The following is a 112,291-nucleotide window of genomic DNA, read 5'->3' on the forward strand; positions in this document are numbered from 1 at the left end:
GGTGGAGGGGGCCGTTCGTGTTCCCGCCTAGGTATCCCCGGGTGTCCTTAGGGCATGGGGGTGCCCTCCTAAGTACCTCCCTACCTGCCAGAACCCCGCCAGATAGGACATCCGCCCGATGTGCCGGGAGGGGCCTTAGGAGGAGTCTTAAAAGTGCAGGGAACAAGGAACACGAACAGCAGGAGAACTCGGATGAACGCCGAACTCGAATACTCCGTCATGCAGCACCACGCCGCCGAACACCGTCAGGCCGCCGCCGAGCAGCGGCGCGTACGGGAGGCACTGAAGGGACAGCGTTCCGAGCGTCGCCACCGCTCGGTCTTCGCCAAGTTCCTGGCTTCATGACGCCCCACAAGCAGCCCGGCCGCAGCCTCCCTCGCGGCCGGGCTGAGATGCCCCCTTAGGGGGCGCGCCCGTCGCCGGATTCCTGGCCGGCGCGAGCGCAGCGTGAGCGACACCCCGGTCCCGTTCCTGGTGGGACCGGGGTGTCGCGCGTTCACCCGCCGGGACACTGACGGAAGATGTCAGGGATGGCCGCATACCGTCCGGCCATGGACAACAACTTCGACTTCTTCGTCGGCACCTGGACCTCACGACAGCGCCGGCTGCGCAAGGTGCTCGCCGGCAGCGACGAATGGTACGAGTTCACCGGCCACACCAGGTGCTGGAGCGTCCTGGACGGCGCCGGCAACATCGACGAGGTCACCTTCCCCAGCGAGGCCGCCGCCGGCGTGACGTTACGCCTGTACGACAAGGCCGCCGACGAATGGGCGCTCTACTGGGCCGGCAGCGCCACCGGCATGTCCCTGCCGCCCGTCGTAGGCCGCTTCGACGCCACCGGGCGCGGCGAGTTCACCTGCGACGACGTGTACGACGGCCGGCCCATCAAGGTCGCGTACATCTGGTCGGACATCACCGAAGGGTCGTGCCGCTGGGAACAACGTTTCTCCCCCGACGGCGGGACGACCTGGGAGACCAACTGGATCGCCGACTTCACCAGGACCTCCTGAATCCTTTCCGGGGGCCGCCGCCTCTCATGTCCGTCGTACCGACGAGACAATGGGAGAACATCGTGGTGGTAGCGATCGCGGCCGGGGTGGCCGCCGTACTGATCTGCACATGCATGGTCGTGCTGCGCAGGAGGAGGCGGGGACGTGACTGACCTGCACTGGCCCGGCCTCGCCCGGCCGCTGTCGGGCGACGTGACCGGGCGCGCGTGGTCCGACGAGCGGCTGATCGACGCGGCCCGCGCCGGCGACGCCGACTCGATCGCCGCGCTGGTGTCGGGCGCCCATCCACATGTACAGCGCTTCGCCCACACGCTGTGCGCCACTCCGGAGGACGCCGAGGACGCCGCTCAGGAAGCCCTGATCGTGCTGTATCGCAAGATCGGCACCCTGCGCGCGTCCGGGGCGCTCGCCTCGTGGATGTTCCGGATCATCCGCAACGAATGCATCAGGCGGGCCCGTCTGATGCTGCGTCCCCACCCGGCCGTGCACTCCTCGGCCGCCGCGTTGTCGGCCGAGGAGGAGGTGTTCGAGCGCCTGGAGACCGCGCGGGTGGCCGCCGCCATCGCGGCGCTGCCCGCCGACCAGCGCAAGGTGCTCATCATGCGGGACGTCCAGGGTCTCAGCGGCCGTACGGTCGCCGCGGCCCTCGGGCTGAGCGTCCCGGCGATGAAGTCCCGTCTGCACCGCGCCCGTGCGGCCGTGCACGGCCTGCTGACCGGAGGAGCTCTCCATGACTGACTCGCAGGCGGGCGTGTCGCTGGCCCGCCACCTGGTCCGCGGCACGGTGGGCTTCGGCTCGCTGATCGCCGCGGTTGCCCTCATCCCGCTGGTCGGCCCGGTCAGCCTGGTGCTCGTCATCGTCGGCGCACTCGCGCTCCGCGGCTGCCCGGCGTGCTGGGTGATGGCGCTGGTGGAGATCATCTCGATGGGACGAATGCGCCGCTCATGCTCCAACGGCGTCTGCGAACTCGTCAGACCGGGTGAACGGCACGCCGAGCACCCGGTGACGAGGTAGCCGACCGGCGGAACGGGTCAGGGGACGCGGATGATGAGCGCGTCCCCTTGGCCGCCGCCGCCGCACAGGCCGGCCGCGCCCAGTCCGCCGCCGCGCCGCTTCAGCTCGTACGCCAACGTCAGCACGATGCGCGCCCCCGACACCCCGATCGGGTGCCCCAGGGCGATGCCGCCGCCGTTGACGTTCACCTTGTCCAGCGGCACCCCGAGCTCCTTGGCCGACTGCAGCACGACGCTCGCGAAGGCCTCGTTGATCTCGACCAGGTCGAGGTCGTCGGCGGTCAGTCCCTGCTTGGACAGGGCGTGCTTGATGGCGTTGGCCGGCTGCGACTGAAGGGAGGCGTCGGGCCCGGCCACGTTGCCGTGCCGCCCGATCTCGGCCAGCCACGGCAGCCCGAGCTCCTCGGCCTTGGCCTTGGACATGACGACCACGGCGCACGCGCCGTCGGAGATCTGGGAGGCCGAGCCGGCCGTGATGGTCCCGTCGGCGGCGAAGGCCGGGCGCAGCTTGGCCAGGGCCTCGGCCGTGGTGTCCGCGCGGATGCCCTCGTCCTCCCGGACGATCACCGGCTCGCCGCGGCGCTGCGGGATCTCGACCGGGACGATCTCCTCCTCGAAGACGCCGTTCTTGGTCGCGGCGGCGGCGAGCTGGTGGGAACGGGCCGACAGGGCGTCCTGCTCCTCACGGCCGATGCCGAGCCTGGTGTTGTGCCGCTCGGTCGACTCCCCCATCGCGCACTGGTCGAACGCGCAGAACAGGCCGTCGTGGGCCATGGAGTCGACCACGCCGGAGTTGCCGTACTTGACGCCCTTGCGCAGGCCGGGCAGCAGGTGGGGGGCGTTGGTCATCGACTCCATGCCGCCCGCGACCACGATGTCGAACTCACCCGCACGGATGAGCTGGTCGGCCAGGGCGATGGCGTCGAGGCCCGACAGGCAGACCTTGTTGACGGTCAGCGAGGGCACGGTCATCGGGATGCCGGCCTTGACCGCGGCCTGGCGGGAGGGGATCTGCCCCGCGCCGGCCTGGAGGACCTGGCCCATGATCACGTACTCGACGGCCTCCGGGGCCACTCCGGCACGTTCCAGGGCGGCCTTGATGGCGATGCCCCCCAGCTCGACGGCGGGCAGCCCGGACAGGGCGCCGAGCAGTTTGCCGATGGGGGTACGAGCTCCGGCGACGATGACGGAACTGGACATTGGCGGCGGCCTCCTGTGCTCACGAGGGGTTCTTTGACACCATACCCACGAGTAGGAGCTCGCCCGCTATGGAGGTAGGCCACACAATGTTCATGCGCATCGATCACATCGGGATCGCCTGCCGCGACCTGGAGGAGAAGATCGCGTTCTTCTCCGAGACATTCGAGCTGACCGTCGTGGCGCGGGAGGTCAACGAGGCGCAGGGCGTCAAGGAGGCGATGTTGCACATCGCGGACGGCGAAGGCGGGGGCTCCTACATTCAGCTTCTGGAACCGCTCTCCGAGGACTCGCCTGTGGGAAAATTCCTCGCTAAGCGGGGCGAAGGTGTCCACCATGTGGCATTTGGGGTTTCCGACGTCACCGAGGCCATGACTAAGATCAACGAGAGGGGCGTGCGGGTTCTCGACGAACGTCCACGCCACGGTTCCATGGGGTCGCAGATCGCGTTCCTGCATCCCAAAGATGTGGGAGGAATGCTCACCGAGTTGGTCCAAGCGGCCCCGCGCTAGCAAACGGAAATATCGTTCATAAGTAACTAGTCACGCAGAAAGCTGGACGGGGCCCGAAGGTGGCACCAGCGGAGTACGCTGGCTTCCCACCGGACAGGGAGCCTGCCGCGAGGCACAGGCTCCTGGCTCGGATGCCCCGAACCCCCCGTCCGGCCCGTGTAGCCGTCTCGACAACCCAGGATCGAGCCTCCATGCAGTCCGACATCGACGCCCAGCTCAACAACTTCTTCGAGGACGCCCCGGCACGCGAGTTCGACGTCGTGCTCAGGGGCTACGACCGGCATCAGGTACACGACCACCTCAAGCAGCTCGACCTGGAACTACGCCAGTCGAGGGAGCAGGTCACCAACCTGCAGCGCGATCTGTCCGACTCCCAGCGCCAGTTGCAGGAGCAGGAGCGTCCCACGTACTCGGGTCTGGGCGCCCGCATCGAGCAGCTGCTGCGCCTGGCCGAGGAGCAGGCCACCGAGCTCGTGCAGGCCGCCAGGACCGAGGCCAACGAGATCAAGGCGGCCGCCAAGGTCGAGGCCGCCGACCTGCGGGCCGCCGCCGAGGCCGAGGCCGCCGAGAAGCGGGCCCAGGCCACGCGGGAGAGCGACGAGATGCGCTCCACCGCCGAGCGGGACGCCGAGGAGATCCGTTCCACCGCCCGCCGCGAGGCCGACGAGCTGACCAACACCACCGAGCGCGAGGCCGCCAAGCTGCGTGCCGCCGCCGACCACGAGGTGGCGGAGAAGCGGGCCGACGCCGAGCGCGAGATCGCCAAGCTCCGCACCACCACCGAGCGCGAGGTGGCGCAGCTGCGCGCCTCGACCAAGCGTGAGCGCGACGAGGTGCTGACCACCGCCAAGCGGCAGGCCGACGAGATGCGCGCGCAGGCTCAGCGGGTGCTGGAGGAGTCGGAGGCCAAGCGGGCCCAGGACGAGGCGGAGTTCGAGATCCAGCTCGCCTCCCGCCGCGAGGAGGCCGAGCGCCAGGAGGCCGAGCGCCACGCCACCGCCCAGGCCAACACGCAGAAGATGGTCGCCGAGGCCGAGCAGCGGGCGGCCACGGCCGAGTCGCGGGCCACGAAGGCCACCCAGCAGGCCGAGCAGACCCGCCGCGAGGCCGACCTGCACGCCAAGCAGCTCGTCGCGAACGCCCGCAAGAGCTCCGAGACGGTCATGACGGAGGCCAAGTCCAGCGCCGAGACGATCGTCACCGAGGCGAAGAACGACGCCGAGCGCACCCGTACGACGATGCAGCGCCAGGTCGACGAGCTGACCAGGCAGCGTGACAGCATCACCAGCCACCTGGCCCAGCTGCGCCAGCTGCTCGGCGGCGCCGCTCTGCCGGGCCTGGAGCCGGAGCCCGCGGTCGCCGCGGCCCCGGCCGCCCCGGCCATCGCCGCCCCGGCCGCCGAGCCGGCCGCGCCGCCCACGACGCCCGCTCCCAAGGTCGAGGCCAAGAGCGAGGACGACGCGGAGTGGTGGCAGGAGTGACGGCGGGCTAGACGGACACCGCACACGGGGGTTGTAGCACGGCTGGAGAGAGAGCCTGGTGACCTTGGGGTCGCTAGGCTCTCTTTCTGTTTCACCGACACCTCCGTCCCCCTAGGAGCCCTCCGTGTCCGCAGAAGCCGAGCCCAGGACCGCCGAGGAGCCCAAGGCGGCCGCGTCCTCCGAGGAGCCGGCGCCGTACGGGCTGCCCGGCAAACCGTTCGCCCGCGGCCCGTTCCTGTTCGGGCTGGTGGGCGGGCTGGGTGTGCTGACCGCCATCGCGCTCGCGCAGATGATCGAGAAGTCCCTCAGCACGATCATCCTCATCGTCGTGGCGATGTTCCTGGCCGTGGGCCTCAACCCCGCGGTCGAGGCGTTACAACGACGCGGCCTGGCCAGGCGGCTGGCGATCTCGATCGTGTTCACCGGGGTCATCGTGGCGTTCACGCTGTTCGGCCTGGCCGTGGTGCCGCCGGTGAGCCAGCAGTTGTCGGAGTTCATCGCGGCGGTGCCCGGCTACATCACCGATCTGAGCAACCATCCGACGGTCCGCCAGATCGAGGCCGAGTACCACGTGCTGGCGCAGGTGCGCTCGTTCGTGACCAGCACGCTCGGGCCCGCGCTGGCCAGCGGCATCATGGGCGCGGGGCTGGTGGTGCTCAACGGCGTGTTCACCACGGTGACGCTGCTGGTGCTCATGTTGTACTTCCTCGGCTCGCTGCACACGATCAAGGACTACCTGCTCAGGCTGGTCCCGGCCTCGCGCCGCACCCGTACGTCGGCCATCACCGAGCAGATCCTCACCGGCATCGGCGGCTATGTCGCGGGCAACGTCCTCATCTCGGTCATCGCGGGCGTACTGACCTGGATCTTCCTGTCGATCGCGGGAGTGCAGTACGCGCTGGCGCTCGCCCTCGTCGTGGCACTGACCGACCTGATCCCGCTGGTCGGCGCCACGATCGGCGCGGTGCTCGTCACGGGGGTCGCGCTGCTGCAGTCGCTGCCCGCCGGCATCGCCTGCGCGATCTTCTTCGTGGTCTACCAGCAGATCGAGAACTACTTCATCTATCCCAGGGTGATGAAGCGCTCGGTGGACGTGACGCCCGCCGTAACGGTGATCGCCGCGCTGTTCGGCGGCGCCCTGCTCGGCATCGTCGGAGCACTGCTGGCGATCCCGGTGGCCGCAGCCATCGCGCTGATCATCCGGGAGATCGTGTTGCCCCGCCAAGCTCGGTCCTGAGGAACTCGGCCACCGCCGCGTTGAACGCCTCCGGCTGCTCGACCGCGCTCAGGTGACCGGCCTTGGGGATGATCTCCAGCCTGCCCTCGGGCGCGGCCCGCGCCATGGCCTCGGCGTCGGCGGGCGGCGACAGCTCGTCCTCCTCGCCGACGACGATCAGCAGGGGCACCTTCAGCTCGCTCAGCGTGCCGAAGGAGTCGGGGCGGGCGGCCATTGCGCGCTGGGCCCAGGCCACGGCTCCCGGCGGGGCCGACTGCACCAGGCCCTTGACACGGCCGAACACCATGGCCCTGCGTTCCTTGGTCGTGGGCCCGATGAGCGTCGGCAGCACCTCGCTGACCAGCACGTCGCTCCCGCCGTCGATGACCGCCTGCGCGATGCGCTCCCTGTTGTCCCTGGCCGGCGGCGGGTCGGGGCTGGCCTTGGTGTCGGCCAGGATCACGCCCAGCACCCGGTCGGGATGCCTGCGGCAGAACGCCATGGTCACGTAGCCGCCCATCGACAGCCCGCCGACCACCGCCCGGTCGATGCCTTCCTCGTCGAGCAGCCTGGCGACGTCGTCGGCCATCAGGTCGAGGGAGGGCTCGTCGTCACCCAGCCGGGACCCGCCGAACCCACGCAGGTCGGGGGTCACCACCCGGCAGACCCTCGCCAGTGCCTCGCGCTGGGCCAGCCACATCGCCGACGACAACGGGAACGCGTGAAGCAGCACAACCGGGAGCCCGGTCCCGGCCGATCTCATGTAGAGCTGCACGGACCACACGGTAGCCCGGTTCACCGACACATTCACTTATTGACGATGCCGGTATACCGCGATAAGCCTGCCCACTTCCGGACATCGCCCGTGAGGACGAACGTCGGCCCCGCCTGACGGCGCTCAGCCGATCGCGGTGGCCCCGCCGTCGACGAACAGCACCTGGCCCGTCATGTACGCCGACGCCTCCCCCGCCAGGAACACCGCCGGCTGGGCCATCTCCTCGGGCGTGCCCCACCGCCGCATGGGCACGCCGGCGACCGTGGCGGCGCCGGTCGCCTCGTCCTCCCACAGGTTGCGGTTGAGGTCGGTGGCCGTCCAGCCGGGGCACAGGGCGTTGACCCGTACGCCTCCGGAGGCCCATTCGGCCGCGAGCGTCTTCGTCAGGGCCACCAGCCCGGCCTTGGCGGCGGCGTACGGGGCCAGCAGCGGGGCGCCGCGCGCCGCCACCGAGGCCACGTTGATCACCGATCCGGAGCCCCGGGCCAGCAGGTGGGGCGCGACGGCGTGGCAGACGGCCATGGCCGAGTCGAGGTTGAGCCGCATCAGCTTGTCCCACCCGGACAGGCGCAGGTCCTTGAACTCGACCAGGAAGTTCGAGCCGCCGGCGTTGTTGACGACGACGTCGAGGTGCCCTAACCCGTCGATCGAGGCGGCGACGGCCGCGGCGGCGGCCTCGCGGTCGGTGAGGTCGGCCGGGATCACCACGGCCCGCCGGCCCAGCGCCTCGACCTCCTTGCCCACCTCGGCCAGGGTCTCGGCCGATCTGGAGACCAGGGCGACGTCGGCGCCCGCCGCGACGTAGGCGAGCGCGATGGCCCGTCCGATGCCCTTCGACGCCCCGGTGACCAGAGCCGTTCTGCCGTTGAGGTCGAACGCGCCCACAGTGCCTCCTCGCTCGCGAACCGAACAAGATTCTACAAAGAGCGTTCGACCTGCGCCATGCCCGATCCTGACCGGGCGCTAGGCCGGCCGCGCCGGGGCGCTCGGGGCAGCCGGGGCCGGGGGCCCGGCGGGGAACGTCGTCCCGGCGGGCAGCAGCGGCTCGCAGGCCTTGACCGCCGCCCCGTACTTGGCCGACAGCACGCCGACCCGCTCGCCGTCGATGCTCAGGTTGATCAGCCCGCTCTCCGAGACGGTGACCTCGGGGAAGTCCGGCAGGTCGGGCGCGCGCATGCAGTCCGTGAACGCCTTGCCGCCGTCGTCCGGCGCGGCCGTCGCGTTCGAGGCCGCCGCCCCGCCCGTCCCGGCGGCGGTGGCGAAGACCAGGGCGGCCAGCGTGAGCCGCCTGATGGTCGAACCCTTCATGATGATCCCTCCGTTTCGTCCGACACTCACAGAGAACCCGGCCCCCGGTTACCACCCGGGAACGCCCGCGGTTACCCCGCTGTAACCCCGCCGTGGGCATGCTGGGCACACCATGAGGGTGCTGATCGTCGAAGACCACGAGGAGCTCGCCCACACCGTGGCCGCGGGCCTGCGCCGCGAGGGCATGGCCGTCGACGTGGCCCTGGACGGGCACACCGGGCTCGAACGCGCGTCCGTCAACGACTACGACGTGGTCGTGCTCGACCGCGACCTGCCCGGCCTGCACGGCGACGAGGTGTGCGGGCGGCTGGCCACCGGGGAGCGCCCGGCGCGGGTGCTGATGCTCACCGCCGCCGGGACCATCGACGACCGGGTGAGCGGGCTCGGCATCGGGGCCGACGACTACCTGCCGAAGCCGTTCGCGTTCGCCGAGCTGGTGGCCAGGATCAGGGCGCTGGCCAGGCGGACGAGACCGGCGCTGCCGCCGGTGCTGGTGCACGGCGGGCTGCGGCTGGACCCGTCCACGCGGGTCGCCACCGGGGACGGGCGCCGGCTGACGCTCAGCCCGAAGGAGTTCGCGGTGCTGGAGCTGCTGCTGTCGGCGAGGGGCGCGGTGGTCTCGGCCGAGCAGCTGCTCGAACGCGGTTGGGACGAGTTCGCCGACCCGTTCACCCAGACCGTGAAGGTGACGGTGAGCCGGTTGCGCCGCAAGCTCGGCGCCCCGCCGCTGATCGAGACCGTCCCACAGGCCGGGTACCGGATATGAGCGGAGGTGTCCCGGCGTGCGGCGGACCGTACGGCTGCGGCTGACGTTGCTCTACAGCGGCCTGTTCCTGGCCGCCGGCATGTTGCTGGTCGCGCTGATCTACCTGCTGGTCGCGTTCTCGCCCGTCCCGGTGGCGCCGGTCGGCCCCGTCGCACCCGGCGGGCCGGAGGTGACCGTGCCGCGGGTGGACGTGGCGTACCTGGCCGAGCAGCAGGCGGCCGGGCTGCGCAGGCTGCTGGTCAACTCGGTGATCGCCCTCGTGGTCATGGCGTTCGCCTCGGTCCTGCTGGGCCGGTTGACGGCCGGGCGGGTGCTGCGGCCGCTGCACGACATGACCGCGACCGTCCGGCGTATCACCGCCGACCGGCTCGACCGGCGGCTGGCCGCGTCCGGGCCGCAGGACGAGCTCAAGGAGCTGGCCGACACCTTCGACGACCTGCTGGACCGGCTGGAGGCCGCCTTCACCGCGCAGCGGCGGTTCGTGGCCAACGCCTCCCACGAGCTGCGTACCCCGCTGACCCTGCAACGGGCGATGGCCGAGATCGCGCTGGCCAACCCGGACGCCGACGCCGCCGCGCTGCGCCACGTCCTGGACCGCCTGCTGGCGGCGGGCAGACACCAGGAACAGCTCATCGAGGCGCTGCTCACCCTGGCCAGGAGCCAGCAGGGCCTGGAGCACCGCCGGCCGCTCGACCTGGCCGCGGTCGCCGGGCAGGCGCTCGACCAGCGGCCGGACTCCGCGGTACGGATCGAGGCGGCGCTGCGGCCCGCGCCCGCCTCCGGTGACCGCGCCCTGCTCGAACGCCTGGTCGCGAACCTGCTGGACAACGCGGCGCGGCACAACGTACCGGACGGGTGGATCACGGTGGCCACGGGCGTGCGGGACGGCCGGGCGACGCTCACCGTCGCGAACAGCGGCCCGGTGATCCCGCCCGACCGGATCGGGACGTTGTTGCAGCCCTTCCAGCGGCTGGACAGCGGCCGGAAGGCGGTCGGCGACGGGCTGGGGCTCGGCCTGTCGATCGTCGCCGCCGTCGTCCGGGCCCATCAGGGCACGCTGGAGGTCGTCGCGCGGCCGGAGGGCGGGCTGGAGGTGACCGTCAGATGTCCGACGGCAGCGGGTACGCCTCCGGGTTGACCCGCCGGACGATCTCGTTCAGCACGATCCGCACGTAGGGCTCGCCCACCCACAGGTGTTTGGCGCCGTCCACGCCGATGACCTCGGCCTGCGGCACCCTGGCGAAGCGCCGGCGGGCCTCCTCGGGACGCAGGTAGTCGTCGAACTCGGGCACCAGCACCACCAGCGGCCGTCCGAACCCGGCCCAGGCGTCGAGGTCGTCGTCGGTCGCCCTGTGGAGCGGGGGCGAGAGCAGGATCGCGCCCTCGACCAGGGGGTCGTGGGCCCACTTCAGGGCCAGCTCGGTGCCGAAGGACCAGCCGACCACCCACACGCGCGGCAGGTCGTGGTACTCGGCGTACTCCAGCGCGGCCGTCACGTCGAACCGCTCGCCCTCGCCGCCGTCGAACGTGCCCTCGGAGGTGCCACGCTCGGAACTGGTGCCGCGCGTGTTGAAGCGCAGCACGGCGAGGTCGGCGAGCGCGGGCAGCCGGTTGGCGGCCTTCTTGTAGACGTGGCTGTCCATGAAGCCGCCGTGGGTGGGCAGCGGGTGCAACGTCACCAGGGTCGCAACGGGCGGCCGGTCGAGGGGCTGGGCCAGCTCGCCGACCAGTCTGAGGCCGTCGCCGGTGTGCAGCTCGATCGGTTCACGCCTGGCGGGCAGCACGGTGGCCGCGCGAATCTCCACGGGGGTCCTCCTAGTAGCGGCTGCGGCCGGGGCCGCGGTCGAGTCTCTTGCGCCAGCAGGTCGGGTGCCAGTGGCGGCGTTCCTCGTCGCCGCCCGGCCAGTCGGGCCAGGCGACCAGATGCGGCCTGCCGCCCAGGATCTCCTGGTCGCAGCCGGGGCACCGGTACGTCTTGGTCGAGGACGCGCCCGTGAGCATGCGGACCTTCCAGTCGCCGTCCGGCCACTCCTCCACCTTGTCGGTGCCGGTGGGGAAGCCGAGTGGGCGGGAGTCGTCCCTCCTGCGGGCGCGGCGCGGGCTCATGAGCGGGGGAACTCGCTCACACCGGCCGTGACGAGCTGGTCGAGCAGGGGGGCGGGAGCGAAGGCGGGCTCGCGGTACTCGGCGTAGAGGGCCCGCAGGCCGTCGCGGACCCTGGCGAACCCGAGGTAGCCCAGCATCTCGAACGGACCGGCCGGGTAGCCGCAGCCCAGCCGCATGGCGGCGTCGATGTCGGCCATGGAGGCGTAGCCGGAGTCGTACATGCGCACGGCGTCGTTGAGGTAGGGGAAGAGCAGGGCGTCGGTCACGAACCCGGCCCGGTCCTTGCAGGACACGGGGGTCAGCCCGGCGACCCTCATCAGGTCGCGCGCCGCCTTGGCGGCCCTGGGCGAGGTGAGCGCGGTGCCGGCCAGCTCGGCGACCTTGTCGCCGACGACGTGCAGGCCGACCATGCGGGCGGGGTCGGACAGGCGTACGGCGTGCTCGATCACCGGACGGTCGGTGCAGCGCAGCACGGTGTCGGGATCGTCGGACGGGCGGAAGCCGGCCGCCCGCAGCCGCTCGCCGAGCCCGTGGACGTCGGGCCCGTCGATCGCGAACGTGATGACCGTGGACTTCTCCGGCTCCTTGGGCGGCTCCTGCGGCCCGTAGAAACCGTGGCCGCTCTTGCGCCCGAGCAGCCCGGCGGTGACCAGCTCGCGCAGCAGCGGCGAGGGCGCGTGGCGGCGGTCGCGCGTCTCGTCGAACAGCACCTCCATCACCTCGTACGCGGTGTCGAGCCCGATCAGGTCGAGCAGCGCGAACGGCCCCATCGGCAGCCCCACGCCCTGCCGCATGGCGTCGTCGATGCCGTCGCGCGTGGCGATGCCCAGCTCCAGCAGGACGGCGGCGTGGTTGAGGTAGGGCAGGAGCAGCCGGTTGACCACGAACCCGGCCCGGTCGCCCACCGAGACGGCCGTCTTGCCCAGCCGGCCGGCCAGCTCGGAGATCTCGGCGGTCACCCCGGGCGCGGTCACCACCGTGCTCACGACCTCGACCAGCCGCATCACCGGCGCCGGGTTGAAGAAGTGCATGCCGATCACCCGCCCGGGACGGCCCAGGTCGGCGGCGACGGCGGTGACCGGCAGCGAGGAGGTGTTGGTGGCGAGGACGGTCTCGGGCTTGCAGACCCGGTCGAGGTCCTGGAACAGCGACACCTTGTGGTCGAGCACCTCGGGGATGGCCTCGATCACCAGATCGACCTCGCGCAGGTCCTCCCGCGAGGTGGTCAGCGTGATGCGCCCGAGGATCTCCGCGCGCTGCCCGGCCGTCAGCTTGCCCCGGTCGGCCGCCCTGGCCGTGGAGCGCTCGACGTGCCCGCGCCCCCTGGCCAGGGCCTCGGCGTCGGCCTCCACGCCGATCACCCGCAGCCCGGCTCGGGCGAAGACCTCGGCGATCCCGGCACCCATCGTGCCGAGCCCGACAACTCCCACCGTTTCAAACGCCATGCGACCAGTTTTCCAGAGCCGCTAAGGTGGAACGTCATGCGGCTGGTCATCGCGCGATGCAGCGTGGATTACATCGGACGGCTCACGGCGCATCTGCCGATGGCGCCGAGGCTCGTTCTCATCAAGGCGGACGGAAGCGTGAGCATCCACGCCGACGACCGCGCCTTCAAGCCGCTCAACTGGATGAATCCGCCGTGCAAGCTCAAGGAGAACGGCGAGACCTGGACGGTCACCCACGGCAAGACCGGCGAGAAGCTGGTCCTGACGATGGAGGAGATCATCCACGATTCCAGCCACGAGCTGGGCGTCGACCCCGGCCTGATCAAGGACGGCGTGGAGGCCCACCTCCAGGAGTTGCTGGCCGAGCACATCACGACGCTGGGCGAGGGCTACTCGCTGATCCGGCGGGAGTACATGACGGCCATCGGCCCGGTCGACATCCTCTGCCGTGACGCCCTGGGCGCGACGGTGGCGATCGAGATCAAGCGGCGCGGCGAGATCGACGGCGTCGAGCAGCTCACCCGCTACCTGGAGCTGCTCAACCGCGACCCGCTGCTCGCGCCGGTGCGGGGCGTGTTCGCGGCTCAGGAGATCAAGCCGCAGGCGCGGGTGCTGGCCACCGACCGCGGCATCGACTGCGTGACGCTCGACTACGACGCCCTGCGCGGCATCGAGCCGGAGAACCCGACCCTCTTCTAGCCGACCGGCCCGGCCTCGCGAGGGCCGGGCTTTTCTTCGGCCCCGACATTCCACTGTTGACAGGTCTTTTATGTACGTTCTAGTTTTGACATATCGAGATTGGAGCGTTCATGAGTGATCCTTCGTACCTCAGCGGCGACCTGGCGCCCGTTCCCGACGAGATCGAGGCGCACGACCTGGAGATCACGGGTGCGCTTCCCGCCGAGCTGACCGGGCGATACTTCCGGAACGGGCCCAACCCCCGGCCGGGCGAGGATCCCGGTCACTGGTTCGGCGGCCACGGCATGCTGCACGGCGTCCGGCTGCGCGACGGGCGCGCCGAGTGGTACCGCAACCGGTGGGTGCGTACCAGGAAGTTCACGGAGAACGCGCCCTTCGTCTCCGACACCGGGCTCGATCTCACCGCGGTGAGCGCCAACACGCACGTCATCCGGCACGCCGGGCGCATCCTGGCGCTCGTGGAGAACGGCCTGCCGCACGAGGTGACCCCCGAACTGGCCACCGTGGGCCCGTACGACTTCGGCGGGCGGCTGACCACCGCGATGACCGCCCACCCCAAGCAGGACCCGCTGACCGGCGAGCTGCACTTCTTCGGCTACGGCTTCTTCCCGCCGTTCCTCACCTACCACCGGCTCTCGCCCGCCGGCGAGCTGGTGGAGAGCAGGGAGATCGAGGTGCCGGGTCCGACGATGATGCACGACTTCGCCGTCACCGAGAACCACCTGATCTGGCTCGACCTGCCCATGGTGTTCGACCTGAACCGCGAGGGCATGCCGTACGCCTGGGAGGACGGCTACGGCGCCAGGATCGGCCTCACCCCGAGGGCGGGCGGCCCGACGCGGTGGTTCGACGTCGATCCCTGCTACGTGTTCCACGTCGGCAACGCCTGGGAGGACGACCACGGGCGCGTCGTGCTCAACGCGGCCCGCTACTCCCCCGACGCCTGGTTCTCCCTCTGGCGCGGCATCGGCGGCAGCGTCGACCCGGCCAGGCACGCGGGCGCGGCCGGCGCCGCCGCCCTGCACCGCTGGATCCTCGACCCGGCCTCCGGCACGGCCAAGGAGGAGGCGCTGGACGACCGCGGCGTGGAGTTCCCCACATTCAACGAGGACCTGCTCGGGCGGCACAGCCGCTACCTCTACACGGTGGGGTCCGACGCCATCGTCAAGTACGACCAGCGCGACGGCTCCGCCCAGGTCAGGAAGACCGGCGGCAACACCGGCGAGGCCGTGTTCGTACCGGCCGAGGGGGCCGCCGGCGAGGACGAGGGGTGGCTGCTGTCGGTCGTCACCTCCGGGGAGTCGTCCGAGCTGGTGGTGCTGGACGCGGCCGACCTGTCCGACGTGGCGTCGGTACGGCTGCCCCGGCGGGTGCCGGCGGGCTTCCACGGCTCGTGGTTCGCGGAGGGATGAGCGTGGAGATCAGGGAGTCCGACGACTTCGACGCCATGGGCGAGGCGCTGGCCAGGGCGTTCCACGACGATCCGGTGATCGGCTGGCTGCTGCCCGGCGGTCACGGCGCCGCGGGCATGTTCGCCACGCTGGCCCGCCACACGCACGCGATCACCGAGACGGCGCTCCACGGGGGCGGCGCCGCGGCGGGGGTCGCGCTGTGGGACCCGCCGGGCCACCGGCCCGACCACGAGACGGCCCTTCCCGGCCTGCTCGCCGCCATGGGCGACCGGGCGCACCAGGGCCTGCTGCTGGAGGAGGCGTTCGCCGGGCACAAGCCCGCTGGTCCCTACTGGTACCTGGCCCAGATCGGCACCGTACCCGAGTCGCGGGGCACCGGCACGGGCGGGGCGCTGATGCGCGCGGGCCTGGAAAGGTGCGGCGGCCTGCCCGTCTACCTGGAGAGCAGCAAGGAGTCGAACGTGCCCTTCTACGAGAGGTTCGGCTTCGTCGTCACCGACCGCTTCACGCTGCCGGACGGGCCGCCGATCTGGGGGATGTTGCGCCCACCCCAGAGCTAGTAAGCAACGGCTTACCGGTTTATCGTGACGCCATGACCACGCTGACGTTCGACTCACTGAACCCGGCTACCGGCGAGGTCGTCGGCAGTCATCCCAAGCATGACGCGCGGGCCGTGCACGACGCGGTCGGCAGGGCCGAGGCCGCCGCCACCTGGTGGGCGGCCCTGCCTCCCGGCGAACGCAGGCGCCGCCTGCTCGACTTCAAGGCGGTGCTCACCGGGCACCTGCGGGAGCTGGCCGCGCTCGTGCACGAGGAGACGGGCAAGCCGGTCGGCGACGCCACCCTGGAGATCGTACTGGCCGTCACGCACCTCGACTGGGCGGCCCGCAACGCCGCCAAGGTGCTGGGCCCCCGCCGCGTCGCCACCGGCATGATGGGCCTCAACCTGGCCGCCACGCTCGAATACCTGCCGCTCGGCGTGGTCGGCGTGATCGGCCCATGGAACTACCCGGTCTTCACCCCCATGGGCTCCATCGCGTACGCGCTGGCGGCGGGCAACGCGGTCGTGTTCAAGCCGAGCGAGCTCACCCCCGGGGTGGGCGTACGGCTGGCTGAGCTGTTCGCCGAGTCGGTGCCCGAGCAGCCGGTGTTGCAGACGGTGACCGGGCTCGGCGAGACGGGCGCGGCGCTGGCCGCCGATCCCAGGCTGGGGAAGGTGGCCTTCACCGGCTCGACAGCCACCGCCAAGCGGGTCATGGCGGCGTGCGCGGAGAACCTCACGCCCCTGGTGGCCGAGTGCGGCGGCAAGGACGCGTTCATCGTGGACGCCGACGCCGACCTGGCCGCCGCGGCCGACGCCTGCCTGTGGGGCGCGATGTCCAACGCCGGCCAGACCTGCGCGGGCGTCGAGCGGGTCTACGTGGTGGACTCGGTGTACGAGCCGTTCCTGCGGGAGTTGTCGGGCCGTGCCGCCGAGGTCAAGGCCGGGCAGGACTACGGCCCGATCACCATGCCCGCCCAGATCGACATCATCAGGCGGCACATCGACGACGCCACCAAATCCGGAAAAGTGGTGACAGGCGGCCGCGACTCCGTACGGGCGCCGTTCGTGGATCCGGTGATCGTGGAGGACGTGCCGGAGGATTCGCCGGCCGTACGGGAGGAGACGTTCGGGCCCACGATCACGGTCCGGCGCACCCGTGACGTCCAGGAGGCCCTGGAGCTGGCCAACGCCTCGGCGTACGGGCTGGCGGGCACGATCTTCTCGCGGGACGCCCGCCGGGCGACGCGGCTCGCGCGCGCGATGCGTACCGGGATGACCGCCGTGAACTCGGTCATCTCCTTCGCCGGGGTGCCCGCGCTGCCGTTCGGCGGGGTCGGCGATTCGGGGTTCGGCCGCATCCACGGAGCCGACGGCCTACGCGAGTTCACCAGGCCGAAAGCGGTCTCCCGCCAGCGCTTCGCCCTGCCCGGCATGAACCTGACCTCGTTCAGGAGAGGGCCCGGAGAGCTTGAGCGGCTGATCAGGCTTGTCACGTTCTTGCACGGACGACGTAAAAGATAATCATCGCACTCTTTCCCAAATCCGATCATCCGTCCATAATTGTGTGCTCTGGGGGCCACGATCATGTTGGACGGGTGGAATGTGAACCGGTCTTACCGGGGAATGTCGGCTGAGCAAAGGCTGGCGGACAGACGCGAGCGGCTGATGACGGCCGCCTACACGCTATACGCGAAACCAGGTTTCGCGGCGACGACCATCGAAAGATTGTGCTCGGAGGCGCGGATCTCCAACCGCGCCTTCTACGAATGTTTCGGCGGCCGGGAGGAGTTGCTCCAGGCGCTGCACGAGCGGTGCGTGGAGGAAAGCCTCGCGGTTGTGGCCAAAGCGTTACAGGAGGCGCCGAGCACGCTTGACGGAAGAGTCAAGGCGGGGATTCGCGCCTATATCGAGTTCGCCACCGCCGACTGGCGGCGGGCCCGCATCATGCACCTGGAGGTGCGCAGGTCCGGCGATGTCCTGACAGCCTCTCGTCAGCGCGCCGTAGACTCCTTCGCGCGGCTCGTGGAGGAGGCCTCCGCGGAATTCCCGCAGGCCCGCTCGCTGAATCGGCGACTGGTGGCACTTGGCGCAATTGGCGCACTACAAGAGCTGCTGATCGAATGGATACTGGCCGACGAGCAGCCGGGCATCGACGAACTCGTCGAGGTGGCCGTGCACATCTTCATCTGCAGCCTCAGTGCGTCGTGACCCGCCGATCACCTTGCGTGACGGGTCACAGAATAATCACTTCGCAGTTCCTTTTACGAGTGCCCGCGTCCGTGATAGCGGCCCAGCCGAAATCTACATTCTCTCTATATTCGGCTCGTGGAATGGGCGCGGGCGACGGCTGATCGACGCCCGGCCCCGATATGTGTCCTCAGGCCACCGCGGCCGCGGGAACCTCGACGTGCAGGACCCGATTCAGCCGGGTCACCGCCAGGATCCGCATGATCCGCGGGGGCACCCCCCGTAGAACGAGGCGGCGTTGCACGCTGATCGCGCGCCGATGCGCCCCGACCAGCACCCCGAGACCGGTCGCGTCGATCATCTCCAACCTGGAGAGGTCGAGGATGAGGTCGCCCTCACCGGCGTCGAGCGCCTTGTGCAGCCGCTCGCGCACGCCGGCCGACGTGCCGGCGTCGAGCCGGGCGCCGATCCGTACCGTCTGGCCTCGTGGATTGCGCCGGACGCGCATGCCACCTCCTCAATCACGCACGAAGCGTAGTCGCCGGGATCGTAACCCCGGCCCTCCTCACCTACCCACCTATCGGGAGTGACACGACCGCCGTCAACAGGAAGTGTCCGTCGCCGGTCGGCCGGGCCGTCATGCTCCCGCCCACGGCGGCCATGCGCTCCCCCATGCCGGTCAGCCCGCTGCCCAGGTCGTCGGCCTGCCTGCGGGCCACGCCGTCGTTGCGTACCGCCAGTTCCGCCTGCTGGTCGGTGAAGCGCAGCGTGATGTCGCAGAAGGTCGCGGCGCTGTGCTTCAGCACGTTCGTGACCGCCTCACGCACCGCGTAGGCGAACACCGGCGCGACCCCCGGGGGCAGCTCCCGGTGGGGCAGCCGCACCTCGCAGCGGACGCCGGCCGCTTCGAGCACTCCCTTCACGCTATTCAGCTCAGCGGTCAAGTCAAGCTCGCGGTAGCCGCGTACGGCCTGGCGCAGCTCGCGCAGGGCCTTGCGGGTCAGCGTGTTCACCTCGGACATCTCGGCCCTGGCCGCCTTGCCGTCGGCGTCGGCCAGGCGTACGGCGAGCTCGGTCTTGACGGCGATGGCGGAGAGCTGGTGCCCGACCAGGTCGTGCAGGTCCCTGGCGAAGCGCAGGCGTTCCTCGGCCAGGGCCAGCCGGGTGTGCGCCTCGCGGCCGTCGTGGGCCTGTACGGCCAGCGACCAGATCCACGCCCACATCCGGTTGGTGCAGGGCAGCGCCGTGGCCCAGATGACGTCGAGGACGGCGATGATGAGCAGCGTGGCGAGGAAGGAGTCGCCGCTCTGCGCGAGCAGGCCCGTACCGCCCAGCACGGACAGCGCGCCGAGCCCGACGCAGGCCGCGCACGTCGCCGTGCCCAGCGCCAGCGCCCTGCGGCCCGGCAACCCGATCACCGCCACGGACACCCACACCATGGGCACGAACCCCCAGCCCATGGGATCGGCCCCGCCGAGCAACGCCGACAGGAACGCCAGAGCGCCGGACCACACGACCTCTCTCGTGGGATACCGGCGCTCCATGACCGAGGCGACGACCCGGACGTAGATCCAGGTGAAACCGAGCGCGGCGACCGTCGCGAGCGCGGCGCGCGGCCACGTGGCCGTCCCGGCGCCGAGGCCGAAGACCGTCGACATGACCAGGAAGATCCACATGACCACGAGCGTCGAGTTGAGCATCCGCCGGGCCAGGCGGCGCGCCCGCGTGATCGCGTCCATCTAGCCCGCGCGCAGCACGTCGCCGAGCTTCAGCCTGGCGCCCGTCCGCAGCACCGCCCGCTCGTAGACCTTGGCCCCGAACGAGAGCACCGCCAGCACGGCCACCGCCATCGCCGCCATGGACGCCGCCACCTGCCACATCGGCACGTCCCCCGCCGCCATGCGCACCGGCATGATCATCGACGAGAACGGCGGGATGTACGACATCACCGTGGCCAGCGTGCCCGTGGGATCGTTGGTGGCGTAGAAGGCCACGAAGTAGGTGGCCATGATCAACATGGTCAGCGGCGACATCACGCTGCTCACCTCCTCCTGGCGGGAGACCAGCGAGGCGAAGGCGGCCGCGAGCGTGGCGAAGAACGCGTACCCCAGCACGAACCAGACCAGCACGGCGGCCACCAGCCCCGGGATGCCGGGCGGGAAGTCGGAGGCGAACCCCGAGACCGACGTGGCGACCAGGCCGACGGCGAGGATCGTGAGCAGGTTGATCAGCCCGAGCACGCCCAGACCGATGATCTTGCCGCCGAGCAGCTGCCAGGGGCGCACCGCCGCGAGCAGGATCTCCACGATCCGGCTGCCCTTCTCCTCCACCACGCCCATGGCCACCATCATGACCTGGCCCATGAGCAGCATGAAGAGGACGAGCACCAGCACCACGGCGATCCCGGTCCTGGCCGCCTCGTAGCGGGTGTCGGCGCCCACGGAGACCATCTGCAGCGGCGGGATCGACACCCCGGCCGCGCCGAGGCGCATCTCCCGGTTCGTGCTCTGCATCAGCACGCCGAGCTTGGAGTCGATCTCGCCGTCGGTGATCACCTTGTCGCCGTTGACCAGCACCGCGTCCACGTCACCGGCCAGTACGGCCTTCTTGGCGGCGGCCCGGTCGCCGAACGCGCGCCACTCGAAGTCAACGTCCGGCGCGGCGGCCTTCAGCGGGAGCTGCTGGGAGTTGACCGTGCCCACCGTGTACGAGTCGTTCCCGCCCATGATCTTCGGCGCGAAGGACACCGCCGCCACCAATAGGGCGGTGACCAGCAGGCCCACCAGGAACGTCTTCGTGCGCACCTGCGTCACGATCTCGCGGCGGGCGATCAGCATCAGTCCGTTCACGCCACGGCCTCCTTGAAGATCTCGGTGAGGGTCGGCTGCTCGGCGCCGAAGTGCTCGACGCGGCCGGCCTTCATGGCGCGGCGCAGGATCTCCTGGTCGTCGCCCTCGGCCGTCCGCAGAGTGTGCAGGTCACCGGCGACGGTGACCGTGCCGGGCAGGCCGTCGGCCCAGCCGGGCGCGGGGTCGCGGACGACCACGCGCAACGTGTCGCCCTCGGCGGCGCGCAGTTCGGCCACCGTGCCCGTGGCGACCATCCGGCCGCCGGAGACGATGCCCACCGAGTCGCACAGCCGCTCCACCAGGTCGAGCTGGTGGCTGGAGAAGATCACCGGTACGCCGCTCCTGCACCGCTCCTGCAACGCCCCGGCCAGCGCGTCCACGGCCAGGGGGTCGAGCCCCGAGAACGGCTCGTCCAGGACCAGCGCCTCGGGGTCGTGCACCAACGCCACGGCGAGCTGCACACGCTGCTGGTTGCCCAGCGACAGCGCCTGCACCGCGTCTCCCCTGCGCTCGGTCAGCCCCAGCCGCTCGATGAGGTCGTCGGCGGCCTTCTTCGCCGCCGCCGGGCCGAGCCCGTGCAGCCGGCCGAAGTACTCGATCTGCTCGGCGACCCGCATCTTCTGGTACAGCCCGCGCTCCTCGGGCATGTAGCCGAAGCGCGTGCGGTCGTCGGCGCCGAGCGGTCGGTCCCGCCAGCGCACCGACCCGGAGTCGGCCTGGAGCACGCCCATGACGATGCGCATCGTCGTCGTCTTGCCGCCGCCGTTCGCGCCGACGAAGCCGTACATCTCGCCCGGACGTACCGTGAAGCTGATCCCGTCCAGGGCGACCTTGCCGCCGGGGGCGTCGGGACCGCCCGCGAAGCGCTTGCGCAGCTCGCTGATCTCCAGCATCAGGCCCTCTCTCTCATCATGGGTCAATGGTGGCTTTAGTGCAGTTCGCCCTGGTAGTCGTGGAAATCATGGAGGTGACATGGAAAGCGCGTCCCGTTCGGATGACATTTGTCATTACGCTGGGATCCATGACGCGTGCCGACAAGGACAAGCCCGTCGTCCTCTCCCGCATCTACACCCGTACGGGAGACGACGGCACCACGAACCTGAGCGACATGAGCCGCGCCGCCAAGACCGACACCCGGCTGGCCGCGTACGCCGACGTCGAGGAGGCCAACGCCTGCCTGGGCCTGGCCCTGTCCCATGGCACGCTGCCCGCCGACCTCGTCGCGGTCCTCGTGCGCATCCAGAACGAGCTGTTCGACGTGGGGGCCGACCTGGCCACGCCCGTGGTGGACGATCCGGAGTTCCCGCCGCTGCGGGTGGAGCAGTCCTACATCGACCGGCTGGAGGAGCAGTGTGACCGGCTCAACGCCGAGCTCAAGCCGCTGCGCAGCTTCATCCTGCCCGGCGGCGACCCCGCCACGGCCGCGCTGCACCTGGCCCGGGTCACCGTACGCAGGGCCGAGCGCACCACGTGGGCGGCGCTCCAGACCTACGACGACGTCAACCCGCTGACCGCCAAATACCTCAACAGGCTGTCCGACCTGCTCTTCATCGCCTGCCGGGTCGCCCACGGCGGCAACGAGATCCTCTGGAAGCCCGGCGCCACCCGCTAGGCGACGTCGAGGTACGCGCTGGGCGGCGCCGACTCCAGCCAGGCGAGGAACCCGGTCAGCGCGTCGGCGCTCATCGCCAGCGACAGCCCGCGCGTGCTGCCGCCGCAGTCGATGGCGTAGAGACCGCCGTCGATCTCACGCCGGGCGGAAACGACGAGGCCGCGCCTCGCGATCGCGTGGCGCGGCCTCAGTCGGACACCCATGAGCGGAATCCAGTGGAGCTCTCCGTCGGCGTAACGGGCAACCCCGCTCTGCCAGCCTCCGCTGCCTACTTTGAGGCGACAGGGCACGCTGCCGCGCGAGCGGGAGAGCGTCACCCCTCGCAGGACCACGAGGGCGACCAGCAGCAACAACAAAACCGAAACCGTCGCCACCATGGCCGCCCCCTGAATCCCGTTGTATGTATTAAACCTCTTCGCCCGCCGCGCGCAGCCGGGCCCTGGCCCGCTTGGCCTCGATCGCCGCGTCGGCGTCCTCCTGGTTGGCCTCGATCGAGGCCTGAGCCCGGTCGAGAGCGTCTCGGGCAGCCGCGACATCGACCTCGGAACCGAGCTCGGCGACCTCGGCGAGCACCGACACCTCATCGTCGGCCACGGAGATGAACCCCCCGTGAACGGCCGCGACGAGCTCGGGCTCACCTTCCCGCTTGACGCGCAGCACGCCGCCCTCGACGAGGACGCCGAGCACGGGTGCGTGTTGCGGCATAATACCGATCTCGCCGTCCACGGTCTTGGCAATCACCATGTCGGCCTCGCCCGACCAGATCTCACGCTCGGGTGAGACAACCCCTACGCGTAGCTTCGCCACTTCTGTAGGTTCCTTTCCGATCAGGTAGTGGCACGGGTACTCGTGCCCGTGCCACTACCGTAGGGCGATCAGCGACGCTCGAGTTCCTTGGCCTTGGCCACGGCCTGGTCGATGCCGCCGACCATGAAGAACGCCTGCTCGGGCAGGTGGTCGTACTCGCCGGCGCACAGGCCCTTGAAGGAGGCGATGGTCTCGTCCAGCGGGACGTTCTCGCCCGGCTGGCCGGTGAACGCCTCGGCGGCGTACATCGGGTGCGACAGGAACCGCTCGATACGGCGGGCCCGCTGCACGGTGACCTTGTCCTCTTCGGACAGCTCGTCGATACCGAGGATCGCGATGATGTCCTGGAGCTCGCGGTACTTCTGCAGGATCCGCTTGGTCTCCTGGGCCACCCGGTAGTGCTCCTCGCCCACGACCTGCGGGTCGAGGATCCGGGAGCTGGAGTCGAGCGGGTCCACCGCGGGGTAGATGCCCTTCTCCGAGATCGGCCGGGACAGAACGGTCTGCGCGTCGAGGTGCGCGAACGCGTTGTGCGGGGCCGGGTCGGTGATGTCGTCGGCGGGCACGTAGATCGCCTGCATGGAGGTGATCGAGTGACCGCGCGTCGAGGTGATGCGCTCCTGGAGCACACCCATCTCGTCGGCCAGCGTCGGCTGGTAACCCACCGCTGACGGCATGCGGCCGAGGAGGGTGGAGACCTCCGAGCCCGCCTGCGTGAAGCGGAAGATGTTGTCGATGAACAGCAGCACGTCCTGCTTCTGCACGTCGCGGAAGTACTCCGCCATCGTCAGCGCGGACAGGGCCACCCGCAGACGGGTGCCCGGCGGCTCGTCCATCTGGCCGAAGACGAGCGCGGTGTCCTTGAGGACGTCCGCCTCCTCCATCTCCAGCCAGAGGTCGTTGCCCTCACGGGTGCGCTCGCCGACGCCGGCGAACACCGAGGTGCCACCGAAGTTGCGGGCGACACGGCGGATCATCTCCTGGATGAGAACCGTCTTGCCCACACCCGCGCCACCGAACAGGCCGATCTTGCCACCCTGCACGTACGGCATGAGCAGGTCGATGACCTTGATGCCCGTGACGAGCATCTCGGTACGGGACTCCAGCTGGTCGAAGGGCGGGGACGGCCGGTGGATGCCCCACTTCTCGGTGATCTGAAGCGAAGCGGTCGGCACGTCGAGCGACTCGCCGAGCGTGTTCCACACGTGGCCCTTGACGATGTCGCCGACGGGCACCGAGATCGGGTGGCCCGAGTCGGTGACGGCCGTACCGCGGATAAGACCGTCGGTGGGCTGCATGGAGATGGCGCGGACCAGGTTGTCACCCAGGTGCTGGGCGACCTCCATGGTCAGGGTCTTGGTCTCGCCGCCGAGGGTCACCTCGACGTTGAGCGCGTTGTAGATGTCGGGCATCGCCTCGACGGGGAACTCCACGTCGACGACGGGCCCCTTGACGCTGGCCACACGACCGGCACCGGCCGACGTGGGCTCAACAGTCTCAACAGCCTCTGCAGTCATTTCACTCTTTCCCCGCTGCGGCGTCAGCCAGCGCGTTGGCGCCACCGACGATCTCGCTGATTTCCTGGGTGATCTCGGCCTGGCGAGCCTGGTTCATCTGCATGGTGAACACGCGGATCAGCTCGTTGGCGTTGTCCGTGGCGGACTTCATCGCGCGGCGGCGCGCGGCCTCCTCCGAAGCCGCCGACTGCAGCAGCGCGGTGAAGATGCGGGACTCCACGTAGCGCGGCAGCAGCGACTCGAGCACGTCGCCCGCGGTGGGCTCGAACTCGAAGTACGGCGGGATCGTCTCGGTCGCCGTCGCCTCGGTCTCCTCGACCTCCAGCGGCAGCACACGCTTGACCACGACGTTCTGGGTCAGCATGGAGACGAACTCGGTCGAGACGATGTGGATCTCGTCGATCCCCGCCTCTTCCTTGAAGGAGTCGATCAGCGTCTGCGCGATCTCCTTGGCGTCGGCGTAGGCCGGCTTCCTGGAGAAGCCGACCCACTGGCCGCCCATCGTACGGTTGCGGAAGGTGTGCCAGGTGACACCCTTCCGGCCGGTGACGAACGGCACCACCGTCAGGCCGCGGCTCTCCAGCAGCCCGCGCAGGGCCTCGGCCTCGCGCAGGACGTTGGCGTTGAAGCCGCCACAGAACCCGCTGTCACTGGTGACGATGAGGACGCCCGCCTTGGCGGGGTTCTCCTTCGCCACGGTCAACGGATGATCGACGCTGGCCGCGTTGCTGACGACGCCGGTGACGGCGCGAGTGATCTCACGCTCGTACGGCAGCGCCGCCTGCATCCGCATCTGCGCCTTCACGATCCGCGAGGAGGCGATGAGCTCCTGGGCGCGCGTGATCTTGGCGGTCGACTTGACCGACCTGATCCGCCGCCGCAGCAGCCTTAGCTGGGCACCCATGAGCTACTTCTCCGTCGCCGGGCGGACGACCTTCTTGATCTTCTCCTGGCCGACCTCGCTGGCCTCGAGCGGCGCCACCGGCTCGTCCTTGACCAGGAGCTCGCCCGAAGAGGTGGTGAAGCCCTTCTTGAACTCCGTGACGGCGTCCTTGAGGGAGGTCACCGCGTCGTCGGACAGCTCGTTGGTCTCGCGGATGCTGTCGAAGATGCCCTTGTGGCTGCTCTGCAGGTAGTCGAGGAACTCCTGCTCGAAGCGGCGGATGTCCTCGATCGGAACCTCGTCGAGCTCACCCGTCGTGCCCGCCCACACCGACACGACCTGACGCTCCACGGGGAACGGCGAGTACTGCGGCTGGATGAGCAGCTCGGTCAGGCGCTGGCCGCGCTCCAGCTGGGCGCGGGAGGCCGCGTCCAGGTCGGAGGCGAAGGCCGCGAAGGCCTCCAGGTCGCGGTACTGCGACAGCGACAGACGGAGCGTACCGGCGACCTTGCGCATCGCCTTGATCTGCGCCGAGCCACCGACCCGGGAGACCGAGATACCGACGTTGATGGCAGGACGGATACCGGCGTTGAAGTAGTCGGTCTCCAGGAAGATCTGGCCGTCGGTGATGGAGATGACGTTGGTCGGGATGAACGCCGACACGTCGTTGCCCTTGGTCTCGATGATCGGAAGACCGGTCATCGAGCCGCCGCCCAGGTCGGCGGAGAGCTTGGCGCAGCGCTCCAGCAGACGGGAGTGGAGGTAGAAGACGTCACCGGGGAACGCCTCACGGCCCGGCGGGCGGCGAAGCAGCAGCGAGACGGCGCGGTAGGCGTCGGCCTGCTTGGTGAGGTCGTCGAAGATGATGAGGACGTGCTTGCCCTGGTACATCCAGTGCTGGCCGATGGCCGAACCGGTGTAGGGGGCGATGTACTTGTAACCGGCCGGGTCGGAAGCCGGGGCGGCGACGATCGTGGTGTACTCCAGAGCGCCGGCCTCTTCGAGGCGGGAACGCACCTGGGCGATCGTCGAGCCCTTCTGGCCGACCGCGACGTAGACGCAGCGCACCTGCTTCTCGGGGTCGCCCGAGAGCCAGTTGTCACGCTGGTTGAGGATCGTGTCCACGGCTACGGCGGTCTTGCCCGTGCCACGGTCACCGATGATCAGCTGGCGCTGGCCGCGGCCGATCGGCGTCATGGCGTCGATCGCCTTGATGCCGGTCTGCAGCGGCTGCTTCACCGGCTGCCGCTGGACGACCGAGGGGGCCTGCAGTTCGAGGGCGCGCAGGCCCTCGGACTCGATCGCGCCCTTGCCGTCGAGGGGGTTGCCGAGCGGGTCGACCACGCGGCCGAGGAAGTTGTCGCCGACGGGCACGGACAGGACCTCGCCCGTCCTGCGGACCGTCTGGCCCTCCTCGATCTTGCTGAAGTCACCCAGGACCACGACGCCGATCTCTCGGGGGTCGAGGTTCAGGGCCAGGCCGCGCGTGCCGTCCTCGAACTCGAGCAGCTCGTTCGCCATCGCCGAGGGAAGGCCGGAGACATGGGCAATGCCGTCGCCGGCGTCGACGACGGTCCCGATCTCCTCGCGCGCGGCGCCTTCCGGTTCGTACGCCTGGACGAAGCGCTCAAGCGCGTCCCGGATCTCGTCCGGCCGGATCGTAAGCTCCGCCATCTCTACTCTGTCTCCCTATTCATTCGGCGCTCACTGCGCCTCAGCCGGCCAACCGGCGGCGGACTTCTTCAATTCGTCCCACGATCGTGGTGTCGATGATCTCGTCGCCGATGCGGACCGAGAACCCACCGAGCACTCGCTTGTCCACCTCGACGTTCAGGTGCACGTCGCGACCGTAGGAGGTGCGCAGCCAGTCGGCCAGTCGCTGCTTCTGCGCGTCCGACAGCTCGACCGCGCTGCGCACGACCGCCACCAGGCGCCGGCGCTGCTGGGCCACGAGCTGGCCGAACTCCTCCAAGCCCACTTCCAGGCTACGCCCTCGCGGGTGCACCGCCAGCTGCGTGATCAGGCGCAGGCTGGTGGGGGCGACCTTGCCTCCGAGCAGATCGCTCAGGAGCTGCCGCTTGCCCTCGCCGGGCGCGGCCGCGTCCGCGAGCGCGCGGCGGAGGTCGGGGTTGGCGGCGACGATGCGGCCGAAGCGGAAGAGCTCGTCCTCCACGTCGTCGAGCCGGGACTGGCTCTCCGCCTCAGCGGCAGCGGCGACGACGCCGAGCCGGTCCAGCGAGTCGGCCAGGTCTCCGGCACGCGACCACCGGACCGAGACCGCGGCCTCGGTCGTGGCGAGGGCCGCCTCGGAGACCTTGCCGCCGAGCAGGGCGCGGATGGTTCCCGCCTTCTGCTCGGCGTGCCTGGCCGGGTCGGACAGCGCGCGGCGCAGGCCGTGCTCGCGGTCGAGCAGATCCGCGACGGCGAACAACTCGTCGGAGAGCGCGCCGAGGTCGGCGCTGCCCGCGACCGCGTTGAAGCGCTCCTCGACCTCTGCCAACGAGGTCCTGCTCAGACCTCTCATTAGCGCACCGCCTGCGCGTTGCTGCTCTCGAGCTCATCGAGGAACCGGTCCACGATGCGGCTCTGGCGGACCTCGTCCTCAAGGGACTCGCCGACGATGCGGCCGGCCAGCTCGGTGGACAGACGGCCCACCTCCGTGCGGAGCTGCGCGAACGCGGCGGCACGGTCGGCCTCGATCTGGGCGTGCGCGGCCTCGACGAGACGACGGGCCTCGGCCTGCGCCTCCTCGCGGAGCTCCGCCTTGATCTGCGCGGCCTGCTCGCGAGCCTCCTCGCGGAGCCTGCCGGCCTCGCGCCGGGCCTCCTCGAGCTGCTGCGCGTACTGCCTCTGGAGGTTCTGCGCCTCGGCCTGAGCCTCCTCAGCCCTCTTGATGCCACCCTCGATCGCGTCGGTCCGCTCGCCCAGAGTCTTCTGGATGCGCGGTACGAGAATCTTGCCGACGACGAGGAGGACGACGAGGAACGAGAAGATACCGACGACGAGCTCGAACGTGTGCGGAAGGAGCGGGTTAGCACCCTCCTCCTGCGCGAGGAGCGTAGCTGCCTTAATCATGGGTGCAGCCTTTCGTCAGGGATTCTTCTGGTTTAGAGGTTCGCGAAGATGAACGGCGCGACCAGACCGATCAGGGCGAGGGCCTCGGTGAGGACGAAGCCGAGGAGCATGTTCTGGCGAATCAGGCCGTAAGCCTCGGGCTGACGCGCGATGGCCTGCACGCCCTGACCGAAGATGATGCCGACGCCGATGCCGGGGCCGATGGCGGCGAGACCGTAACCGATGGCGGTGACGTTGCCGGAGACCTCAGCGAGAACGCTCATTGCTATTTCCTTTACTGGACGGCCGGTGAAGGGAGTCCCACCGGTCATGGATATTCCGGTATGTGGTTCTCAGTGATCCGGGTGCAGCGCGCCGCCGATGTACATCGCCGCCAGCATCGCGAACAGGAAAGCCTGCAGGAACTGGATGAACATCTCGAACCCGGTCAGGATGATCGTCATGACCACACCGAGGACGCCGACGCCGGCACCCATCGGAGTCAGCTTCTCGAACAGGAACCAGAAGCCGACCATGCTGAAGAACGCGAGCAGCATGTGACCGGCGAACATGTTCGCGAACAGTCGGACCGCGTGCGTGAACGGCGCGATGATCATGTTCGACAGGAACTCGATCGGCGCCAGGAGGAAGTAGATCGGCTTGGGCAGGCCGGGGGGGAACATCATGTTCTTGAAGTAACCGATGCCGCCCTGGTGCTTGACGCCCAGGTAGACCTTGATCGCGTAGATCGAGAGCGCGAGCACGGCCGGGAACGCGATGTGCGAGGCGACCGGGAACTGCGCGAGCGGGATCACGCCCAGGATGTTCCAGAACAGAACCAGGAAGAAGAGCGTGACGAGCAGGCCCATCCACCGATCGGCGTCCTTGCCGAGGAACGGCCGGGCGATCTGGTCACGGACGAACATGTAGCCGTACTCGACGACGTTCTGGGTGCCTCTCGGCACGAGCTTCGGTTTGGCGAAGGCGACCCAGCAAACGGCGATCACCGCGAGCGCGCTCAGGATCGCCAGCAGAACCGGCTTGGTGAACCAGTCCACCCCAGGAATGATGGGCGTGAACGAATTGAACAGCTCATCAGGCGATGGCGCCTTGAAGTTGTCTTCGGGGGCGAGGACCGTCAGCGCAATCACGCGGCGTTCCCTTCAACGTCGTAGTGGATCACAAGGGTTTCCTCAGCGAGGCGATCGCTGCGTCGGGTCAGCGACCGAACTTCCGGTAGACCGCATAGCCGCCGAGCACGACCCCAAGGACCACGCCTATGGGGAAGAACGCGGACATGTCGAGCCACCGGTCCAGCAACCACCCGAGACCGCCATAGACCGCCATCCCGGCGAGCAGATAGCTGGGGACTGACCACATGGCATCGGAGAAGTCGCGACCGTCGTGTTCCGGTCGGCGTTCCTGTGCGCTCATCGCGGCCCCGACGATAGCAGGCGAGTAGAGGACTAGTCATATCGGACCCCATCCCTTTACCTGCCTCATGAGTCACCCTTTCCGGGGACGGAGGCTTCGGGGTCGACGTAGAGCATCTTGGTCTTCAGGAACCCGCGGACCTCGAACCCGGTCCAGACGAGCGTGCACACGACCACTGACCACGCGAAGGCCTGGGTGTTCCAGGCGGTGGTCTCACGGAAGGCAGCCAGCACCGCCATGATGGCGATGACCTTGACGAGGTAGCTGACCATGGCCGCGATCGCCATCATCTGCGGGGAGACGCGGGCGGCATAGGAGACCGCTACCACGCTGATGCTGAAGAAAACCCCGACGAGCAAGGTGCCGAGGGCCGCGCCCAGCGCTCCCTTGCCTCCCGCCAGGAGGAACGCCACGATGACCGCGACCACCCCGACCGCGAAGGTCGGAACAGCGGCGCTCTTGAGTACGCGCACGTCGTTGGCCTGCATCGGTGCTCCATCAGCATGTTATCAAGCGAGCGTTTGCTACCCCCAGAACATGTGCGTCCGGAGGTCCCTGCTCGTGAAAGATATCACAAGCTCACGGAAGACCGCTTTTACCTGCCGTTTCTAGTTCCCGATCACGGACGGCTCGGAAATGCAGGAATGACCGGTTTGCCCTCAGCACTCGCGCGTTCCTGCGAAGACGGGCCCTCCTGCGGCGGCATCCGGCGCCTGACCTCGGTCTCCGGGGTGATCGGCGGCATCGGGCCGGTGGGCGGGCCGTCGTCGTCGGGCTGCTTGCTGCGCGGGGACGAGTGCGCGCCGCCCCTGCCCCGCCAGCGCGGTGCCGCCATCAGGACGAGCACCGCCAGCGCCAGCACGATGACCACCACGAACAGCAACACCGGCACGCCCTCGCGCGACATCGCCACCATGCCGAACGCGAACAGGAACGCCCACGCGTACATGATCAACACTGAACGGCGGTGCGAGTGGCCGATGTCGAGCAAGCGGTGGTGCAGGTGGCCGCGGTCGGGCGCGAACGGCGACATGCCATGGGACGTGCGCCGCACCACGGCGGTGATCAGGTCGATCAGCGGCAGGACCAGCACCGCCGCCGGCAACATCAGCGGCAGCAACACCGGGACCTTGTTCATGTCCTCGATGGCGGCCGGGTCGAGCGGCGTCACGGTGACGATCGACGAGGCGAGCACCAGCCCGATCAGCATCGCCCCGGTGTCGCCCATGAAGATCTTCGCGGGATGGAAGTTGTGCGGCAGGAAGCCCAGGCAGGTGCCGATGAGGACGGCCGCGATGGCCGCCGTCGTGGTGATGTTCCCCACGCTCATGCTCTGCGCCAGCAGGATCGAGTACGCCCACGTCGCCATGGCGGCGATGCACACGATGCCGGCGGCGAGCCCGTCGAGCCCGTCGACGAAGTTCACGGCGTTGATGGTGACCACCACGATCAGGATGGTGATGATCGTGCTCAGCGTGTAGTCGAGGCTGGTGGAGCCACCCCAGTCCTTCGGCAGCGGGATGTAGAGCAGCCGCAGGTCGAAGTAAACCAGCACGCCCGCCGCCGCGATCTGCCCGCCGAGCTTGATGAAGGCGTCCATGCCCCACCAGTCGTCGAGGAAGCCGGTGAGCGTGATCAGGCCACCCGCGACGATCAGCGCGGTGACCGCCTTGCCCTCCGACTCCGACAGCGCCGCGCCGGTGTGTTTCAGCTGGCTGGCGACCAGCAGGCCGACCACCAGGCCGCCGTACATGGCCAGGCCGCCCAGCCTGGGCGTCGGCGTGGTGTGCACGTCGCGCGCGCGGACCTCGGGCATGGCGCCGATGCGGATGGCGAAGCGGCGCACCAGCGGAACCAGCAGGTACGTCACCGCTGCCGAGATGAGCGCCATGAAGAGGTATTCGCGCACGACCCTAGTTTCCCGGATGCTCCGGCCAGCTGTGACCGGAAACCGACACAGACCAGCTTAATATTCGCTGAGATATGGCTGATGGATGGCGAGAAGCGCCGACGTTCTTTCCCTGACCTCGGCCTCCGCGCCCGGACCACGCACCACGAGCCACACCGGACTTCCCACCTCTCCCATCCCCCACGGGACCGCGTCCCACGTGGTCGTGCACGGCGCGCTCACCTCCGTCCCGGAGGTGAGGTGCGTCGGCTCCGGATCGTACGGGATGACCGTCGCGGCCGAGCGTGACCCCCGGCGGCCACGGGGTTGCTGCGGATGGCGGGCGTCGCGACGTCCGCGCATGGCACCGCCGACGGATCGCCACGTCGTCGGGCCGGGCGGGCGGGCGGGCGTGCTGCGTCGGCGAGCAACCATGTACCCACCTCTCCGGCAATGCCACTAAAGACCGAAAAGTCGGTCAGCTTCGGGAACGCGGCCGCGCCGCACCCGAAGCTTTGAGCCGACGACCTTGGATCGACGACCTTGGATCGGCAGCCTCCGGTCAACGGCCTTGGGACAGCGGCCTTGAGCTGGCGGCCTTGAGCTGGCGACTTTGAGTCGGCGACTTTGAGTCGGCGCCGCAGCGCCGGGTCGCACACCTCGTCGTAGACGATGAGCTCGGCGCCGCGCCGCCCGCCGTGCGAGACGCCTCGGGCCGTGCCGGGTGGCCGTGGGGTCAGGGGGGCAGCGGGTCAGGGGAAGGCGTGCGGCGCGCCGGTCTGGCTGGGGATCCATCTCGGGGTGTCGTCCGCCTCGTCGCTGATCGCGGTGAGCACGGAGTGCCGGTAGAGCGCCAGCCTGGACCGCCATTCCCGCAGGTCCTGCACATAGCGCTCGCCGACCGGGGCGTCCCAGGTCTGGGGGCTCTTGGCCAGCGCGTACGCCTTGTCGAGGGCCGTGCTGAGCTTCTCCAGCATGGGCATGACGGTGTTCCAGGCGGTGATGAGGCGTTCGTAATCGGGGTTGAACTCGTACGCCAGCGGCTGGTTGTCCAGCGGGCCCGCGGCCGTGACGGGAGGCATCTCGTCCCTGCCTCTGGGCTTGGGGGCGGGCGGGTCGACGTACATCACGCGCTCCTTCCCGGCGTCCCTGGATCGATCTCACCAGATGGGCCGTCCGGCCTGATGTCCTTGGCCGCCCATTCACCCCTGCCGTACTCACCGGGCGGAACCTCGACAGACGGCATGCCAAGCGGCTGGACATCACGCGCATTGTCCACAAACGCCCCAACCGCCTCCGACCGAACGCCGGGCATATCCACAACCACAACATCACCGCCCTCCCTGACCCAGACCCCACCAGCGACATCGCCACCGCTTACGCCAGCACCGGCCTTGGGCGTGTCGAGCCCCCCGACCGAGCCATCGCCGCTTCCCACTCCCGTGGAACCCCCGCCGTACGCGCCGCCTCCCGCCCCCACAGAGCCCCCTCCCGAAGCGTCCCTTCCCGCAGCGTCCCCTCCGACAGCGGCGCCTCCCCCAGGTGAGACGGCGTCCCCTCCCCCAGGCGGTGTGGGCGGAATCCTCACCCCACCGGAGCCGTCACCACGCCCGACCCCGCTTCCATCCGCGCCGCCACCTCCGCCACGACCAGCATCGGCAACACCATTGCCAGCACGGCCGCCATCAGAGGCCCCGCCGCCAGCACGGCCCCCGTCAGCAGCACCACCACCGGCCCCTCCATCGGCACGCCCACCATCCGCGTTGCCACCGGCGCCGTGCCCATAGCCACCGCCGACGTCACACCCACCGTTCGCGGTGCCGTTGTCGGCGCCTCCGGTGCTCCCGGTGCCTCCGGTGCCTCCCGTGCTTCCGGTGTCGCCGTACGTGCCGCCTGTGGCGTTGTCGGCGCGGCCCGTGCCGGTGTTCGAGTGGCCGGTATCGCCGATGGGCTGGGTGCTGTTGCCAGGGGTGGCGTCAGTACGGGGGTGGGAGGAGGCTGTGCCGTCCGGGTGGGTGCCTTGGGGGTTGCCCGCGTCCGATGGGGTGCCGTACGGGTGGCCGGTGGCGGCAGGTGGGTTGTGGTGGTGGCCGGCGGGGGTGCCGTTGCCGGGAGCGGTGGTCGAGGTGCCGGTGCCGCCCTCTCCTGTCGGCACCGACAACCCGTCACCGCCCCCCGCCGTAGCCGCTGACGGCGCCGACGGGCCTTCGCCGCCCCCCGCCGGGGCCGTCGGCGGCACCGAGAGCGGCGCATCGCGACCGCCCGTCGTGGACGCCGTGCCATCGGACGTGCCCGCGACCGGGGGCGGCGTGCCGTCGGACGTACCCGGGACCTGGGGTGGCGTGCCGCCGTCGCCGTACGGGGTGCCGGGGGCGACGGAGCCGGTCGGGCCGTCCGGCTGGATGTGCTTGGGAGCCCCTTCGCCGAGGCCGTAATCGCCCTTGGGAGCCTGTACGTCCGGCATGTCCATCGGTGGGATGTCCCGCGCGCGGTCCACGACCGGCCTGTTCAGGGCGTCCGGGTCGGGTCTGCCGGCGTTGGCGGAGGCGGCGTCGCTGCCGTCGTTCGCCCAGGTGTCGGGGTTCGGGGCGCCGTCGGCGCGGACGGTGGGCATGTCGGCGGGCTGGACGTGGTCGGTGTTCCTGAGCAGGGACTCCAGTTGGTCGGCCGTGGGCGGGTCTATGGGGACCTGGAGGACCTTCACACCGTCGACCACCACGATCTGGGGTTTGTGTGCGTCGTCCGTCTGGTCCTTCGCGGGGACGTTGGTCGTGCCGGTGTCCGCCTCCGCTCCCCGGTCGCGTCTGCTGTCCTGGTCCGGGGCCTTGGGGTCGTCAGCGGTCGAGCCGTCGCCGGTCCTGGAGTCGGTGCCGGAGTCGGTGCCGGGGTTGGTCTTGGAGTCGTTTCCGCTGGTCCCGGTGTTCTTGTCGGCGTCGTCGCACGCCTTCCCGTCGCCGTCCGACCTGGCACCGTCGTCGCCGGTCCTCGCGTTGTCGCCCGTCTTGTGGTCGCCCGTCTTGTGGTCGCCGCCCGTCTTGGCGTCGTGGTCCTTCGGGGCGGGGGGATCGGACGGCTTCGGGTCGGCGGGCTTCGGGTCGGTGTCCTTGGGGGTGGACGGATGGGCGGGGGTGGTGTCGGGCTCTTTGGGGGTGGAGGGGTGCGCGGGGGTGGGATCGGGGTTTTTGGGGGTCGCGTCGGCGCGCGGGTTGTCGTACTTGTCGTTGCGGGTGCCGGGGAGGTCCTTCGGCTCGTCGGTCGTGCCGCCGCCGCCCGTCTTCGACGTGTCGCCCAGCTTGCCGTCGGCCCGCTTCTCCAGTGTGGCCAGCCGCGTGTTGACGTCCTTGACCATCTGGTCGGCGGAGTCGGCCACCTGGACCGGACGATGTGTGCTCCTCGCGGCCAGCCCGGCACGGCTCAACGCAGCCCTGACCTGGTCCTCGACCGTACGCAACTCCGAGGACGCGTGCTTGACCTCGGTCAGCAGGTCACGGACCAACTGGGGATCCATGCCGTCGAACTTGCCCATGGGCCACTCCCGGGACGTGTCGCCGTTCCGGGACTCACCGTAATCGCGCCGACGGCGTCACCGCAGCCGGGATAAAGAGACGGTATACGTCAGTCGTCTGTGGCGACGTAACCGATGATGCCGCGCAGCTTCTCCACCGGGATCGCACCGCGGCGCAACATCCGGGGCACCGCCGTGGTGAGGTCGAGGATGGTCGAGGGCGTGTTGTCGGTGGTCTTGCCGCCGTCGAGGTAGACCGCGACCGAGTCGCCGAGCTGCTCCTGGGCCTCCTCGGCCGTCGTCGCCGCGGGGGCGCCGGAGCGGTTGGCGCTGGAGACGGCCATCGGGCCGGTCTCCTTGAGCAGGTCGAGCGCGACCGGGTGGAGCGGCATCCGGACGGCGACCGTGCCCTTGGTGTCACCCAGGTCCCAGGAAAGGGCCCTGTTGGCCCTGCAGACCAGCGTGAGCGGCCCGGGCCAGAAGGCGTCGATGAGATCCTGCCCGTAGGGCCCGAGGTCGTCCACGAGCGCTGTGGCGGCTCTGACGGTGCCCACGAGCACGGGGGGCGGCATCTCGCGGCCACGCCCCTTGGCGTCGAGCAGCGCGGTGACGGCCGGCGGCATGAACGCGTCGGCGCCGATGCCGTAGACGGTGTCGGTCGGCAGCACGACCTGCGCGACGCGGCGCACGGCGGTGGCCGCCTCGATCAGGCCCTCGGCCCGCTGGTCGAGGTCGGAGCAGTCAAAGCGTCTTCCCACGGCGTGCATCCTAGTCCTGGCCGAGCCTGGCCGTGACGAAGCGGTCCCTTCGGGTGAGGTCCTGGCGCAGGCGTACGTCGCGCCAGCCGTTGTCCTCGGGGAAGGTCAGGTAGACCGCCCGGCCCTGCTCGTCGGCGTGTTCGACGGCCACCCAGCCGCCGGGACGCAACAGGCGGCGGGCGGTGCGCTCGACCGCGCGCACCTCGCCGAGCCCATCGTCGCCGGAGCCGTACAGGGCTCTGGAGGGGTCGTAGTCGCGGACCTCGGGGTCGCGCGGGATGGCGCCGGGCGGGATGTACGGCGGGTTGGAGATGACCAGGTCGACCTTGCCGTTGAGCTCGGGAAGCGCTCCGGCGAGGTCTTCCGGGTGCAGATGCGTACGCCCCTGGCCCAGCTCGGAGATGTTGCGCTTGGCCCAGCTGTAGGCCGCCGGGTCGACCTCGCGGGCGTGCACCTCGGCCAGCGCGACCTCCTGGGCGATCGACAGCGCGATGGCCCCCGAGCCCGTGCCGAGGTCGACGACGAGCGGCGCGGTCACGTCCATGGCGCGCAGGGTCTCGATCGCCCACCCGGCCATGACCTCGGTCTCGGGCCGCGGCACGAACACTCCGGGGCCGACCGCGAGCTCCAGGTAGCGGAAGTAGGCGTGGCCGGTGATGTGCTGCAGCGGCTCACGCGCCTCCCGCCGGGCGATGCCCTCCCAGAACAGCGCGTCGAAGTCGGAGTCCTTGACCGTGTGGAGCTCGCTCCTGCGCACGCCGTGGACGAACGCCGCGATCTCCTCCGCGTCCGTGCGCGGCGAAGGCACACCTGCCTCGGCCAGCCGAGCGGTGGCGAGAGCGATCTCGTCCAGCAGAAATGTCATGAGTGTTGTGCGAGCTTCTCCGCCATCTCGGCGTCGATGAGTGCCTGGGTGACGGCGTTGAGCTCACCGTCGAGAACCTGGTCGAGGTTATACGCCTTGAAGCCTACGCGGTGGTCGGAAATCCGGTTCTCCGGGAAGTTGTACGTGCGGATGCGCTCGGAGCGGTCGACCGTCCGCACCTGCGACTTGCGCTCGGCCTGCGCCGCGGCGTCGGCCTGCTCGTCGGCCACGGCCAGCAGGCGGGCACGCAGGATGCGCATCGCCGACTCCTTGTTCTGGAGCTGGCTCTTCTCGTTCTGGCAGGAGACGACCACGCCCGTGGGCAGGTGGGTGATGCGTACGGCCGAGTCGGTCGTGTTGACGCTCTGGCCGCCGGGACCGCTGGAGCGGTAGACGTCGATGCGCAGGTCGTTGGGGTCGATCTGGACGTCGACCTCCTCCGCCTCCGGGTAGACCAGCACGCCGGCCGCGCTCGTGTGGATGCGGCCCTGGGACTCGGTGACGGGCACCCGCTGCACGCGGTGGACGCCGCCCTCGTACTTGAGCCTGGACCACACGCCCTCGTCGCCCTTGGCCTTGATGCCGACCGTGACGTCCTTGTAGCCGCCGAGGTCGGAGGGCTGGGTGTCGATGATCTCGGTCTTCCAGCCGAGACGCTCGGCGTAGCGCAGATACATCCGCAGCAGGTCGCCGGCGAACAGCGCGGACTCCTCGCCGCCCTCGCCCGCCTTGATCTCCATGATGATGTCCTTGTCATCGTTGGGATCACGCGGGATGAGCAGGTGCTTGAGCTTCTCCTCAAGCTGCGGGATGCGCTCTTCGAGCTCGGCCGCCTCGGCCGCGAACCCCTCGTCCTCGCCGGCCAGCTCCTTGGCGGCGGTCAGGTCCTCGCGGGACGAGTCCAGCTCGCGGTAGGTGCTGACGATCGGCGTGAGCTGGCTGTAGCGCCTGCCGAGGGTGCGGGCCTTGTTCTGGTCGGCGTGCACGGCGGGATCGGCAAGCTGCAGCTCCAGCTCGGAATACTCCTTGAGCAACTCGTCGAGGTTCACCGTGGGTCCTTCAGTGGTTTGACTGCTGTTTCACCAACAACGCCGACCCGGCGCACGCGAATGCGTCCGGGTCGGCGTGGGTGAAGCTACTTGCCCGTGGCCTTCTTGCCGAAACGCTTCTCGAAGCGAGCCACCCGGCCGCCCGTGTCGAGGATCTTCTGCTTGCCCGTGTAGAACGGGTGGCAGGCCGAGCACACGTCGGCGTGGATGACGCCGTTCTTCGCGGTGCTGCGGGTGGTGAACGTGTTACCGCAAGAGCAGGAGACCTGCGTCACGTGGTAATCGGGGTGGATGTCGCGCTTCATCGCTGTCCTTTCGGGCTGCGGCCGCCGGGTCGCCTTCACGCATGGCGTGAACCGGAACCGCAAAATGGTCAGCTACCAGTGTGCCAGATCGTGCAACCAACCCAGGCCATCGGGCATTCCCGCGATCTTCATGACGCGACCACGTGCGCCACACTAGGCTCCTTTGCACAAACTATCACTTTTCCCTCAAATGGGACTTAGCCAAAGGATCATCCAACTGATGAAGAGAAGGGTGCGGTTGCTCCTGGCGACCGCCACGGGGGCCGCCGTTCTCCTCGGAGGCGCGGGGCTGTCCGCCACCGGCGCATCGGCCTCTGCGTACGCGGCGGCCGACGACTTCACGGGGGACGCGTCGGCGAGCGCGTACGTCCCGCTGGACAAGGACATCGACGCCACCGTCACGCTCAAGCTCAAGAACCCGGACACCGCCACCAGCGTGACCGGGTCCATCGAGCCTCCCGGCAAGTCGGCGCGCACGGTGACGTTCGACTTCACGCCGAGCACCTCGACGCCGAGCCGCACCGCCACGCCGACCACCACGCCCTCCCCGGCCGCCGACAAGTCGGTCACCGGCAAGTGGACGATCGGCAAGGACGACCCGGCGGGCGACTGGAAGCTCACCGTCAACGTCGCCCGTACGGGCGGCAGCGGCGGCGGCGCCAGCACCTTCACCGTCAAGGTGTCCGGCAAGCAGGGCATCTCGGGCGCGAACGTCACGCCGGACCCCGTCCAGCTCGTCAAGGGCAAGGACACCAGGGTCACGGTCGAGGCGTCGGTGAAGGACGCGGGCACGGTCTCGGCCAAGCTCGTCAGCGACGCCACCAGCGAGTACTACGACCTCGGCGACCTGTCCAAGGAGTCCGACGGCTACTACCGGGGCGTCACGTACTTCAGCGACGACACCACCGAGGGCGCCTGGACCCTTGAGGTGTACGCCACCCGCGGCGGCCAGACGCTCAAGGGCGAGGCGTCGTTCTCGGTCGTCGCCCCCGCGGGCGGCGCGTCCAAGAAGACGAAGACCCGGGTGACGATCTCGGCCCCGAACAAGGTGAACAAGGGCCGCGCGTTCAAGGTGTACGGCAAGGTCTACCGCGGCACCAAGGCGTACAAGAGCAAGATCGTCGAGGTGTACTTCAAGACCAAGGGCACCAAGACGTACAAGTTCATGGGGTACGCCAAGGCCACCTCGACCGGTAAGTACAGCAAGACGTTCAAGGGCAAGAAGGACGGCTACTTCCAGGTCAAGGTGCCCGGCACGAGCAAGACGCGCAGCTCCCTGTCGCCGCAGGAGTTCGTGGACGTGAGGTAGCGGGTACGGCCCGCATCCCCAACCCCGGGTGCAGGCCGTATCAGCGACCCAGGTACGTCAGAACGGCGAGCACTCGCCGATGGTCCTCGGGCGCAGGCCCGAGGGCCAGCTTGGCGAAGATGCCGGACACGTGTTTCTCCACCGCCCCTTCGGTGACGACCAGCCTGGAGGCGATGGCAGTGTTCGAACGGCCCTCCGCCATCAGGGCCAGGACCTCGCGCTCCCGGGGGGAGAGCAGGTCGAGCGGGGCGCCCCTGCGCCGGCGGCTGAGCAGTTGCACGACGACCTCCGGGTCGATGACCGTGCCGCCCGCGGCGACCTCGCGCACCGCCTCCATGAACTCGGCCACGTCGGCCACCCGCTCCTTCAGCAGGTAGCCGACGGCCCTGCCGATCAGCTCGCCCGCGTAGCGCTCCTCGACGTACTGGGACAGGACCAGGATCGGGAAGTCGGGCCTGGCCGCGCGGACCTTCAGCGCCGCCCGCAGCCCCTCGTCGGTGTGGCTGGGCGGCATGCGCACGTCGACGATCGCCAGGTCGGGCTCGTGTTCGAGGACCGCGGACACCAGCGCGGGCCCGTCGGAGACCGCCGCGACCGTCTCGAACCCGCCGTCGGCCAGCAGCCGCGCCAGCCCCTCGCGCAACAGTACGGAATCCTCGGCGATGACCACGCGCATGAGCACATGACTACCATTCGCAGGGCAGCTCCGCACGCACGATCGTCGGCCCTCCGACAGGGCTGTGCAGCACGAGCACGCCGTCGAGGGTGGCCGCCCGGTCGGTCAGGCCCGACAACCCGCCGTCCGGCGTGACGGCCGCGCCGCCGATGCCGTTGTCCCAGACGTCCACGACCACGCCGCGGTCGTCCCTGAACACCGTCACCGACGCCTCGCTCGCGCCCGAGTGCTTGGCGAGGTTGGTCAGCGCCTCGGCGACGGTGAAGTACGCGATGCTCTCCACGGCGGCGGGCGGCCGTTCGGCCAGCTCGACGGAGACGTCCACGTGCACCGGCGCCCGCGCGGCCAGGCCCGACAGCGCCGCGTCGAGCCCCCGGTCGGTGAGGATGGCCGGGTGGATGCCCCTGGCCAGGTTGCGCAGCTCGGCGATGGCCGCCTTGGTGCCCGCGTGGGCCTGGGCGATCAGCGTCCTGGCCTCCTCCGGGTCGGTGTCGAACTTGGCCTGCGCGCGTCCCAGGTCCACCGCCACCGACAGCAGCCGCTGCTGGGCGCCGTCGTGCAGGTCGCGTTCGATCCTGCGGCGTTCGGACTCGGCCGCGTCGATGCCCCTGGCCCTGCTGGCCCGCAACCGTTCCTCCTCGCTGCCGCCGAGCAGCACCGTGCCGAGCGTGCCGTGCAGCCAGGCCATCCCCCGTACGAGATAGGCCGTCAGGACGAGCAGCAGCACTCCGAACGCGCCCGCCAGCAACGCGCCCGGCCAGTTGTCGACGACGAGTCCGCTGTCGACGCCGCCCAGGACGTACAGGACGCGCGCAAGGGGCACGAAGAGCAACATCGCCGTCGCCGTCCACAGGGCGACCGACAGGGCGGACTCGACCAGGCCCAGCGGCAGCAGCATGAGCAGGTAGCCGAGGTCCTGCCAGGTGGCCTTGTCGCCCAGCAGCCAGGTGAGATGCGCCAGCAACCCGCCCTCGGGCCGGCCCCGGTACGGATCGGCGATCCGCACCCCGAACGCCGCCCGCAACAACCGCCGCTCCACCATCGCGCCGCCGCGCCACATCAGCACGGCCGCCATCGTCAGCGGCAGGCCCACCCAGACGACCACCAGCGGCACCGCCAGAGCCGTCGCCAGGGTCACCACGACGAACCAGACCAGCCCGAACCCCCCGCTGACCAGCAGATAGGGAGCCGCCCGCCAGGTCATGGGGTCCACCAGCACCCCTAACGGCCCCTTCGGCCCGAACGCCACCCTGTCCTTCATCCGCACCGATCGCATGCCCCCAGCCTGCCGGGCGGCGACGGCGAGGTGAATGGAGCGAGCGCCAGACCCGACCGGGGGTTAACCCCACCCCCCGGACCATGGCCCGTCCGGCACACGAAAGGGCGGCGAGGAGATGAACTCCCCGCCGCCCTTTCGAGAACGCGCGGCCGCTAGTCGCGGTCGTTGCTCACCGTGGTCTTCTGGACCTGCAGAAGGAACTCGGCGTTGGACTTGGTCTCCTTCATCTTCTCCAGGAGAAGTTCAAGAGCCTGCTGCATGTCCAGCGCGTGCAGCACCCGGCGCAGCTTCCAGACGATCTGGAGCTCTTCCTTGGCCATGAGGATCTCTTCCTTACGCGTGCCGGACGCGTCCACGTCGACCGCGGGGAAGATGCGCTTGTCGGCCAGGGAGCGGTTGAGCTTGAGCTCCATGTTGCCGGTGCCCTTGAACTCCTCGAAGATGACCTCGTCCATCTTGGACCCGGTCTCGACCAGGGCCGTGGCGAGGATCGTCAGCGAGCCGCCGTTCTCGATGTTGCGGGCGGCGCCGAAGAAGCGCTTGGGCGGGTAGAGCGCCGTGGAGTCGACACCACCCGACAGGATGCGACCGGAGGCCGGGGCCGCCAGGTTGTAGGCGCGGCCCAGTCGCGTGATCGAGTCGAGCAGGACGACCACGCCGTGGCCCAGCTCCACCAGGCGCTTGGCGCGCTCGATGGCCAGCTCGGCGACCGTGGTGTGGTCCTCGGCCGGACGGTCGAAGGTCGAGTGGATGACCTCGCCCTTGACCGACCGCTGCATGTCGGTGACCTCTTCGGGACGCTCGTCCACGAGCACGACCATCAGGTGGCACTCGGGGTTGTTGCGGGTGATCGCGTTGGCGATCGCCTGCAGCACCATCGTCTTGCCGGCCTTCGGCGGCGAGACGATCAGACCGCGCTGGCCCTTGCCGATCGGCGAGACGAGGTCGATGATCCGCGTGGTGAGGATGTTCGGCTCGGTCTCAAGGCGCAGGCGCTCCTGCGGGTAGAGCGGCGTCAGCTTGTTGAAGTCGGGCCGGTTGCGGGCCTGCTCCGGGTCCATGCCGTTGACGGTGTCGAGGCGGACCAGGGCGTTGAACTTCTCGCGGCGCTCGCCGTCGCGCGGCTGGGGCACGGCGCCGGTGATGACGTCGCCCTTGCGCAGGCCGTTGCGGCGGATCTGGGCCAGCGAGACGTAGACGTCGTTGCTGCCCGGCAGGTAGCCGCTCGTCCTGACGAACGCGTAGTTGTCGAGGATGTCGAGGATGCCGGCGATCGGGATGAGCACGTCGTCGTCGCCGATGACGGGCTCGGTGCTGTCGAAGCGGTCACGGCCGCGGCCGCGGTTGCGCTCCCTGAAGCGGCCCCTGCGGCCACGCCCGCCGCGGTCGTCGTCATCCATGCCGCCACGCTGGTCACCGCGCTGGTCACCACGGTCACCACGCTGGTCGGCACGGTCGCCGCGCTGGTCACCACGGTCGCCGCGCTGGTCGGCACGGTCGCCGCGCTGCTCACCGCGCTGCTCACCGCGGTCGCCGCGCTGGTCGCCGCGGCCGCCGGCGTCCGTGGCGCGCTGGTCGCCGCGGCTGCTCTCGGCACGGCCGCCCTCACCGCGGTCGGCGCGGTCACCACGGTCGGTGCGGTCGGTGCGCTCGCCGCGGTCGGTGCGCTCGCCACGCTCGCGGCGCTCGCCGCGGCTGCGCCGCTCACGACGGCTCTCGCGCTCGCCCCGCGTGTCGGCCTGACCGGCGTCCACGACCTGGGCCTGCTGCTCGACGGCCGGCTCGGCCGGCGCGGCCACGGGCTCGGGGGCCGCGGCCACCGGCTCGGCGGCCTGCGGTGCGGCCTCCTCGGCCGGCTTGGTGCGGGAACGTTCCCTGCGTGTACGGGTGGGCCGCTCGGCCGCGGGAGGCGCGGCCTCCGTCACGACGGGCGCCGCCTCAACCGCGGCTGCCGCCGGAGCGCCGTCTCCGGAGGCGCCACCCTGCTTCTCCTGGATGGCCGCGATGAGCTGGCTCTTCCGCATGCGCCCGGTCCCGCTGATGCCCAGTTCCGCGGCCATCTTCTGCAGCTCGGGCAGCACCTTGGCGGACAGGCCGGTGCCGGAGCGACGCGCACGAGGCTTGGCCGCGGCGCGGGTGGGGGTGTCGCCGGACGCGGGCTGAGCGCCTGATGCGTCGGAGAGGAGTTCGGTGGTGTCGCTCAACTAAAAGGTCCTTCCCAGGGGTCGGGCGCCGGTTTTGTTCTGCCGGGCGTCCCGGAGGTGCTTGCGACCCGGCGGGACAGACCGGGTCGGGGTGCACGTTGCGATCTTCGGCTGTCGCGGACGGCCGCCACTCTTGGGGAGGGGTTCGTCCAGGCCGCCACAGGACCGTGGCGCGTGGCTGACACCCCCCAGATTGCTGTCGCCAACCAGATGTCGATGTGTGTCGAACGCGCAGGTCCCCGTCGTCGCCGCCTCACGTTGAGCCAACCGGGTGTGGGCCAACCGGAGGCAACGGATTCCGGGGAGACAGCCGCGCTGCTCACGCCTCGCGACGTGAAACATGATGCAGCGATGTATGGCTGACAAGCACGCACCCACCAAGGGGGCATCTGGTGCGGCTATCAGCCTAACATCACCAGCGCACACGGCTATTCCCTGAAGGTCTAAAGAGGCATCAGCGTGTCTCGGGGAACTGAACGTTCGCACCAACCGGGTCGACGTCCATTTGCTGGATGTGCCAGTCATTACCCACTTCTGGCGCGATCAAATCCTGCGTATCCGGTGACGAAAACGCAAGAACCGTGGGACCCGCCCCCGAAACGACCGCGGGCACGCCGACTGCACGCAGACGTTCTACCAGATGCGCGCTCTCCGGCATGGCAGGCGCGCGGTAGGGCTGGTGGAGACGGTCTTCGGTGGCGGCGAGCAACAGATCGGGTTCCGGCCGCGAGGTCAGCGCGGCGATCAGCAACGCGGCCCTGCCGGCGTTGAAGGAGGCGTCCTTGTGGGGCACGTCCTTCGGCAACAGCCCCCGAGCGGTCTCCGTGGACAGCCGCGTAGAAGGTACGACGGCGACCGGACGGACCCTCTCGTCGGGGGCCAGCTTCACCATACGCGGTACGCCCGCGTGGTCGGTCCAGGCCACCGTCAGGCCCCCGGCCAGGCACGGAGCGACGTTGTCGGGGTGGCCCTCCATCTCGGTGGCCAGCGCGAAGACGTCGTCGTCGGACAGGTCGGCGTCGCTCAACGCGCGGGCGGCCAGGATGCCGGCGCAGACGGCCGCCGAGGACGAGCCGAGGCCGCGCGCGTGCGGGATGCGGTTGACGCAGCGCAGGCGGATGCCCTCGGGCTGCGGCGCTCCCATGCGGGCGTACGCCTCGCGCATGGCCCTGATGACGAGGTGTCCCTCGCCGAGGTCGACCGCGCCGGCGAGGTCGCCCTCCACGCTCACACGCACACCGGGCTCGGCGGTGAGCGTGGCCTCCACGTCGTCGTAGAGGGTGAGCGCGAGGCCGAGCGCGTCGAAGCCGGGCCCCAGGTTGGCGGACGTGGCCGGCACGCGGATTCGCACCGTCGTCATTGGTTCACGATTCCCTTGTCATTCGCTCACTCCACGTGCATGCCTCAGGCGAGGTTGAGCGCCGCGGCGGCGGCGTGCACGTCGATCGGGATGACCACCGGGGCGGGCGCGCCCGAGATGGCCCAGTCGGGGTCCTTCAGGCCGTTGCCGGTGACCGTGCAGACGATGCGCTGCCCAGGCTCCACGAGGCCCTGGGAGTGCGCCTGGAGCAGCCCCGCGACGCTCGCCGCCGAGGCCAGCTCCACGAACACGCCCTCCTCCTGGGCCAGCAGCTTGTACGCCGCCGCGATCTGCCGGTCGGTCACCGCCTGGATGACGCCGCCGGACTCGTCGCGCGCGGCGGTGGCAAGGCCCCAGGACGCGGGGTTGCCGATGCGGATCGCCGTGGCGATCGTGTGGGGGTGGGCCACCGGCGCGCCCTCGACGATCGGCGCCGAGCCGCTGGCCTGGAAGCCGAACATGCGCGGCCGCTTCGTCGAGATCCCGTCCTCGGCGTACTCCTGGTAGCCCATCCAGTAGGCCGAGATGTTGCCGGCGTTGCCGACCGGGATGCAGTGGATGTCGGGGGCGTCGCCGAGCGCGTCGACGATCTCGAACGCCGCCGTCTTCTGCCCCTGCAGCCGGAACGGGTTGACCGAGTTGACCAGGGCGATCGGGTAGTCGGCCGACAGCTTGCGGGTCATCTCCAGGCAGTCGTCGAACGACCCCTCGACCTGCAGCAGCGTGGCCCCGTGGACGAGCGCCTGCGCCAGCTTGCCCATCGCGATCTTGCCCTTCGGCACCAGCACGGCGCAGGTCAGCCCCGCGCGTACGGCGTAGGCCGCCGCGGAGGCCGAGGTGTTGCCCGTGGAGGCGCAGATGACCGCCTTGGCGCCTTCCTCGACCGCCTTGCTGATGGCCATGGTCATCCCGCGGTCCTTGAAGCTGCCGGTCGGGTTGGCCCCCTCGACCTTCAGGTAGACCTCGCACCCCGTCAGCTCCGAGACCCGGCGGGCCGGGACGAGCGGGGTGCCGCCTTCGAGCAGCGTGACGACGGGCGTCTTCGTGGTGACCGGAAGACGCTCTCGGTACTCCTCGATGAGGCCACGCCACGACCTGCCCATGATGACTCCCTACCTGCGCTGTTGGGCACCGAGTGTACGGGGTGCGCGGACCTGTCGCGGAGCCGCGTCCAAATGGCTGGACAGGTCATTGGACAGGGGCACTATTCAGGAAATTCTCAGCATCTCCCGATAAGGTCTCGGCAGGGGGTCACCATGAACGCGCGTCCTGCTTTGAGGCAGAACGACTATTCACCAGTAGTGCCGCCGGAGCTCGGGGCCTGGTCACCGAATCTGTCCGTGAGCGTGGTGATACCCGCGCACGGTGGGCAGGACAAGCTGGAGCTGACGCTGGCCGCGCTGGCCGCGCAGACGTACCCGGACCATCTCATGGAGGTCCTGGTGGTGGACGACGGCAGCGCGCCGCCCGTCCGGCTGCCGGAGATCCGGCCGGTCAACACGAGGCTCGTCCCGGTGCGCGACGGCTGGGGCATCTCGAACGCGGTCAATACCGGCGCCAAGTCCGCCGACGGGGAGATCATCCAGCGGCTCGACGCAGACATGGTCGCCTGCCGCGAGCACATCGAGGCCCTGGCCCGCTGGCACCACGAGACCGACTACCTGGTCACGATCGGGATGAAGAAGTTCGTGGACGCGCCGCCGGTCACCGCCCGGCAGGTCTTCCACGCCGCGCGCCTTGACGAGGTGTTCGACCTGGCCGGGGCCGTGTCCAGCTCGACCGAGGCGACGATCGAGAAGACCGACGGGCTGCGCAGGAGCCGTAATCCGTACCACGTGTGCACCGGGCCGACCTTCGCCCTGCGCCGCGAGGTCTTCGACGCCGTGGGCGGGCTCGACCCGACCGTGGTGCGCGGCGAGGACACCGAGTTCTCCTACCGGCTGGCCATGCACGGCGTGGTGTTCGTGCCCGACCCGGCCGCGCAGGCGGTGCATCTCGGGTTGCCGGCGCAGCACCGCGACAGGGAGCGGGCCGTGCGGGCGGTGGAGCCGTACCTGGCGCATCGGATCCCGCTCCGCCGTGACCTGCGCAAGGACCGGGGGCGGCGGTGGCTGGTGCCGTACGTGGAGATTGTGCTGGACGTCACGGACACCTCCGAGTCGGTGGTGCGGCGGGCGGTGGCGGCGGCCCTGGACGGCAAGCTCCAGGACGTCGTCGTGACGCTGGTCGGGCCCTGGTCGCGGCTGAACGACGGGCGGCGGGCCGTGTTGTCCGACCCGTGCTTCGAGCTGCGGCTGATGCGCGACCTGTTCGCCCATGACGAGCGCATCCGGCTCATCGACGAGGCCGCGCCGACGCCGACGCCCACGCCGTTCCGCTACCGGGGGCCGGTGGACGTGCCGCTGCACCGGGCGACGCTGGAGCGCATGGTCGAGTCGGTGCAGAAGGACCTGGCGGGGGTGCTCGTCGTGGACCTGCCCGACGGGCGCACGGCCCGGCTCGAACGCACCTCGGCGCTGGGCCGGGCGCTGCTGCTGGCCGGTCCCGGCGCGGATGTCGACGACGTCGTCGAGGGCACCCATGGCGTACGGCACGAGCCGCCGGACCGCTACTGGCCCGCGCCTCCGCAGCCGGAGCCGGTCACGATCCCCGCGCCGGTGACCGTGACGGTGGAACCGCCGGAGAACACCCTGCTCAGACGCCTGAAGTCGGCCTTGCGGCCGAACTGACCCCGTCCCGCGCCGGAAAGCTTCCGGCGCGGGGTGTGGGCGGCGCGTGGGCGGTCAGCCGCGCAGGCGTCTGCCGAGGGCGCGTTTCATCGTGGCGGACAACAACGTGCGCAGGCTCTGCTGCGCGCGGTTCGCGGCGGCGAGCTGGCGGCGCAGGGTGCTCACGTCGCGCCGCAGCTCGACGGCCGTCCTGCGCCACCGCGTGGCCTCGTCCTTCCACTTGGTCACCTGCGCGCGCAGGCGGTCGGCCTCCCTGGCCAGCCTGGCCAGCTCGGCCTGCGCCTCCATCCGCGCCCGGTACGCCCCGCGCCGGCCGATCGGGGGCGCGGCCTCCGTGGTGAACCCGTACGTCTCGCCCTCGACCCAGGACACGCCCGACACGGCGTCCACCACGTCGTCGAGGTCGGCGGAGTCACCGAGGTCACCGAGGTCGGCGGCCGTCATGCGGGCCCTGGCGAAGGCGGAGGCACGTTCCAGCCGGGCCGCGACGACGCCCTGCGAGGACTCCCCCAGCAGCACGTCCACCAGGCCGAGCCCCTCGTCGCGGGCCAGGTCGAGCAGGCCGGCGAGGGTGTCCTCGCCGGGGATCCAGCCGGGCGGCAGGCGCAACACGAACGGCGTGGCCGGATCGATCTCCTCGGCCGTGGCCAGGCGCACCTTGGGATCGTGCAGGTAGTGGCCGTGGACCAGCGCGAGGTCGAGGCCGGGGTCGTCGAGCGGGGCGCGGCGCTCGCGGTCCAGGGTGTCCCAGGGGCCGAGCAGGAGCACCGACAGGTCCGCGACGGTGCCCGCGAGCAGCGCGTCCACCGTCGCGCGCACGCTGTCGTAGCCCGCCGTGCCGTCCACGACGGCGGTGACGTACGGGACCTTCCACTGCCGCGACGGATGGGAACGCAACCACCGGTAGGCCGGGATGCGGTCGGCCACGAACGCGTGGCTCACCCGGTCGATGGACAGCTTGTCGCGCATGCGCATGGTCGGGCCGAGATGGTAGGCGAGGGCGCGCGGCTCGGGCACGAACACGGCGCCGGCCTGGCCCAGCCGGTAGCCCATCTCGGTGTCCTGGCCGAGGATCAGCTCGTCGTCCATGGGTCCGGCGGCCTCGATCAGGCGGGCGCCCACGGAGGTCGCGCCGCCGACGTGCAGGCTGAAGGGGCGCTGGGGGTTGGCGGTGAGGCCGTCGGTGCGCTCGACGAGGTCGACGATCCAGGTGTGCGGCTCGGCGGGCTCGAAGTGCTCTTCGAGGTCGGCGGGCAGCTCGGCGGGCACCTTCGCGCCGGTGAACCTGATGTAGCCGGTCACGACCAGGTACGGTGCCGCGTGGTGCCAGCGCATGTGGGCCTCGACGGCGCCCGGGGTGAGGACGACGTCGGAGTCGAGCCAGTGGATCACGTCGCCGGTCGCCTCGGCCAGGCCGGCGTTGCGGGCGTTCGCGCGGCCGGGCTGGGGACAGACGATCAGGCGGGTGCGCTCTGGACGTACGGCGGGCAGCCGCAGGGGCGGGGCGCTGCCGTTGTCGACGACGACGACCTCGGTGAGCGCGGCCGGGTAGGTCTGGCGGGCGAGCCCGGCCAGCACCAGGTCCAGCTTGTCCTGGCCGCCGTAGGCCGGGATCACCACGCTGACCGTGAGGGACGGGGTGAGGTCCTCCTGGAGCCGGAGCACGCGGTAGTCGTTGCCGCGCACCGGCGGGTTCTGGCTCGGGTTCATGCGCTTTCCATCAGCAGGCTCGGCCGGAAGCCGCGCCATTGGTTCGTGGCGACCCTGACGAAATGCGCCAGGGGCAACTGCCAGGTGTGCTCGTCGGTGAGCCCTCGGCGCAGGACGTAGCCGAGGCCGTGGGTGCGATACGTACGCGCCCCGATCTTTTGTGCCGCTTTGAGGAACTCGAGATCAACCGCACGCGGTAGCGCAGGAAATCCACCAATTTCCCGAAATTTCGCGCTTTGGAGCAAAATGGTGCCTCCAGCCACGTGATCTGCCCAAACCTCGCTAGGGTACGCCGCCCCACTGGCGAACGTCGTACGCCGGATCGTGGCGCGCAACGGCTCCAGGTAGAAGAACTCGGCCGTCGTGCCCACCACGTCGGCCCCCGCGTACGAGCGGGCCATGACGAGGTCGGACAGGTGGTCGGGACCGTACCAGTCGTCGTCGTCCCACTTGGCCAGGTAATCGCCCGAGGCCAGGGCGGCGGCCCGGTTCAGCACCTCGCCGAACGGCACCGACCGCGCCGCCTCGACCCACCTGACGGGCAGCGAGCACGCCTCGACGGCCGCGCGCACCTGCTCGAACGCCACCCCGTGCAGCCCGATCAGCACCTCCGCCTCGACGCCGCGCTGTCGTTCCATCTGGGCCAGCGCCGCGCCGACCAGGCCGGGCCGCTTGGTCGACATGACGATGCTGACCGAGACGCGGGCCGGCCGGTGGGCCAGCCGGCGCAGACGTACGCTGTGCTCCTCCCGCCGCAGGTCGGCCAGGCTGCGCGCGGTGCCGTCGGCGGGCTGGGCGAGCCAGTCGCGGTCGGTGAGCAGCGCGGCCAGGTCGCCCGGCACCCACGCGGGGGCGTCCTGGGCGGTCAGCGGGATCCCGGCCCCGGCCAGGCCGGTCAGGCCGTCGAGCGGCACCGGCTCGCCGGGCCAGTCGATCTCCAGCCCGCGCAGGGAATGCGGCTCGGACGCCTCGGGCGGCTCGCCGTCGACCCGCCATCCGTCCGCCCAGTGGAGCCGGGCGAACCCCTTGCCCGGCGTACGCGTGAAGCCGCAGGGGGTGACGGACATGGACGTGCTCCTCGGCCGGACGAGACGTGATCGGCGCCTACCTTACGCCCGTTTTACTCATCAGTAGACAGACGGGCAGCTTTCGCATGACGGGCGGCGCAGGTCGTGGGGCGGAGGGTTCCCAGTTTTCCTACAGGAACTTATGGCACGGTAGTGCTCGGGGTTTATTAAGGTGTCAATAATCCGACCCGGCCCCTATGCCAGACAAGTCGTGACTACGAAAGGTTTGCGCGGATGCTCTCGCCCCGCCGACTGGCAGCGACCGCCGCACTTCTCGGACTTGCGGCTGCCGGCGTACTCGTGCTCCTCGTCCTGGCCGGCCTGCTCACGTTCGGTGCGGCGGCTGCCGGCGCGGGGTTCGCGGTCACGCTGGCCGCCCTCGCCCTCCTGCTGCTCACCGTGCGCCGCGTGGACGGCAAGGCGCACCGGATCGACCTGCGGATGAAGAAGCACGAGGCCGAGCTCGCCCGCGCCACCGCCGCCATCAAGAACCTCGACTCCCGGCTGGAGCTGCTGGTGCAGGCCGTCGAGGAGTCCGCCGCGCGCCGGGCCGACGACATCGGCGCGATCCTCGCCTCGCTCGGCGAGGACCGGGTGCACGCCATGACCAGGGCGCGAGAGGTCGAAGAGCTGCGCGAGGAGGTCCGCGCGCTGGCCAAGGGCCTGGCATGACGCGCGTCCGGCACAACGACTACGGGGTGCTGTCCCCGCCCGCGATCGGGGACTGGAAACCCGAGCTGAGCGTGTCGGTCGTCATCCCGGCCTACGACTGCCAGGAGGCGCTGGAGCGGACGGTCTCCGCGCTGGCCGCGCAGACGTATCCGGCCGGGCTCGTCGAGATCGTGGTCGCCGACGACGGCAGCACGCCGCCGGTCGAACTGGCCGACGCCCGCGTCGTACGGGTGCGCGACGGCTGGGGACGCGGCGCGGCCCGGCAGACCGGGCAACTGGCCGCCACCGGCGAGGTGATCCACTGGCTGGACTCCGACATGATCCTCGCGCCGGACCACCTTGAGGCGCACATGCGCTGGCACCACCTGATCGACCACGCGGTGGTGATCGGCGACACCCGGTTCGTGTCGGCCCCCGGCGAGGAGGGCACCCAGTCGGAGTACACGAGGAAGACCCTGGACTCGACCCGGATGCTCAAGGACGCCGGGACCGGCGCGTACCTGCTGCACACGGGGGCCTCCTCGTCCGTACGCGCCGAGTTGCTGCGGGCGGCGGGCGGCGTGGACGCCACGCTCAACATGGCCGAGGACACCGAGCTGGGCTACCGGCTGGCCCAGGCGGGAGCGGTGTTCGTGCCCGATCCGCAGGCCAGGGCGTGGCACGTCGGGCCGTCCACGGTGATGCTGCGCGAGAAGGAGGTCCATCGGCACAACTGGTCCTACCTGGGCGACCTCATCCCGGATCTGCGCTGGTTGCGCGGCCATCCGCGCCGCCACTGGCGGGTGCCGTACGTCCAGGTCGTGGTGGGCGCCACGACGTACGAGGAGACCCGGGCGAGCGTGGACGCGGCGCTGGCCGGCACGCTGCCCGACGCCGCCGTCACCCTCGTCGGCGCGTGGGGGAAGCTGACCGGCGGACGCCGGTCCAGCCTCGACGACCCGCTGCTCGACCTGCGGCTGCTGCACAACCTGTACGCCCACGAGCCCCGCGTCGTGTTCGCGGAGAGCGAACCGGTCTCCGTCACCCCGACCCCGTTCCTGCTGCGGCTGCCCGCCGGATGGGTGCTCGGGGCCGACACCCTCGCCGGGCTCGTCCGGCTGGCCGACGACGACCTGCTCGGCCTGGTCTGCCTCGCGCTCGCGGAGGACGCGGACGGGGTGGTGGCCGCCCGGCTGGAACGCACGGCCGCCTTCGCCCGAGCCGCGCGCTTCGAGGGCGCCGCAGACGACCTGGTGGACGAGCTGTTCGGCGCTCTGTGGGTCGAGGGCGGCGAGTACGGCCTCAGCACCGTCGAGGAGGCCGGCCCGCTGACCGGCGACCCGGCCAAGTGGCGCGCGCTGGCGGCCCGTCGGCAGGCGGAGATCAAGGAGCTGCGGGCCACGGCCGACCGGCTCGCCGCCGAGGTCGAGCGCCTGTCCGTCCCGCAGGACGAGGAGGACCCCGCCCGCGGCCCGCTGAGCTCGCTGATCAGGCACCTGCGGAGCGCGGGGTGATCGCCGACCGGGCGCCCGCCGTGCGCCGGACGATCGACGGGCTGCTGGCGGACCTGCCCGGCGCCCGCGTGTTCCTGGCCGGGATCGAGGGGGCCGGCGGCCTGCCCGACAACGCCGTGGACCTGGACCGCGACCTGCTGGAGCCGCCCGCCGAGCCGGAGACGGCCGGGCACGTCCTCGTGCTGGCCGGGACGCCCGCCGACCTGCGCAGGGTGGCGACCCTGCACAAGCTGCTCCCGCTGGCCGGGCGGGTGGTGGTGTGCGTGCTCGACACGCCCGCCTCGCATCCGGCCCCGGTGCCCACGCCCACGCCGGCCCACCGCTGGCGGTCGCTGACGGATCTGCGGGTGTACCAGCCCGGGAACCGGGTGTGGGTGGTGGACGCGCGTTTCTCCGCCGCCACGCCGGCCGGCCGTACGGTGACCGCGACCGCGCGCGCGTTCGCCGGGCACCGGCTGGACGTGATCGCGGCGCCGGCGGCCGGCATCGCGGGCATCGGGTCGGCCGACTGGCGTCCCGGCGACCCGAACGCGACGCCCGCCGAGGTGAGCGGGCCGGTCCCGGAACGTGTCGGCGCCCCGGGCAGCGACGTCGTCCTGCGCACGCTGGGCGACGTCCCGGGAGGCGAGGCGGCGGGCGTGCCGGGCGACCGTGGCGAGGTCGGGTGGGCCGGAGATCAGACGCCCATCGAGCGGCCCACGATCGTGGCCGCGAGCTGGGAGAGCATCGGCCGTCCCGGCAGGGCGGGCTCGCCGCTGGCCGACCCCGACGTGCTCGGCGAGCCGTCGATGGTCCCGCCCGTGGACGAGCGCCTGGTGAACCCCCAAGGCTTCGTGACCACGCCGTCCCGGGGCATGGCCTCGCTGGCCGAGCACGACGGACGCTGGTCGGTGTTGCTGGACGGCAAGGTCGTGACGGCGTTCGCCGAGTCCGGCGGGGTCACCGACGCCGACGTGGCACGGCTGCGGCAGGTCCGCGGCGTCGAGGTGAGCTGGCAACACCCGCACAGCGGGCCGCTGGCGGCCGTACGGGTGCTGGCCGGGCTGGCCGCCGCCGGGGTGCCGCTGGTGACCGGGGCCGTGCCGCGCTGGGCGGGGGCCCTCGGGGACGAGCTGGTCACGCTCCTGCCCGCCGCGCCCGACCTGTCCGACGACCTGCGGCGCGAGGAGCACAGCATCCGGTTGCGCCGGGCCGCCCTGCGTACCCACGGCGTGGCCGCCCGGTGGGAGCAGCTCGGCGCGCCCGCGCCCGCTCCCCCGCTGACCTCGGTCCTGCTGGCCACCCGGCGCGCGGACATGGTCGCCTTCGCCCTGCGGCAGATCGCCCGCCAGCGCGACGCCCAGCTCGAAGTGGTGCTCGCGCTGCACGGCGTCCCCCGGGAGCATCCCGACGTCGCCGCCGCGCTGGCCGCCTTCGACGGCCCGCTGACCGTGTTCGAGGCCGACCGCCAGGCGGTCTTCGGCGAGGTGCTGAACGAGGCCGCCGCCAGGGCCTCGGGCTCGTTCCTGCTGAAGATGGACGACGACGACTGGTACGGCCCCGACTTCCTCGCCGACCTGCTGCTCGCGCACGCCTACTCGGGGGCGCAGGTGGTCGGCACGGTGCCCGAGTTCGTCTACCTGGCCGCGATCGACGTCACCGTGCACCGCAGCCAGGTCACCGAGCAAATCACCAGTTTCGTGGCGGGCGGCACGATCCTGGTGGAGCGGTCGGCGTTCCAGGCCGTGGGCGGGTTCCGTCCGCTGCGGCGTTCGGTGGACACCCAGTTCCAGGAGGCGTTGCAGGCGGCGGGCGGCCAGATCTACCGCACCCACGGCCTGGGGTACATCCTGCGCCGCGGCCCGGCCTCGGCCCACACCTGGCAGGAGCCGATCGGCACGTTCCTGCGGCGCAACCGCCGCCAGTGGCGCGGCTTCCGTCCCAACGCGCTGATGGAGCTGGAGGGGAGCAGCCGCCCATGACCGTCCCCCGCATCCGCGGAAACGACTTCGGCGTCCTCGCCCCTCCAGAGCTGGGGGCCTGGGAGCCGGAGCTCACCGTCACCGTCGTCATCCCCGCGCACGACCGCCAGGAGACCCTGGACCTGACGCTCGCCGCCCTGTCCGCGCAGAGTTACCCCGAGCACCTGCTCGACGTGATCGTGGTGGACGACGGCAGCGCCACCCCCATCCGCCTGCCCGAGCTCGTCCCCGGCACGACCAAGCTGATCTCGAGCCCGCCGGGCGGCTGGGGCCGCGCCTGGGCCGTGCAGGCGGGCGTGGACGCCGCCGCCGGCGAGGTGATCCTCGTCCTGGACGCCGACATGGTCCCGCACCGGCGGCACGTCGAGGCCCAGCTCCGCTGGCACCACCTGGCCCCGTACGTGGTGGGACTGGGCTGGATCGACTTCACCTCGGCCACCGAGCTGCCCACGCCGGGCCAGGTCGCCGACGCCCTGGCCGAGGGCGCCGAGGACGACCTGTTCCCCCTGTCGCCGCACCGCCACGACTGGGCCGAGAAGATCATCCACGACCACGACGGCCTGCGTACGGCGTCCGGGGCGACGGCCGCGCGCGTGCACGTGGGGGCGACGGCGTCGTACCCGGCGGCGCTGCTGCGCTCGATCGGCGGCCTGGACACCTCGCTGGTCCTGGCCGAGGACACCGAGCTGGGGTATCGGCTGACGCAGGCGGGCGCGGTGTTCGTCCCGGATCCGGAGTCGCGGGCGTGGCACGTCGGCCTGCCGACCGCGATGCGCGACGTGGCCGCGCTGAAGCGGTACAACGATCCCTACGTGGCCGACCGCGTCCCGCACCGGCGGTACCTGCGTACGGACGCCGGACGGCAGTGGCTGGTGCCGTACGTGGAGGCGGTGGTGCCGGCGGGCGCGTACGAGGACACCCGCGCCACCGCGGACGCCCTGCTCGCCTCCTCGATCCCCGACGTGCGCCTCATCCTCACGGGCCCGTGGCCCGCGCTGTCCACCGGCCGCCGCTCGCCCCTGAACGACCCCGACCTGGACCTGCGCCTCATCAAGGCCACCTTCGAGCACGACCCCCGCGTCCGGCTGGCCACCGAGCCGCCCGCCGCCACGACGGCCCCCTTCCGCCTGACCGTCCCGCCCGGCTGGACCCTCGCGCCCGACACCCTCGAACGCCTGACCGCCCACCTGGAGGAGCACGACCTCGGCGCCCTCTGCCTGGCCCTGGACGAGACCCCGCGGGGAGTGGTCGCCGCCCGCCTGGACCGTACGGCCGCCCTGGCCAGAGCCGCCCTGGTCGCCACCCCCGACGACGACCCGGACGACCTGATCGACGCCCTGTTCGGCCTGGAATGGGCGGACGGCTCGTCGTGGGGCCTGCACCGCCGCCCCGGCGTCTACCCGCCCCGCAGGCGGCCGGCGCCGGAGTCGGCCGTGCTCGCCGCCCGGTACGAGAAGGACCTGCTCCTGCACCGCAAGCGGGTGGCCGCGCTGCGCGCCGAGATCGCCCAGCTCCGCCGGGAGTCTGCCAAGAACGGCAGGGACGCGGCCCGCTGGCGGGAGAAGGCCGAGAGCTGGCGGCGCGAGGCCGTACGGCTGGCCCGCGAGCAGCGCCGCACGGTCCTGAAACGCGCCGTCCGCCGCGTCCGCGACCTGGCCTTCCCCGCCGGCGACTGACCGGGCGGGGCAGGCGTCAGTCGTCGCCCTCCACGCGCATCACACTGGCGATCGCGCGGACGATGTCGAGCTCGCGCAGCCCCTCCATGGTCGCCGTGAGGGCGGCGTCGGTGGCGCGGTGGGTGACGATGACGAGCTGGGCGTCGTCGCCGTGGCCCTCCTGGCGGACGGTCTGGATCGACACGTCGTGCTTGGCGAACAGGTCGGCCACCCGGGCCAGCACGCCCGGCTTGTCGGCCACGTCGAGCGCCACGTGGCAGCGCGTGACCGTGTCGCCCATCGGGTGGACGGCCAGGTCGGCGTAGGTCGATTCCTCGGGGCCGTGGGTGCCGGCCAGGCGGTTGCGGCCCACCGCCACGAGGTCGCCGAGCACGGCCGAGGCCGTGGGCGCGCCGCCGGCGCCCTTGCCGTAGAACATGAGCTGCCCGGCCGACTCCGCCTCCACGAACACCGCGTTGTACGCCTCGCGCACCCCGGCGAGCGGATGCGTGCGCGGGATCATCGCCGGGTGCACCCGTACGCCGAAGGAGTGGCCGTCGTCGGAGCGCTGGCAGATGGCCAGCAGCTTGATGACGTAGCCCATGGCCTTGGCGGAGGCGACGTCGGTCGCGGTGATGTCGGTGATGCCCTCGCGGTGGACCTTGTCGGCGGTGACGCGGCTGTGGAAGGCCAGACCGGCCAGGATGGCGGCCTTGGCGGCGGCGTCGAAGCCCTCGACGTCGGCCGTCGGGTCGGCCTCGGCGTAGCCGAGCGTCTGGGCCTCCTCCAGGGCGTCGGTGAAGGACGCGCCCGTGGTGTCCATCTTGTCGAGGATGTAGTTGGTGGTGCCGTTGACGATGCCGAGCACGCGCTTGACGTGGTCGCCGGCCAGCGACTCGCGCAGCGGGCGCAGCAGCGGGATCGCGCCCGCGACGCTGGCCTCGAAGTAGAGGTCGCCTTGGCCCCGGCGGGCCGCCTCGTGCAGGGACGAGCCGTCCTCGGCCAGGAGGGCCTTGTTGGCCGTGACGACCGACTTGCCGCGTTCGAGGGCCGCGACGATGAGCGTGCGGGCCGGCTCGATGCCGCCGATCACCTCGACGACGATGTCGATGTCGTCGCGGGTGACCAGGGACTCGGCGTCGGTGGTGAGCAGCGCCGGGTCGACGTCGATGTCGCGTTTGCGCCCGAGCCTGCGCACGGCCACGCCCGCCAGCGCGAGCGGCGCGCCGATGCGCGCGGCCAGGTCGTCGGCCTGCTCGTGCAGCAGCCTGATGACCTGGGAACCGACGACGCCGCAGCCCAGCAGAGCCACTTTCAGCGGTTTCACAGCTGCCCCCTCAACAGGTCGTCCTCGGTCTCGCCCCGCACGATCACCCTGGCCCGGCCGTCGGCGACGGCGACCACGGCGGGCCTGGGCAGGTAGTTGTAGTTGCTGGCCAGCGAACGGCAGTAGGCGCCCGTCGCGGCCACGGCGACCAGGTCACCCGGCGCCAGGTCGGCGGGCAGGTAGAAGTCGCGCACGATGATGTCGCCGCTCTCGCAGTGCTTGCCGACCAGGCGGCTGAGCATGGGCTCGGCGTCGCTGGCGCGGCTGACGAGGGCGGCGGTGTACTCGGCGCCGTAGAGGGCGGTGCGCACGTTGTCGCTCATGCCGCCGTCGACGCTGACGTACGAGCGCAGCCCCTCGACGTCCTTGACCGTGCCCACCTCGTAGAGGGTGATGCCGCCCGTGCCGACGATCGTGCGCCCGGGCTCGACGGTCACGGCCGCCACCGGCAGGCCGGCGTCGACGCAGACCTTGGCGACGATCTCGCGCAGGCCGTCGGCCAGCTCCTTGATGTCGGGGGCCTCGTCGCCCTCGACGTAGGCGATGCCGTAGCCGCCGCCGAGGTCGAGCTCGGGCAGGACCACGCCGTGCTCGTCCTTGATCTGCACGAGCAGCGTGGCCAGGCGCCGCGCGGCCACCTCGAACCCGGCCGTGTCGACGATCTGCGACCCGATGTGGGAGTGGAGCCCGACGAGGTCGAGCTGCGGCAGGGCGAGGATGCGGCGCACGGCCTCGGCGGCGGCCCCGGTGTTGAGCGACAGGCCGAACTTCTGGTCGTCGTGGGCCGTGGCGATGAACTCGTGGGTGTGGGCCTCGACCCCGGTGGTCACCCGGATCATCACCTTGGGCCGCTTGCCGAGCTGCTCGGCGAGGTAGCCGAGGCGGGCGATCTCCTCGTAGGAGTCGACCACGATGTGCCCGACGCCGCACTCGAGGGCCCGGGTCAGCTCGGCCTTGGACTTGTTGTTGCCGTGGAGGGTGATGCGCTCGGGCGGGAAGCCGACGCTGAGCGCCACCGCCAGCTCGCCGCCGCCGGCGACGTCGAGCCCGAGCCCTTCCTCGGCCAGCCAGCGCACGATCTCCTTGCACAGGAACGCCTTGCCCGCGTAGTGGACCTCGGAGCCCTGGAAGGCCGTGGCGTAGTCGCGCATCCGGGAGCGCACGTCGGACTCGTCGAGCACGTAGAGCGGGGTGCCGTGCTCGCGGGCCAGATCGCGCACGTCGACGCCGCCGACAGTGAGCGTGCCATCGGTCCGGGTCGACGTTCGGGGCCAGATCGCGGGATTGATCCGGTTGAGGTCGGCGGGCGCCATCGGCGGGCGCTCGTGGGGCAGCATCTCAGCGTGCCGGTCCCCGGCTGGATGGACGAATCGACTCACCCGAACGAGGCTATCGGAATCGCCGCCCCTCCCAGGACCGATGCCCACGTATCGAGACGCGATCAAGGTCCACAAGCGATATTTTTACGATTTTTCGCGGTTTGGCCGGATATTTTCCGATACATCACAGTCTTTCCGGTCCCACCAGTACCACCCGTACGGCCTCCGCCAGCCTCAACCGCGCAGTGTGCACCGGCCGGACGGGCTCGTCCCCCACCGGGACGGCGGGCGCGTGCTCGTGGGCGTCGTGGTAGGCCAGCGCCAGCCGGACCAGGTAACTCTCCCAGCCGGGGTCGCGGCTGACGGCCCGTCCGGGCAGTTCGGCCAGCACCCGCAACACCCGCCGGTCGTAGGGGCCGTCGAGGAGTTCGGGCCGGAACCCGGTGAGCGGCACCCCGAGCGCCCCCGCCCACCGCCGCACCGCGCAGGCGCGCGCGTGGCCGTACCGGACCACGAAGCCGGGGTTGTCCCAGGTACGGGGGAAGTCGGGCCAGGCCGGCTCGGGCAGGTCCGGCGGGATCAGCGACTCGACGAGCCGCCCCGGCTCGGCCACGACGATCCGCAGGAAGCCGTTCCCCCGCACCTCGGCCCCAGCCACGCCGGGCACGGCACGTACCCGCGCGGCCAGGTCGTGCGGGGGGATCCGGCGGCGCAACGCGGCGGCCGACACGTAGACGGCCTCCCGCTCCCACGTGCCGTCGGGCGCCGGCGGCTCCCCCAGCACCTCGGCCAGCAGGTCGATCATGACCTCAGCGTAGGCGTCAGATCAGCGCGTGCGGCTCCGCCGAGCCGTACTCGACCAGGTGGGCCGCGCCGAGCAGCCAGCGGTCCTCGTCGCGCACCCGTACGTAACCGAACCGGTCGGCGGAGAAGACCTTGACGCCGTCGGTGCGGCACTGCCGCATCATGACCTCGTCCCAGCCCTCGGTGAGGTCGGCGAAGCCCACCTCGCGCAGGGTGTTCCTGCGGGCCAGCAGGGTGGCCCCGGCGATCTCGGGGAGGTAGGCGTACTCGGCGTCCGGCTGCTTGAGCAGGGTGGCCTGGGGTTTGCGCAGGTGGGCGTAGAAGGCGGCCTTGCCCACGATGTCGGCCGTGCTGAACAGGAACGCCCGGCGCAGGTCCGACAGGTAGTTGGAGCCGTACACGTCGCGCGGGTCCATGACCGCGACGAGGTCGGCCTCGCACAGGTCGAGGCCCTTGGCCAGCATCGCGCCCTCGGACATCGCCGGGTGCGGCCGCCGGTACAGGACCTCGGCGTCGATCAGCACGTCACGGGCGCGCAGCTCGGCCTCGGGCGGGCCGATGACGACGACCTGGGCCACGTCCGACTGCCTGGCCACCTGGGCCAGCGCGTGTTCCATCAGCGCCGGGTCGAGGACGGGCAGCAACACGGAGGTGTTCAGCGTGGCGCGTACGCAGGGCAGCCCGACGGCCTCCAGCAGCTCGTCCACGCGCTCGGTCATTGTCCCCATGTCGTAGGCCCGCCGCAGTGCCACGTGCGCCCGCCGCGAGTCGGGCTCGGTGCCGATCGGCGTGCCGCAGGTCGCGATCTCGGCCAGCCGCCACTGGGGTGTGCCCGGCGGGCAGTCGGCCGCCGCGGGCCAGCGGTAGGAGGTGAGCGCGTCGGGATAGGCCAGGTGCGGCGGCAGGAGCTGGTCGAGCGTGAGCACGCGGTCGATGCGCCCGCCGGCCAGCGGCAGCGGGTTGTGCACCCGCGGCTGCACGCCGAAGTGCAGGCGCGGCCAGGCGACGGTGGTGTCGTTGGTGAAGCGGTGCTCGAACAGCCCGGCGGCGGCGGCGTAGTCGGCGACGTCGCCCTGCGTGTGCCAGAAGACGGTGCGGATGCCGCGTTCGGCGCACCAGGCCAGCAGCGCCTTGAGCCCCTCGCCCGGCTCGCCGGTCAGCTCCTCCAGCCACGGGCCCTGCGTGACGGACTCCACCACGAGCAGGTGGGGCACCTCCAGCGGCAGCACCCTGGCGAAGTCGCGCGGCGTGAAGCCGGTCGTCTGGCGCCACTCGTAGCGCAGCAGCGCCTCGGCGTGCGGATCGGCGATCACGGCCGCGGTCAGATGGGGCCGGGTGTTGGGCCCGGTGGGCACCCGGTACGGCTTGAGCTTGAACGAGGCCCCGCCCAGCGTCCTGGTCGTGCTGGTGGCCTGGAAGGAGGCACCTGGACGCGCTTCCTTGGCGCCCTGGGCGGCCACCGGCCTGCGCTTGGGCGCGATCGGCCGCTTGACCGGCTTGGCCGCGCCTCTGAGCCCCTTGGCCAGGCGCATGGGGTTGTTCCTGCCGCTCTTGATCGCGTCGCCCAGCCGGTTCCAGCGGGCGACCTTGATCGAGGACAGCTTCCAGTTGGCCACCTCGGCCTGGAAGCGCTGCTCGGCCAGCTCCCTGCGCAGTTTGTCGGCCGCGGCCCGCTCGACCTCCAGCCGCTCCTCGGTCTCGCTCAGCCGTTCGGCCAGCTTCCTGACCTCCTCGGCGTTCTCCTCGGCCGCCGCCAGCCTGGACTGCGCGGCGTCCAGCAGCCTGGCCAGTTCGACCGGGTGCTCGGCCTGCGCGACAGCCTCCCGCAACGCCCGACGCGTGCTTTCCAGCTCGGTAGACAACCGGGACCTCCGCTCTCTTAGCCCGGCAAAGGATACTCTTTTGCAGGAAGCGTCTCGAAGGGATGAGATCCGGTGCAGTTCAACGTGCGACCCTATGTATGCGGCGCTCTCGGTCGGATCGACACCTCCATACTGGGCAAACTCACCGCCGCGGGCCCCAAGGTGCGGCCCGCGCTCCAGACGGACGAGGCCGCGCTGTTCAGCTCCGCGCCGCTGCCGCCCTACCACCGGGCGGGCGGCGCGTTCGCGTTCTCATGGGGTGAGCGCAAGCCCGCCGCGGCCGAGGACTGGATCACGGTCGCGGAGACGTACGAGACGCCCGGCCTCGTCGGCGACGGCGCGCGGGTGACGCTGCACGCGGGGGCGCTCGGCCTGGTCGACGTCTACTACGTACGCCAGGGCGACGCGGTCTACTTCTCCTCGCTGATCCAGCCGCTGCTCAGCCTGGTGCCCATCGAGATCGACTGGGCGGCCTGGGCCTCGATCATCCAGGTGACGTTCCCGATGGGCGAGGCGACCCCGTACCGGGAGGTCAGGCGGCTGCCGGGGTCGAGCGCGCTGGTGTTCGAGCACGGCCGGCTGTCCACCGAGCGCCGGTTGCCGCGCTGGTTGCGCACCGAGCCGTACGAGGCGTGGACCAGCGCCGAGGAGATCGTCGAGCTGCTGCACCACGTCTACGAGGACTACGACGGACGCAAACTGCTCGTACCGGTCAGCGGCGGCTACGACTCGCGCCTGCTGGCGAGCGTGGCCATGGCCCGCGGCGCCGACGTCGAGTCGTGGACCACCAGCCCCGACGACGGCACCGACACCGACATCGCCTTCGCCAGGTCGATCACCCGCGAGCTGAGCATCCCGCACCGGGTGATCACCCAGGACGCCGCCGCCTACCCCGGCGACGCCGCCGAGGTGGCCCGCAGGCTGGAGTACCTGACCCCGCACCACGCCTGGTACGCGCCCTTCGCCAAGGAGGTGCACGGCTCGGGCCGGATCCTGGTGGACGGCCTGGCCGGCGGCCCGCTGCTGAAGAACTTCATGGTCAGCGGCGCCGCCCTGGAGGCCAGGACGCAGGCCGAACGCTCGGCGGCGCTGCTGGGCTCGCTGTCGCTCGGGGCGCCCACGCAGCCGTTCCTGTCCAAGGCCGCCGCGCAGTGGATGGAGGAGACCGTGCGCGAGCAGTTCGCGGCGGCCACCTCGATGCTCCACGGGCACCGGGCCGAGCTGCCGCTGTCGGTGTTGCACACCAGGACCGTGCGCGGCATCGCGCGTTCCGCGGTCAACCTGGTGGGCCCGGAGGCGTCGTTCGCGGCGCCGTTCATCCACCCCGCCTTCTTCGACGCCGCGCTCAGCGTCGGCGTCGGGCGCAAGGACAAGGGCCGCTTCTACCGCGAGGTGCTGCACGCGGCCAACCCGAGGGTGGCCGCGCTGCCCTCCACGAACGTGGTCAAGCAGCCGCTCCAGCGGGTGCCACTGCGTTCCACGGCGGCCCCGGCGCGGGCCTACTCCCACGGGATGCTCGACGTGGTGGCCCGGCGCGTGCCCGGAATGTTCTCCGACGAGCTGCACGAGGTGATCGCCGGCGGTCCCGACGCCCTGACCCGGTTCAGCGGCTGGAACGACCGGTTCTGGGTGCGCGGGCTGGTGCTTTTCGGACTCTGGCTGAACGACTTCGAGAACGACCTCCCGGACGTCACGCCGCCTTTTTAGCGAACTCTCGGTAACAGGGCGATTACATACTGATCTCGCGGGTATTACACGTCGCACAGCAGAAGCGGGTTCCGGAAAGCCAACGGGCTGGTAGTGTTCGGCCCGTAAGCGCCGCAACAAACGGGCACCAGATCACAAATCCGGTCTCGTTCGAGGGCATGGAGTTCGCAGGGATGACGACTCCACGCGGCGCGGTCACCAGCTAAGAACGCCGGGGTAACCGGTGACTTCGTCCTGCCCACATCTCTTCCTGTGAGCGACATCATGATCAACGCATCCCCATCACCGGAGTCGATCTCTGAGGCGTTCGTCTCCGAAGATCCGCGATGGTACAAGCGGGCGGTGTTCTACGAGGTTCTCGTCCGGGGGTTCAAGGACTCCAACGGCGACGGTACGGGGGACCTGCGCGGTCTCATCGAGAAGCTCGGGTACCTTGAATGGCTCGGCGTGGACTGCCTCTGGCTGTTGCCGCTGTACGAGTCGCCGCTGCGCGACGGCGGTTATGACATTTCGGACTATATGAAGATCCTCCCGGATTTTGGTGACCTGGGGGACTTCGTCCAGTTGATCGAGGCCGCGCACGAGCGGGGTCTGCGGATCATCACCGACCTCGTCATGAACCACACCAGCGACAGGCACCCGTGGTTCCAGGCCTCCAGGCATGACCCGGAGGGGCCCTACGGGGACTTCTACGTCTGGTCGGACGAGCCCACCGGCTATCCGGACGCGCCCATCATCTTCATCGGCGCCGAGGAGTCCAACTGGACGTACGACCCGGTGCGCAAGCAGTACTACTGGCACCGTTTCTTCCACCACCAGCCGGACCTGAACTATGACAACCCGGCGGTGCAGGAGGCCATGCTGGAGGTGCTGCGGTTCTGGCTGGACCTGGGCATCGACGGCTTCCGCCTGGACGCGGTCCCGTACCTGTTCGAGCGTGAGGGCACCGCGTGCTCCGGGCTGCCGGAGACGCACGCGTACCTGAAGAAGATCCGCTCGGAGGTCGACCGGCTCTATCCCGACCGCGTGCTGCTGGCCGAGGCCAACGGGTGGCCCGAGGACGTCGTCGAGTACTTCGGCGACCCCACCACCGGCGGCGACGAGTGCCACATGGCCTTCCACTTCCCGCTGATGCCGCGCATCTACATGGCGGTGAAGAAGGAGACCCGCGAGCCGATCTCCGAGATCATGTCCCGCACCCCCAAGCTGCCCGACACGGCACAGTGGGGCATCTTCCTGCGCAACCACGACGAGCTCACGCTCGAGACGGTGACCGAGGAAGAGCGCGACTACATGCACAACGAGTACGCCAAGGACCCGCGCATGCGGGCCTACCTCGGCATCAGGCGGCGCCTCGCGCCCCTGCTGGACAACAACAGGGACCTGATCGAGCTGTTCACGGCCCTGCTGCTGTCGCTGCCCGGCTCGCCGGTCATGTACTACGGCGACGAGATCGGCATGGGCGACAACATCTGGCTGGAGGACCGCGACTCGGTCCGTACGCCGATGCAGTGGAGCCCCGACCGCAACGCCGGGTTCTCCTCGGCCGACCCGGGCCGCCTCTACCTGCCCGCCGTCATGGACCCGATCTACGGCTTCCAGGCGGTCAACGTGGAGGCACAGCAGCGCCACGAGGGCTCACTGCTGCACTTCACCCGGCGCATGCTGGAGATCCGCAAGAACCATGCGGTGTTCGGGACCGGCGCCTACACCGAGATGTGGTCCTCCAACCCGTGCGTGCTCACGTACGTGCGCGAGGACCGCGACGACGTGATGTTGTGCGTCAACAACCTGTCGAAGTTCCCGCAGCCCGTCGAGCTGGACCTGCGCCGGTTCGAGGGCATGGTGCCGGTCGAGGCCCGCGGCGGGGTGCGCTTCCCGAGGATCGGTGAGCTGCCCTACCTGCTGACCCTGCCGGGCCACGGGTTCTACTGGTTCGCGCTGAAGCCCGAGGAGATCAGCGCGAAGTGACGGGCACCTGGGCACGGGCCGCGCGGCGGGCGGGAATGATCGCCACCGCGAGGGCCGTGCCCACGGCCGCGACCACGGCCACGATCAGGGTCAGCGGCGCGGGCGCGCGGCCGATGCCGGCGCCCACGCCGCTCGTGTGACCCTGGAGATCGATCAGCCCCACCACCACCGACGCCCCCACCGCCGTGCCGGCGGCGCCGCCGAGCACGACCAGCAGGCCCGTACCGGTCACCAGCGTGGCCATGACCTGGCGTGGCGTCAGCCCCATGGCTTTGAGCACGGCCAGGTCGAAGGCGTGGTCACGCAACCCGATCGCGCTCGCGGTGAGCAGGTTGGCCAGCCCGATCAGGGCCAGCACGCCGATCAGCGCCACGATCACCACTCTGATGATCGACAGCCGGTCGGCCGGGTTGACCGCGGCCTGCACGTCGAGCCCCTCTGCCGAGTCCGCCAGCAGCCTCGCGCGCACCTCCGCCTTGTCCGCGCCCGGCCGCAGGGCCAGCGCGTAGTACTGGGGCGGCACGGAGTCCTTGGCGGCCAGGCTGTCCAGGCCCACCGAGAGCACCTCGCCGTCCAGGTCGGGCTCGACCGTACGGCCGACGATCCGGACGATCAGCGGCGAGCCGCCCACGGTCAGGCGTACCCGGTCGCCGATCCGGACGCCCAGGAGGTCGAGCAGGCCTTGTCCGGCCACCGCCTCGCCGGGCTCGGTGTAGCCCCGGCCCTCCACGACGGGGAAGGGGTAGGGGTCGGCCGAGCCGCCGACGGCCCGTACCCGGACCGACCGGGCCTCGCCCGGGGCCAGGGCGTTCACGTCGGTGCCCGGGTAGACCGAGCGCACGTCGCGGTCGCGTTCGGCGATGCGTTTGGCGTCGGCCGACTCCATCTGCTTGCCGGGGCGTACGTACAGGCTGGCGTGCTGGCCGACCTGCTCGGGGTGGCTGAGGAAGTTGTCGAGGGTGGACCAGACGCCGAGGCCGATCGTGATCATCATCATCGGCACGGCCAGTCCGAACGCCGTCAGGAACGCCGGCACGCGCCTGGTGAAGGCGTCGCGGGTGCCGAGGATCAGGGCGGGCGGGAGGCGTACGAGGAGGCCTAGGCGGGCCAGCCTGGACAGGTGGCCGCGCGGCGGCGAGGCCGGCACGGCGGGGATCGGCGGTGTGCGCGCGCCCCGCCAGGCGGGCACGCCCACCGCGCCGAGCACCACGAGCGCCGTGCCCGCCACGATGGCCAGCACCGGCATCGGCGCGGCCGAGTACGTGCCCAGCACGACCACCGTCGCCCCCCAGCCCGATAGCGCGCCGAGGCCCACGCCGAGCAGTCCGAGCGCGCCGTGCTCGACCAGGAGCAGCAGGGCGACCTGGCCGCCGGTGAAGCCCATGGACTTGAGCGTGGCCAGGTCGCGCAGCTGGCCGAGCACCCGGCCGCCGGCCGCGTTGGCCAGCGCCAGCGCCGCGGCGACCATGCCCACGACGCCGAACAGCGCGAGCAGCGTGCCGAGCAGCCGGTTGTCCAGCTCCATCGCGGCCCTGACCTCGCGCCAGGTGTAGACACGCTGGAGTCTGTCCTCCAGCATCACGACGACGCGCTGGGCGACGACCTGGCTGGCGTCGGGGTCGGTCAGGCGCAGGCCGGTCACCCATTCGCTGCGGCCCAGCATGGGCTCGATGCGGTCGAGCGTGGCGGGCAGCACCCAGGCCAGGCCGGGCGTCCACTCGGGGTAGAAGCCCTGGTCGGCCGAGTCGACGACGCCGCGTACGTAGAGGGTGTGGCGCTCGCCGCTGAGCGCGATGACCGTGAAAGGCGAGCCGATCGCCAGGCCCAGCGACCTGGCGAAGGAGTGCTCGACGACGACGCCGTCGGGCTGTCCGGCGTCGAGCCACCTCCCCTCGGCCAGTACGGGGTGGGCCACCGGCTACGGCGCGGCGGGCATCGCGCGCAGCGACGCGGGCTCCTTCTTGCCCTCCTGGGCCACGGTGACGGGGGCCGAGCGGTAGGGCCCGGCGACGCCCGTGACGCCGTCTATGCGGTCGAGGGCGACGTCCGGGGCGTCGTCGGTGTAGACCCAGACGTGGGCGCCGTCGGTCTGGGCCGACAGGCTGCGCCAGGGGTTGGTGCCGTCCTCCAGGAGGGTCGCGGCGGTGATCAGGGCGGCCACGATCCCGGCCACGACCAGCACGGTGAGCACCGCCTGGCCCTTCCTCGCCCGCAGGTCGGCCCTGATCCACCGGCTCCCGGCCCGGGTGGTGCTCATCGGAGGTCGATCACCTCGCCGGCGGTGCGGGTACGGCGGCGGGCGATGCGGCCGTCGTCGACGATCTCGCCGTCGGACAGCGACACCAGCCGGTCGGCCAGGCTGGCCACCCGGGCGTCGTGGGTGACCATGACGATCGTCTGCCCCTCTTTGTGCACGTCGCCGAGCAGGCGCAGCACGTCGCGCGTGTTGCGGCTGTCGAGGTTGCCGGTCGGTTCGTCGGCCAGCAGCAGGCTGGGCTTGTTGGCCAGCGCCCTGGCCAGCGCGACGCGCTGCTGCTCGCCGCCGGAAAGCTGGGCGGGCGAGGCTCCGGCGCGGTCGGCCAGGTTGAGCGCGCCGAGCAGGCTCTCCCGCCGCTCGCGGGCCACCTTGGGCGAGGCCCCGGCCAGCAGCGCGGGCAGCTCGACGTTGTCGCCGACGGTCATGTTGGCGACCAGGTTGAAGAACTGGAAGACGAAGCCGACCTTCTTGCGCCGCAGCAGCGCCCAGGCGCTCTCGGACAGGGTGTCGACCCGCTGCCCGTCGAGCCAGATCTCGCCGCTGGTACGCGCGTCGAGCCCGCCGAGCATGTGCACGAGCGTGGACTTGCCCGAGCCGGACGGCCCCATGATCGCGACGAACTCACCCGGCTCGACCTGGAGGTCCACCCCGCGCACGGCCGGGACCGGCACCGCGCCATCCTGGTAGATTTTGACCAGATTGACCGTTTTTAGGACCGAGCTCATGTCAGATCCTCCTGGCATCGCTCCAACCAGTCAAGATCGGCCTGCAGGTGCAGCATGGCCCCTTCGATCAGCAGCAGGGCGACCCTGTCGGTGGGCGCCGTACGGGAAAGCAGGTCGTTGAGGTCGCCCATGAGCGACAGGTAGTGGCGACGCTGGCGGTTGATCAGCGCCATCCGGTCGGCGATGCCGGTGAGCGGCGCGAGCACGAGCTTCATGAAGAACTCGTCGCGCACCCTGGGCCCCTCGGTGGGCTCGTCGACCCAGATGGTGAGCAGGTCGCGGCCCTTCGCCGTCAGATAGTAGACCTTCTTGTTCGGCCGGTTGGACTGTTCGACGTCCACGGCCCTGACCAACCCGTCCTTCTCCAGCCGGCCGAGGGTCACGTATATCTGGCCGATGTTCGGGGAGGGGTAGGCGCTGCCGAATGTCTGCTCGAGGGCCTGTTTGAGCTCGTAGCCGTGGGCCGGTTCCTTGGCCAGGAGCGCCAGCAGGTGAAGCCGCACGCCTCACCTCCCCGCTTTGTGTTACGTGAGCGTTACGTAGGTATCCGTTGACCATCAGATTACAGGTGTGCATAACATGAATGCATCTACCTAACACGTATGTAACCCCGCTGAATGTGGAGGAAACAGAGTGCTGCGCCCGCTTTCGTTCGTCCTGGTCGTCCTGCTGGCGGCCGGATGCACGGTGGCGGGTGACGAGGGCGGCGGCGAGACGGGAACGGGCGGCACAGGCCCGATCACCTTCGCCACCGGACGCGACACCACGGCGTACCTGCAACCCTTGCTGGACCGCTGGAACCAGGCCCACCCGGCCGAGAAGGTGACGCTGCTGGAGCTGCCCGAGGCCGCCGACGAGCAACGTGCGCAGATGGTGGCCAACCTCCAGGCCCAGAGCAACCGCTACGACGTGCTGGGGCTCGACGTGGTGTGGACCGCTGAGTTCGCGGAGAACGGCTGGATCATCCCCCTGGAGCGCGGGCTCTTCCCGCTCGACAGGTTCCTGCCGCCCGTCGTGGACACGGCCGTCTACAAGGGCAAGCTTTGGGCCGTCCCGTACACCAGCAACGCGGGACTGCTTTACTACCGGACCGACTTGATCAAGAAACCGCCCCAGACTTGGGCGGAGCTTCGCGATAAAGCACGAGAAGTGACGAAAAAGCGTGACCTCGGGGGGTACGCCACCCAGCTCCTCGCCTACGAGGGCCTGACGGTGAACTTCTCCGAGGCGGTGCAGTCGGCGGGCGGGCAGATTCTCAACCACGACGGCACGGAGGTGACCCTCGATCCGGCCAAGGGGAGAATCGCGCTCGACTTCCTGATGCAGGGCCTGCGGGAAGGCTGGATCACCGACGACTCCCTGCGTTTCAAGGAGGAGGAGACCCGCCTGGCCTTCCAGGAGGGGAGGCTGGCGTTCGCCCGCAACTGGCCGCACGCCTACGGCCCGGCCAGGGCCAAGCTGGGCGACCGGTTCGCCGTGACCCGGCTGCCCGGACTGAACGGCCCCGGATCCAGCACGCTCGGCGGCATCAACCTGGCCGTCAGCGCCTACTCCAAGTACCAGCACACCGCACAGCAGTTCATCCGCTACTTCACCAGCCTGGAGAACGAACGTCGCGTCCTCACCGAGGGCTCCTTCCCGCCCGTGTGGACCGAGCTGTACGACGACCCGGGCCTGATCAAGCGCTTCCCGTACCTCCCCGTGCTCAAGGAGAGCATCCTCGCCGCGAAGCCACGGCCGGTGAGCGCCAACTACAACCAGGTGAGCCTGGTGATCGCCAGCTCGGTCACCAAAGCCCTGGCCAATCCTGCGAAGGAGTCCGCTGACGACGTCGCGGCCTCCATGAAGTCAGAACTCGAAGAGATCATCAGAACCCAGTGAGGCAAGCCATGCGTAAAGCCAGAGCAGCAGTGATCCTGGCAGGGCTCGCGGTAGCCGTCGCCGCCTGCGGCAACGCCCCGACGACGACTACCCCCTCCGCCTCGGAGTCGGCACCGGCCAGCCCCGCCGGCGCCAAGACGCTCGAAGGCGTCAAGATCGAGGTCGCCGCCAAGTGGACCGGCGCCGAGCAGAAGAACTTCGAGCAGGTGCTCAAGGCCTTCACCGACAAGACGGGCGCCACGGTCACGTACGCCTCCACCGGTGAGGACACCGGCGCCTACCTCGGCCCGCGCATCCAGGGCAAGAACCCGCCGGACGTCGCGATCCTCCCGCAGCCGGGTCTGGTTCAGCAGTACGCCAAGCAGGACGCGCTCAAGCCGCTGACCCCCGAGGTCACGCAGGAGATCGACACCAACTACACCCCGTACTGGAAGGAGCTGGGCTCCGCCGACGGCAAGGTGTACGGCGTGCTGATCAAGGCGGCTCACAAGTCGCTGGTCTGGTATCGCTCCGACGCCTTCGAGGAGGCCGGCGTTCAGGTGCCGACCACCTGGGACGAGCTGATCAAGGCCGGTCAGACCATCGCCGACTCCGGCACCCCGCCCTTCTCCCTCTGCGGCGCCTCCGGCTGGACGCTCACCGACCTGTTCGAGAACGTCTACCTGTCCACCGCCGGCCCGGAGAACTACGACAAGCTCTCCAAGCACGAGATCCCCTGGACCGACGCCAGCGTCGCCACCGCCCTGGAGAAGATCGCGCAGATCGCCGGCAAGAAGGAGTTCGTGCTCGACGGCTCCTCCGGCGCGCTGCAGACCGACTTCCCGACCTGCGTGACCAAGGTCTACGGCAACAAGAAGGCCGCCATGGTCATCGAGGCCGACTTCGTGGCCACCCAGGCCACCCAGGACGGCGCCAAGGTCGGCGAGGGCGCCAAGTACTTCCCGTTCCCGAAGGCCGGCGACACCGCTCCGGTCGTGCTCGGCGGCGACGTGGCCGTGGTCATGAAGGACTCCCCCGGCGCGATGGCCCTGGTGCAGTTCCTGGCCTCCAAGGAGGGCGGCGAGATCTGGGCCAAGCTCCCCGGCTACCTGTCGCCCAACAAGAACGTCTCCCCCGACAACTACCCCGACGAGCTGACCAAGCAGCTCGGCCAGACGATCGTCTCCGCCGGCGACGCCGTCCGCTACGACATGTCCGACCTGGCGCCGAGCGCCTTCGGCGGCACGGACGGCAAGGGCGAGTGGAAGGTGCTGCAGGACTTCCTGCGCAACCCCAGCGACGTCAAGGGCGCGCAGGCCGCGCTCGAGGCCGAGGCCAAGAAGGCCTGGAAGTAAAGAGGTAAGGCCGTGACCGAACGGTTGGACGGCCCGGCGGCCCCGCCCGCGAAGATCGCGGGCGGGTCCTCCGCAGGACCGGCTGAAACCCCCCGTACGAGACGACGCCTCGGCCCATCGCCGGCGGTCGCCATCGCCTTCCTCCTGCCGGCGGCTCTGCTGCTCGGCGTCTGGGTGGTCTACCCCATCGTCTACTCCATCTTCCGCAGCCTGTTCGACTCGTCGGGCAGCGGGTTCGTGGGGCTGGGCAACTACGCCACGATCTTCAGTGACGGCGGCATGCTCGTCACGATCCGCAACAACCTCATCTGGGTGGTCGTGGCGCCGATCGTGGTCACCACGCTCGGCCTGATCTTCGCGGTGCTGACCGAGCGCATCAGGTGGTCGACCGCGTTCAAACTGATCGTGTTCATGCCGATGGCCGTCTCGCTGATGGCCGCCGGCGTCATCTTCCGCCTCGTCTACGAGGAGGACCCCGACAAGGGTCTGGCGAACGCCGTGCTCACCACCGTGCACGACACGTTCTCCTCCTCGCAGGGTTATCCCGAGGCCCGTCCCCGCACCGGCGACCAGTCTCCGGTGAACGAGCAGAACGGCGCGGTCGTCACCAAGCAGCCCGTCCAGGCGGGCACGCCGGTGCTGATCCCGATCGTGGGCGTCAAGCCGCAGATCATGCCGTCCAGCGCGCAGCCGGCCCGCGCCCCCTCGGGCGGCTCCGCGGTGTCCGGGACGGTGTGGTTCGACTTCACGCAGGGCGGCGGCGGCCAGAGCGGCGCCGTGGACCCGACCGAGAAGGGCCTGCCCGGCATGACGGTCGAGGCGGTCAAGGACGGCCAGGTCGCGGGCACTGCCACGACCGCCGCCGACGGCTCCTTCAGCTTCACGGGCCTGCCGGCCGGCTCCTACGTCGTACGGCTCCCGCAGTCGAACTTCCAGGCCAGCTACGGCGGCCTGACCTGGCTCGGCCCGACGCTCATCACGCCGGCGATCATCGGCGCGTTCGTCTGGGTGTGGGCCGGGTTCGCGATGGTGCTGATCGCGGCCGGACTCGCGGCCATCCCGCGCGACGCGCTGGAGGCCGCCCGCATCGACGGCGCGACCGAGTGGCAGGTGTTCCGGCGGATCACCGTGCCGCTGCTGTCGCCGGTGCTGCTCGTCGTCTTCGTGACGATGATCATCAATACGCTGAAGGTGTTCGACCTGGTCTACATCATCGCGCCGGCCTCGGTTCAGCCGCAGTCGAACGTGGTCGCGCTGGAGATGTGGCGCGTGTCGTTCGGCGGCGGGAACAACCAGGGGCTCGGCAGCGCACTCGCGGTGTTCCTGCTCATCCTGGTCCTTCCCTTCATGATCATGAACATCCGCCGGTTCAGGAGGGAAGACTCATGACGACCGCGACCGTGACCGCAGCCCACAGGCGGGAGTCGGGCGCGCCGCGCAGGGGCCTGGCGGGCCGGATCGTGGACCGCCTGGGCGGCGGGGCCGTCCAGGTGATCATGATCCTGCTCGGCCTGTTCTGGCTGGTGCCGACGCTGGGCCTGCTGGTCGTCTCCATGCGCACCGTGAAGGTGAACAACGCCGAGGGCTGGTGGACGATCTTCACCAAGCCCGCCGAGCTGACCCTGGCCAACTACAAGAACCTGCTGGCCAGCGGCTTCACCTCGTCGTTCTGGAACACGGTGGCCATCACCGTGCCGACCACGGTCCTCGTGATCGGCATCGCGGCCATGGCGGCGTACGCGTTCGCGTGGATGGAGTTCCGCGGGCGGGACACGGCGTTCCTGGTCGTGGTGGGCCTGCTGATCGTGCCCATCCAGATCGCGCTGATCCCCGTCGCGGCCTTCTACGGCGGCATCGGGATCTTCGGCACGATCCCCGGCGTGGTCCTGTTCCACACGGCGTTCGGCCTGCCGTTCGCGATCTTCCTGCTGCGCAACTTCTTCGTCGGCATCCCGGCCTCGCTGCTGGAGGCGGCCCGGATGGACGGCGCACCGGAGTGGAAGATCTTCGCGCAGGTCGTGTTCCCGCTGGGCAAGCCGGCGATCGCCTCGCTGGGCATCTTCCAGTTCTTGTGGGTGTGGAACGACATGCTCATCGCGCTCGTGTTCGCCAACACCGACAACCAGCCGATGACCAAGGCCCTGCAGTCCCAGATGCGGCAGTTCGGGTCGAACGTTGACATCCTCTCCTCCGGCGCGTTCCTGTCGCTGATCATCCCGCTGGCGCTGTTCTTCGCGTTCCAGCGGTACTTCGTCCAGGGCATGATGGCCGGTTCCGTCAAGTAGGCCATTCCCGGCGGGCGCCCGCCTCCCGAGGGGGGCAGGCGGGCGCCCGTAACAGGTTCGACCGAACCTCCGATGATTGTTCATGAAGCGTCTCCTCGCCCTGGCAGCAGCGGCCTTCATCTCCTTACCCCTCACCCCCGCCGTCGCGCTCGGCGGCAGCCCCGGCGCTCCCGGGGCGGGCGACCCGTACTTCCCCGACCAGGGGAACGGCGGCTACGACGCCGGCCACTACGACCTCGCCCTCGACTACGACCCCTCCTCGAACGTCCTGACCGGCGTCGCCGCCGTCACCGCCCGCGCCACCCAGGCGCTGAGCCGCTTCGACCTCGACCTCGTCGCCACGCTCTCGGTGCGCTCGGTGACCGTGGACGGCCGGGCCGCCGCCTTCACGCGCAGCGGCTCGGAGCTGATCGTCACCCCCGCCGCCACGCTGGCCTCCGGACGAACCTTCTCCGTCGTCGTCAGGTACGACGGCCGCCCCACGTACGTCCTCGACCCCGACGGCTCAAGGGACGGCTGGATCCGGACCGGCGACGGCGTCTTCAACGCCAACGAGCCCCAGGGCGCGATGACCTGGTACCCCGGCAACCATCACATGACGGACAAGGCGACGTACCGGTTCGCGGTGACCGTCCCCAGCACCAGGGTCGCGGTGGCCAACGGCGACCTGGTGTCGCGGACCACGGCCGGCGGCCGGACCACGTACGTCTGGGACGCCCGCGAGCCCATGGCGAGCTACCTGGCCACGGTGACGATCGGGAAGTTCCGGCTCACCGACACCAGGGTCGGCGGCTACCGCGTGATCACCGCCGTGGACCCCAAACTGGCCGACAAGGCGACGGACTTCGCCGAACGCCACGCGCCGGTCCTCGACTACTTCAGCTCGCTCTTCGGCCCGTACCCCTTCTCCTCCACCGGCGGGATCGTGGACCACGCGCCGAACGTCGGCTACGCCCTGGAGACCCAGACCCGGCCCATCTACCCGGTGGCGCCGAGCGACTCGCTGCTCGCCCACGAACTGGCCCACCAGTGGTTCGGCGACTCGGTGACGCCCACGCTGTGGCGCGACATCTGGCTGAACGAGGGCTTCGCGACGTACGCCGAATGGCTCTGGCTGGAGAAGATCGGCAGCCGTACCGTGCAGACCTCCTTCGACGGTGTCTACGCCAAGCCCGCCGACGACGAGTTCTGGCAGACGCCCACCGCCGATCCCGGCGACGCCGCCGGGCTCTTCCACGACCCGGTCTACGACCGCGGCGCCGCGACCCTGCACGTCCTGCGCCGGACCGTCGGCGACGAGGCGTTCTTCACGATCCTGCGCACGTGGGCGAGCGAGCACCGGTACGGCAACGCCGACACCGCCGCCTTCGTCGCCCTGGCCGAACGCGTCTCCGGCAAGCGGCTCGGCCCCCTCTTCGACGCCTGGTTGTTCCAGCCCGGCAAACCGGCCTTGTGATCATTCCGGTACGGCTTGCCCGCCCGTTTGGGCGGCAAGCCGTACCAGACCTAGATAAGCTTCACGGCCATGGCCGGTCGTCCTTTGCATGAAGTCGTCGAAGCCGGATGGGCTCAGGCTCTTGAGCCCGTATCCGAGCAGATCTCCCTGATGGGTGAGTTCCTCCGCAAGGAAATCGCCGAGGGCAGGCAGTACCTGCCCGCGGGTCCGAACGTCCTGCGCGCGTTCAACCAGCCCTTCGACGACGTCAAGGTGCTGATCGTGGGGCAGGACCCCTACCCCACGCCCGGCCACCCCGTCGGATTGTCGTTCTCGGTGGCGCCCGAGGTGCGGCCGCTGCCCGGGAGCCTGCTCAACATCTACAAGGAGATGGAGGCCGACCTCGGCCTCCCCCGCCCGGCCAACGGCGACCTGACCCCGTGGGCCGAGCAGGGCGTGCTGCTGCTCAACAGGGTCCTGACGGTCCTGCCGGGCAAGCCCGCCTCCCACCGGGGCAAGGGCTGGGAGCAGGTCACCGAGCAGGCGATCCGCGCGCTCGTGGCCCGCGACAAGCCGATGGTCGCCATCCTGTGGGGCCGTGACGCCCGCAATCTAGCGCCGATGCTCGGCAGCGTGCCGCGCATCGAGTCGGCGCATCCGTCCCCGCTGTCGGCGCGCAGCGGCTTCTTCGGCTCGCGGCCGTTCAGCCGCGCCAATGAGCTGCTCACCCAGCAAGGCGCCGCACCTGTCGAGTGGAAGCTGCCCTAGCATCGTCGCCATGAGTGATGAACCGAAGTTCCTGCGCCTCACGGTCGAACTGACCGTCGAGGTGCTCGACGTGAACGCGCTGCAGGCGGCGGCGCTGGCCGAGATCAGGCATCCCGACGCCGACCTCAGCGACGAGGAGCGTTCGGAGCAGGCCGACCTGGTCAACTCCGACGAGACGGGCGCCTCGGCGCTGCAGTGGCTGATCGAGCCCGACCACGTGCTGCAGCTCGTGGACCACATCACCGAGATCGAGCCCCGCGAGGCCGTTCTCGGGGTGGAGCCGTCCGAGGGGCCGAGCGAGGACGAGGACGAGGAAGAGCACGACCACGACCACGTGTGACGTACAGCGATCAGCCACGGCGCCCCACCCGCGTCGTGGCTCTTCGCCCCGGCTACGATCGATCCCATCCAGCCGCATTCCGTCACACGAGGGATCTGTCGCATGATCGTGGCATTCTCCATCACCCCGCTGGGAGTCGGCGAGGGAGTCGCCGAACCGGTCGCCCGCGCCGTCAAGGTGGTGCGCGACAGCGGCCTGCCCAACCGTACGGACGCGATGTTCACCACGATCGAGGGTGAGTGGGACGAGGTGATGGACGTGGTCAGGCGCGCGGTGGACGCGGTGGCCGAAGTCGCCCCCAGGGTCAGCCTGGTCCTCAAGGCCGACCTCCGCGCCGGCGTGACCGACGGCATGACCACAAAACTGGAATCCCTCGAACGCCACCTCTCCTAACTCCCGCCACCATTCCGGTGGCGAGCCCGCACGCCGCCCCCGGATCGCCAGCGAGCGGCGGCCGGGATGCGGTGAGGCACAAGTACGCACCTGGCGGCAGGCCCCCAGGCCGCTTCAACACCCGCCGAACGACGCTCCACCCCGTACGTCCCCGCCCGCACGGGCCGGGATCACCCCTCAGCCTGCGAACCTCCAGCTCGGGTGCGCAGCGGTGAGGTCCGTACAGCGGCCCCCAGAGCGGCACCTCGGGCTGGTGGGCTGGGAGGGCGCTGGCGGGTGTTGTGAGGCGGGGTTCGCGGGTGGCGGGTGTGTTGGGAAGGCCAGGGCCACACACGCTCTCGGTTGGTCTTCTCCCCGGCACGCAGGTCTGCGGGACGAGTGCGGCGGATGCCCGCCGACGCCTTGAAAGTCCCAGCACGAGGACGCCGCGCAACCACCTTCAGACCTCAGCACGAGGCTCGCCACACAGTCGCCTGCGTCCAGCCACAGTCCGTAGCGCGGGGCCGGTTCGCGGCCTCAACCGCGTGAAGCGTCGCCCGATGGACGCCCACGGCCCGATTTCCAGAGGTCCGCGAGTGCCACCTGCGAAAGCGCTCGCAGTACGTGGATCGCTGAAAGGTCCGATGACTTTGACAAATCGCGATATGTCTTGACCGTCATCTAGACGCGACATATCGTGTCGCTCGGACGTCGAACGCGATACTACTCGTCCCCCGGAGGTGGAGGCAATGAGACAAGAGCGAGTGCCGGTCCTGGTGGTCGGTGGCGGGTACGCCGGCCTCAGCGCGGCGGCGCTGCTGGCGTGGCGTGAAGTCCCCGTCATGCTGGTCGAACGGCACCCGAGCACGTCCATCCAGCCCAAGGCGTTCGGCATGGGACCGCGAGCGGTCGAGCTGCTGCGCCCGCTTCCCGGGATCGAGCAGACGTTCGCCGACATCTGGACGGGCATCGGCGACTCCATGCGCATCGCGATCGCCAAGTCGCTGGCCGACCCCGACCCGAACATGATCTTCGAGGACCAGGGCGAGTTCGAGGCCCTCGCCGACCTCACCCCCGTGCCCCGGGTGGGCGCCCCCCAGTCGGAGGTCGAACGGGTGCTCCGCGCCTACGCCGAGGAGCTCGGAGCCGACCTGCGTTTCTCCACCGAGCTGATCTCCCTCGACCAGGACGACGACGGCGTCACCGCCGTGATCCGCGCCGCCGACGGCGTCGAGACCGCCGTACGGGCCGACTACGTCGTGGCGGCCGACGGCCACCGGAGCCCGTTGCGGGAACGGCTGGCCGTCCCCACCTCCGGCAAGGGCGACCTCGTCCAGATGCGGTCGATCATGTTCGACGCCGACCTGACCGGCCTGGTGAACGAGCGCGAGGTCATCGTCTGGTATCTCCAGAACGACACGTTCACCGGCGTCATCGTCACCGGCACCGGCGTGGGCGCGCACGTGCTCGGCGTCAACCAGGACCCGTCGAAGGACGGCGGCGACCTCACCGAGGAACGCTGCGTCGAGCTCGTCCGCGTCGGGACCGGTGTCCCCGACCTGGACGTGCAGGTGCTGGACACGGCGACGTTCAGCCTGGCGCACGTGGTGGCCGACACCTACCGCGCCGGCCGTGTGTTCTTCGCCGGCGACGCGGCCCACACCATGCCGCCCACCGGCGGCGAGGGCGGCAGCACCGCCCTCCAGGACGGCTGCGACATCGCCTGGCGCCTCTGGCTGGTGATCAGCGGGCAGGCCGGCCCCGGTTTCCTGGACACCTACGACGCCGAACGCCGCCCGATCGGCAACCTGACCGCCGACGCCCAGCTCGCCAACCTCGCTGTACGGATGCCCGTGGACGAACGCGCCGACCATCCCGAGCCCCTGGACGACTTCCTCCAGGCGATGCTCGGCTACCGGTACCACTCGACCGCGATCCTGGTGGAGCCCGGCGACGACGGCTCCCTCCTGGAGGACCCGCGCATCCCGAACGGCCGCCCCGGCAGCCGCGCCCCGCATGTGGCGCTCGACTGGGAGGGGCAGCGCATCTCGACCATCGACCTGTTCGGCTCAGGGTTCGTCCTGCTGGCCGACAAGAGCGGGGGCCAGGTCTGGATGGACGCCGGCCGCGTGGTCAAGGAGCGGCTGGGCCTCCAGCTCACCCGCATCCTGGTGGACGACGAGCTGATGGACGTGGAGGGCCGCTGGCGCGACCGGTACGGCGTGCGCGAGGGCGGCGCCGTCCTGGTCCGCCCCGACGGGTATGTCGCCTGGCGCACCCCGCACCCCACCCCGGACCCCACGGCCACCCTCGAACAGACCCTCGTCCGCGTCCTCAGCCGCTGAAGCCCCCCGGCGAACTGAACGCCGGGCACCTGGACCCCGGCGAACACCCTGGCGAACCCCCCGGTCACCGTCACCGCCGCGGCCCCGTGTAGTGCTCATGCCGCGAGGGCCGGTCGGACGTCGTGGGCGGTGCAGAGCCAGTCGTTGAGTGAGCCGGTGAAGCCCGAGGGTGGACCGACCTTGAGGCAGGTGAGCCGGCCGGTGCCCGGCGCGGGACCGACCTTCAGGCGGCGGATACGGCCCGTCCTGCCCGGCTCGCCCCGCTCCGTCTCGCAGGGGGTCAGCCGCACGCCGAAGGGCGGGCCGCCCCGGAACGGGCCGGACGGCTGGATGCGCAGGAGGTCGTCGATCTCGTGGCAGGTGGCGAGCGGGTGGGCCTTCAGGTGGGCGAGCTGGTCGGCGACCAGGCGGTGGGCCACCGAGCGCAGGAGGCCGGTCGCGCACCGGCTGTGGGCGCAGGCGACGCCGTCGAGGGTGATCTCCGGCAGCGCGAAGCGGCTCAGGCCTCGCGAGGTGACGCGCAGGCAGTCGCACTCCGCCGTGCCGGACGGGTCCCACGGCGGGCAGGTGGCGTCGCCGTGGACCTGTGTGTCCCAGGTGAGCCAGTGGTCGCCGAGGCGGAAGTCGCGCGGCTCCCCCGGCTCCCCCGGCTCCCGGGGGCAGGCGGGGACGGCCGCGGCGGTCAGCGGGTCGATCAGCAGCCCGTCGCACTGGCGGGCCAGGGCGCGGGCCACGGCTCTGGCCACCTGTACGGCGCCGGGCAGCCGACGTGGGGGCGCGGTGGTGGACACCAGCACGTGCTGCCCGGCCCGGCGCAGCCTCCGGCGCTCGTCGCCCTGAAGGGTGATCTCGGCGGACCGCCAAGGGGACGGACGGTGGGAGACCACCAGGGCCGGCGGGTCGTCGAGCGCGTCCCGGGCCGCCTTCCTGTACGGCCCGGGAACACGCCACGGCACGAACGTGTAGACGTCGAACGGCAGTTGCTCCACGGCTACGACGAACAGGGAGGTCAGCTCGGCGGGGAGCGGCAGGACGATCTTCATGAGGTGCCTCGCCTTCGAAAAACGTGGTGAGGCACCCAGGATCCGCAACCGGAACCACCCCGGCGCGCCCGAACCCCGTTCTGGGGACAACACCCCCAGCCCGCTCACACCCTGTGGACAGCACAGCCCCGCAGGACGCTCAAGGAACCGTGCGGCACTCAAGGAACCGTGCGCCAGCGCCCATAGAACCGTCCGGCAGCGTTCAGAGAACCGTCCGGCAGCGTTCAGAGAACCGTCCGGCAGATGGCCAGGGCCTGGCCCGGTAGGCGCAGGCCGTCGGGGCCGGAGGCCACGGGGTCGTCCGAGGCCAGCAGGACGGTCGCGCCCGCCGGCGGCAACGTCAGCGTCTCCGGGGAGAAGTTGACGCTGACGCAGACCGTCCCACGCCACATGATGAGCCACTTGCCGTCCGGATCCGCCTCCACCCGCACCCGATCCAGCCTGGGGTCCGACAGCTCGGGCAGCGCCTTGCGGAGGGCGATCAGGTCCCGGTACCAGCACAGCAGGGACCAGTTCTCCTCCTCCTTGAGCTCGCTCCAGTCCAGCTTGGAACGCAGGAACGCCTCCTCCTCGGACGGGTCGGGCGCGTCCCAGGTGTAGCCGAAGCCGTCGAACTCGCGCTCGCGCCGCACGCCCTCGCTCTCCCGCAGCGTGGGCTCGACGTGGTCGGAGAAGAACAGGAACGGCGTGCGCGCCCCCCACTCCTCCCCCATGAACAACATCGGCGTGAACGGCGAGGTCAGCAGCAGCCCGGCGCCGAGCTTGAGCGCGGACATGGGCAGCCGGTCGCCGCCGGGCCGGTTGCCGATCTGGTCGTGGTTCTGCAGGCAGGCGATCAGCCGGTGGCCGGGCACGCCGGTGAAGGGCTGCCCATGGGTCCGGCCGCGGAAGCCGGAGTGTCCGCCGTCGTGCAGGACCCCCTGGGTCAGCACCTTGACCAGCGCCGAAGGGTCGGCGAAGTCCTCGTAGTAGCCGTGGCTCTCGCCGCTGACGGCGGTGTGCAGGGCGTGGTGGACGTCGTCGTTCCACTGGGCGCTCATCCCCAGGCCGCCTGCCTCCAGCGGGCGGACCATGCGCGGGTCGTTGAGGTCGGACTCGGCGATCAACGTCAGCGGCCGGCCGAGCGAGCAGGCCAGTACGTCCACCTCCTCCGACAGCTCGGCCAGCAGGTGGCGGGCGCGTTTGTCGTGCAGCGCGTGGACGGCGTCCAGCCGCAGGCCGTCGATGTGATAGTCGCGCAGCCACTGGACGGCGTTGCCGATGAAGTACCGCCGCACCTCGTCGGAGCCCGGCCCATCCAGATTGACCGCTTCACCCCAATAACTACCAGCAAAGCCGGAAAAGTACGGACCAAAGGGCCGCAGGAAGTTGCCGGACGGCCCCAAGTGGTTGTAGACGACGTCCAGGATGACGCCGATACCGGCCCGGTGGCAGGCGTCCACGAACGACTTCAGCCCGTCGGGCCCGCCGTACGTCTCGTTGACCGCGTACAGGTCGACGCCGTCGTAGCCCCAGTTGCGCCCGCCGGGGACGGGGGCGACCGGCATGATCTCCACGAAGTCCACGCAGAGCTCGACCAGGTGCTCCAGCCGCTCGGCGGCCAGCGCGAACGTGCCCTCGCCGGTGAACGTGCCGACGTGCAGCTCGTAGATCACCGAGCCGCGCAGGTCGCGGCCCTTCCACTCGTGGTCGGACCAGGTGAAGCGGGCGTGCTCGTAGACCGCGCTCGGTCCGAACACCCCCTCGGGCTGCCGGCGGGATCGCGGGTCGGGGTAGGGTCCGTCGCCGTCGACCACGAAGGCGTACCGGGTGCCGTGGCCGGCCTCGGCGACCTCGGCCCACCACCAGCCCCTCTCCCCCGGGGACATCGGCCGGCGTCCGTTCGGAACGTCGACCTCGACAGCCGTGGCCTTCGGTGCCCAGACCTCAAAGATCATGTCGCTCCAGGAGTGAGACGGGGTACTGATCGAGCAGTCGAGCCAGTGGAACCGTCCCCGAGTGCGGCTCGCCGGTGAGCAGATCGCGCCAGGAGCCGGCGGGCAGCGTCAGGGAGGTGTCGCCCCACACCGAGCGGCCGGCGACCGCGGACCGGCGCGCGAGGCGTACCGGCAGCCTGGTGGCCACGGCCACCGCCCGCGGGCCTTCGCCCCGGGCGAAGGCGATCGCGTGCTCGGCCGCCTCCGCCGCGGCCCGCAGCGGAAGGTACGGCGCCGCGCCCCCGAGCCGCCTGCGCAGCCGCAACGCCTGGGTGGTCACCAGCAGCTTCGCCGCGTCCCAGGAGGTCTCGGGCTTGCGCGGGTACGTCACCGGCCGCCGGTTGTCCGGATCGACCAGCGAGAAGTCGGTGGTCTCGTTGCCCTGGTACACGTCGGGCACCCCGGGCATCATGAGCTGCACCAGCTTGGCCCCCAGCGAGTTCGACATCGCGAACGGCTCGACGCGCTCGGCGAACTCCCCGACCGGCAGCCGCACGGCCGCCCGCGCGAACTCCCGCAGCCGCCGCTCGTAGTCCGCGTCCGGACGCACCCACGAGATCGCGGTCTTGGCCTCGCGGGCCGCTTTGAGCAGGTATTCGGTGAACCGTTCGGCCGAGATGGGCCAGGCCGCCATGAGGTTCTGCCAGGCGAGGTAGTCGAGGTGGGGGTCGAAGGCCACCTCACGCGACCATTCGGACACGGCGGACGCCCACTCCCCGGGCATCTCCGACAACACCGACAGCCGGGCGCGTACGTCCTCAGACCGTTTGGTGTCGTGCGTGGACAACGTCGTCATCGTGTACGGCGACATCTCCCCGCAGAAGTCGTGGAACTCCTCCACCGAGACCCCGAACACGTCGGGCTCACCGCCCACCTCGTTGAGGCACGACAGCGGATACCACCGGTACAGCGCGGTGTCCTCCACACCCTTGGCCATGACGGGCCCGCACGTCTGCTGGAAGCGCACGACCGCCTCGGGCGACCCGTACAGGACGTCCCGGACGAGCGGCCGGACGGCGGGCGAGCACTCGTCGGCGGCCAGCTCGACGATCTCGACCGACTCGGGCGGCGGCTCCTCCCCCGGCGTCACGTAGGCGCGGTAGAGCGGCATCGCGGCCAGCAGCTCCGGCACCACGGCCGGATCGCGGCCCGTGACCCTGGCCAGGCGGTTGACCTCGGAGCCGAAGAACAGGCCGAGCACGTCCCGCTTGGCCTCGGCCATGACCGGACGGTATTCCTCCGGCTGCCCGGTCAGCTCGCTGAACAGCCGGACCAGCGGTTCCTTGCCCGCCGGATCGACGAACAGGCCGTTGACCCGGTTGAGCACGTCGTAGCCCGTCGTGCCGTCGCAGGCCCAGTCGGGCTGCAGCCGCTCGGGGCCGATGAGGATCTTCTCCACGACCGTCCAATGGCCGCCGGACCTCTCGCGCAGCCGGTCGAGGTAGCCCCGCGGGTCGGCCAGGCCGTCGGGATGGTCGACGCGCAGCCCGTCGTCGAGGCCCTCGTCGAGCAGCCAGAAGATCACCTCGTGCGTGGCGAACAGGACCGCCGGGTCCTCCACCCGCAGCCCGATCAGCGACGACACGTCGAAGAAACGCCGGTAGCCGGGCCCCTCGCGCCAGTCGACCAGCCGGTAGTGGCCCGGGTAGGGGAAGGCGTGCTCGTGGTAGCGCAGGATGTCGCCGTCGACCACCGGCTCGGTGTCGTCGCCGAGCACCGGCAGCGCGACCTTCCCCTCCACCCACTCGATGTCGAACCAGTCCGCGTACGGCGAGCCGGGCCCGTCCTTGAGCACCGACCAGAACTGGGCGTTCATCGTGTTCATGTGGTTGGGCACGATGTCGACGACGATGCCGAGGTCGTGCGCGGCCAGTTGCTGGGCCATCTCGCGGAAGCCGGTCGCCCCGCCGAACTCGTCCCTGATCCTGGAGTGGTCGACGACGTCGTAGCCGTGCCGCGACTCCGGCGTGGACTGCAGGATCGGCGACAGGTAGACGTGGCTTACGCCCAGGTCGCGCAGGTAGCCGGCGATCTCGGCGACCTGCGCGAAACCGAAGTCGGGGGTGAGCTGCACCCGGTACGTCGAGACCGGTCTAGACACGGCGCAACACCCGCACACTGCGTCCGGGGACCGCGATGGCCTCGCCCGCGCGAACCATCCGCACGTCGAGCCTGATGGGCATCGCGGTGTCGATCTCGGTGTGCCACATCTCGCCGTAGTCCTCGGGGATCGTGAACTTGATCGTGTCGTGGTGGGCGTTGAACAGCAGCAGGAAGGAGTCGTCCCGGATCGGCCGGCCGCGCCCGTCGTACTCGGTGATGGCGTCGCCGTTGAGGAAGACGGCCAGCGACTTGGCGTAGCCGACGTTCCAGTCGCCGTCGGTCATCTCCTCCCCGGAGGGGGTGAGCCAGGCGATGTCGTTCAGGCCGCGTACCGGTTTGCCGTAGAAGAACCTCCTGCGCCGGAAGACGGGATGTTTCTTGCGCAGTGCCGCCAGCTCCTGGGTGAACTCCAGCAGCAACCAGTTCTCCCTGATGTCGGACCAGTCGACCCAGGTCAGCTCGTTGTCCTGGCAGTAGCCGTTGTTGTTGCCCTTCTGGGTGCGGCCCAGCTCGTCGCCGTGCGAGAGCATCGGCACGCCCTGCGACAGGAACAGCGTGGTGAGGAAGTTGCGTTTCTGCTGCTCGCGCAGCGACTCGATGGCCAGGCTCGCCGGGCCCTCCTCGCCGCAGTTCCACGACCGGTTGTCGTCGGTGCCGTCGCGGTTGCCCTCCTTGTTCGCCTCGTTGTGCTTGTTGTCGTACGAGACGAGGTCCTGCAGCGTGAAGCCGTCGTGGCAGGTCACGAAGTTGATCGAGGCGGCCGGGCGGCGGCTGTCGTCCTTGTACAGGTCGCTCGACCCGGTGAAGCGGGAGCCGAACTCCGGCAGCGTGGCGGCCTGCCCGCGCCACAGGTCGCGGATCGTGTCGCGGTAGCGGCCGTTCCACTCGGTCCAGCGTGAGGGGAAGTTGCCGACCTGGTAGCCGCCGGGGCCGACGTCCCAGGGCTCGGCGATGAGCTTGACCTGCGACAACACGGGGTCCTGCTGCACCAGGTCGAAGAACGCGCTCAGCCGGTCGACCTCGTGCAGCTCGCGGGCGAGGGTGGAGGCGAGGTCGAAGCGGAACCCGTCGACGTGCATCTCGATGACCCAGTAGCGCAGCGAGTCCATGATCATCTGGAGGACGTGCGGCGAGCGCATGAGCAGGCTGTTGCCCGTGCCGGTGGTGTCGACGTAGTAACGCTTGTCGTTCTCGACCAGGCGGTAGTAGTTGCTGTTGTCGATGCCCCTGAGCCCGAGTGTGGGCCCCAGGTGGTTGCCCTCGGCGGTGTGGTTGTAGACGACGTCGAGGATGACCTCGATGCCCGCCTCGTGCAGGCTGCGCACCATCGCCTTGAACTCCAGCACCTGCCCGCCGCGCTGGCCGGTGCTGGAGTAGCGGTTGTGCGGGGCGAAGAAGCCGATGGAGTTGTAGCCCCAGTAGTTGGACAGGCCGCGCTGCTCAAGGATGTGGTCGGTGACGAACTGGTGCACCGGCATCAGCTCCAGCGCCGTCACGCCCAGCTTGGTGAGGTGGTCGAGGATCTCGGGGTGGCCGAGCGCCGCGTACGTGCCGCGCAGGTGCTTGGGGATCTTGGGATGGCTTATCGTCAGCCCCCGCACCTGGGCCTCGTAGATCACCGTGTCGTGGTACGGCGTCGCGGGCGGCCGGTCGTGCCCCCAGCCGAAGAACGGGTTGATCACGATGGACCGCGGCACGTACGGGGCCGAGTCGGCGTCGTTGCGCGTGTCCGGCTGGCCGAACCGGTAGCCGTAGACCGCCTCGTGCCAGTCGACACCCCCCTCGATGGCCATCGCGTACGGGTCGAGCAGCAGCTTGTTCGGGTTGCAGCGCAGCCCGCGCGCCGGCTCGTACGGCCCGTGCACCCGGTAGCCGTAGCGCTGCCCTGGGCCGATGCCGGGCAGGTAGCCGTGCCAGATGAATCCGTCGACCTCCGACAGCGGCACCCGCGACTCGACGTTGTCCTCGTCGAACAGGCACAGCTCCACCGCGTGGGCGACCTCGGTGTAGAGCGAGAAGTTCGTGCCCGCGCCGTCGTAGGTCGCCCCGAGCGGGTAGGGGTCTCCAGGCCAGATCTCGATCATCGAGGCTCCCTTGCGGTCTCTCCCCATGTTCCGTTCCCCTGCTCCGCCGGACAAGGCCACCCTGTTCCTTCCCACGCCCGCGTCCGGATTACTCCGGAAACACGAGTGAGCCGCCTCCGACGGCGCGGTGTCGAAGGCGGCTCACGTATGCGGCCCGGCCGGACGTCGTCGTCCGGCTTCCGGATCCGGTGCGCGGCCCCTGCGCACCGGATCCGCCCCCGCGATCAGGACAGGCGAACCCTCCCGAATCCCCGGCAGGCCCGGCAGTCGCCCCGGCTCGTCATCCCGTCGCCGCCGCAGGCCGTGCAGCGGACGTACAGGTCGAAGTCGGGGTTGCGGTAGACGCGGACGAGCGGGGCGGGGCGGCGTACCCGCCACCCCTGCGACCTGGCCCGCTCGTCCAGTGCGTCGAAGGCCCAGTGGTCGAGCTTGGCGAGCAGGGCCTCCGCCAGGCGGCCGTACGTCCGGCGCAGCGCGCCCGGAGCCGCCCGTTCCATGGCTAAATTGCTAACATTCATAGCGAACCGATCCTTGTGCTCTGGCAGGAGCGATTGATCGTGGAGCTGGGCCGATGAGACGACATCGGCCCAGCTTTATGTGACGTACGGCCTCTGGTGAGCCATCACGTCAGGGAATGAACGCGGCATTTCGTTCTCTGGTGGTTTTGATCAGATCACCCCTGGGCATCTCCCCTCTCCTATGACGCTGTCGGAGTTTTACCCCTCTAAGACCACGAACCCACCCCGATTTGGCACTTGCCATAGGAACGTGCCGGTGACGATTACCTAACGCACATGCCTTCGAAAGAGCACCCGGGGGTACGCTCCGGGCAACCGGCCGCTGCGCTGGAAGGGAGTGTGCGGCGATGAGCATCCCCAACCCGACGCTCCGGCAGCGACAACTGGCGATGCGGTTACGCGAGCTGCGCAACGAGAAGAACCTGAGCATCGCCGACGTCGCGCAGCAACTCCTGTGCTCGCCGGCCAAGATCAGCAGGATCGAGACCGCGCAGCGCGGTGTGAGCCTGCGTGACGTACGCGACCTGTGCCGCCTGTACGAGGTCTCCGCCGCCGAGTCCGCCCAGCTCATGACGCTCGCCAAGGACGCCAGGCAGAAGGAGTGGTGGCAGTTCTACGACAACCGCGAGCTGCGGCAGATGCTCGGTCTGGAGGCGGAGGCCAGCGCCATCACCGAGTACGAGATCACCACCGTGCCCGGCCTGCTCCAGACCGAGGACTACGCCCGTGCCGTCATCCGCGGCTGGCTGCCCCGCATCGCACCCGACGTGCTCGACGACCGGGTCAAGGTCCGGATGAAGCGGCAGGAGTGGCTGTACCGGGCCGACACCCTGCGCTACTGGGTCCTGCTGGACGAGTCGGTGCTCTACCGGCACGTGGGCAGCACGCCGACCATGCGCGACCAGCTCGACCGGCTCGTCGAGCTGAGCGATCTGCCGCATGTCACGATCCAGGTCATTCCCTTCACAGCGGGGGCGCACGTCGGCTTCGACAGCACGTTCCGGCTCATGGAGTTCGACCATGACTCCGGCATCGCCGACACCATTTTCGTGGAACACCAAATGGGCCTTTTCTACCTTGAGGCCGATAAGGTGGTCAGACGGTTCCGCGAGATCATCGACCATCTGCGGGCCGAAGCCCTGGGCATCCAGGAGTCGCGGCGGCGAATTACCGAAATGGCCGCAAAGTTCGCATAGCACTCCGTCACAGGACGATCTCGATTTTCTGGCCACCTGGCACGACGCCCTCGACACCATCCGGACCTCGCTCTTTTGGCAAGTGCCAGATGCTACTGTTCGTGCATTGAGACGCCTCTGAACTCCATGAGATCGCCGCGTCCGCCGACAATTGTTCATGAACGAGGGGGAGACAATGACGTCCGACCGCCCGAGCGTCCAAGCAGCTCCGCAGTGGCGTGCCGCGTCCCGCTGCAACAACGGAGAATGCGTCGAGGTCGCGCTTCTGTCCCCCGGCCGGGTCGGCGTACGGGACAACAAGAATCCGGGTGGCCCGGTCCTGACATTCACCACCGGCGAATGGGACGACTTCCTGCGCGTAATACGCCAGTCCCATTGAGCGCACGCGCTTTCTCTTCCGGCGGTCGTCCCTGCGGACGCCCGCCTTTTGTTTTGGCCCGCTTCAAAGGCCGTCGCGCCCGCTCCTGTCACCTGGTCATCCTCGGCTGTCAAGGTAAAATCACCTCGGCTCACTACCTCTACAGCCGCCCTTCAGGAGGTAATGGATGAAACGCCCACCTGCCCTTGACCAGGCACGATGGCAACGGTGCAACAATGGCGACTGCGTCGAAGTCACCATGCTCGCCGACCGGGTCTGGGTGCGGGGAAGCCAGGACGCCAGCGGAGCCGTCCTGTCGTTCACCATCGACGAGTGGACCGCGTTCCTCGACGGCGTGCGGCGCGGCCACTTCGATCTCGAACGGCTCGCGCCCCAGGTCTGACCGGCCACAACGTTCTCATCGAGGTCTGTCGGGGGCATTCGGGGTTTCAGGCCGCGGCCCCCGGCAATATGCCGACTCCATGGGCGGATTCAAGAAGTTCTTACTCCGGGGCAACATCGTCGAGCTGGCGGTCGCCGTGATCGTCGGGGCCACCTTCAGCGGGCTCGTCCAGGCGCTGGTCGCCGATCTCATCACCCCGCTGATCGGCGCGGTGACCGGCGGCCGGCAACCGAACTTCGCCGAGTACTCCTTCACCGTCAACGGCAGCGAGTTCAAGTACGGCGACTTCCTCAACCACCTGGTGACCTTCATGGTCATCGCGGCGGTCGTGTACTGGCTGGTGGTGGCCCCCATGACCCGGCTGATCGGGCTGTTCGACCGGGACCGGGCCGCGACGACCAAGGAGTGCCCGGAGTGCCTGTCGGAGATCCCGGCCGAGGCCAGGCGGTGCGCGCAGTGCACGTCCGAGCTGGTGCCGGAGTCCGAGAAACCGCGCTGAACCGTACATCACGGACTCTTGACCCCAGTGGCGCACCGGCGGGGTGGACGTTCGGCAAGATGGACCGATGAGCGTTGAGTTGATGGTCTGGGACGAGCCCGTGCCGATCAGCCGGGACCAGGCCCGGGCCACGTATCTGGCGGTGAAGCGGGGCGACCCGGTCGAGGGGGACGTGCCCGCCGTCGCCAAGGAGCTGCCCGGGGAGGTCACCCTCTACCCCGGGCACGTGCTGGTGACGATGGACCTGGACACGATGGACGAGAGCTCGGCCCAGGTGTTCACCACCGCCCGCGCCCACGGCCTGGTCTGCTACGACCCCCAGCGCGACCTGGTGCACAACGTGGCCCCGCTCGGCGTCTACCAGGGCATGCAGCTCCACACCGGCGACGGGATGGTCGTCCACGACCCCGACCTCGGCCTGGTCCACGACGTCCTGGCCACCCTGTCCCCGCAGAACCCGTTCGTCGCCCTGGTGAGCTTCGGCCACCATTTCATCCAGGTCTCGCCCGGTTACGAGCTGGAGTACAAGGAGGGCACGATGGTCCGCGCGGTCGTGCCCGACCTGGCCGAGGTGCAGCAGGCCTTCCACGAGTACGCCACCGGCGAGCGCGGCTTCCTGACCCGCCACTCCTGGGCTCAGGCGTAGATCCGCGCGAACAGCTCAGGATCGACGTTGCCCCCGGACACCACGGCGACCGTGCGCCCGGCGGGCACCCGGCCCGACAGCAGGGCGGCCGTGGCCGCCGCCCCGCTGGGCTCGGTCACCAGCCGGGCCGTGCGCGCGAGGTGCCGTACGGCCCCGCGCAACTCGTCCTCCGACACCGTGACGATGCCTTCGAGGTGCTCACGCAGGTGGGCGAAGGTCAGCTCGGACACCCGGTTCACCCGCAGCCCGTCGGCGATGGTCCGGAACGTACGGGAGGTCTCCCAGGTCACCACGCGCCCGGCCGCCAGGCTCTCGGCGGCGTCGGCGGCCAGTTCGGGTTCGACGCCGTACACGCGGACGTCGGGCCGCAGCGCCTTGACCGCCGCCGCGACGCCGGAGGCCAGCCCGCCGCCGCTGACCGGCACGAGCACCACCTCGACGTCCGGCAGGGCGTCGACGATCTCCAGGCCGATCGTGCCCTGCCCGGCGATGATCGCGCGGTGGTCGTACGGCGGCACGAGCGTCAGGCCGCGCTCGGCCGCCAGCCGCTCGGCCATCACCTCGCGCTGGTCGGGCGGGACGACGACCACCTCGGCACCCCACCCCTCGATGGCCGCCTTCTTGACCGCCGGGGTGCCCTCGGGCACGACCACCGTGCAGGGCACGCCGAACTCGGCGGCCGCGCAGGCCAGCGCCTGCCCGTGGTTGCCGGAGGAGTGCGTGACGACGCCGGAGGGACGCAGTACGGCCAGCGCGTTGTAGGCGCCGCGGATCTTGAACGAGCCGACCGGCTGGAGGCTCTCGGGCTTCAGCCAGGACTCGCCCATCCGCAGGAGCGGGGTACGCACCGCGATCCCCTTGATCCGTTCGGCCGCCTCGCGGATGTCGTCGATCGTCACAAGGTCCATACGATCACTCTAGGCTCGGACCGGCACAAAACGGGGAGCCCCTGCTCCATGGCAGGATCGCGGAACATGAGAACTTTGTACCCGCCCATCGAACCCTACGACTCCGGCCTGCTCGACGTGGGCGACGGCAACCAGATCTACTGGGAGGTCTGCGGCAACCCCGACGGCAAGCCGGCCGTCATGCTGCACGGCGGCCCGGGTGCCGGGTGCAGCGAGAAACACCGCCGGCAGTGGAACCCCGAGCTGTACCGGATCGTCCTGTTCGACCAGCGCAACTGCGGGCGCAGCCTGCCGCACGCCAGCGACCCCGGCACGTCCCTGGCCGCCAACACCACCTGGAACCTGGTGGCCGACATCGAACGACTGCGCGAGCACTTGGGCATCGACAGGTGGCAGGTGTTCGGCGGCTCGTGGGGCAGCGCGTTGTCGCTGGCGTACGCCCAGACGCACCCCGACCGGACGACCGAGCTCGTCCTGCGCGGCATCTTCACGCTGCGCCCGCACGAGCTGCGCTGGTTCTACCAGGAGGGCGCGAGCTACCTGTTCCCCGACCTGTGGGAGTCGTATGTGGCGCCGATCCCCGCCGAGGAGCGCGGCGACCTCATGGCCGCCTTCCGCGCCCGGCTCGAAGGCGACGACGACGCGGCCCGGCTGACGGCGGCCAAGGCATGGGCCGAGTGGGAGGGCGCCACGATCACGCTGCTGCCCGACCCCGACCTGGTGGCGGAGTTCGGCGAGGACAAGATGGCGGTGTCGTTCGCGAGGATCGAGAACCACTACTTCCACCACGGCGGCTGGTTCGGCCCCGAGCAGCTCATCAGGGACGTCGACAAGATCCGGCACATCCCGGCGGTGATCATCCAGGGGCGCTACGACGCCTGCACGCCCATGGCCACCGCCTGGGACCTGCACAAGGCGTGGCCCGAGGCCGACTTCCAGGTGGTGCACGACGCCGGGCACGCCTCGACCGAGCCCGGCATCGTGGACCGGCTCATCGCGGCGACAGACGGCTTCGCGCGAGCCTGACGGCGGGGGTGACCGCGCCGACCAGCAACAGCGCGAACAGCGGCGCGAGCACCAGGCCGAGGAGGAAGCCGCCGGCGACGTCGTGCGGGTAGTGCACGCCGACGAACACCCGCGAGAAGCCCATCACCGCGGCCAGCGGCAGGACCACCCAGGCCAGGGCGCGCCAGGCCAGGATGAGCGTGCCGGCCGCGCCCGCGGCGATCACGGTGTGGTTGCTGGGGAAGGACCAGTCCGTCGAGGGCGGGCAGGCCGCGATCGTGGCGATCCCGCCGCGGCACGGCCGGTCCTCCCGGACCAGCACCTTCACCCCCTCGCTCACGACGTACGCGCCCACCACCCCGACCAGGCCGGCGATGGCGAGCGCGAGGTCGCGGGCGGGGGCCTGGCGCGCCCGCCACCAGCAGACGACGAACAGCGCCGCGAAGATGAACAGGCCGGCGTCCGTGCCGATCTCGGCGAGGGTGTGCAGCCACCCGGGCGTGGTCAGAGCGAAGTCGACGATGTCGCGGTACACAGGTGTCCAATCCGTGAACGGGTAGTGGACACGACCTTATGAACTTTGATCGTCAAATGCTTCGACCGAAAGGTCGAATCAGGGTCTTACGCAAGATACTGGCGCATGAGGAGAGTGCGCTTCTGCTCCAGCTCACCTTCGGTGATGAGACCGCGGTCGAACGCCTCGGTGGTGGCGTCGCGCTCGGCCATGTAGTACGCGGCCATGATCTCGCTGCGCAGCGGGGTGAACCCGCGCTCCACGCAGTCGGAGAAGACGGTGACCTTCTGCTCGACGGCGTCGGCGCGTACCGTGCAGGTCAGGTCGTACGCTTTGAGCTGCTGAACCGCTTCACGAAGCGTGACCGGACCGAGGGACCCGTTGAAACGGGTATCAAGAGTGATCTTCACTATTTTTACGCCTCCATTCGGGTGAAACACATCGGACAAGGCCGCGTATTCCCTGCTCAGAGCGGGTAAGAGGGCAAACGTGATCGGAGAGCACGTGATCGTCGGCTACAGCAACGACCCGGGGGGACGTGACGCGCTCGCGCTCGGAGCGGCCATCACCCGGATCACCGGAGGCGAGCTCACGGTGGCCTCGATCTACCCTCCGGGCAGCCCGGGTCTGGCCGTGGAGGCCCAGGCCAACCTCGCGCACGCGGCCGAGGAACTGGGCATCGTCCCGGCCGAGTACATGGCGTTCGAGAGCCGGGGCACCGGCCGCGGGTTGTCGGTGCTGGCCAGCCGGATCAGGGCCGACCTCATCGTGCTCGGCTCGGCGAGCGGCGGCCAGTACGGCCGCATCGCCGTCGGCAGCGCCGCCGACCACCTGCTCCACCGGTCACCGGAGGCGGTGATGCTGGCGCCCTCCGGTTACGTGCCGCCCGAAGAGCCGGCCAGGCTCACCCTCGCCTACGTCCACCGGCCGCAGTGCGACGCGGCGGTCGAGCGGGTGGCGCAGGCGGCGCTGCGGCTCGACGTGCCGCTGCGGTTGATCACCCTCGACCTGCGCACCGAGGACCAGGGCAAGCTCCGCGACGACCTGGCGCTGGCCGTACGGCTGGCCTGGGAGAGCACCGGCCTGGAGGCCGAGTCGGAGGTGGCCGAGGGCCACGACGTGCCGGCCGCGCTGAAGGACGTGGAGTGGCTGCCGGGCGAGCTGCTGGTCTGCGCCGCCGGCGAGGACGCCCAGCCCCACCGGGTGTTCCTGGGCGAGCTGGCCATGAAGGTGCTGAGGTCGTCGTCCTGCCCGGTCACCGTGCTGCCGAGGGGCTTCTCCTAAGCTTCTGGGGTGCGTGTCGCCCGGATGATCGTCGTCGTGCTCGTGGCCGCCCTGGCCGGCGTCTACGTGGTGGCCGGCGCCTGGGGGGCGCTGCTGGTCCTCGGCGCGCAGTGCGCCTTCACCCTGCGGGTCAGGAAGGGGTGGCTGCTGGCCGTACAGGCCGGGCTGGTCTACGCGGTGACGCTGGGGCAGGGCGCTTCCGTGGCGATCCTGGGCTTCCTCGCCGGGTCGCTGCTGGTGACCCGGTGGTGGGCGCTCGCGCCCGCGGTGGTGTTCAGCGGCGTGGTGATCCACCACTGGCGCAATCCCGGTGACGCGGTCTCCACGACGGACCTCGCGATCACGACGCTGCTCATGACGCTGGTCGTGTTCGGTCTCAACCGGCTGGTCGACCGGGTGGCCGAGATGGAGGCCACCCGTCCGGCGCTGGCCGCGGCGGCGGTGGCCGAGGAACGGCTGCGCATCGCCGCCGAGCTGAGCGACGGCCTCGGGCGCGGCCTGGCCGCGATCGGGGCGGGCGCACGGCGGGCGCTGACCGCGCCGTCGGACGCGGCGGAGGTGCTCGGCGAGGTGGTCGCGACCGCGCGGCGGTCGCTGGCGGACGCGCGCGCCGCGGCGGCCGGCTACCGCGCGATGTCCCTGGCCCCCGAGCTGACGACCGCCCGCGCCCTGCTGGAGGCGGCGGGCGTCGGCGTGGAGGTGCGCGCCGCCCACACCGAGCCGCTGGGCCCGGCGGGCGCGCTGCTCGCCTCGGTGCTGCGCGAGGCGGTCACGGACGTCGCCCGCCGCGGCACGGCCACGCTGTGCGTGATCGAGACCCGGGAGGAGCCCGCCGGAGGCCAGGTACGGCTGCTGGTGGCCGACGACGGTCGCCGTACGGCCGAGGACGACGACCCCGGCGGGACCGGTACGGGCGGCGTCGGCGGGCTCGGACGGCAGGTCGCGGCGGCGGGCGGCACGCTCACGCGCGGCCTGTCCAGCCAGGGCCGCTACACGATCGAGGCCGTGCTGCCCACGACGCGCCCGCCCGCGCCCGCCCGGCGCGAGCCGCCCGACGTCTCCGTGGTGCTGCTGGCCGCCGTACTGGTCGGGTTCAGCGTCAAGGCGCTGCTCCAGATCCCGGCCGGGCTGCTGGTTCCCGCGATCGCCGGGCTGAGCGTGATCGTGATCCTCCAGCTCCGGTCGGTCACCGGCCGCCACATGGTGGCGCTGGGGGTGATGGCGGCGCTCACGTTCGCCCCGATCCCGGTGTTCGGGCCGATCTGGCTGGGGTCGTCGGGGTTCCTGGCCGGTCCGGTGCTGCTGGCCTTCCGCCCGCGTACGGCCTGGCCCCTGGTGGGCGCGATCCTGGCCGCCGTCTGGACCGTCGCCTCCCTGTACGAGCTGCCCGGCCGGGTCAACGTCACGGTGAGCACGCTCACCACCGGCCTGGTCGTCTACAGCCTCCTGCGCCTGGCCCAGCTCGCCAAGGAGCTGCACGCGGCCAGGGAGAGCCTGGCCCGCTCGGCCGTCGTCGAGGAACGCCTGCGCGCCGCCCGCGACCTGCACGACCTGCTCGGCCACAGCCTGGCCGCCATCCTGCTCACCTGTGAGCTGGCCCGCCGACTGCCCGACCCGGCCCAGGAGCTGGAGAACGTCCTGACCATGGCCGAGCACGCCCACCACGACCTGCGCTCGGTCACCGGCGAGCAGCGCGAGTTGTCCTTCGCCGCCGAGGCCGAGTCTGCCAGGAAAGTGCTGGCGGCGGCCGGGGTCGAGGCCACCGTACGGCTCGCGCACCCCGGCCTGCCGGCCGAGGTCGAGACCGTGCTCAGCGCCGTGCTGCGCGAGGCCGTGACGAACGTGTTGCGCCACAGCTCCGCCCGCGCCTGCGTGATCTCCACCTCGGCCGGCGACGGCGAGGTCGGGCTGCGCGTACGCAACGACGGCGCGGCCACGACGGCTCCCCGGCGCGGCTCGTCGGGCCTGGGCAACCTCACCACCCGCCTGGCCACGCTCGGCGGCCGGCTCACGACCGGGGCCGAAGGCGGCTGGTTCCAGCTCGACGCGCGTGCCCCGCTAGATCCAGCCGGCCTCGGTGGCGATGCGCACGGCGTCGGTGCGGTTGCGCGCGTTTAGCTTGGCCACGATGGCCGTCAGGTAGTTGCGCACGGTCCCGGCGGTCAGATGCAGCCGCTGGGCGATGTCGGGCGCCTCGGCCCCGCCCGCCACCAGCCGCAGCACGTCGGCCTCGCGCGGCGTCAGCGGGTTGTCGGCCAGGTCCCAGGCGGTGAGCGCGAGCGAGGGGTCGAGCACCCGGCCGCCCGCCGTGACCTCCCTGATCGCCGAGACCAGGTCCTCCGGCGGGGCCGTCTTCAGCAGGAAGCCGTCCACCTGGGCGGTCAGGGCCCGCTTGAGGTGGCCGGGCTTGCCGTACGCGGTGAGCATGAGCGTGCGGCAGGAGGGCACCCTCGCCCGGATCTCCGCCGCGGCGGACAGGCCGTCGAGCGTGCCGGGCATGTCGATGTCGAGGACGGCCACGTCCGGCCGGTGCACGGCGGCGGCGGCCACGGCCGCGTCGCCGGACTCGACCGCGCCCACGATCTCGAAGTCGGCCTCCAGCCCGAGCAGGGCCGCGAGCGCATGCCTGATCACGGCCTGGTCCTCGGCCAGAAGTACGCGAATCACGGGGACATGTCTACCAGTGTCCGAATCATGATGACGTCATGGGTGATCGGTGATCGTGTCTCTGGTGGGCGTACACGCAGTTCAGCAGGCTTGGAGCCATGACGGACGTAGTGCGGTTGGACGCGGTGAGCAAGGTGTACGGGAAGGGCCAGGGCGCGGTGGCGGCCCTGCGCGAGGTGTCCGTGGGCATCCCGCGCGGCTCCTTCACGGCGGTGATGGGCCCCTCGGGGTCGGGCAAGAGCACGTTCCTGCACTGCTCGGCGGGGCTCGACGTGCCCTCGTCCGGGTCGGTGCGGCTGGGCGGCACCGAACTGGCCGGCATGGACGAGACCAGGCTCACCGAGCTGCGCCGGGAGCGGGTCGGCTTCGTGTTCCAGGCGTTCAACCTGATCCCGGCGCTCGACGTGATCGAGAACGTGACGCTCCCCCTGCGCCTGGCCAAGGCCCCCGTGGACCGGGAGTGGCTGGCCGAGATCCTGCGCCGGGTCGGGCTGGAGGGCAGGTCGGGGCACCGGCCCGCGCAGCTCTCCGGCGGCCAGCAGCAGCGGGTCGCCATCGCCAGGGCGCTGGTCACCAGGCCCGAGGTGGTGTTCGGCGACGAGCCGACGGGCGCGCTCGACACGATGACCGCCCGCGACGTGCTCAGACTGCTGCGCGAGGTCGTGGACGGCATGGGCCAGACCGTGGTGATGGTCACCCACGACCCGGTGGCCGCCTCGTACGCCGACCAGGTGCTGTTCCTGGCCGACGGCCGGATCGTGGACGCGATGACCGCGCCGACCGCCGAGAAGGTGGCCGAGCGCATGACCAGGCTGGGGGCGTGGACGCGATGATGATCTCGCTGGCTCTGAGGACCCTGCGGCACCGCGTGGCCGCCTTCGCGGGCGCGTTCTTCGCCCTGCTGTGCGCCGCCGCGCTGGTGTGCGCGTGCCTGATGCTGCTGGAGACCGGCCTGCGCGGCGACGTCGTACCCGAGCGGTACGCCGGTGCGCCCGCGGTCGTGGCGGCCGACCAGTTCGTCCGCCAGACCGTCGTCAAGGGCGACGGCGACACCAAGACGAAGGCCAAGGCGCTGGGCGAACGCGCCTGGCTACCCGAGTCCGTCGTGGCCGGGCTGCGCCGCGACGGCCTGAAGGTGGTCACCGAGGTGACCTTCCCCTTCGGCGGCTTCACCGGGCACGGCTGGGAGTCGGCCGCGCTCACCCCGTTCACCATCGCGAAGGGCCGCGCCCCGCGCGCCGACGACGAGGTGGCCGTCGATGCCCGCGCCGGGCTCGACGTGGGCGGCGAGCTGCGCGGATACCGCGTCGTCGGGGTCACCGCGCAGGCCCTGCCGAGCCAGGACACGGTGTTCTTCAGCACCGCGCGGGCCCGCAGCCTGGCCGGCCACCCCGGACGGGTGAGCGCCGCCGGCGTCTTCCCCGGCCTCGACCGGGCGCCGGAGGGCGCCGTCCTCTACACCGGGGACGAGCGCGGCAGGCTGGAGTTCCTCGACGCCGAGCAGGCCCGGCTCAAGCTGATCAGCATGGGCGGCTCGCTGGCCGGCACCTCGCTGCTGGTCGCGATCCTCGTCGTGATGGGCACGTTCGCGCTCTCCATCCAGCAGCGGCAGCGGGAGCTGGCCCTGCTGCGGGCGATCGCGGCCACGCCGAAGCAGGCGCGCGGGCTGGTGGGCGGCGAGGCACTGCTGGTCGCCGCCGCCGCCGGGACGCTGGGCGCGGCGGTGGGCATCGGGCTGGGGTTCTGGCTGCGCGGGCAGTTCGTGACCCTGGGGGCGGTGCCGGCGAACCTGCACCTGGTGGTGAGCCCGTTCCCGCCGCTGGTCGCGCTGGCGGCCACGGTCGGCGCGGCCTGGGTCGCGGCCCGGGTGTCGGCCCGCCGCCTGACCCGGATCCGCCCGGTGGAGGCGCTGGGCGAGGCCGCTCTCGGTCCCGCGCGGCTGCCGTGGTGGCGGCTGGTGGCCGGGCTCGTGGCGCTGGCCGGGGGTGTGACCCTGACGCTGGTCCTGTCAGGTCTGCACGTCGAGGCGGCGGCCACGCCGGTGACCCTGCTGACCGCGCTGGTCTGGACGACCGCGTTCACGCTGCTCGGCCCGGTGGTGGCGCGGGTGGTGGCTGCGCTGCTGGCGGTCCCGCTGCGGATCTCGCGGGTGGGCGGCTTCCTGGCCGCGCGCAACCTGCGCGCCGGGTCGGGGACGCTGGCCTCGGTGATGTCGCCGCTGACCCTCATGGTGGCGATGACGTGCACGATCCTGTTCGTCCAGACCACGATGGGGTACGCCGCGCAGGAGCAGGCCGACGCGGGCACCCGCGCCGACTACGTGGTGGCCGGAGCCTCCGGCGCGGCGGCCCGCGCGGTGCCCGGCGTGCTCTCCGCGACCGAGGTCCTGCGCACGTCGGTACGGGTCGGCCTGGACAAGTACGCCGCCCAGGCCGTCGCCCGCCCCTCCGGCACCCTCGACCTCGGGGTGGTCGCCGGCTCCATGGATGCCTTCGGCGACGGCACGGCCGCGATCAGCCGGACCGCCGCCGACCGGCTCGGCCTGCGGCCCGGCGACCCGCTGAAGCTCACGCTCGGCGACGGCACCCCCGCCGCGCTGACGGTCGCCGCCGTCTACTCGCGCGGCCTCGGCTTCGGCGACGTGACGCTGCCGTACGCGCTGGTGAACGGGCATGTGGACAACCCGTCCGCGACGCTGCTCGTCCGGGCCCCGGGGGTGCGGGCGGCCGCGCTGACCGCGGCGCTGCCGGGGGCGAGCGTGCTCGACCGCGCCACGGCCGCCGAGGTGAGCACCGCCAACCCGCAGGTCACCTTCGTGGCCCTGGGCCTGATCATCGCCTTCACGGCCATCGCCGTGGTCAACACGCTGGCCATGGCCACCTCGGCCCGGTCCGGCGAGCTGGCCGCGCTGCGGCTGGCGGGCACGACCCGGCGGCAGGTGCTGCGCATGCTGCGGCTGGAGACGCTGGGCGCGGTGCTGGCCGCCTCGGTGCTCGGGTCGGTGGTGGCGCTGGTGACGCTGGCCGCGTTCGGCGCGGGCATGACCGGATCGGCCATGCCGCACGTGCCGCTGTGGACCTTCGCCGGGGTGATCGCGGCGGCGGCCGTCCTGTCTCTGGCCGCCACCGCCCTGCCCGCCCGGCTCGCGCTGCGGTCAGCGGCCTGAGCGCAGGACCTGGTCGTACAGGTCCAGGTAGCGGTCGGCCATCACGGCGGGCGAGAAGCGGCTCCGGGCCTCGCGGCGGCACTCGTCCGGGTCGATCTCGCCCGTCCGCGTGACCCATTCGGCCAGTTCCTCCTCGCTGTCGGCGAGGAAGCCGGTACGGCCGTGGTCGACGATCTCGGGGAGGCAGCCGCGGCGCAGGCCCACCGGCGGCACCCCGAGCGCCAGGGCCTCGACAACGGCCGTGCCGCCGGGTTCGTCCCACTGGATGGGGAAGAGCGCGGCGCGGGCGGAGGCGTACAGGTGGTCCCTGGCCTGGCCGCCGACCGCGCCGACCCACTTCACCAGGTCGCCGTCGAGGTAGCGGGACACCTGGTCGAGGTGGTAGCGCACGTCGGGGTGGCTGTGCAGCGCGTGGTAGGGGTCCTGCAGGACGTCGTCCAGCTCGGCCTGGCTGTTCCGGCCGCAGACCGGGCCGGCCACGACCAGCGGGAGGCCGAGCTTCTGGCAGATCCGGGCGGCCACGTGCTGGCCCTTCAGCCCGCAGACGCGGCCCATGACCACCAGGTGCTCGCCCTGCTCGGCCCGTACGTCCTGGCCGGCGAACGGAGTGGCCAGGTAGACGGCGCCGAGCGAGGCCGCGCGCACCGCCTCGGGGGCGCGGGCGAGCTGCGACTCCGACACCCCGTTGACCGCGATCGCCCCCGGGAACGCGCCGTAGAAGGCCGGATGTTTGTGCAGGTCCCAGTGGAGGGTGTGCAGGACCGGCGGGCCGCCCAGCGCCGACAACACCGCGGGACCCACGACCTCCACGTGGTCGTGCACGAGGTCGATGTCGTCGCGGGCGCGCAGCTCGGCCGCCACCCGCGCCTGGTGCGCGTGCGCGATCCCCATGACCTGGTTGTACGGTTTCTGCAGCTCCGTGAACTGCCCCTCGTCGTACACGGCGAGCAGTTCGTCGGCCTCCAGCGTGCTCGACGCCACGGACGCCAGCACCACGTTCACGCCGCGTTCGCGCAGCGCGGGCACCAGCGTGGCCACCACGTTCTCGATGCCGCCGTAACCGGGCGGCGGGACCGCCAGCCACGGCCCCGCGTTGATCAGCACCTTCATACGACGTCCTCCTCCAGGTCCTCCTCCGGCACGAGGGAGGCGAGCGGCGGTCGTTCCGCCACGGCAACGTCCACCAGACCGGCCCGTCCGTCGAGCCCGAACTGCAGCAGCGTGCAGGCCGGGGACTCCGAGCTCACCACGCGGCCCTGGCGTTCGAGCCGGGACCAGGCGGTGTGCATGATCTGCCCGGCCATCCGGGCGAGCGCGCTCATGGACTGGTGCCCGTGCGTACGGCGGCCCAGGTCCACCTGGGCCATCGCGTCCAGTCCCACCCGTTGGAGGAGGTCGACGAGGAGGCCGAACTCGACGCCGTACTCGGTGACGAAGGGCACCCGGGCGAGCACGTCGCGCCGGGCGGCGTACTCGCCGCCGAGGGGCTGGCCGAAGCCCGCCAGCTCCGGCCAGAACATGTTGAGCAGCGGCCTGGCCACCAGCTCGGTCACCCGTCCGCCCGCGCCCCGCCTGGGCACGCCGTCCTCGCCGGTGAAGGGCCGCTCGTACGTCGCCTTGACGAACTGCGTGCCGGGGTCCACCAGCAGCGGGCCGACCAGTCCCGACACGAAGTGCGCGCCGAAGTCGAGCAGGTCCGCGTCCACGTACACGACGAGGTCGCCGTGGGAGGCCGCCAGCCCTTTCCACAGCGCCTCCCCCTTGCCCGTCATCCGCGGCAGGTGGGGCAGCACCTCGTTCTGCGCCACGACGCGCGCGCCCGCCGCGCGTGCCCGTTCCGCCGTCGCGTCGGTGGAGTCGGAGTCGACGACGACGATCTCGTCGACGAGCGGCGCCCGCTCGACCAGCTCACGCCTGATCACGGTGACGATGTCGCCGACCGTGCGCTCCTCGTCGCGGGCCGGCAGGACGACGCTCACCGTGGTGTTGCCCTTGGCCGCGATTAAGGCGTCCACCGGCCATTCGGCCGCGGTGCTCGAATGCGGGCCGTGCCATTCCCGTGCCCTGGCCAAGGCTCGTGGATCTGTTTCCATGCAGTCAGCCCCGATCTCATAGGGGCACGCCCCCTGCCCGAGCGCTGCGCCGTTGAACCTGTTTGTTTGTTCACCCATATAGGTGGCATATGTGGGTTCGTGTCCCCGAATACCCGCGTCGGCATCATCGGTGCCGGAAATGTCGCCGCTCGTCATGCAGACGTCCTGTCCGGTTTCCCCGATGTGACGATCGCCGGGGTGGCCGACACCGATCTTCACAAAGCCGAGGCGCTGGCCTCCGCGCACGGCTCCCCCGCTTACGGCAGTCACGCCGACCTGCTCAGTGCCGGCGGTCTCGACGCCGTTTACATCTGCGTGCCGCCTTTCGCGCACGGCACCCCGGAGTACGACGCCTTGTCATGCAATATGCCGATTTTTGTGGAAAAACCGCTTTCTCTCGATCTCGAAACCGCGGAAAAGATCGCCGCCGAAATCGAACGCCGGCAGCTCCCCTCCGCCGTCGGCCACCACTGGCGCTACCTCGACATCGTCGACAGGGCCAGGGAACTGCTGGACGGCCGTCCCGTACGGCTGGCGCTCGGCCACTGGCTGGACAAGGTGCCCCCGGTCGGCTGGTGGCTGAACGCCGGCATGTCCGGCGGCCAGATCCTGGAGCAGGCGGTGCACGTCCTGGACCTGGCCAGGCTGCTGGTGGGCGAGGTGTCGATGGTGCACGCCGTACCGGCCGGGAACCCCGTGGACGGCGAGATCGACCGCGCCACGTCGGCCGTCATGAGCAGCACGGACGGCGCCGCCGGGCTGCTGGCCACCTCCTGCCTGCTGCGCCACAAACACCGGGTGGGGCTGGAGGTGTGCGCCGACGGCATCGCGCTGGAGCTCAGCGAGACCCGGCTGCTCATCGACGGCGAGGCGGCCGTCGAGGACGGCGGGCACGCCAAGACCCTCGTGGACCGAACGTTCATCGACGCGGTCCGGGGGAAGGACGCCGACGTGCGCGCGCCGTACGGAGAAGCCCTGCGCACCCACCGCCTGGCGCTCGCGCTGGCGCGGTCGGCGGCGGAACGGAGGCCGGTGATGCTCGATGAGTGAGGTCACGAGCACCACGCTCAGCATCGAGGCGCCCGGCGAGGTGCGGCTGGTGGAGGAGAAGCTGCCCGGCCTGCCCGAGGGCGGGTTCATGGTGGCCACCACGCACAGCGGCGTCTCGGCGGGCACCGAGCTGACCTACGTCAAGGGCGCCAACCCCTACCTGGGCTCGACCTGGGACCCAGCGCTCGGGTTGTTCCTGCCGGGCACGCCGTCGGTGGAGTACCCGGTGCGCGGCATCGGCTACATGCAGGTCGGCCTGGTGGTCGAGACCCGTACGCGGGCCGTGGCCGAGGGCTCGCTGCTCGCCATGGCGTACGGCCACCGCACGGCGTACGTGGCCGACCCGATGGCCGACCGGTTCGTCGTGCTGCCCGACGACCTCGACCCGCTGCTCGGCATCTACGTCGCCCACATGGGCCCGATCTGCGCCAACGGCCTCCTCCATGCCGCCGCCGACCTGCACGGCCCGGCCGTACGGCACCTGGGCGACGGCGTACGCGGCCGGCGCGTGGCGGTGGTCGGGGCCGGCGTGGTGGGCCTGCTGACCGCGTCCTTCGCCCTGGCCTGCGGAGCGGCCGAGGTCGTGGTGCTGGACGAGACCCCGGCCAGGCTCGCGGTGGCCAAGGCCGTCGGCGCGCAGGTCCTGGCCGCCGAGGGCGACGGTGACCCGGCGGTCACGCTGAAGCGCCGCTGGCGGCACGCCCCCGCCGATCGCGGCGCCGACCTGGTCTTCCAGTGCCGCGGACAGCCCAGGGCGCTGGCCCTGGGGCTCCGGCTGCTGCGTCCCCAGGGCACGCTGATCGACCTGGCGTTCTACACCCGGGGCGCCGACGAGGTGCGCCTGGGCGAGGAGTTCCACCACAACGGGCTGACGCTGCGCTGCGCCCAGATCGGCCGGGTGCCGCGCGGCCTCGCGCACGCCTGGGACAGGGAACGCCTCTCGCACGAGACGATCGGCCTGCTCAGGGAGCGCGGACGGCTGCTACGCGAGCACGTGATCACCGACGTCGTGGGGTTCGGGGAGGCTCCCGAACTTCTGGCTGATCTCGCGGCCCGACGGCGGCAGACCGTCCAGGCCGTGCTCAGCCACGACGTCGAGGATGAGGGCGGCTGACCAGCTGAAGTCCCGGCAACCGTGCCCGCGCAGGGTGAACGGGTTGAAGTACTCGCGGAAGCCGGAGTGGGCCACGGCGTGGATCATGCCCTCGGCGAGCAGGTCGGCCAGGTCGGGACGGCGGTCCCTGAGCCCCTGCCAGACGAGCCAGGTCAGGTTGATCCAGCTCGGCCCGCGCCAGTAGCGCGCCGGGTCGAACTCGGCCGTGGCGGGGGCGTGGCTGGGCAGCACGCCGTCCTTGAGGGAGAAGCGGTCGAGGGCCGTGCCGATCAGCGCCTCGGCGATCTCCGTCGGCAGCCCGGGAAGCATGAGCGGCACCAGGCCGGCGGCGCTGCCCGACCGGATCAGCCGGCCCGTGCGCAGGTCGCGGGGGCGGAAGTGGCCGTCCTGGAAGAGGTGCTCGACCATGGCGGCGGTGACGGCGGCGGCCTCGCGCCGGTGGGGCTCGGGGTCCAGGCCGCACACCTGGGCGATCTCGGCGAGCGCCGTCTCGGCCATCCCGTACGCGGCGTTGAACAGCGGGTCCTCGATCTCGAACGCGCCGGCCCGCCGGTAGCCGCTGTCGCGGTAGGCGGCGGCCAGGGAGACGTACCGCTCGTAGTCGCGGTCCGTGGGGCGTTCGTCGGCACTGACGGTGTTGAGGTCTCTGCGTACGAAGCCGGTCGCGTCCGGCTCGACCGCCCGCAGCGGGAGGTCCCAGGCCGGGCTGTTGTCCATGCCCGACTCCCAGGGATGGACGATCGAGATCAGCCCCTCGGGCGACCGCCGGGAGGCGCGCAGGAACTCCTGCTGGGCGACGAGCTTGGGATAGATCCTGGCCAGGAACGCCGGGTCGGGCTCGGCCTGGTGCACCTTCCAGGCGGCCAGCGCGTGCACGGGCGGCTGGACGATGCCGGAGGTCGCCGCGCCGGAGGGCGCGCGGGCGCCCCAGAAGGCGGGGCCGGGGAAGTAGGCGCCATCGGGCACGACCGGGTTGAACACGATGTGCGGCACCCGGCCGTCCGGCCACTGGGCGCCGAACAGGGACAGCAGCTCCGACCTGGCCCTCCGCGGCGACCAGCGGGCGTTGCCGATCGCGACGAAGGCGGAGTCCCAGCTCCACTGATGGGGGTACAGGCGACGGGAGGGAACCGTGTAGCTGCCGTCCCAGTTGGCGACCAGCACGCGCACGGCGTCGCGAAGGATCACAGGAATTTCCTGATGAAGGCCGCCGTCTGCGGGAGCACGATCTCGGGCTCGCCGCGCAGCCGGCATTCGAGGGCGAGGTAGCCGTCGAAGCCGACGGCGTCGAGCGTGGCGAGCTGCGCGCCCCAGTCGAGGTGGCCGGTGCCGGGCTGGTTCCTGTTGGACTCGCTGATCTGCATGTGGGCGAGGTACGGGGCCGCCTCCACCAGCGCGCGGCAGGGGTCGTCCTCCTCGATGTTCATGTGGTAGGTGTCGCCGACGATCCTGACCGAGTCCATCGCGCAGTACGAGACCGCCTCGGCGAGGGTGTTGACCATGTGGTTCTCGTACCGGTTGAGGGGTTCGAGCATGATCAGCACGCCGTTGCGCTGGGCGTGCTCGCCGAGGATGCCGAGCGCCTCGGCCAGCACCTCGCGGTCCTGCTCGGCCGTACGCGGCGGCTCGAACGGCGGCAGCCTGAGCGAGAACTGGCCCCAGGAGGCGGGCGTCATGACGCCGATGCCGCCCAGCTCGGCGATCACCGTGAGCTGCGACCTGAGCTGCTGGATGGCGTCCTTGCGCTTGGCCGGGTCGAAGTCGCCGATGAAGTGCGGCATCTCCACGCACACCGTGGGCATGACGACGCCGTCGGCCAGCGCCCGCTTGAGCTCGGTCAGGCGGCCGGCGAAGTGGAAGTCGCCCTTGCCCCTCAGCTCGATGGCGTCGAATCCGGCCTCCACCGCGAACGCGAACTTCTCCTGGAGGCTCCGGCCGGGCAGAAGCTGCTCCTGGGCGGCGAGCTTCATCATGACTCCTCGAATGTGAAGACGAGCTGGAGCACCTCGGACTGGTGCTTGTCGATCAGGTCGAAGGCCTCGGCGGCCCGCTCGACCGGCACGACGTGGGTGACGAGGTCGCCGACCTCGACCTCGCCCCGGTGCACGAGCTCCATGAACGTGCGCTGGAGGCGTTCGACGTCCCAGCGGTGGGCCAGCCAGGAGGCGACGCCGCCGATCTGGGAGGAGACGAGCTGCACCTGGTTGTGGTGGAACTCCTCGCCCAGCCGCAGCCCGATGCCGTCGCCCTGGTAGAAGCCGGCCGCCACGACCCGGCCGCCCTTGCGCACGGTCCTGATCGCCTCCTGAAGGCCGAGGTGGTTGCCGCTGAGCTCGATCGCGGTGTCGGCGCCCTCGACGCGTTTGCGCATGAACTCGGCGACCGAGCCCGACCGCACGTCGAACGTCTCGGCGGCGCCGAACTTCCTGGCGAGTTCGAGCCGGTCGGGGATGGCGTCGGCGGCGACCACCCGGGCGCCGCTGAGCACCGCCATGCGGGTGGCGAGCAGGCCGATGACGCCCTGGCCGAAGACCGCGAGCTGGTCGCCCAGGTGCACGTCGGCGGCGTGTACGGCGTTGAGCGCGATGGCCCCGACCCGGGCGAAGACGCCCGCCACGGGGTCGGCGCCCGGTGGCAGGATGTGGCCGGCCAGCTTCTCGGCCGGTACGACCGCCTCGGCGCGGTGGCCCCAGATGCCCCACACGAGGCTGCCGACGGGCGGCTCGGCGACGTCGGGCGCCGCCGCGACCACCTCACCGACCTCTTGGTAGCCCCAGCCGGACAGGGGGTATGCGTGCGTCTGGCCTTCGAGGAAGAGCCGTCGCTCGGTGTCCCACTTACGGGTGAGGTATGGATTGGTGCCGCGGTAGGCGGTCAGCTCGGTGCCCGCGGAGACCCCGGAAAAGAGGGTCCGGACCCGGACGGAGCCCGGGACGAGTTCGGCGGGCGATTCCAGGCTGACGCTGACACGGCCTGGCTCTTGGAAGGTGATGACGCGCATTCCCCACACTTACGCTTTTTGATCAAACAAAAGTCAAAGATTTAGTGCTTGTTTGCACACTCTAGTTGCGCTTGAAACACTCGTAAGTCTACGACTTCTGCCGGTTGCCGCTGATGGAATCCAGGTTTCTGCCTGCCCGGTGACCGTTATCACAGCAGAACAGATGTTTCGCTGAGGACGCCCGTGATCGCGTTTGGCGAAAATTTAGCGTAACGCCGACCAAGGTTTTACGGAGAGCGCACCTCGGCCCCGCCTGCGGCAGGTGCTTGTCACTTTTCTGGGGGTAAGTGCGGCATATCCCCAACCGAGGAGCGTGCCATGCCGAAGCAGGTTACCGCCGTCCTCTCCGTCGCGGTGCTGGCCGCGGCCGCCCTCACGGCGTGCGGCGAGGGCGGGCAGCAGTCCGGCGCGAACCAGATCACCGTGTGGACCGAGGAGAACCTCGGTGACCGGATGGCCGTGCAGAACCAGATCATCGCCGAGTTCACCAGGAAGACCGGGATCAAGGTGAAGCTGGTCGGCGTCGGGGAGGACCAGTTCAGCCAGACCGTGACGGCCGCCGCCGCCGCGGACGACCTCCCCGACGTGATCGGGGCGCTGCCGCTCGCCTCCGTACGCGAGCTGGAGGCCGACGACCTGCTGGACACCGAGACGCCGGGCAGGATCGTGGAACGGCTCGGCAGGGACTCCTTCTCGCCGCGCGCGCTCGAACTGGACAGCTCGGGCGGCAGGCTGCTGGCCGTGCCCAGCGACGGGTGGGCGCAGCTCCTGCTCTACCGCAAGGACCTGTTCGCCAGGGCCGGGCTGGCGCCGCCGGACACGTACGAGGCGCTGGAGGCGGCGGCGGCGAAGCTGAACGCGGGTGGGGTGGCGGGCATCACGCTGGCCGTCGCGCCCAAGGACACCTTCACTGCGCAGAGCTTCGAGCACGTGGCGCTGGCGAACGGCTGCCAGCTAGTCGACAATTCCGGAAATGTCGTACTGGACAGCCCGCAGTGCGTGAGAGCCTTCGGCTTCTACGCGAAGCTGGCGAAGAACTACTCGGTCAAGGGCAAGCAGGACGTCGACTCCACCCGGGCCACGTACTTCTCCGGGAAGGCGGCCATGATGATCTGGTCGTCGTTCATCCTCGACGAGCTGGCGGGACTGCGTAAGGACGCGCTGCCGAGCTGCGCCGAGTGCCGGAGCGACCCCGAGTGGCTGGCCAGGAACACCGGCGTGGTCACGGCGCTGAAAGGCCCCGACGCGGGCGCGCCCGCCCAGTACGGCGAGATCGTCTCGTGGGCGGTCCTGCGCGACGCCGCCACCGAGCCGGCCGCCCGGTTCGTCACGTACATGATGAACGAGGGGTACGAGCGCTGGATCGGGATGGCGCCGGAGGGCAAGTTCCCCACCCGCAGGGGCTTCGCCGACAAGTGGGACAAGCTGCCCGCGGGCGTGGACCCCAGGAAGCCGCTGTCCGCCGTCTACCCGGCCGGCGTGCTCGACGCGCTGCGCGAGAGCCCGGACACCTTCGCCCGCTGGGGCATCCCCCAGGGCCAGGGCAAGCTGGTCGGCGCCACGATGGGTGAGCTGCCCGTGCCCAAGGCGCTGAGCCAGGTGGTCGACGGCTCGCTCACCCCGCAGGCCGCCGCCGCCCAGGCCAAGAAGGACGTCGAGACCATCAAGCGCGGGATCCGGCAGTGAGCGCGCCGCGCACGTTGCGGCAACGGGAAGGGCGGGCCGGGCTGGCGCTGATCTCCCCCACGCTGGTCATCACACTGGTCGTGGTGGTGTTGCCGCTGCTCTGGGCGATCATGCTGGCCTTCCAGGACGTACGGCTGATCAACATCCGCCGGGCCGGCGTCTTCGGGCACTACACGCTGGACAACTTCACGTACGTGATCTCCGAGCCCGGCTTCTGGGCCTCGCTGGTCAACACCCTGGTCTACACGGTGGCCGGCACGGCGCTGTCGATCGCGACCGGCCTCGTGACCGCGCTCGCGCTGCGCCGCAGGTTCGCCGGGCGCACCCTGGTCAGGGCCTCGATCCTGATCCCGTACGTGGCGCCGGTCGTGGCCGTGGCCTTCCTGTGGGAGACCGCGCTGAACCCTCAGTACGGCATCGTGAACACCTGGCTGAAGGAGCCGATCGCGTTCCTCACCCAGGCCCAGGGCGAGTTCCTGGGCCTGAAGGTGCCGGTCGCGCTGCTCACGGTCATCGCGTTCGAGGCGTGGCGGTACTTCCCGTTCGCGTTCCTGTTCATCATGGCCAGGTTGCAGGCGCTGCCCGGCGACCTGGAGGAAGCCGCGGTCGTGGACGGCGCCACCCCCACCCAGCGCTTCCGGTACGTGATCCTGCCGCAGCTCTGGCGCATCATCGCGCTGCTGGCGGTGTTGCGGTTCGTGTTCACCTTCACCAAGTTCGACGACGTCTACCTGCTGACCGGCGGCGGCGCCGGCACCGAGGTGGTCAGCGTGCGCGTCTACACCTTCCTGACCGCGCGCGACGACATCGGCGCCTCGGCCGCGCAGGCGATCGTCCTGGCCGTCGTCCTCGTCGGCCTTCTGGCCGTCTACCTGCGCTTCTTCCCGGGAGGCGATCGTGAGCAGGGATAGGTTCGAACGCGGGCTGTTCGCGGTGCTCAGGCCGGTGGTGATCGCTGTCCTGATCGCGGTCACCGCGCTGCCGTTCCTGTACATGGTGACGCTGTCCGTACGGGACATCCAGGAGCTCATCCTGGAGCCGGGCTCGGTGTGGCCGCGGCACCCCACCCTGGACACGTACGCGAACGTGCTGACCACGCAGGGGTTCCTCACCTTCATCAGGAACAGCGCGGTCGTCGCGGTCGCCACGGTGGCCGCCACCCTGCTGATCTCGATCCCGGGCGCCTACGCCGTCGCGCGGCTGCGCTTCTTCGGCCGGCGGCAGGTGCACTTCCTGTTCCTCGCCGTGTACCTGTTCCCGGCGATCGTCCTGGCCATCCCCTTGTTCGTGTTGTTCACCATGCTGGGGCTCAGGGGATCTCTAGCTGGGTTGATCCTGGTCTATATCGCGCAGACCGTGCCTGTCACGGTATACATGCTGCGCAACTACTTCGAGACCGTGCCGCAGAGCGTGGAGGAGGCGGCCGCGATCGACGGCTGCTCACGGCTGTCGACCATCTGGCGGGTGGTGTTGCCACTGTCCAGGCCCGCGCTCATGGCAACCGGCCTCTACGCGTTCATGATCGCGTGGAACGAGTTCCTGTTCGCCTTGCTGTTCCTGGTCGAGCGGCGGGAGAACTGGACGGTCTCCCTGGGGCTCTCTCAGCTGGCGGGGAGCATAGAGATCCCCACGACGGTGCTGATGGCGGGTTCGGTGGTGCTGACGCTGCCCGTCGTGATCGTGTTCTTCGCCAGTGAACGGCTGCTGACGGAGGGTCTCACGGCGGGCGCGGAGAAGGGATAGACATGCTGACGGCAGGGCAGGTCCTCCAGCTCATCCGCGATGGCTCCTGCCGTACCCGCAAGGACCTGATCGAGTTCACCGGCCTGTCCCGGTCGACCGTCACCGACCGGGTCGACCGGCTGATCGCCGCCGGCTACCTGCACGAGTCCGGCGTCGGCGCCTCGGGGGGCGGCCGGCCGCCCTCGGTGCTCGACGTGGACGCCACCAGACGCCTGATGCTGGTGGCCGACCGGGGCGCCACCCACGCCAGGGTGGCCCTGACCGACCTCGCCGCCCGGCCGATCACCGAGGAACGCGCCGAGATGCGCATCGACCGCGGGCCCGAGGCCGTGCTGACGTGGGTGCGCGAGGCGTTCCTGCGCCTGCTGGACAAGGCCGGGCGGCCGGCGGACGAGGTGTGCGGCATCGGGCTCGACCTGCCCGGCTCGGTCGACCACACGAACGGGCGGGTGATCAGGTCGTTCCTGATGCCGGGGTGGGACGACCATCCGATCAGGGAGGCGTTCGCGCCCGCGTACGACGTGCCCATCCTGGTGGAGAACGACGCGAACGCGATGGCGCTCGGCGAGTGGTGGTCGTCCTGGCGGGGGACGGACTCGCTGATCCTGGTCAAGGTGTCCACCGGCATCGGCACCGGCATCGTCCTCGACGGGCAGATCTACCGGGGTGTCGAGGAGGCCGCCGGGAACATCGGGCACGTCCGCATCCGGGAGTCCGACGACCGGGTGTGCACCTGCGGCTCGCGCGGCTGCGTGGCCTCCCTGGCCAGCGGGCACGCGGTCGCGGCCGACCTCGGGCAGGAGTCCAGCCGCGACGTCGTGCGCCTGGTGCAGGCCGGCGAGCCGGCGGCCGTCGCGCGCACCCAGGAGGCGGGCCGGACGCTGGGCGTGGTGCTGGCCACCGCGGTCAGCCTGCTCAACCCCGGCGTGCTGGTGCTGGCCGGGGACATGGCGCAGACGCGGGAGCACTACCTGACCGGGATCAGGGAGATCGTCTACCGGCGCAGCCTGCCGTACACGACCCGCAACCTGGAGATCGTCACCGGCGGGCTCGGCGACCGGGCCGGGATCGTGGGCATGGCGGTGATCGTCATGGAGCACGTGCTCTCCCCCGCCGCCGTGGACGGCGCGCTGGCGGACGCCGCCGGATGATCAGTCGTGGGCGCCGGACAGGGCGCGGGACAGGGCGGCGGCCTCGGTGAGCGAGGGGCCGTACCAGGTGAGCAGGCGGCCGCTGACCAGCGCGCAGGCCAGGCCGGGGAACGCCTCGGGGCCGTCCTCGGCGCTGAAGGCGTAGGGCTCGTCGGGCAGCACGACGAGGTCGGGGCGGCTCGCGGCCAGCTCCGGCAGGGGGATCTTGGGGTAGCGCTCGGGGTGTCCGGCGTACAGGTTGTCCACGCCGAGGCGTCTGAGCACGTCCCCGGTGAAGGTGTCGCGGCCCACGACCATCCAGGGGCGGCGCCAGATCGGGATGATCGCGGTGCGGCGCGGGCCGGGCGCGGGGTCGTCCCACGCCTGCCGGGCGGTCTCCAGCCAGGCCGGGCGGTCCGTACGGCAGGCGTGCGCGAACAGGCGCTCCAGCGAGGTGAACGCCTGGTCCAGCGTCTCGATCCGGGTCACCCAGACCGGTACGCCCGCCGCGCGCAGGGCCTCGACGTCGGGCGCGCGGTTCTCCTCGACGTTGGCCAGGACGACGTCGGGCCGCAGGCTGATGACGGCGTCGAGGTCGGGGTTCTTGGTGCCTCTGACCCGGGCCACGTCCAGGCCGGCCGGGTGCGAGCACCAGTCCGTCGCCCCCACCAGCGCCTCGGGGACGGTAGCCGCCACGGACTCGGTCAGCGACGGCACCAGCGACACGATCCGCCGTACGGTCTGGGGTACCTCCACAGGGAACCCTGTGTCATCGTGGACCACGGCACCACCTTAGGTTGCGATTTCCTGAAATATGCGTAGCACCACGCTTATGTCGGTATAGATCCGTAGAATCCCGGTAAAGATCGTTAAAACTCTGTGATCGGGGGCTCGACGGTTGGAGCACGAGGCACCGGATTTCGATCCGAACACGCCGAACGTGGCACGGCTCTACGACTACTACCTCGGCGGCAAGGATCACTTCCCGGTCGACCGCGAGGCGGCCGAGAGGATCCTGGCGGTGGCGCCCGAGGTACGAGCCGCGGCGCGCGCCAACCG

General features: G+C 70.6%; 107 protein-coding genes and 1 pseudogene (1 of these 108 only partly in view). 49 read left to right on the forward strand and 59 right to left on the reverse strand.

Annotated elements, in window-relative coordinates:
- Positions 1-192: 192 nt before the first annotated feature.
- From DMB42_RS52990 to DMB42_RS06395, 4 genes are all read left to right on the forward strand, one after another.
- On the forward strand, positions 193-345 hold the full coding sequence (locus DMB42_RS52990) for a hypothetical protein (RefSeq protein WP_185844490.1): 153 nt from the start codon (positions 193-195) through the stop codon (positions 343-345).
- Between the two features lie 206 nt (positions 346-551).
- Entirely contained in the window at positions 552-1,010 is a 459-nt protein-coding gene (locus DMB42_RS06385; RefSeq protein WP_125631615.1) for a hypothetical protein, read from the forward strand.
- A 144-nt stretch (positions 1,011-1,154) separates the two neighbouring features.
- Positions 1,155-1,748, forward strand: a complete 594-nt coding sequence (locus DMB42_RS06390) for an RNA polymerase sigma factor (RefSeq protein WP_260477526.1) — start codon at positions 1,155-1,157, stop codon at positions 1,746-1,748.
- Positions 1,741-2,025 carry a hypothetical protein gene (locus DMB42_RS06395; protein WP_125631617.1) on the forward strand — a complete coding sequence of 95 codons (285 nt, stop codon included), beginning with the start codon at positions 1,741-1,743 and terminating at the stop codon, positions 2,023-2,025. The genes DMB42_RS06390 and DMB42_RS06395 overlap by 8 nt, the downstream gene beginning before the upstream one ends.
- Before the next feature lie 17 nt (positions 2,026-2,042).
- Here DMB42_RS06395 and DMB42_RS06400 read toward each other — a convergent pair whose 3' ends face one another.
- A complete protein-coding gene (locus tag DMB42_RS06400; RefSeq protein ID WP_125631619.1) occupies positions 2,043-3,224 on the reverse strand; it encodes an acetyl-CoA C-acetyltransferase in 1,182 nt (393 codons plus the stop codon).
- Positions 3,225-3,310: 86 nt separating this feature from the next.
- Between DMB42_RS06400 and mce the strand changes: the two genes are divergently transcribed.
- The 3 genes from mce to DMB42_RS06415 all read left to right on the forward strand — a co-directional run bounded on the left by mce (position 3,311) and on the right by DMB42_RS06415 (position 6,451).
- The gene (mce, locus tag DMB42_RS06405) at positions 3,311-3,733 is read left to right on the forward strand and encodes a methylmalonyl-CoA epimerase (protein WP_125631621.1); all 423 of its coding nucleotides are present in this window, start codon (positions 3,311-3,313) and stop codon (positions 3,731-3,733) included.
- A 191-nt stretch (positions 3,734-3,924) separates the two neighbouring features.
- Positions 3,925-5,214 (forward strand): DivIVA domain-containing protein, encoded by a 1,290-nt coding sequence (locus DMB42_RS06410; protein WP_125631623.1) that lies wholly within the window; start codon positions 3,925-3,927, stop codon positions 5,212-5,214.
- Between the two features lie 124 nt (positions 5,215-5,338).
- Positions 5,339-6,451, forward strand: coding sequence for an AI-2E family transporter (locus DMB42_RS06415; protein WP_125631625.1), 1,113 nt, complete (start codon positions 5,339-5,341; stop codon positions 6,449-6,451).
- On the opposite strand, the gene DMB42_RS06420 is transcribed toward DMB42_RS06415, so the two are convergent.
- The 3 genes from DMB42_RS06420 to DMB42_RS06430 all read right to left on the reverse strand — a co-directional run bounded on the left by DMB42_RS06420 (position 6,411) and on the right by DMB42_RS06430 (position 8,513).
- On the reverse strand, positions 6,411-7,205 hold the full coding sequence (locus DMB42_RS06420; protein WP_260477527.1) for an alpha/beta fold hydrolase: 795 nt from the start codon (positions 7,203-7,205) through the stop codon (positions 6,411-6,413). The genes DMB42_RS06415 and DMB42_RS06420 overlap by 41 nt on opposite strands.
- Before the next feature lie 123 nt (positions 7,206-7,328).
- Positions 7,329-8,090 carry an SDR family NAD(P)-dependent oxidoreductase gene (locus tag DMB42_RS06425; protein WP_125631627.1) on the reverse strand — a complete coding sequence of 254 codons (762 nt, stop codon included), beginning with the start codon at positions 8,088-8,090 and terminating at the stop codon, positions 7,329-7,331.
- Between the two features lie 78 nt (positions 8,091-8,168).
- Positions 8,169-8,513, reverse strand: a complete 345-nt coding sequence (locus DMB42_RS06430; RefSeq protein WP_125631629.1) for a hypothetical protein — start codon at positions 8,511-8,513, stop codon at positions 8,169-8,171.
- Between the two features lie 112 nt (positions 8,514-8,625).
- Between DMB42_RS06430 and DMB42_RS06435 the strand changes: the two genes are divergently transcribed.
- Together DMB42_RS06435 and DMB42_RS06440 are read left to right on the forward strand one after the other, a co-directional pair.
- The gene (locus DMB42_RS06435; RefSeq protein ID WP_125631631.1) at positions 8,626-9,279 is read left to right on the forward strand and encodes a response regulator transcription factor; all 654 of its coding nucleotides are present in this window, start codon (positions 8,626-8,628) and stop codon (positions 9,277-9,279) included.
- 16 nt (positions 9,280-9,295) lie between these two features.
- Positions 9,296-10,417: a cell wall metabolism sensor histidine kinase WalK gene (locus tag DMB42_RS06440; protein ID WP_260477529.1), complete on the forward strand. Its 1,122-nt coding sequence runs from the start codon at positions 9,296-9,298 to the stop codon at positions 10,415-10,417.
- Here the strand turns inward: DMB42_RS06440 and DMB42_RS06445 are convergent.
- Genes DMB42_RS06445 through DMB42_RS06455 form a run of 3 tightly spaced genes read right to left on the reverse strand, consistent with a single transcriptional unit; the run spans position 10,380 to position 12,830 of the window.
- Positions 10,380-11,084: an alpha/beta hydrolase gene (locus DMB42_RS06445; protein WP_125631633.1), complete on the reverse strand. Its 705-nt coding sequence runs from the start codon at positions 11,082-11,084 to the stop codon at positions 10,380-10,382. The two genes, DMB42_RS06440 and DMB42_RS06445, sit on opposite strands and share 38 nt — an antisense overlap.
- A gap of 10 nt (positions 11,085-11,094) precedes the next feature.
- Positions 11,095-11,385 carry an ATP/GTP-binding protein gene (locus DMB42_RS06450; RefSeq protein WP_125631635.1) on the reverse strand — a complete coding sequence of 97 codons (291 nt, stop codon included), beginning with the start codon at positions 11,383-11,385 and terminating at the stop codon, positions 11,095-11,097.
- On the reverse strand, positions 11,382-12,830 hold the full coding sequence (locus tag DMB42_RS06455; protein WP_125631637.1) for a 3-hydroxyacyl-CoA dehydrogenase family protein: 1,449 nt from the start codon (positions 12,828-12,830) through the stop codon (positions 11,382-11,384). The genes DMB42_RS06450 and DMB42_RS06455 overlap by 4 nt, the downstream gene beginning before the upstream one ends.
- A 36-nt stretch (positions 12,831-12,866) precedes the next feature.
- Between DMB42_RS06455 and nucS the strand changes: the two genes are divergently transcribed.
- From nucS to DMB42_RS06480, 5 genes are all read left to right on the forward strand, one after another.
- Positions 12,867-13,529, forward strand: a complete 663-nt coding sequence (nucS, locus tag DMB42_RS06460; protein WP_125631639.1) for an endonuclease NucS — start codon at positions 12,867-12,869, stop codon at positions 13,527-13,529.
- A 110-nt stretch (positions 13,530-13,639) separates the two neighbouring features.
- The gene (locus DMB42_RS06465; RefSeq protein WP_125631641.1) at positions 13,640-14,941 is read left to right on the forward strand and encodes a carotenoid oxygenase family protein; all 1,302 of its coding nucleotides are present in this window, start codon (positions 13,640-13,642) and stop codon (positions 14,939-14,941) included.
- Complete coding sequence (locus tag DMB42_RS06470; RefSeq protein ID WP_125631643.1) at positions 14,938-15,501, forward strand: GNAT family N-acetyltransferase; 564 nt, start codon at positions 14,938-14,940, stop codon at positions 15,499-15,501. The genes DMB42_RS06465 and DMB42_RS06470 overlap by 4 nt, the downstream gene beginning before the upstream one ends.
- A gap of 32 nt (positions 15,502-15,533) precedes the next feature.
- Positions 15,534-17,006, forward strand: coding sequence for an aldehyde dehydrogenase family protein (locus DMB42_RS06475; protein WP_125631645.1), 1,473 nt, complete (start codon positions 15,534-15,536; stop codon positions 17,004-17,006).
- Positions 17,007-17,150: 144 nt separating this feature from the next.
- The gene (locus tag DMB42_RS06480; protein ID WP_260477530.1) at positions 17,151-17,693 is read left to right on the forward strand and encodes a TetR/AcrR family transcriptional regulator; all 543 of its coding nucleotides are present in this window, start codon (positions 17,151-17,153) and stop codon (positions 17,691-17,693) included.
- Positions 17,694-17,862: 169 nt separating this feature from the next.
- Here the strand turns inward: DMB42_RS06480 and DMB42_RS06485 are convergent, their stop codons facing one another.
- The 4 genes from DMB42_RS06485 to DMB42_RS06500 all read right to left on the reverse strand — a co-directional run bounded on the left by DMB42_RS06485 (position 17,863) and on the right by DMB42_RS06500 (position 21,414).
- Entirely contained in the window at positions 17,863-18,180 is a 318-nt protein-coding gene (locus DMB42_RS06485) for an STAS domain-containing protein (RefSeq protein ID WP_125631647.1), read from the reverse strand.
- Positions 18,181-18,241: 61 nt separating this feature from the next.
- Positions 18,242-19,411: a sensor histidine kinase gene (locus DMB42_RS06490; RefSeq protein ID WP_125631649.1), complete on the reverse strand. Its 1,170-nt coding sequence runs from the start codon at positions 19,409-19,411 to the stop codon at positions 18,242-18,244.
- On the reverse strand, positions 19,412-20,521 hold the full coding sequence (locus DMB42_RS06495; protein WP_125631651.1) for an ABC transporter permease: 1,110 nt from the start codon (positions 20,519-20,521) through the stop codon (positions 19,412-19,414).
- Positions 20,518-21,414 carry an ABC transporter ATP-binding protein gene (locus tag DMB42_RS06500; protein WP_125631653.1) on the reverse strand — a complete coding sequence of 299 codons (897 nt, stop codon included), beginning with the start codon at positions 21,412-21,414 and terminating at the stop codon, positions 20,518-20,520. The genes DMB42_RS06495 and DMB42_RS06500 overlap by 4 nt, the downstream gene beginning before the upstream one ends.
- A 128-nt stretch (positions 21,415-21,542) precedes the next feature.
- Here DMB42_RS06500 and DMB42_RS06505 point away from each other — a divergent pair, with 128 nt between their 5' ends.
- Complete coding sequence (locus tag DMB42_RS06505; protein WP_125631655.1) at positions 21,543-22,133, forward strand: cob(I)yrinic acid a,c-diamide adenosyltransferase; 591 nt, start codon at positions 21,543-21,545, stop codon at positions 22,131-22,133.
- Here DMB42_RS06505 and DMB42_RS06510 read toward each other — a convergent pair.
- From DMB42_RS06510 to rpmE, 18 genes are all read right to left on the reverse strand, one after another.
- Positions 22,130-22,510: a DUF2550 domain-containing protein gene (locus DMB42_RS06510; protein WP_125631657.1), complete on the reverse strand. Its 381-nt coding sequence runs from the start codon at positions 22,508-22,510 to the stop codon at positions 22,130-22,132. The genes DMB42_RS06505 and DMB42_RS06510 overlap by 4 nt on opposite strands.
- A 28-nt stretch (positions 22,511-22,538) precedes the next feature.
- Entirely contained in the window at positions 22,539-22,940 is a 402-nt protein-coding gene (locus tag DMB42_RS06515) for a F0F1 ATP synthase subunit epsilon (RefSeq protein WP_080042501.1), read from the reverse strand.
- Between the two features lie 68 nt (positions 22,941-23,008).
- A complete protein-coding gene (atpD, locus tag DMB42_RS06520) occupies positions 23,009-24,457 on the reverse strand; it encodes a F0F1 ATP synthase subunit beta (RefSeq protein WP_125631659.1) in 1,449 nt (482 codons plus the stop codon).
- Between the two features lies 1 nt (position 24,458).
- Positions 24,459-25,361 (reverse strand): F0F1 ATP synthase subunit gamma, encoded by a 903-nt coding sequence (locus DMB42_RS06525; RefSeq protein WP_125631661.1) that lies wholly within the window; start codon positions 25,359-25,361, stop codon positions 24,459-24,461.
- Positions 25,362-25,364: 3 nt separating this feature from the next.
- Entirely contained in the window at positions 25,365-27,014 is a 1,650-nt protein-coding gene (gene atpA / locus DMB42_RS06530) for a F0F1 ATP synthase subunit alpha (RefSeq protein WP_125631663.1), read from the reverse strand.
- 40 nt (positions 27,015-27,054) lie between these two features.
- Complete coding sequence (locus DMB42_RS06535; RefSeq protein WP_125631665.1) at positions 27,055-27,864, reverse strand: F0F1 ATP synthase subunit delta; 810 nt, start codon at positions 27,862-27,864, stop codon at positions 27,055-27,057.
- Complete coding sequence (locus tag DMB42_RS06540; RefSeq protein WP_185844491.1) at positions 27,864-28,415, reverse strand: F0F1 ATP synthase subunit B; 552 nt, start codon at positions 28,413-28,415, stop codon at positions 27,864-27,866. Before DMB42_RS06540 ends, DMB42_RS06535 begins: the two co-directional genes overlap by 1 nt.
- A gap of 32 nt (positions 28,416-28,447) precedes the next feature.
- Positions 28,448-28,678, reverse strand: a complete 231-nt coding sequence (gene atpE, locus DMB42_RS06545; protein WP_101784104.1) for an ATP synthase F0 subunit C — start codon at positions 28,676-28,678, stop codon at positions 28,448-28,450.
- 69 nt (positions 28,679-28,747) lie between these two features.
- Positions 28,748-29,452 (reverse strand): F0F1 ATP synthase subunit A, encoded by a 705-nt coding sequence (gene atpB, locus DMB42_RS06550; RefSeq protein ID WP_260477533.1) that lies wholly within the window; start codon positions 29,450-29,452, stop codon positions 28,748-28,750.
- A gap of 160 nt (positions 29,453-29,612) precedes the next feature.
- Positions 29,613-29,828 carry an AtpZ/AtpI family protein gene (locus DMB42_RS06555; protein WP_229824207.1) on the reverse strand — a complete coding sequence of 72 codons (216 nt, stop codon included), beginning with the start codon at positions 29,826-29,828 and terminating at the stop codon, positions 29,613-29,615.
- 65 nt (positions 29,829-29,893) lie between these two features.
- Complete coding sequence (locus tag DMB42_RS06560) at positions 29,894-30,316, reverse strand: hypothetical protein (protein ID WP_125631669.1); 423 nt, start codon at positions 30,314-30,316, stop codon at positions 29,894-29,896.
- 131 nt (positions 30,317-30,447) lie between these two features.
- Entirely contained in the window at positions 30,448-31,737 is a 1,290-nt protein-coding gene (locus tag DMB42_RS06565) for a glycosyltransferase family 4 protein (RefSeq protein WP_125631671.1), read from the reverse strand.
- Between the two features lie 731 nt (positions 31,738-32,468).
- Positions 32,469-32,843, reverse strand: a complete 375-nt coding sequence (locus DMB42_RS06570; RefSeq protein ID WP_125631673.1) for a hypothetical protein — start codon at positions 32,841-32,843, stop codon at positions 32,469-32,471.
- Entirely contained in the window at positions 32,843-35,242 is a 2,400-nt protein-coding gene (locus DMB42_RS06575; RefSeq protein ID WP_125631675.1) for a hypothetical protein, read from the reverse strand. The genes DMB42_RS06570 and DMB42_RS06575 overlap by 1 nt, the downstream gene beginning before the upstream one ends.
- Before the next feature lie 89 nt (positions 35,243-35,331).
- Positions 35,332-35,979: an L-threonylcarbamoyladenylate synthase gene (locus tag DMB42_RS06580; protein WP_125631677.1), complete on the reverse strand. Its 648-nt coding sequence runs from the start codon at positions 35,977-35,979 to the stop codon at positions 35,332-35,334.
- A gap of 10 nt (positions 35,980-35,989) precedes the next feature.
- A complete protein-coding gene (gene prmC, locus DMB42_RS06585; RefSeq protein ID WP_125631679.1) occupies positions 35,990-36,844 on the reverse strand; it encodes a peptide chain release factor N(5)-glutamine methyltransferase in 855 nt (284 codons plus the stop codon).
- The gene (gene prfA / locus DMB42_RS06590) at positions 36,841-37,893 is read right to left on the reverse strand and encodes a peptide chain release factor 1 (protein WP_125631681.1); all 1,053 of its coding nucleotides are present in this window, start codon (positions 37,891-37,893) and stop codon (positions 36,841-36,843) included. Before prfA ends, prmC begins: the two co-directional genes overlap by 4 nt.
- Before the next feature lie 86 nt (positions 37,894-37,979).
- Complete coding sequence (rpmE, locus tag DMB42_RS06595; protein ID WP_043616312.1) at positions 37,980-38,198, reverse strand: 50S ribosomal protein L31; 219 nt, start codon at positions 38,196-38,198, stop codon at positions 37,980-37,982.
- 220 nt (positions 38,199-38,418) lie between these two features.
- Here rpmE and DMB42_RS06600 point away from each other — a divergent pair, with 220 nt between their 5' ends.
- Positions 38,419-39,507 carry a hypothetical protein gene (locus DMB42_RS06600; RefSeq protein WP_125631683.1) on the forward strand — a complete coding sequence of 363 codons (1,089 nt, stop codon included), beginning with the start codon at positions 38,419-38,421 and terminating at the stop codon, positions 39,505-39,507.
- 40 nt (positions 39,508-39,547) lie between these two features.
- On the opposite strand, the gene DMB42_RS06605 is transcribed toward DMB42_RS06600, so the two are convergent.
- The 5 genes from DMB42_RS06605 to thrC form a co-directional block, all read right to left on the reverse strand.
- The gene (locus tag DMB42_RS06605) at positions 39,548-40,183 is read right to left on the reverse strand and encodes a response regulator transcription factor (RefSeq protein ID WP_125631685.1); all 636 of its coding nucleotides are present in this window, start codon (positions 40,181-40,183) and stop codon (positions 39,548-39,550) included.
- 10 nt (positions 40,184-40,193) lie between these two features.
- A complete protein-coding gene (locus DMB42_RS06610; protein WP_221762034.1) occupies positions 40,194-41,459 on the reverse strand; it encodes a sensor histidine kinase in 1,266 nt (421 codons plus the stop codon).
- 155 nt (positions 41,460-41,614) lie between these two features.
- Positions 41,615-43,666, reverse strand: coding sequence for a transcription termination factor Rho (gene rho, locus DMB42_RS06615; RefSeq protein ID WP_125631687.1), 2,052 nt, complete (start codon positions 43,664-43,666; stop codon positions 41,615-41,617).
- A gap of 454 nt (positions 43,667-44,120) precedes the next feature.
- Complete coding sequence (thrB, locus tag DMB42_RS06620; protein ID WP_125631689.1) at positions 44,121-45,026, reverse strand: homoserine kinase; 906 nt, start codon at positions 45,024-45,026, stop codon at positions 44,121-44,123.
- Positions 45,027-45,070: 44 nt separating this feature from the next.
- Positions 45,071-46,129: a threonine synthase gene (gene thrC, locus DMB42_RS06625; RefSeq protein ID WP_125631691.1), complete on the reverse strand. Its 1,059-nt coding sequence runs from the start codon at positions 46,127-46,129 to the stop codon at positions 45,071-45,073.
- Positions 46,130-46,366: 237 nt separating this feature from the next.
- Between thrC and DMB42_RS06630 the strand changes: the two genes are divergently transcribed.
- Positions 46,367-47,755 carry a glycosyltransferase gene (locus tag DMB42_RS06630; RefSeq protein WP_260477534.1) on the forward strand — a complete coding sequence of 463 codons (1,389 nt, stop codon included), beginning with the start codon at positions 46,367-46,369 and terminating at the stop codon, positions 47,753-47,755.
- 54 nt (positions 47,756-47,809) lie between these two features.
- Here the strand turns inward: DMB42_RS06630 and DMB42_RS06635 are convergent, their stop codons facing one another.
- Both DMB42_RS06635 and DMB42_RS06640 read right to left on the reverse strand, forming a co-directional pair.
- Positions 47,810-49,465, reverse strand: a complete 1,656-nt coding sequence (locus DMB42_RS06635) for a glycosyltransferase family 2 protein (protein WP_125631695.1) — start codon at positions 49,463-49,465, stop codon at positions 47,810-47,812.
- The gene (locus DMB42_RS06640; RefSeq protein WP_125631697.1) at positions 49,462-50,532 is read right to left on the reverse strand and encodes a glycosyltransferase; all 1,071 of its coding nucleotides are present in this window, start codon (positions 50,530-50,532) and stop codon (positions 49,462-49,464) included. The genes DMB42_RS06635 and DMB42_RS06640 overlap by 4 nt, the downstream gene beginning before the upstream one ends.
- A gap of 234 nt (positions 50,533-50,766) precedes the next feature.
- On the opposite strand from DMB42_RS06640, the gene DMB42_RS06645 reads away from it, so the two are divergent.
- The 4 genes from DMB42_RS06645 to DMB42_RS55950 are packed head-to-tail and all read left to right on the forward strand — an operon-like array spanning position 50,767 to position 56,334.
- Positions 50,767-51,204 carry a hypothetical protein gene (locus DMB42_RS06645; RefSeq protein ID WP_125631699.1) on the forward strand — a complete coding sequence of 146 codons (438 nt, stop codon included), beginning with the start codon at positions 50,767-50,769 and terminating at the stop codon, positions 51,202-51,204.
- A complete protein-coding gene (locus tag DMB42_RS06650) occupies positions 51,201-52,697 on the forward strand; it encodes a glycosyltransferase family 2 protein (protein WP_125631701.1) in 1,497 nt (498 codons plus the stop codon). Before DMB42_RS06645 ends, DMB42_RS06650 begins: the two co-directional genes overlap by 4 nt.
- Complete coding sequence (locus DMB42_RS06655; RefSeq protein WP_125631703.1) at positions 52,694-54,658, forward strand: glycosyltransferase; 1,965 nt, start codon at positions 52,694-52,696, stop codon at positions 54,656-54,658. The genes DMB42_RS06650 and DMB42_RS06655 overlap by 4 nt, the downstream gene beginning before the upstream one ends.
- On the forward strand, positions 54,655-56,334 hold the full coding sequence (locus tag DMB42_RS55950) for a glycosyltransferase family A protein (protein WP_125631705.1): 1,680 nt from the start codon (positions 54,655-54,657) through the stop codon (positions 56,332-56,334). Before DMB42_RS06655 ends, DMB42_RS55950 begins: the two co-directional genes overlap by 4 nt.
- A gap of 16 nt (positions 56,335-56,350) precedes the next feature.
- Here DMB42_RS55950 and DMB42_RS06665 read toward each other — a convergent pair whose 3' ends face one another.
- The 4 genes from DMB42_RS06665 to DMB42_RS06680 all read right to left on the reverse strand — a co-directional run bounded on the left by DMB42_RS06665 (position 56,351) and on the right by DMB42_RS06680 (position 61,592).
- Complete coding sequence (locus tag DMB42_RS06665) at positions 56,351-57,640, reverse strand: homoserine dehydrogenase (RefSeq protein WP_125631707.1); 1,290 nt, start codon at positions 57,638-57,640, stop codon at positions 56,351-56,353.
- The gene (gene lysA, locus DMB42_RS06670) at positions 57,637-59,019 is read right to left on the reverse strand and encodes a diaminopimelate decarboxylase (RefSeq protein WP_125631709.1); all 1,383 of its coding nucleotides are present in this window, start codon (positions 59,017-59,019) and stop codon (positions 57,637-57,639) included. Before lysA ends, DMB42_RS06665 begins: the two co-directional genes overlap by 4 nt.
- A 124-nt stretch (positions 59,020-59,143) precedes the next feature.
- Positions 59,144-59,764, reverse strand: coding sequence for an anticodon-binding protein (locus DMB42_RS06675; protein ID WP_125631711.1), 621 nt, complete (start codon positions 59,762-59,764; stop codon positions 59,144-59,146).
- Positions 59,765-59,780: 16 nt separating this feature from the next.
- The gene (locus DMB42_RS06680; protein WP_125631713.1) at positions 59,781-61,592 is read right to left on the reverse strand and encodes a hypothetical protein; all 1,812 of its coding nucleotides are present in this window, start codon (positions 61,590-61,592) and stop codon (positions 59,781-59,783) included.
- Between the two features lie 117 nt (positions 61,593-61,709).
- Here DMB42_RS06680 and DMB42_RS06685 point away from each other — a divergent pair, with 117 nt between their 5' ends.
- Positions 61,710-63,332: an asparagine synthetase B family protein gene (locus tag DMB42_RS06685; protein WP_260477535.1), complete on the forward strand. Its 1,623-nt coding sequence runs from the start codon at positions 61,710-61,712 to the stop codon at positions 63,330-63,332.
- Positions 63,333-63,596: 264 nt separating this feature from the next.
- Positions 63,597-65,303: a maltose alpha-D-glucosyltransferase gene (treS, locus tag DMB42_RS06690; protein WP_125631716.1), complete on the forward strand. Its 1,707-nt coding sequence runs from the start codon at positions 63,597-63,599 to the stop codon at positions 65,301-65,303.
- On the opposite strand, the gene DMB42_RS06695 is transcribed toward treS, so the two are convergent.
- Genes DMB42_RS06695 through DMB42_RS06705 form a run of 4 tightly spaced genes read right to left on the reverse strand, consistent with a single transcriptional unit; the run spans position 65,290 to position 68,788 of the window.
- Positions 65,290-67,218: an ABC transporter permease gene (locus DMB42_RS06695; protein ID WP_260477536.1), complete on the reverse strand. Its 1,929-nt coding sequence runs from the start codon at positions 67,216-67,218 to the stop codon at positions 65,290-65,292. The genes treS and DMB42_RS06695 overlap by 14 nt on opposite strands.
- Before the next feature lie 3 nt (positions 67,219-67,221).
- The gene (locus DMB42_RS54805) at positions 67,222-67,560 is read right to left on the reverse strand and encodes a hypothetical protein (RefSeq protein WP_260477537.1); all 339 of its coding nucleotides are present in this window, start codon (positions 67,558-67,560) and stop codon (positions 67,222-67,224) included.
- Positions 67,557-68,285, reverse strand: a complete 729-nt coding sequence (locus DMB42_RS06700) for an ABC transporter ATP-binding protein (RefSeq protein WP_125631718.1) — start codon at positions 68,283-68,285, stop codon at positions 67,557-67,559. Before DMB42_RS06700 ends, DMB42_RS54805 begins: the two co-directional genes overlap by 4 nt.
- On the reverse strand, positions 68,282-68,788 hold the full coding sequence (locus DMB42_RS06705) for a PadR family transcriptional regulator (RefSeq protein ID WP_125631720.1): 507 nt from the start codon (positions 68,786-68,788) through the stop codon (positions 68,282-68,284). Before DMB42_RS06705 ends, DMB42_RS06700 begins: the two co-directional genes overlap by 4 nt.
- A gap of 130 nt (positions 68,789-68,918) precedes the next feature.
- Between DMB42_RS06705 and DMB42_RS06710 the strand changes: the two genes are divergently transcribed.
- From DMB42_RS06710 to DMB42_RS06750, 9 genes are all read left to right on the forward strand, one after another.
- On the forward strand, positions 68,919-70,166 hold the full coding sequence (locus DMB42_RS06710; RefSeq protein WP_229824213.1) for an ABC transporter substrate-binding protein: 1,248 nt from the start codon (positions 68,919-68,921) through the stop codon (positions 70,164-70,166).
- Between the two features lie 8 nt (positions 70,167-70,174).
- Positions 70,175-71,500, forward strand: coding sequence for an ABC transporter substrate-binding protein (locus DMB42_RS06715; RefSeq protein WP_125631722.1), 1,326 nt, complete (start codon positions 70,175-70,177; stop codon positions 71,498-71,500).
- A 12-nt stretch (positions 71,501-71,512) separates the two neighbouring features.
- Entirely contained in the window at positions 71,513-72,889 is a 1,377-nt protein-coding gene (locus tag DMB42_RS06720) for an ABC transporter permease subunit (RefSeq protein WP_125631724.1), read from the forward strand.
- Complete coding sequence (locus DMB42_RS06725) at positions 72,886-73,785, forward strand: carbohydrate ABC transporter permease (protein ID WP_125631726.1); 900 nt, start codon at positions 72,886-72,888, stop codon at positions 73,783-73,785. Before DMB42_RS06720 ends, DMB42_RS06725 begins: the two co-directional genes overlap by 4 nt.
- Before the next feature lie 82 nt (positions 73,786-73,867).
- Complete coding sequence (locus DMB42_RS06730; RefSeq protein WP_125631728.1) at positions 73,868-75,241, forward strand: M1 family metallopeptidase; 1,374 nt, start codon at positions 73,868-73,870, stop codon at positions 75,239-75,241.
- Positions 75,242-75,310: 69 nt separating this feature from the next.
- Positions 75,311-75,988 (forward strand): uracil-DNA glycosylase, encoded by a 678-nt coding sequence (locus tag DMB42_RS06735; RefSeq protein WP_125631730.1) that lies wholly within the window; start codon positions 75,311-75,313, stop codon positions 75,986-75,988.
- 10 nt (positions 75,989-75,998) lie between these two features.
- Positions 75,999-76,328 (forward strand): hypothetical protein, encoded by a 330-nt coding sequence (locus tag DMB42_RS06740; RefSeq protein ID WP_125631732.1) that lies wholly within the window; start codon positions 75,999-76,001, stop codon positions 76,326-76,328.
- A 102-nt stretch (positions 76,329-76,430) separates the two neighbouring features.
- Positions 76,431-76,721 carry an MTH1187 family thiamine-binding protein gene (locus DMB42_RS06745; RefSeq protein WP_125631734.1) on the forward strand — a complete coding sequence of 97 codons (291 nt, stop codon included), beginning with the start codon at positions 76,431-76,433 and terminating at the stop codon, positions 76,719-76,721.
- 728 nt (positions 76,722-77,449) lie between these two features.
- The gene (locus tag DMB42_RS06750; protein ID WP_125631744.1) at positions 77,450-79,045 is read left to right on the forward strand and encodes an FAD-dependent monooxygenase; all 1,596 of its coding nucleotides are present in this window, start codon (positions 77,450-77,452) and stop codon (positions 79,043-79,045) included.
- 95 nt (positions 79,046-79,140) lie between these two features.
- Here DMB42_RS06750 and DMB42_RS06755 read toward each other — a convergent pair whose 3' ends face one another.
- The 5 genes from DMB42_RS06755 to DMB42_RS06775 all read right to left on the reverse strand — a co-directional run bounded on the left by DMB42_RS06755 (position 79,141) and on the right by DMB42_RS06775 (position 86,748).
- A complete protein-coding gene (locus DMB42_RS06755; RefSeq protein WP_125631746.1) occupies positions 79,141-80,088 on the reverse strand; it encodes a hypothetical protein in 948 nt (315 codons plus the stop codon).
- A 224-nt stretch (positions 80,089-80,312) separates the two neighbouring features.
- Positions 80,313-82,025, reverse strand: a complete 1,713-nt coding sequence (gene treZ / locus DMB42_RS06760) for a malto-oligosyltrehalose trehalohydrolase (protein ID WP_125631748.1) — start codon at positions 82,023-82,025, stop codon at positions 80,313-80,315.
- Positions 82,015-84,165, reverse strand: coding sequence for a malto-oligosyltrehalose synthase (gene treY, locus DMB42_RS06765; protein WP_125631750.1), 2,151 nt, complete (start codon positions 84,163-84,165; stop codon positions 82,015-82,017). The genes treZ and treY overlap by 11 nt, the downstream gene beginning before the upstream one ends.
- Positions 84,158-86,251, reverse strand: a complete 2,094-nt coding sequence (gene glgX, locus DMB42_RS06770; RefSeq protein ID WP_125631752.1) for a glycogen debranching protein GlgX — start codon at positions 86,249-86,251, stop codon at positions 84,158-84,160. The genes treY and glgX overlap by 8 nt, the downstream gene beginning before the upstream one ends.
- 224 nt (positions 86,252-86,475) lie before the next feature.
- Complete coding sequence (locus DMB42_RS06775) at positions 86,476-86,748, reverse strand: hypothetical protein (RefSeq protein ID WP_125631754.1); 273 nt, start codon at positions 86,746-86,748, stop codon at positions 86,476-86,478.
- A 368-nt stretch (positions 86,749-87,116) separates the two neighbouring features.
- Between DMB42_RS06775 and DMB42_RS06780 the strand changes: the two genes are divergently transcribed.
- The 5 genes from DMB42_RS06780 to DMB42_RS06800 all read left to right on the forward strand — a co-directional run bounded on the left by DMB42_RS06780 (position 87,117) and on the right by DMB42_RS06800 (position 89,871).
- The gene (locus tag DMB42_RS06780; protein WP_125631756.1) at positions 87,117-87,965 is read left to right on the forward strand and encodes a helix-turn-helix transcriptional regulator; all 849 of its coding nucleotides are present in this window, start codon (positions 87,117-87,119) and stop codon (positions 87,963-87,965) included.
- A gap of 175 nt (positions 87,966-88,140) precedes the next feature.
- Complete coding sequence (locus DMB42_RS06785; protein ID WP_125631758.1) at positions 88,141-88,344, forward strand: DUF397 domain-containing protein; 204 nt, start codon at positions 88,141-88,143, stop codon at positions 88,342-88,344.
- Positions 88,345-88,510: 166 nt separating this feature from the next.
- A complete protein-coding gene (locus DMB42_RS06790) occupies positions 88,511-88,726 on the forward strand; it encodes a DUF397 domain-containing protein (protein WP_125631759.1) in 216 nt (71 codons plus the stop codon).
- A 79-nt stretch (positions 88,727-88,805) separates the two neighbouring features.
- The gene (gene mscL / locus DMB42_RS06795) at positions 88,806-89,225 is read left to right on the forward strand and encodes a large conductance mechanosensitive channel protein MscL (protein WP_125631761.1); all 420 of its coding nucleotides are present in this window, start codon (positions 88,806-88,808) and stop codon (positions 89,223-89,225) included.
- A 67-nt stretch (positions 89,226-89,292) separates the two neighbouring features.
- On the forward strand, positions 89,293-89,871 hold the full coding sequence (locus DMB42_RS06800) for a hypothetical protein (protein ID WP_260477538.1): 579 nt from the start codon (positions 89,293-89,295) through the stop codon (positions 89,869-89,871).
- Here the strand turns inward: DMB42_RS06800 and DMB42_RS06805 are convergent.
- Complete coding sequence (locus DMB42_RS06805; protein ID WP_125631763.1) at positions 89,862-90,779, reverse strand: threonine/serine dehydratase; 918 nt, start codon at positions 90,777-90,779, stop codon at positions 89,862-89,864. The genes DMB42_RS06800 and DMB42_RS06805 overlap by 10 nt on opposite strands.
- Before the next feature lie 66 nt (positions 90,780-90,845).
- On the opposite strand from DMB42_RS06805, the gene pip reads away from it, so the two are divergent.
- Positions 90,846-91,805: a prolyl aminopeptidase gene (pip, locus tag DMB42_RS06810; protein ID WP_125631765.1), complete on the forward strand. Its 960-nt coding sequence runs from the start codon at positions 90,846-90,848 to the stop codon at positions 91,803-91,805.
- Here the strand turns inward: pip and DMB42_RS06815 are convergent.
- Together DMB42_RS06815 and DMB42_RS06820 are read right to left on the reverse strand one after the other, a co-directional pair.
- On the reverse strand, positions 91,771-92,319 hold the full coding sequence (locus tag DMB42_RS06815; RefSeq protein WP_125631767.1) for a phosphatase PAP2 family protein: 549 nt from the start codon (positions 92,317-92,319) through the stop codon (positions 91,771-91,773). The genes pip and DMB42_RS06815 overlap by 35 nt on opposite strands.
- A gap of 86 nt (positions 92,320-92,405) precedes the next feature.
- The gene (locus DMB42_RS06820) at positions 92,406-92,708 is read right to left on the reverse strand and encodes a hypothetical protein (protein WP_125631769.1); all 303 of its coding nucleotides are present in this window, start codon (positions 92,706-92,708) and stop codon (positions 92,406-92,408) included.
- 79 nt (positions 92,709-92,787) lie between these two features.
- On the opposite strand from DMB42_RS06820, the gene DMB42_RS06825 reads away from it, so the two are divergent.
- A complete protein-coding gene (locus tag DMB42_RS06825; RefSeq protein WP_229824215.1) occupies positions 92,788-93,582 on the forward strand; it encodes a universal stress protein in 795 nt (264 codons plus the stop codon).
- A 9-nt stretch (positions 93,583-93,591) separates the two neighbouring features.
- Entirely contained in the window at positions 93,592-95,700 is a 2,109-nt protein-coding gene (locus DMB42_RS06830; protein WP_221762035.1) for a histidine kinase, read from the forward strand.
- Here DMB42_RS06830 and DMB42_RS06835 read toward each other — a convergent pair.
- On the reverse strand, positions 95,641-96,249 hold the full coding sequence (locus DMB42_RS06835) for a DNA-binding response regulator (RefSeq protein ID WP_125631771.1): 609 nt from the start codon (positions 96,247-96,249) through the stop codon (positions 95,641-95,643). The genes DMB42_RS06830 and DMB42_RS06835 overlap by 60 nt on opposite strands.
- 98 nt (positions 96,250-96,347) lie before the next feature.
- Here DMB42_RS06835 and DMB42_RS06840 point away from each other — a divergent pair, with 98 nt between their 5' ends.
- Together DMB42_RS06840 and DMB42_RS06845 are read left to right on the forward strand one after the other, a co-directional pair.
- Positions 96,348-97,082, forward strand: a complete 735-nt coding sequence (locus DMB42_RS06840) for an ABC transporter ATP-binding protein (protein ID WP_185844493.1) — start codon at positions 96,348-96,350, stop codon at positions 97,080-97,082.
- Positions 97,079-99,415, forward strand: a complete 2,337-nt coding sequence (locus tag DMB42_RS06845) for an FtsX-like permease family protein (RefSeq protein WP_125632656.1) — start codon at positions 97,079-97,081, stop codon at positions 99,413-99,415. The genes DMB42_RS06840 and DMB42_RS06845 overlap by 4 nt, the downstream gene beginning before the upstream one ends.
- Here the strand turns inward: DMB42_RS06845 and DMB42_RS06850 are convergent.
- Positions 99,404-100,525 (reverse strand): glycosyltransferase, encoded by a 1,122-nt coding sequence (locus DMB42_RS06850; protein ID WP_125631773.1) that lies wholly within the window; start codon positions 100,523-100,525, stop codon positions 99,404-99,406. The genes DMB42_RS06845 and DMB42_RS06850 overlap by 12 nt on opposite strands.
- Positions 100,522-101,508 (reverse strand): glucosyl-3-phosphoglycerate synthase, encoded by a 987-nt coding sequence (locus DMB42_RS06855; protein WP_125631775.1) that lies wholly within the window; start codon positions 101,506-101,508, stop codon positions 100,522-100,524. Before DMB42_RS06855 ends, DMB42_RS06850 begins: the two co-directional genes overlap by 4 nt.
- On the opposite strand from DMB42_RS06855, the gene DMB42_RS06860 reads away from it, so the two are divergent.
- The gene (locus DMB42_RS06860; protein WP_125631777.1) at positions 101,455-102,558 is read left to right on the forward strand and encodes a Gfo/Idh/MocA family protein; all 1,104 of its coding nucleotides are present in this window, start codon (positions 101,455-101,457) and stop codon (positions 102,556-102,558) included. The two genes, DMB42_RS06855 and DMB42_RS06860, sit on opposite strands and share 54 nt — an antisense overlap.
- Positions 102,551-103,672 carry a zinc-binding dehydrogenase gene (locus tag DMB42_RS06865; protein ID WP_125631779.1) on the forward strand — a complete coding sequence of 374 codons (1,122 nt, stop codon included), beginning with the start codon at positions 102,551-102,553 and terminating at the stop codon, positions 103,670-103,672. Before DMB42_RS06860 ends, DMB42_RS06865 begins: the two co-directional genes overlap by 8 nt.
- 9 nt (positions 103,673-103,681) lie before the next feature.
- Here the strand turns inward: DMB42_RS06865 and DMB42_RS56320 are convergent.
- From DMB42_RS56320 to DMB42_RS06880, 3 genes and pseudogenes are all read right to left on the reverse strand, one after another.
- Positions 103,682-104,926 (reverse strand): annotated as a pseudogene (locus DMB42_RS56320) (MGH1-like glycoside hydrolase domain-containing protein); the annotation flags it as partial.
- Positions 104,857-105,645, reverse strand: a complete 789-nt coding sequence (locus DMB42_RS06875) for a sugar phosphate isomerase/epimerase (protein ID WP_185844494.1) — start codon at positions 105,643-105,645, stop codon at positions 104,857-104,859. The pseudogene DMB42_RS56320 and the gene DMB42_RS06875, both read right to left, overlap by 70 nt.
- The gene (locus DMB42_RS06880) at positions 105,642-106,673 is read right to left on the reverse strand and encodes a zinc-binding dehydrogenase (RefSeq protein WP_125631781.1); all 1,032 of its coding nucleotides are present in this window, start codon (positions 106,671-106,673) and stop codon (positions 105,642-105,644) included. The genes DMB42_RS06875 and DMB42_RS06880 overlap by 4 nt, the downstream gene beginning before the upstream one ends.
- Positions 106,674-106,991: 318 nt before the next feature.
- On the opposite strand from DMB42_RS06880, the gene DMB42_RS06885 reads away from it, so the two are divergent.
- Genes DMB42_RS06885 through DMB42_RS06900 form a run of 4 tightly spaced genes read left to right on the forward strand, consistent with a single transcriptional unit; the run spans position 106,992 to position 111,253 of the window.
- Entirely contained in the window at positions 106,992-108,359 is a 1,368-nt protein-coding gene (locus DMB42_RS06885) for an ABC transporter substrate-binding protein (protein ID WP_125631782.1), read from the forward strand.
- Positions 108,356-109,270 (forward strand): carbohydrate ABC transporter permease, encoded by a 915-nt coding sequence (locus DMB42_RS06890; RefSeq protein WP_125631784.1) that lies wholly within the window; start codon positions 108,356-108,358, stop codon positions 109,268-109,270. Before DMB42_RS06885 ends, DMB42_RS06890 begins: the two co-directional genes overlap by 4 nt.
- On the forward strand, positions 109,257-110,102 hold the full coding sequence (locus DMB42_RS06895) for a carbohydrate ABC transporter permease (protein WP_185844495.1): 846 nt from the start codon (positions 109,257-109,259) through the stop codon (positions 110,100-110,102). The genes DMB42_RS06890 and DMB42_RS06895 overlap by 14 nt, the downstream gene beginning before the upstream one ends.
- Positions 110,103-110,104: 2 nt before the next feature.
- A complete protein-coding gene (locus DMB42_RS06900) occupies positions 110,105-111,253 on the forward strand; it encodes an ROK family transcriptional regulator (RefSeq protein WP_125631786.1) in 1,149 nt (382 codons plus the stop codon).
- Here DMB42_RS06900 and DMB42_RS06905 read toward each other — a convergent pair whose 3' ends face one another.
- Positions 111,254-111,988 carry a helical backbone metal receptor gene (locus DMB42_RS06905; protein ID WP_125631788.1) on the reverse strand — a complete coding sequence of 245 codons (735 nt, stop codon included), beginning with the start codon at positions 111,986-111,988 and terminating at the stop codon, positions 111,254-111,256. It lies immediately after the preceding gene.
- Positions 111,989-112,130: 142 nt separating this feature from the next.
- On the opposite strand from DMB42_RS06905, the gene DMB42_RS06910 reads away from it, so the two are divergent.
- A protein-coding gene (locus DMB42_RS06910) for an SAM-dependent methyltransferase (RefSeq protein WP_125631789.1) crosses the window boundary here: on the forward strand, positions 112,131-112,291 show its beginning. It continues 646 nt past the right edge of the window; only the first 161 of its 807 coding nucleotides appear in the window; its start codon is at positions 112,131-112,133; its stop codon lies off the right edge, out of view.

This window comes from Nonomuraea sp. WAC 01424 (genome assembly GCF_003947315.1).
In the GTDB taxonomy this organism is placed as follows: Bacteria; Actinomycetota; Actinomycetes; order Streptosporangiales; family Streptosporangiaceae; genus Nonomuraea; species Nonomuraea spiralis.

Coding starts and splice junctions, on each gene's coding strand:
- DMB42_RS52990 (WP_185844490.1), top strand. CDS start 193: ATGAACGCCGAACTCGAATACTCCGTCATGCAGCACCACGCCGCCGAA.
- DMB42_RS06385 (WP_125631615.1), top strand. CDS start 552: ATGGACAACAACTTCGACTTCTTCGTCGGCACCTGGACCTCACGACAG.
- DMB42_RS06395 (WP_125631617.1), top strand. CDS start 1,741: ATGACTGACTCGCAGGCGGGCGTGTCGCTGGCCCGCCACCTGGTCCGC.
- DMB42_RS06400 (WP_125631619.1), bottom strand. CDS start 3,224: ATGTCCAGTTCCGTCATCGTCGCCGGAGCTCGTACCCCCATCGGCAAA.
- mce (WP_125631621.1), top strand. CDS start 3,311: ATGTTCATGCGCATCGATCACATCGGGATCGCCTGCCGCGACCTGGAG.
- DMB42_RS06410 (WP_125631623.1), top strand. CDS start 3,925: ATGCAGTCCGACATCGACGCCCAGCTCAACAACTTCTTCGAGGACGCC.
- DMB42_RS06430 (WP_125631629.1), bottom strand. CDS start 8,513: ATGAAGGGTTCGACCATCAGGCGGCTCACGCTGGCCGCCCTGGTCTTC.
- DMB42_RS06435 (WP_125631631.1), top strand. CDS start 8,626: ATGAGGGTGCTGATCGTCGAAGACCACGAGGAGCTCGCCCACACCGTG.
- DMB42_RS06450 (WP_125631635.1), bottom strand. CDS start 11,385: ATGAGCCCGCGCCGCGCCCGCAGGAGGGACGACTCCCGCCCACTCGGC.
- DMB42_RS06455 (WP_125631637.1), bottom strand. CDS start 12,830: ATGGCGTTTGAAACGGTGGGAGTTGTCGGGCTCGGCACGATGGGTGCC.
- nucS (WP_125631639.1), top strand. CDS start 12,867: ATGCGGCTGGTCATCGCGCGATGCAGCGTGGATTACATCGGACGGCTC.
- DMB42_RS06465 (WP_125631641.1), top strand. CDS start 13,640: ATGAGTGATCCTTCGTACCTCAGCGGCGACCTGGCGCCCGTTCCCGAC.
- DMB42_RS06470 (WP_125631643.1), top strand. CDS start 14,938: ATGAGCGTGGAGATCAGGGAGTCCGACGACTTCGACGCCATGGGCGAG.
- DMB42_RS06475 (WP_125631645.1), top strand. CDS start 15,534: ATGACCACGCTGACGTTCGACTCACTGAACCCGGCTACCGGCGAGGTC.
- DMB42_RS06480 (WP_260477530.1), top strand. CDS start 17,151: ATGACGGCCGCCTACACGCTATACGCGAAACCAGGTTTCGCGGCGACG.
- DMB42_RS06485 (WP_125631647.1), bottom strand. CDS start 18,180: ATGCGCGTCCGGCGCAATCCACGAGGCCAGACGGTACGGATCGGCGCC.
- DMB42_RS06490 (WP_125631649.1), bottom strand. CDS start 19,411: ATGGACGCGATCACGCGGGCGCGCCGCCTGGCCCGGCGGATGCTCAAC.
- DMB42_RS06500 (WP_125631653.1), bottom strand. CDS start 21,414: ATGCTGGAGATCAGCGAGCTGCGCAAGCGCTTCGCGGGCGGTCCCGAC.
- DMB42_RS06505 (WP_125631655.1), top strand. CDS start 21,543: ATGACGCGTGCCGACAAGGACAAGCCCGTCGTCCTCTCCCGCATCTAC.
- DMB42_RS06510 (WP_125631657.1), bottom strand. CDS start 22,510: ATGGTGGCGACGGTTTCGGTTTTGTTGTTGCTGCTGGTCGCCCTCGTG.
- atpD (WP_125631659.1), bottom strand. CDS start 24,457: ATGACTGCAGAGGCTGTTGAGACTGTTGAGCCCACGTCGGCCGGTGCC.
- DMB42_RS06525 (WP_125631661.1), bottom strand. CDS start 25,361: ATGGGTGCCCAGCTAAGGCTGCTGCGGCGGCGGATCAGGTCGGTCAAG.
- atpA (WP_125631663.1), bottom strand. CDS start 27,014: ATGGCGGAGCTTACGATCCGGCCGGACGAGATCCGGGACGCGCTTGAG.
- DMB42_RS06535 (WP_125631665.1), bottom strand. CDS start 27,864: ATGAGAGGTCTGAGCAGGACCTCGTTGGCAGAGGTCGAGGAGCGCTTC.
- DMB42_RS06540 (WP_185844491.1), bottom strand. CDS start 28,415: ATGATTAAGGCAGCTACGCTCCTCGCGCAGGAGGAGGGTGCTAACCCG.
- atpE (WP_101784104.1), bottom strand. CDS start 28,678: ATGAGCGTTCTCGCTGAGGTCTCCGGCAACGTCACCGCCATCGGTTAC.
- DMB42_RS06555 (WP_229824207.1), bottom strand. CDS start 29,828: ATGAGCGCACAGGAACGCCGACCGGAACACGACGGTCGCGACTTCTCC.
- DMB42_RS06560 (WP_125631669.1), bottom strand. CDS start 30,316: ATGCAGGCCAACGACGTGCGCGTACTCAAGAGCGCCGCTGTTCCGACC.
- DMB42_RS06570 (WP_125631673.1), bottom strand. CDS start 32,843: ATGTACGTCGACCCGCCCGCCCCCAAGCCCAGAGGCAGGGACGAGATG.
- DMB42_RS06575 (WP_125631675.1), bottom strand. CDS start 35,242: ATGGGCAAGTTCGACGGCATGGATCCCCAGTTGGTCCGTGACCTGCTG.
- prmC (WP_125631679.1), bottom strand. CDS start 36,844: ATGACATTTCTGCTGGACGAGATCGCTCTCGCCACCGCTCGGCTGGCC.
- rpmE (WP_043616312.1), bottom strand. CDS start 38,198: ATGAAGCGCGACATCCACCCCGATTACCACGTGACGCAGGTCTCCTGC.
- DMB42_RS06600 (WP_125631683.1), top strand. CDS start 38,419: ATGAAGAGAAGGGTGCGGTTGCTCCTGGCGACCGCCACGGGGGCCGCC.
- DMB42_RS06605 (WP_125631685.1), bottom strand. CDS start 40,183: ATGCGCGTGGTCATCGCCGAGGATTCCGTACTGTTGCGCGAGGGGCTG.
- DMB42_RS06610 (WP_221762034.1), bottom strand. CDS start 41,459: ATGCGATCGGTGCGGATGAAGGACAGGGTGGCGTTCGGGCCGAAGGGG.
- thrB (WP_125631689.1), bottom strand. CDS start 45,026: ATGACGACGGTGCGAATCCGCGTGCCGGCCACGTCCGCCAACCTGGGG.
- thrC (WP_125631691.1), bottom strand. CDS start 46,129: ATGGGCAGGTCGTGGCGTGGCCTCATCGAGGAGTACCGAGAGCGTCTT.
- DMB42_RS06635 (WP_125631695.1), bottom strand. CDS start 49,465: ATGAACCCGAGCCAGAACCCGCCGGTGCGCGGCAACGACTACCGCGTG.
- DMB42_RS06640 (WP_125631697.1), bottom strand. CDS start 50,532: ATGTCCGTCACCCCCTGCGGCTTCACGCGTACGCCGGGCAAGGGGTTC.
- DMB42_RS06645 (WP_125631699.1), top strand. CDS start 50,767: ATGCTCTCGCCCCGCCGACTGGCAGCGACCGCCGCACTTCTCGGACTT.
- DMB42_RS06650 (WP_125631701.1), top strand. CDS start 51,201: ATGACGCGCGTCCGGCACAACGACTACGGGGTGCTGTCCCCGCCCGCG.
- DMB42_RS55950 (WP_125631705.1), top strand. CDS start 54,655: ATGACCGTCCCCCGCATCCGCGGAAACGACTTCGGCGTCCTCGCCCCT.
- DMB42_RS06675 (WP_125631711.1), bottom strand. CDS start 59,764: ATGATCGACCTGCTGGCCGAGGTGCTGGGGGAGCCGCCGGCGCCCGAC.
- treS (WP_125631716.1), top strand. CDS start 63,597: ATGATCAACGCATCCCCATCACCGGAGTCGATCTCTGAGGCGTTCGTC.
- DMB42_RS54805 (WP_260477537.1), bottom strand. CDS start 67,560: ATGAGCACCACCCGGGCCGGGAGCCGGTGGATCAGGGCCGACCTGCGG.
- DMB42_RS06700 (WP_125631718.1), bottom strand. CDS start 68,285: ATGAGCTCGGTCCTAAAAACGGTCAATCTGGTCAAAATCTACCAGGAT.
- DMB42_RS06715 (WP_125631722.1), top strand. CDS start 70,175: ATGCGTAAAGCCAGAGCAGCAGTGATCCTGGCAGGGCTCGCGGTAGCC.
- DMB42_RS06725 (WP_125631726.1), top strand. CDS start 72,886: ATGACGACCGCGACCGTGACCGCAGCCCACAGGCGGGAGTCGGGCGCG.
- DMB42_RS06730 (WP_125631728.1), top strand. CDS start 73,868: ATGAAGCGTCTCCTCGCCCTGGCAGCAGCGGCCTTCATCTCCTTACCC.
- DMB42_RS06735 (WP_125631730.1), top strand. CDS start 75,311: ATGGCCGGTCGTCCTTTGCATGAAGTCGTCGAAGCCGGATGGGCTCAG.
- DMB42_RS06740 (WP_125631732.1), top strand. CDS start 75,999: ATGAGTGATGAACCGAAGTTCCTGCGCCTCACGGTCGAACTGACCGTC.
- DMB42_RS06745 (WP_125631734.1), top strand. CDS start 76,431: ATGATCGTGGCATTCTCCATCACCCCGCTGGGAGTCGGCGAGGGAGTC.
- DMB42_RS06750 (WP_125631744.1), top strand. CDS start 77,450: ATGAGACAAGAGCGAGTGCCGGTCCTGGTGGTCGGTGGCGGGTACGCC.
- DMB42_RS06755 (WP_125631746.1), bottom strand. CDS start 80,088: ATGAAGATCGTCCTGCCGCTCCCCGCCGAGCTGACCTCCCTGTTCGTC.
- treZ (WP_125631748.1), bottom strand. CDS start 82,025: ATGATCTTTGAGGTCTGGGCACCGAAGGCCACGGCTGTCGAGGTCGAC.
- glgX (WP_125631752.1), bottom strand. CDS start 86,251: ATGATCGAGATCTGGCCTGGAGACCCCTACCCGCTCGGGGCGACCTAC.
- DMB42_RS06775 (WP_125631754.1), bottom strand. CDS start 86,748: ATGGAACGGGCGGCTCCGGGCGCGCTGCGCCGGACGTACGGCCGCCTG.
- DMB42_RS06780 (WP_125631756.1), top strand. CDS start 87,117: ATGAGCATCCCCAACCCGACGCTCCGGCAGCGACAACTGGCGATGCGG.
- DMB42_RS06785 (WP_125631758.1), top strand. CDS start 88,141: ATGACGTCCGACCGCCCGAGCGTCCAAGCAGCTCCGCAGTGGCGTGCC.
- DMB42_RS06790 (WP_125631759.1), top strand. CDS start 88,511: ATGAAACGCCCACCTGCCCTTGACCAGGCACGATGGCAACGGTGCAAC.
- mscL (WP_125631761.1), top strand. CDS start 88,806: ATGGGCGGATTCAAGAAGTTCTTACTCCGGGGCAACATCGTCGAGCTG.
- DMB42_RS06800 (WP_260477538.1), top strand. CDS start 89,293: ATGAGCGTTGAGTTGATGGTCTGGGACGAGCCCGTGCCGATCAGCCGG.
- DMB42_RS06805 (WP_125631763.1), bottom strand. CDS start 90,779: ATGGACCTTGTGACGATCGACGACATCCGCGAGGCGGCCGAACGGATC.
- pip (WP_125631765.1), top strand. CDS start 90,846: ATGAGAACTTTGTACCCGCCCATCGAACCCTACGACTCCGGCCTGCTC.
- DMB42_RS06840 (WP_185844493.1), top strand. CDS start 96,348: ATGACGGACGTAGTGCGGTTGGACGCGGTGAGCAAGGTGTACGGGAAG.
- DMB42_RS06845 (WP_125632656.1), top strand. CDS start 97,079: ATGATGATCTCGCTGGCTCTGAGGACCCTGCGGCACCGCGTGGCCGCC.
- DMB42_RS06850 (WP_125631773.1), bottom strand. CDS start 100,525: ATGAAGGTGCTGATCAACGCGGGGCCGTGGCTGGCGGTCCCGCCGCCC.
- DMB42_RS06860 (WP_125631777.1), top strand. CDS start 101,455: ATGCGGGCCGTGCCATTCCCGTGCCCTGGCCAAGGCTCGTGGATCTGT.
- DMB42_RS06855 (WP_125631775.1), bottom strand. CDS start 101,508: ATGGAAACAGATCCACGAGCCTTGGCCAGGGCACGGGAATGGCACGGC.
- DMB42_RS06865 (WP_125631779.1), top strand. CDS start 102,551: ATGAGTGAGGTCACGAGCACCACGCTCAGCATCGAGGCGCCCGGCGAG.
- DMB42_RS06875 (WP_185844494.1), bottom strand. CDS start 105,645: ATGATGAAGCTCGCCGCCCAGGAGCAGCTTCTGCCCGGCCGGAGCCTC.
- DMB42_RS06880 (WP_125631781.1), bottom strand. CDS start 106,673: ATGCGCGTCATCACCTTCCAAGAGCCAGGCCGTGTCAGCGTCAGCCTG.
- DMB42_RS06885 (WP_125631782.1), top strand. CDS start 106,992: ATGCCGAAGCAGGTTACCGCCGTCCTCTCCGTCGCGGTGCTGGCCGCG.
- DMB42_RS06900 (WP_125631786.1), top strand. CDS start 110,105: ATGCTGACGGCAGGGCAGGTCCTCCAGCTCATCCGCGATGGCTCCTGC.